General features: G+C 73.0%; 102 protein-coding genes, 1 other RNA gene and 2 pseudogenes (2 of these 105 only partly in view). 45 read left to right on the top strand and 60 right to left on the bottom strand.

Annotation, left to right across the window (positions count from 1 at the left end):
• From OG702_RS26350 to OG702_RS26320, 7 genes are all read right to left on the bottom strand, one after another.
• Window positions 1-189: the 5' portion of an IS1380 family transposase gene (locus OG702_RS26350; RefSeq protein WP_327291413.1), read on the bottom strand. 1,215 nt of this gene lie to the left of the window's left edge; the window shows 189 of its 1,404 coding nt (coding positions 1-189); it begins with the start codon at window positions 187-189; its stop codon lies off the left edge, out of view.
• 293 nt (window positions 190-482) lie between these two features.
• Window positions 483-1,610, bottom strand: a complete 1,128-nt coding sequence (locus OG702_RS26345) for an IS701 family transposase (protein ID WP_327293385.1) — start codon at window positions 1,608-1,610, stop codon at window positions 483-485.
• A gap of 141 nt (window positions 1,611-1,751) precedes the next feature.
• Window positions 1,752-2,030: a hypothetical protein gene (locus tag OG702_RS35555; RefSeq protein WP_442814549.1), complete on the bottom strand. Its 279-nt coding sequence runs from the start codon at window positions 2,028-2,030 to the stop codon at window positions 1,752-1,754.
• Between the two features lie 450 nt (window positions 2,031-2,480).
• The gene (locus OG702_RS26335; RefSeq protein ID WP_327291412.1) at window positions 2,481-2,915 is read right to left on the bottom strand and encodes a YdeI/OmpD-associated family protein; all 435 of its coding nucleotides are present in this window, start codon (window positions 2,913-2,915) and stop codon (window positions 2,481-2,483) included.
• A gap of 155 nt (window positions 2,916-3,070) precedes the next feature.
• Window positions 3,071-3,484 (bottom strand): VOC family protein, encoded by a 414-nt coding sequence (locus OG702_RS26330; RefSeq protein ID WP_327291411.1) that lies wholly within the window; start codon window positions 3,482-3,484, stop codon window positions 3,071-3,073.
• A gap of 108 nt (window positions 3,485-3,592) precedes the next feature.
• Window positions 3,593-3,835: a hypothetical protein gene (locus OG702_RS26325; RefSeq protein WP_327291410.1), complete on the bottom strand. Its 243-nt coding sequence runs from the start codon at window positions 3,833-3,835 to the stop codon at window positions 3,593-3,595.
• Window positions 3,836-3,840: 5 nt separating this feature from the next.
• Complete coding sequence (locus tag OG702_RS26320; protein ID WP_327291409.1) at window positions 3,841-4,335, bottom strand: helix-turn-helix transcriptional regulator; 495 nt, start codon at window positions 4,333-4,335, stop codon at window positions 3,841-3,843.
• Between the two features lie 206 nt (window positions 4,336-4,541).
• Here OG702_RS26320 and OG702_RS26315 point away from each other — a divergent pair, with 206 nt between their 5' ends.
• Entirely contained in the window at window positions 4,542-4,823 is a 282-nt protein-coding gene (locus OG702_RS26315; RefSeq protein WP_327291408.1) for a hypothetical protein, read from the top strand.
• A 182-nt stretch (window positions 4,824-5,005) separates the two neighbouring features.
• On the opposite strand, the pseudogene OG702_RS26310 reads toward OG702_RS26315, so the two are convergent.
• The 4 genes and pseudogenes from OG702_RS26310 to OG702_RS26295 all read right to left on the bottom strand — a co-directional run bounded on the left by OG702_RS26310 (window position 5,006) and on the right by OG702_RS26295 (window position 9,940).
• Window positions 5,006-6,382, bottom strand: a pseudogene (locus tag OG702_RS26310) (IS1380 family transposase).
• A gap of 120 nt (window positions 6,383-6,502) precedes the next feature.
• Window positions 6,503-7,438, bottom strand: coding sequence for an endonuclease/exonuclease/phosphatase family protein (locus OG702_RS26305; RefSeq protein WP_442814736.1), 936 nt, complete (start codon window positions 7,436-7,438; stop codon window positions 6,503-6,505).
• Between the two features lie 301 nt (window positions 7,439-7,739).
• Window positions 7,740-8,351: a TetR/AcrR family transcriptional regulator gene (locus OG702_RS26300; RefSeq protein ID WP_327291406.1), complete on the bottom strand. Its 612-nt coding sequence runs from the start codon at window positions 8,349-8,351 to the stop codon at window positions 7,740-7,742.
• A complete protein-coding gene (locus OG702_RS26295; RefSeq protein WP_327291405.1) occupies window positions 8,348-9,940 on the bottom strand; it encodes an MFS transporter in 1,593 nt (530 codons plus the stop codon). Before OG702_RS26295 ends, OG702_RS26300 begins: the two co-directional genes overlap by 4 nt.
• Window positions 9,941-10,117: 177 nt before the next feature.
• On the opposite strand from OG702_RS26295, the gene OG702_RS26290 reads away from it, so the two are divergent.
• The 8 genes from OG702_RS26290 (at window position 10,118) to OG702_RS26255 (ending at window position 18,243) form a co-directional block, all read left to right on the top strand.
• Window positions 10,118-12,514 (top strand): excinuclease ABC subunit UvrA, encoded by a 2,397-nt coding sequence (locus OG702_RS26290; protein ID WP_327291404.1) that lies wholly within the window; start codon window positions 10,118-10,120, stop codon window positions 12,512-12,514.
• A gap of 343 nt (window positions 12,515-12,857) precedes the next feature.
• On the top strand, window positions 12,858-13,730 hold the full coding sequence (panB, locus tag OG702_RS26285) for a 3-methyl-2-oxobutanoate hydroxymethyltransferase (protein ID WP_327291403.1): 873 nt from the start codon (window positions 12,858-12,860) through the stop codon (window positions 13,728-13,730).
• A 93-nt stretch (window positions 13,731-13,823) separates the two neighbouring features.
• Entirely contained in the window at window positions 13,824-14,414 is a 591-nt protein-coding gene (locus OG702_RS26280) for a COG4315 family predicted lipoprotein (RefSeq protein ID WP_327291402.1), read from the top strand.
• A gap of 119 nt (window positions 14,415-14,533) precedes the next feature.
• Window positions 14,534-15,025, top strand: coding sequence for a sigma-70 family RNA polymerase sigma factor (locus tag OG702_RS26275; RefSeq protein ID WP_442814735.1), 492 nt, complete (start codon window positions 14,534-14,536; stop codon window positions 15,023-15,025).
• Complete coding sequence (locus OG702_RS26270; protein ID WP_327291400.1) at window positions 15,022-15,711, top strand: anti-sigma factor family protein; 690 nt, start codon at window positions 15,022-15,024, stop codon at window positions 15,709-15,711. Before OG702_RS26275 ends, OG702_RS26270 begins: the two co-directional genes overlap by 4 nt.
• Before the next feature lie 92 nt (window positions 15,712-15,803).
• Window positions 15,804-16,301 (top strand): GNAT family N-acetyltransferase, encoded by a 498-nt coding sequence (locus OG702_RS26265; protein ID WP_327291399.1) that lies wholly within the window; start codon window positions 15,804-15,806, stop codon window positions 16,299-16,301.
• 68 nt (window positions 16,302-16,369) lie between these two features.
• Window positions 16,370-17,413 (top strand): ATP-binding cassette domain-containing protein, encoded by a 1,044-nt coding sequence (locus OG702_RS26260; RefSeq protein ID WP_442814548.1) that lies wholly within the window; start codon window positions 16,370-16,372, stop codon window positions 17,411-17,413.
• Window positions 17,410-18,243, top strand: a complete 834-nt coding sequence (locus OG702_RS26255) for an ABC transporter permease (RefSeq protein ID WP_327291398.1) — start codon at window positions 17,410-17,412, stop codon at window positions 18,241-18,243. The genes OG702_RS26260 and OG702_RS26255 overlap by 4 nt, the downstream gene beginning before the upstream one ends.
• Before the next feature lie 5 nt (window positions 18,244-18,248).
• On the opposite strand, the gene OG702_RS26250 is transcribed toward OG702_RS26255, so the two are convergent.
• A complete protein-coding gene (locus OG702_RS26250; RefSeq protein ID WP_327291397.1) occupies window positions 18,249-21,611 on the bottom strand; it encodes an AfsR/SARP family transcriptional regulator in 3,363 nt (1,120 codons plus the stop codon).
• A gap of 243 nt (window positions 21,612-21,854) precedes the next feature.
• Here OG702_RS26250 and OG702_RS26245 point away from each other — a divergent pair, with 243 nt between their 5' ends.
• On the top strand, window positions 21,855-22,640 hold the full coding sequence (locus OG702_RS26245) for a site-2 protease family protein (protein ID WP_327291396.1): 786 nt from the start codon (window positions 21,855-21,857) through the stop codon (window positions 22,638-22,640).
• A gap of 43 nt (window positions 22,641-22,683) precedes the next feature.
• Here the strand turns inward: OG702_RS26245 and OG702_RS26240 are convergent, their stop codons facing one another.
• Window positions 22,684-22,851 carry a hypothetical protein gene (locus OG702_RS26240; protein WP_327291395.1) on the bottom strand — a complete coding sequence of 56 codons (168 nt, stop codon included), beginning with the start codon at window positions 22,849-22,851 and terminating at the stop codon, window positions 22,684-22,686.
• A gap of 138 nt (window positions 22,852-22,989) precedes the next feature.
• Here OG702_RS26240 and OG702_RS26235 point away from each other — a divergent pair, with 138 nt between their 5' ends.
• Entirely contained in the window at window positions 22,990-23,928 is a 939-nt protein-coding gene (locus OG702_RS26235; protein WP_327291394.1) for an NADP-dependent oxidoreductase, read from the top strand.
• 55 nt (window positions 23,929-23,983) lie between these two features.
• Here the strand turns inward: OG702_RS26235 and npdG are convergent, their stop codons facing one another.
• From npdG to OG702_RS26220, 3 genes are all read right to left on the bottom strand, one after another.
• Window positions 23,984-24,715: an NADPH-dependent F420 reductase gene (gene npdG / locus OG702_RS26230; protein ID WP_327291393.1), complete on the bottom strand. Its 732-nt coding sequence runs from the start codon at window positions 24,713-24,715 to the stop codon at window positions 23,984-23,986.
• Between the two features lie 80 nt (window positions 24,716-24,795).
• Window positions 24,796-25,668 carry a dimethylargininase gene (gene ddaH / locus OG702_RS26225; RefSeq protein ID WP_442814547.1) on the bottom strand — a complete coding sequence of 291 codons (873 nt, stop codon included), beginning with the start codon at window positions 25,666-25,668 and terminating at the stop codon, window positions 24,796-24,798.
• Window positions 25,669-25,868: 200 nt separating this feature from the next.
• On the bottom strand, window positions 25,869-26,522 hold the full coding sequence (locus tag OG702_RS26220; protein ID WP_327291392.1) for a biliverdin-producing heme oxygenase: 654 nt from the start codon (window positions 26,520-26,522) through the stop codon (window positions 25,869-25,871).
• Between the two features lie 220 nt (window positions 26,523-26,742).
• On the opposite strand from OG702_RS26220, the gene OG702_RS26215 reads away from it, so the two are divergent.
• Window positions 26,743-27,459, top strand: coding sequence for a bifunctional DNA primase/polymerase (locus OG702_RS26215; RefSeq protein ID WP_327291391.1), 717 nt, complete (start codon window positions 26,743-26,745; stop codon window positions 27,457-27,459).
• 30 nt (window positions 27,460-27,489) lie between these two features.
• On the opposite strand, the gene OG702_RS26210 is transcribed toward OG702_RS26215, so the two are convergent.
• Window positions 27,490-28,458: a hypothetical protein gene (locus OG702_RS26210; RefSeq protein WP_327291390.1), complete on the bottom strand. Its 969-nt coding sequence runs from the start codon at window positions 28,456-28,458 to the stop codon at window positions 27,490-27,492.
• A 66-nt stretch (window positions 28,459-28,524) separates the two neighbouring features.
• Window positions 28,525-29,382 (bottom strand): type I methionyl aminopeptidase, encoded by an 858-nt coding sequence (gene map, locus OG702_RS26205; protein ID WP_327291389.1) that lies wholly within the window; start codon window positions 29,380-29,382, stop codon window positions 28,525-28,527.
• Window positions 29,383-29,488: 106 nt separating this feature from the next.
• On the opposite strand from map, the gene OG702_RS26200 reads away from it, so the two are divergent.
• The 3 genes from OG702_RS26200 (at window position 29,489) to corA (ending at window position 32,740) form a co-directional block, all read left to right on the top strand.
• Complete coding sequence (locus tag OG702_RS26200; RefSeq protein ID WP_327291388.1) at window positions 29,489-29,701, top strand: hypothetical protein; 213 nt, start codon at window positions 29,489-29,491, stop codon at window positions 29,699-29,701.
• Between the two features lie 388 nt (window positions 29,702-30,089).
• On the top strand, window positions 30,090-31,631 hold the full coding sequence (locus OG702_RS26195) for a phytoene desaturase family protein (RefSeq protein WP_327291387.1): 1,542 nt from the start codon (window positions 30,090-30,092) through the stop codon (window positions 31,629-31,631).
• A complete protein-coding gene (corA, locus tag OG702_RS26190; protein WP_327291386.1) occupies window positions 31,628-32,740 on the top strand; it encodes a magnesium/cobalt transporter CorA in 1,113 nt (370 codons plus the stop codon). The genes OG702_RS26195 and corA overlap by 4 nt, the downstream gene beginning before the upstream one ends.
• Window positions 32,741-32,750: 10 nt before the next feature.
• Here the strand turns inward: corA and OG702_RS26185 are convergent, their stop codons facing one another.
• Window positions 32,751-33,743, bottom strand: a complete 993-nt coding sequence (locus OG702_RS26185; protein ID WP_442814546.1) for a small ribosomal subunit Rsm22 family protein — start codon at window positions 33,741-33,743, stop codon at window positions 32,751-32,753.
• A gap of 512 nt (window positions 33,744-34,255) precedes the next feature.
• On the opposite strand from OG702_RS26185, the gene OG702_RS26180 reads away from it, so the two are divergent.
• Entirely contained in the window at window positions 34,256-35,587 is a 1,332-nt protein-coding gene (locus OG702_RS26180) for a sugar transferase (protein ID WP_327293381.1), read from the top strand.
• Here the strand turns inward: OG702_RS26180 and OG702_RS26175 are convergent.
• A complete protein-coding gene (locus tag OG702_RS26175) occupies window positions 35,584-36,597 on the bottom strand; it encodes a GDP-L-fucose synthase family protein (RefSeq protein ID WP_442814544.1) in 1,014 nt (337 codons plus the stop codon). The genes OG702_RS26180 and OG702_RS26175 overlap by 4 nt on opposite strands.
• A 78-nt stretch (window positions 36,598-36,675) precedes the next feature.
• On the opposite strand from OG702_RS26175, the gene gmd reads away from it, so the two are divergent.
• From gmd to OG702_RS26155, 4 genes are all read left to right on the top strand, one after another.
• Complete coding sequence (gene gmd / locus OG702_RS26170) at window positions 36,676-37,689, top strand: GDP-mannose 4,6-dehydratase (RefSeq protein WP_327291384.1); 1,014 nt, start codon at window positions 36,676-36,678, stop codon at window positions 37,687-37,689.
• A gap of 174 nt (window positions 37,690-37,863) precedes the next feature.
• Window positions 37,864-40,083, top strand: a complete 2,220-nt coding sequence (locus OG702_RS26165; protein WP_327291383.1) for a LamG-like jellyroll fold domain-containing protein — start codon at window positions 37,864-37,866, stop codon at window positions 40,081-40,083.
• Window positions 40,080-40,820, top strand: coding sequence for a hypothetical protein (locus OG702_RS26160; RefSeq protein ID WP_327291382.1), 741 nt, complete (start codon window positions 40,080-40,082; stop codon window positions 40,818-40,820). Before OG702_RS26165 ends, OG702_RS26160 begins: the two co-directional genes overlap by 4 nt.
• The gene (locus tag OG702_RS26155) at window positions 40,820-41,650 is read left to right on the top strand and encodes a glycosyltransferase family 2 protein (protein ID WP_327291381.1); all 831 of its coding nucleotides are present in this window, start codon (window positions 40,820-40,822) and stop codon (window positions 41,648-41,650) included. Before OG702_RS26160 ends, OG702_RS26155 begins: the two co-directional genes overlap by 1 nt.
• Here the strand turns inward: OG702_RS26155 and OG702_RS26150 are convergent.
• Complete coding sequence (locus OG702_RS26150) at window positions 41,616-42,782, bottom strand: glycosyltransferase (RefSeq protein WP_327291380.1); 1,167 nt, start codon at window positions 42,780-42,782, stop codon at window positions 41,616-41,618. The genes OG702_RS26155 and OG702_RS26150 overlap by 35 nt on opposite strands.
• A gap of 203 nt (window positions 42,783-42,985) precedes the next feature.
• On the opposite strand from OG702_RS26150, the gene OG702_RS26145 reads away from it, so the two are divergent.
• Window positions 42,986-44,458 carry a hypothetical protein gene (locus OG702_RS26145; protein WP_327291379.1) on the top strand — a complete coding sequence of 491 codons (1,473 nt, stop codon included), beginning with the start codon at window positions 42,986-42,988 and terminating at the stop codon, window positions 44,456-44,458.
• Here the strand turns inward: OG702_RS26145 and OG702_RS26140 are convergent.
• From OG702_RS26140 to OG702_RS26130, 3 genes are all read right to left on the bottom strand, one after another.
• On the bottom strand, window positions 44,427-45,695 hold the full coding sequence (locus OG702_RS26140) for a hypothetical protein (protein ID WP_327293380.1): 1,269 nt from the start codon (window positions 45,693-45,695) through the stop codon (window positions 44,427-44,429). The two genes, OG702_RS26145 and OG702_RS26140, sit on opposite strands and share 32 nt — an antisense overlap.
• A 104-nt stretch (window positions 45,696-45,799) precedes the next feature.
• Window positions 45,800-47,479 carry a lipopolysaccharide biosynthesis protein gene (locus OG702_RS26135; protein ID WP_327291378.1) on the bottom strand — a complete coding sequence of 560 codons (1,680 nt, stop codon included), beginning with the start codon at window positions 47,477-47,479 and terminating at the stop codon, window positions 45,800-45,802.
• Entirely contained in the window at window positions 47,476-48,807 is a 1,332-nt protein-coding gene (locus OG702_RS26130; RefSeq protein ID WP_327293379.1) for a glycosyltransferase family 4 protein, read from the bottom strand. The genes OG702_RS26135 and OG702_RS26130 overlap by 4 nt, the downstream gene beginning before the upstream one ends.
• Before the next feature lie 238 nt (window positions 48,808-49,045).
• Between OG702_RS26130 and OG702_RS26125 the strand changes: the two genes are divergently transcribed.
• Entirely contained in the window at window positions 49,046-49,507 is a 462-nt protein-coding gene (locus tag OG702_RS26125) for an adenylyltransferase/cytidyltransferase family protein (RefSeq protein WP_327291377.1), read from the top strand.
• Here the strand turns inward: OG702_RS26125 and OG702_RS26120 are convergent.
• Window positions 49,485-50,186, bottom strand: a complete 702-nt coding sequence (locus OG702_RS26120; protein WP_327293377.1) for a CDP-alcohol phosphatidyltransferase family protein — start codon at window positions 50,184-50,186, stop codon at window positions 49,485-49,487. The genes OG702_RS26125 and OG702_RS26120 overlap by 23 nt on opposite strands.
• 536 nt (window positions 50,187-50,722) lie before the next feature.
• Here OG702_RS26120 and OG702_RS26115 point away from each other — a divergent pair.
• The gene (locus OG702_RS26115) at window positions 50,723-51,535 is read left to right on the top strand and encodes a polysaccharide deacetylase family protein (RefSeq protein WP_327291376.1); all 813 of its coding nucleotides are present in this window, start codon (window positions 50,723-50,725) and stop codon (window positions 51,533-51,535) included.
• Window positions 51,535-52,761 carry a YVTN family beta-propeller repeat protein gene (locus OG702_RS26110; protein ID WP_327291375.1) on the top strand — a complete coding sequence of 409 codons (1,227 nt, stop codon included), beginning with the start codon at window positions 51,535-51,537 and terminating at the stop codon, window positions 52,759-52,761. The genes OG702_RS26115 and OG702_RS26110 overlap by 1 nt, the downstream gene beginning before the upstream one ends.
• Here OG702_RS26110 and OG702_RS26105 read toward each other — a convergent pair.
• From OG702_RS26105 to OG702_RS26095, 3 genes are read right to left on the bottom strand one after another with little or no spacing between them, the layout of a single operon-like run.
• Window positions 52,728-53,870, bottom strand: coding sequence for a serine hydrolase domain-containing protein (locus tag OG702_RS26105; protein WP_327291374.1), 1,143 nt, complete (start codon window positions 53,868-53,870; stop codon window positions 52,728-52,730). The genes OG702_RS26110 and OG702_RS26105 overlap by 34 nt on opposite strands.
• On the bottom strand, window positions 53,836-54,033 hold the full coding sequence (locus tag OG702_RS26100; protein WP_327291373.1) for a hypothetical protein: 198 nt from the start codon (window positions 54,031-54,033) through the stop codon (window positions 53,836-53,838). Before OG702_RS26100 ends, OG702_RS26105 begins: the two co-directional genes overlap by 35 nt.
• Before the next feature lie 50 nt (window positions 54,034-54,083).
• Window positions 54,084-55,382 carry a multidrug effflux MFS transporter gene (locus tag OG702_RS26095; protein ID WP_442814542.1) on the bottom strand — a complete coding sequence of 433 codons (1,299 nt, stop codon included), beginning with the start codon at window positions 55,380-55,382 and terminating at the stop codon, window positions 54,084-54,086.
• A 78-nt stretch (window positions 55,383-55,460) separates the two neighbouring features.
• Here OG702_RS26095 and OG702_RS26090 point away from each other — a divergent pair, with 78 nt between their 5' ends.
• Entirely contained in the window at window positions 55,461-56,474 is a 1,014-nt protein-coding gene (locus tag OG702_RS26090; protein ID WP_327291371.1) for a Gfo/Idh/MocA family protein, read from the top strand.
• A gap of 45 nt (window positions 56,475-56,519) precedes the next feature.
• Here OG702_RS26090 and OG702_RS26085 read toward each other — a convergent pair whose 3' ends face one another.
• The 9 genes from OG702_RS26085 to OG702_RS26045 all read right to left on the bottom strand — a co-directional run bounded on the left by OG702_RS26085 (window position 56,520) and on the right by OG702_RS26045 (window position 66,580).
• Window positions 56,520-56,831, bottom strand: a complete 312-nt coding sequence (locus tag OG702_RS26085) for a 4a-hydroxytetrahydrobiopterin dehydratase (RefSeq protein ID WP_327291370.1) — start codon at window positions 56,829-56,831, stop codon at window positions 56,520-56,522.
• 66 nt (window positions 56,832-56,897) lie between these two features.
• Window positions 56,898-58,112, bottom strand: coding sequence for a cytochrome P450 (locus OG702_RS26080; RefSeq protein WP_327291369.1), 1,215 nt, complete (start codon window positions 58,110-58,112; stop codon window positions 56,898-56,900).
• The gene (locus OG702_RS26075) at window positions 58,109-58,651 is read right to left on the bottom strand and encodes a GTP-binding protein (protein ID WP_327293376.1); all 543 of its coding nucleotides are present in this window, start codon (window positions 58,649-58,651) and stop codon (window positions 58,109-58,111) included. Before OG702_RS26075 ends, OG702_RS26080 begins: the two co-directional genes overlap by 4 nt.
• A 133-nt stretch (window positions 58,652-58,784) precedes the next feature.
• Window positions 58,785-59,198 (bottom strand): DUF742 domain-containing protein, encoded by a 414-nt coding sequence (locus tag OG702_RS26070; RefSeq protein ID WP_327291368.1) that lies wholly within the window; start codon window positions 59,196-59,198, stop codon window positions 58,785-58,787.
• Window positions 59,195-59,620, bottom strand: coding sequence for a roadblock/LC7 domain-containing protein (locus OG702_RS26065; protein WP_327291366.1), 426 nt, complete (start codon window positions 59,618-59,620; stop codon window positions 59,195-59,197). Before OG702_RS26065 ends, OG702_RS26070 begins: the two co-directional genes overlap by 4 nt.
• The gene (locus OG702_RS26060) at window positions 59,617-60,969 is read right to left on the bottom strand and encodes an ATP-binding protein (protein WP_327291365.1); all 1,353 of its coding nucleotides are present in this window, start codon (window positions 60,967-60,969) and stop codon (window positions 59,617-59,619) included. Before OG702_RS26060 ends, OG702_RS26065 begins: the two co-directional genes overlap by 4 nt.
• A 224-nt stretch (window positions 60,970-61,193) precedes the next feature.
• The gene (locus OG702_RS26055; RefSeq protein WP_327291364.1) at window positions 61,194-62,429 is read right to left on the bottom strand and encodes an ROK family protein; all 1,236 of its coding nucleotides are present in this window, start codon (window positions 62,427-62,429) and stop codon (window positions 61,194-61,196) included.
• 16 nt (window positions 62,430-62,445) lie between these two features.
• Complete coding sequence (locus OG702_RS26050) at window positions 62,446-62,994, bottom strand: ATP-binding protein (RefSeq protein ID WP_327291363.1); 549 nt, start codon at window positions 62,992-62,994, stop codon at window positions 62,446-62,448.
• 382 nt (window positions 62,995-63,376) lie between these two features.
• Window positions 63,377-66,580, bottom strand: coding sequence for a GH92 family glycosyl hydrolase (locus OG702_RS26045; protein ID WP_327291362.1), 3,204 nt, complete (start codon window positions 66,578-66,580; stop codon window positions 63,377-63,379).
• Window positions 66,581-66,830: 250 nt separating this feature from the next.
• Between OG702_RS26045 and OG702_RS26040 the strand changes: the two genes are divergently transcribed.
• Entirely contained in the window at window positions 66,831-68,879 is a 2,049-nt protein-coding gene (locus OG702_RS26040) for an ATP-binding protein (RefSeq protein WP_327291361.1), read from the top strand.
• Between the two features lie 214 nt (window positions 68,880-69,093).
• Here the strand turns inward: OG702_RS26040 and OG702_RS26035 are convergent, their stop codons facing one another.
• Window positions 69,094-69,558: a MarR family winged helix-turn-helix transcriptional regulator gene (locus tag OG702_RS26035; protein WP_327291360.1), complete on the bottom strand. Its 465-nt coding sequence runs from the start codon at window positions 69,556-69,558 to the stop codon at window positions 69,094-69,096.
• A 102-nt stretch (window positions 69,559-69,660) separates the two neighbouring features.
• Here OG702_RS26035 and OG702_RS26030 point away from each other — a divergent pair, with 102 nt between their 5' ends.
• Window positions 69,661-70,626 (top strand): zinc-binding alcohol dehydrogenase family protein, encoded by a 966-nt coding sequence (locus OG702_RS26030; RefSeq protein WP_327291359.1) that lies wholly within the window; start codon window positions 69,661-69,663, stop codon window positions 70,624-70,626.
• Window positions 70,627-70,709: 83 nt separating this feature from the next.
• Here the strand turns inward: OG702_RS26030 and OG702_RS26025 are convergent, their stop codons facing one another.
• Both OG702_RS26025 and OG702_RS26020 read right to left on the bottom strand, forming a co-directional pair.
• Window positions 70,710-72,164: a glycoside hydrolase family 16 protein gene (locus OG702_RS26025; protein ID WP_327291358.1), complete on the bottom strand. Its 1,455-nt coding sequence runs from the start codon at window positions 72,162-72,164 to the stop codon at window positions 70,710-70,712.
• A 250-nt stretch (window positions 72,165-72,414) separates the two neighbouring features.
• A complete protein-coding gene (locus OG702_RS26020; protein ID WP_327291357.1) occupies window positions 72,415-73,674 on the bottom strand; it encodes a PP2C family protein-serine/threonine phosphatase in 1,260 nt (419 codons plus the stop codon).
• A gap of 279 nt (window positions 73,675-73,953) precedes the next feature.
• Between OG702_RS26020 and OG702_RS26015 the strand changes: the two genes are divergently transcribed.
• Entirely contained in the window at window positions 73,954-75,171 is a 1,218-nt protein-coding gene (locus OG702_RS26015; protein ID WP_327291356.1) for a GH12 family glycosyl hydrolase domain-containing protein, read from the top strand.
• Between the two features lie 162 nt (window positions 75,172-75,333).
• Window positions 75,334-76,200 carry a SigB/SigF/SigG family RNA polymerase sigma factor gene (locus OG702_RS26010; protein ID WP_327293375.1) on the top strand — a complete coding sequence of 289 codons (867 nt, stop codon included), beginning with the start codon at window positions 75,334-75,336 and terminating at the stop codon, window positions 76,198-76,200.
• Window positions 76,201-76,229: 29 nt separating this feature from the next.
• Here OG702_RS26010 and OG702_RS26005 read toward each other — a convergent pair whose 3' ends face one another.
• The 3 genes from OG702_RS26005 to OG702_RS25995 all read right to left on the bottom strand — a co-directional run bounded on the left by OG702_RS26005 (window position 76,230) and on the right by OG702_RS25995 (window position 79,520).
• Window positions 76,230-77,468 carry a DUF2254 family protein gene (locus OG702_RS26005; RefSeq protein WP_327291355.1) on the bottom strand — a complete coding sequence of 413 codons (1,239 nt, stop codon included), beginning with the start codon at window positions 77,466-77,468 and terminating at the stop codon, window positions 76,230-76,232.
• Window positions 77,469-77,646: 178 nt separating this feature from the next.
• Window positions 77,647-78,049, bottom strand: an RNA gene (gene rnpB, locus OG702_RS26000) — RNase P RNA component class A.
• Between the two features lie 25 nt (window positions 78,050-78,074).
• A complete protein-coding gene (locus OG702_RS25995) occupies window positions 78,075-79,520 on the bottom strand; it encodes an RNB domain-containing ribonuclease (protein ID WP_327291354.1) in 1,446 nt (481 codons plus the stop codon).
• Between the two features lie 104 nt (window positions 79,521-79,624).
• Here OG702_RS25995 and yaaA point away from each other — a divergent pair, with 104 nt between their 5' ends.
• Complete coding sequence (gene yaaA, locus OG702_RS25990; RefSeq protein ID WP_327291352.1) at window positions 79,625-80,401, top strand: peroxide stress protein YaaA; 777 nt, start codon at window positions 79,625-79,627, stop codon at window positions 80,399-80,401.
• Window positions 80,402-80,821: 420 nt separating this feature from the next.
• Window positions 80,822-81,454 carry a bifunctional 4-hydroxy-2-oxoglutarate aldolase/2-dehydro-3-deoxy-phosphogluconate aldolase gene (gene eda / locus OG702_RS25985; RefSeq protein WP_327291351.1) on the top strand — a complete coding sequence of 211 codons (633 nt, stop codon included), beginning with the start codon at window positions 80,822-80,824 and terminating at the stop codon, window positions 81,452-81,454.
• On the opposite strand, the pseudogene OG702_RS25980 reads toward eda, so the two are convergent.
• The 4 genes and pseudogenes from OG702_RS25980 to OG702_RS25965 form a co-directional block, all read right to left on the bottom strand.
• Window positions 81,429-82,037, bottom strand: a pseudogene (locus tag OG702_RS25980) (histidine phosphatase family protein); the annotation flags it as partial. The gene eda and the pseudogene OG702_RS25980 overlap by 26 nt on opposite strands.
• A gap of 15 nt (window positions 82,038-82,052) precedes the next feature.
• Window positions 82,053-82,793, bottom strand: coding sequence for a zinc ribbon domain-containing protein (locus OG702_RS25975; protein WP_327293374.1), 741 nt, complete (start codon window positions 82,791-82,793; stop codon window positions 82,053-82,055).
• The gene (locus OG702_RS25970) at window positions 82,790-83,662 is read right to left on the bottom strand and encodes a Nif3-like dinuclear metal center hexameric protein (RefSeq protein ID WP_327291350.1); all 873 of its coding nucleotides are present in this window, start codon (window positions 83,660-83,662) and stop codon (window positions 82,790-82,792) included. The genes OG702_RS25975 and OG702_RS25970 overlap by 4 nt, the downstream gene beginning before the upstream one ends.
• Before the next feature lie 102 nt (window positions 83,663-83,764).
• Window positions 83,765-84,811 (bottom strand): ABC transporter substrate-binding protein, encoded by a 1,047-nt coding sequence (locus tag OG702_RS25965; RefSeq protein ID WP_327291349.1) that lies wholly within the window; start codon window positions 84,809-84,811, stop codon window positions 83,765-83,767.
• A 260-nt stretch (window positions 84,812-85,071) separates the two neighbouring features.
• Between OG702_RS25965 and OG702_RS25960 the strand changes: the two genes are divergently transcribed.
• From OG702_RS25960 to OG702_RS25945, 4 genes are all read left to right on the top strand, one after another.
• A complete protein-coding gene (locus tag OG702_RS25960) occupies window positions 85,072-86,250 on the top strand; it encodes a hypothetical protein (RefSeq protein ID WP_327291348.1) in 1,179 nt (392 codons plus the stop codon).
• A gap of 625 nt (window positions 86,251-86,875) precedes the next feature.
• Window positions 86,876-87,808, top strand: coding sequence for an ABC transporter ATP-binding protein (locus tag OG702_RS25955; protein WP_327291347.1), 933 nt, complete (start codon window positions 86,876-86,878; stop codon window positions 87,806-87,808).
• Window positions 87,805-88,536 (top strand): ABC transporter permease, encoded by a 732-nt coding sequence (locus OG702_RS25950; RefSeq protein WP_327291346.1) that lies wholly within the window; start codon window positions 87,805-87,807, stop codon window positions 88,534-88,536. The genes OG702_RS25955 and OG702_RS25950 overlap by 4 nt, the downstream gene beginning before the upstream one ends.
• A gap of 122 nt (window positions 88,537-88,658) precedes the next feature.
• A complete protein-coding gene (locus OG702_RS25945) occupies window positions 88,659-89,822 on the top strand; it encodes a sensor histidine kinase (protein ID WP_327291345.1) in 1,164 nt (387 codons plus the stop codon).
• A gap of 44 nt (window positions 89,823-89,866) precedes the next feature.
• Here the strand turns inward: OG702_RS25945 and OG702_RS25940 are convergent, their stop codons facing one another.
• The gene (locus OG702_RS25940; protein ID WP_327291344.1) at window positions 89,867-90,349 is read right to left on the bottom strand and encodes an ASCH domain-containing protein; all 483 of its coding nucleotides are present in this window, start codon (window positions 90,347-90,349) and stop codon (window positions 89,867-89,869) included.
• A gap of 6 nt (window positions 90,350-90,355) precedes the next feature.
• Between OG702_RS25940 and OG702_RS25935 the strand changes: the two genes are divergently transcribed.
• Entirely contained in the window at window positions 90,356-91,033 is a 678-nt protein-coding gene (locus tag OG702_RS25935) for a response regulator (RefSeq protein WP_442814539.1), read from the top strand.
• Window positions 91,034-91,043: 10 nt separating this feature from the next.
• Here OG702_RS25935 and OG702_RS25930 read toward each other — a convergent pair whose 3' ends face one another.
• On the bottom strand, window positions 91,044-92,495 hold the full coding sequence (locus OG702_RS25930; protein WP_442814734.1) for an MFS transporter: 1,452 nt from the start codon (window positions 92,493-92,495) through the stop codon (window positions 91,044-91,046).
• A 170-nt stretch (window positions 92,496-92,665) separates the two neighbouring features.
• Here OG702_RS25930 and OG702_RS25925 point away from each other — a divergent pair, with 170 nt between their 5' ends.
• The 4 genes from OG702_RS25925 to OG702_RS25910 all read left to right on the top strand — a co-directional run bounded on the left by OG702_RS25925 (window position 92,666) and on the right by OG702_RS25910 (window position 95,790).
• Window positions 92,666-93,304: a class I SAM-dependent methyltransferase gene (locus tag OG702_RS25925; protein WP_327291341.1), complete on the top strand. Its 639-nt coding sequence runs from the start codon at window positions 92,666-92,668 to the stop codon at window positions 93,302-93,304.
• A gap of 74 nt (window positions 93,305-93,378) precedes the next feature.
• Window positions 93,379-94,314, top strand: a complete 936-nt coding sequence (locus OG702_RS25920; protein ID WP_327291340.1) for an N-acetylmuramoyl-L-alanine amidase — start codon at window positions 93,379-93,381, stop codon at window positions 94,312-94,314.
• A 141-nt stretch (window positions 94,315-94,455) separates the two neighbouring features.
• A complete protein-coding gene (locus OG702_RS25915; protein ID WP_327291339.1) occupies window positions 94,456-95,298 on the top strand; it encodes a DUF5336 domain-containing protein in 843 nt (280 codons plus the stop codon).
• A gap of 204 nt (window positions 95,299-95,502) precedes the next feature.
• Window positions 95,503-95,790: a hypothetical protein gene (locus tag OG702_RS25910; RefSeq protein ID WP_327291338.1), complete on the top strand. Its 288-nt coding sequence runs from the start codon at window positions 95,503-95,505 to the stop codon at window positions 95,788-95,790.
• 15 nt (window positions 95,791-95,805) lie between these two features.
• On the opposite strand, the gene OG702_RS25905 is transcribed toward OG702_RS25910, so the two are convergent.
• The 3 genes from OG702_RS25905 to OG702_RS25895 are packed head-to-tail and all read right to left on the bottom strand — an operon-like array spanning window position 95,806 to window position 99,385.
• Complete coding sequence (locus OG702_RS25905; RefSeq protein ID WP_327291337.1) at window positions 95,806-96,906, bottom strand: prenyltransferase; 1,101 nt, start codon at window positions 96,904-96,906, stop codon at window positions 95,806-95,808.
• A complete protein-coding gene (locus OG702_RS25900; RefSeq protein ID WP_327291336.1) occupies window positions 96,903-97,691 on the bottom strand; it encodes a class I SAM-dependent methyltransferase in 789 nt (262 codons plus the stop codon). The genes OG702_RS25905 and OG702_RS25900 overlap by 4 nt, the downstream gene beginning before the upstream one ends.
• Window positions 97,685-99,385 carry a glycosyltransferase gene (locus tag OG702_RS25895; protein WP_442814537.1) on the bottom strand — a complete coding sequence of 567 codons (1,701 nt, stop codon included), beginning with the start codon at window positions 99,383-99,385 and terminating at the stop codon, window positions 97,685-97,687. Before OG702_RS25895 ends, OG702_RS25900 begins: the two co-directional genes overlap by 7 nt.
• Window positions 99,386-99,551: 166 nt before the next feature.
• Here OG702_RS25895 and OG702_RS25890 point away from each other — a divergent pair, with 166 nt between their 5' ends.
• The gene (locus OG702_RS25890) at window positions 99,552-100,238 is read left to right on the top strand and encodes a TetR family transcriptional regulator (protein ID WP_327291335.1); all 687 of its coding nucleotides are present in this window, start codon (window positions 99,552-99,554) and stop codon (window positions 100,236-100,238) included.
• Here the strand turns inward: OG702_RS25890 and OG702_RS25885 are convergent.
• Window positions 100,213-101,073, bottom strand: coding sequence for an SDR family NAD(P)-dependent oxidoreductase (locus OG702_RS25885; RefSeq protein ID WP_327291334.1), 861 nt, complete (start codon window positions 101,071-101,073; stop codon window positions 100,213-100,215). The two genes, OG702_RS25890 and OG702_RS25885, sit on opposite strands and share 26 nt — an antisense overlap.
• Before the next feature lie 81 nt (window positions 101,074-101,154).
• On the opposite strand from OG702_RS25885, the gene OG702_RS25880 reads away from it, so the two are divergent.
• Window positions 101,155-102,084: an MmyB family transcriptional regulator gene (locus OG702_RS25880; RefSeq protein ID WP_327291333.1), complete on the top strand. Its 930-nt coding sequence runs from the start codon at window positions 101,155-101,157 to the stop codon at window positions 102,082-102,084.
• Between the two features lie 279 nt (window positions 102,085-102,363).
• A complete protein-coding gene (locus tag OG702_RS25875) occupies window positions 102,364-102,894 on the top strand; it encodes a LuxR C-terminal-related transcriptional regulator (RefSeq protein ID WP_442814536.1) in 531 nt (176 codons plus the stop codon).
• Window positions 102,895-102,906: 12 nt separating this feature from the next.
• Here OG702_RS25875 and OG702_RS25870 read toward each other — a convergent pair whose 3' ends face one another.
• The 4 genes from OG702_RS25870 to lanKC all read right to left on the bottom strand — a co-directional run bounded on the left by OG702_RS25870 (window position 102,907) and on the right by lanKC (window position 109,195).
• Window positions 102,907-104,583 (bottom strand): ABC transporter ATP-binding protein, encoded by a 1,677-nt coding sequence (locus OG702_RS25870; RefSeq protein ID WP_327291331.1) that lies wholly within the window; start codon window positions 104,581-104,583, stop codon window positions 102,907-102,909.
• Window positions 104,576-106,252 (bottom strand): ABC transporter ATP-binding protein, encoded by a 1,677-nt coding sequence (locus OG702_RS25865; protein ID WP_327291330.1) that lies wholly within the window; start codon window positions 106,250-106,252, stop codon window positions 104,576-104,578. Before OG702_RS25865 ends, OG702_RS25870 begins: the two co-directional genes overlap by 8 nt.
• A 91-nt stretch (window positions 106,253-106,343) precedes the next feature.
• Window positions 106,344-106,466, bottom strand: a complete 123-nt coding sequence (locus OG702_RS25860) for a SapB/AmfS family lanthipeptide (RefSeq protein ID WP_327291329.1) — start codon at window positions 106,464-106,466, stop codon at window positions 106,344-106,346.
• A 68-nt stretch (window positions 106,467-106,534) separates the two neighbouring features.
• Complete coding sequence (gene lanKC, locus OG702_RS25855; RefSeq protein WP_327291328.1) at window positions 106,535-109,195, bottom strand: class III lanthionine synthetase LanKC; 2,661 nt, start codon at window positions 109,193-109,195, stop codon at window positions 106,535-106,537.
• Between the two features lie 378 nt (window positions 109,196-109,573).
• Between lanKC and OG702_RS25850 the strand changes: the two genes are divergently transcribed.
• Window positions 109,574-110,428, top strand: coding sequence for a helix-turn-helix domain-containing protein (locus tag OG702_RS25850; RefSeq protein WP_327291327.1), 855 nt, complete (start codon window positions 109,574-109,576; stop codon window positions 110,426-110,428).
• Between the two features lie 17 nt (window positions 110,429-110,445).
• Window positions 110,446-110,640, top strand: a complete 195-nt coding sequence (locus tag OG702_RS25845; protein WP_327291326.1) for a DUF397 domain-containing protein — start codon at window positions 110,446-110,448, stop codon at window positions 110,638-110,640.
• Window positions 110,641-110,674: 34 nt separating this feature from the next.
• On the opposite strand, the gene OG702_RS25840 is transcribed toward OG702_RS25845, so the two are convergent.
• The 3 genes from OG702_RS25840 to OG702_RS25830 all read right to left on the bottom strand — a co-directional run.
• Window positions 110,675-111,682 carry a hypothetical protein gene (locus OG702_RS25840; protein WP_327291325.1) on the bottom strand — a complete coding sequence of 336 codons (1,008 nt, stop codon included), beginning with the start codon at window positions 111,680-111,682 and terminating at the stop codon, window positions 110,675-110,677.
• Window positions 111,683-111,693: 11 nt separating this feature from the next.
• Window positions 111,694-112,383 (bottom strand): hypothetical protein, encoded by a 690-nt coding sequence (locus OG702_RS25835; protein WP_327291324.1) that lies wholly within the window; start codon window positions 112,381-112,383, stop codon window positions 111,694-111,696.
• Window positions 112,384-112,464: 81 nt separating this feature from the next.
• Window positions 112,465-113,658, bottom strand: the 3' portion of a protein-coding gene (locus OG702_RS25830) for an MDR family MFS transporter (RefSeq protein WP_327291323.1). 969 nt of this gene lie beyond the right edge of the window; the window shows 1,194 of its 2,163 coding nt (coding positions 970-2,163); its start codon lies off the right edge, out of view — the gene reads right to left on this strand; the stop codon is at window positions 112,465-112,467.

Raw genomic sequence — 113,658 nt, 5'->3', positions numbered from 1 at the left:
ATCGACCGCGATCCTGCCCGGATCGTGCCCGGTGCCACGCGGCCGAAGCCCACGCAGTGTGTCAGTGAAGGCCGCTGTCAGGCCGGTGGCATCGGCGAGGTCGGCCAGCAGCCGGGAACCCGCATGGCTGACCACCCCGCGACCGTCGGCGGACACGACGAGCTTGGGGCGTGACCCGGTAGTCTGCACGCAGAAAGCGCCTTCTCGTTGTGGTGACAGAAGCCCTAGACAAGCCTCATCATCCCAGCTCAGAAGGCACTTTCGCGTTCCCGCTCAAGATCCGGACACCGTGGCAAGCGAAACACGCAGGCTAGTACTACAGGGCTAGATCTTGATCATCTGGTGTCGCAGCCGCTTTCGGAAGTGGTGTCGTCGTGCGTTCGCCTGATGTGCGCGTCGCCAGATCGACCAGCGAAGTCCCTGGTCGATGGCGGTGCGCGCCTGGCCGATCAGGTTGAACAGTCGCCGGACCTCGGCGACGGTCAGGGCCGCGAGCCGCTGGGTTCGCGGTCCGCGGTCATCGCCCAGGTCCGGAGAGCCCCTTTTTGCGGGGTTCGGGCCATCGCGGCCAGGAACGCCAACGCCAGCATGGCCATGGTGATATGGCGATGCCAGGCGTCGTATTTGCGTACCTGGTAGTGGTCCAGCCCGGCCTGCTGCTTGGCCGCCTCGAAGCACTCCTCGACCGGCCAGCGCAATCCGATGACCGCCACCAGTTCCGACAGCGATTCCCCGCGCGGGTTGTAGCAGTGGAAGTAGGCGAGCTCCCCATCCGCGATGGCGCGGCGCACGACGTACTGGTGCCCGTCCCGTCCGGCGATCACGGCCCAGTCGTAAGTGCGGAACCCTTTCGCGCCGATCCCGCAGGCCCGCCGGGAGAAGTCCCCCGGTCGCAGGTGCGATGCCAGGTTGTCCAACCGGGTCGGCGTGTCAGGGTTGGTGGTGATGCCCGCGGTGTCCACGTCGGTGGATTTCGGGACAGCCATGCAGTAGGCGATGCCATCTGCTTCCAGGTACCCGCGCAGGATCCTGTTCTGGCCGAACTCCTCGTCCGCGACGAACCACGAAAACGGCACCCCGGCCGCCACGGCACGGTCGATCATGGCCTGGACCTGCTGCGGACGGGTGCGGAAGGCCACCTCGTCCGGGATCCCTGCCTCCCGGCGGCGTTCGAAGTCGACGGCCCAGGAATCCTTGGGCAGGTAGAGCTCCCGGTCGATCAGTACACGGTCGCCACGACGGTTGGCGTAGGCCAGGAACGTCCCGATCTGGCAATTATCGACCCGTCCGAGTGTGCCGGAATACTGCCGCTGGACCCCGGCGGACTTGCTGCCCTTCTTCGCAAACCCCGTGGGATCGGCGATCAGCACACCCCGGGGATCCGCGAAGCGTTCCATCGCGTAGTCGCGGACCAGGTCCCGCAGCAGATCCGCACTCCACGGAGTGAGGTTCAAGAACCGCTGGAGTGCCTTGGGCTCCTTCTCGCCGGCGAACTCAGCGATGGTCCAGCCGTTCTTGCGCTGCAACGGGGACAGAAGCCCACGCAGATACTGCACGGCGTGCTCCTGGGATTCCGGACGGTAGAAAAACGGCGTTACCCGCTCGCCCAGCGCCGCGAACTCGCGGTCCCAGACGGCTAAATCAGCCGGACCGACGGCGTCCGACGAACGATCTGAATCATGGGGCTGAGTCGTGTCCACAGCCATAGCATTCCACCACCCCATGATCCAGATCTAGCCCTGTAGTACTAGTTAGCCGGCCCAGGCCATCTCGTGAAGCAGGACGCCGGCGATCAGTGCGGTGGCCTCCAGGGCGGACAGTTCGGCGTCCTTGGGCAGGAGCAGAGGGAGGCTGTCGGCCAGCAGCCGTATCGGATACTCGTCGTCGGCCCATGGATCGGGCAGTCGCTCCTGAGCACGGTGGACGCAGCGGGCAGTCTGCGTGGCCAGGCGGCCAGCCTGATGGCATTGTCTGCACCGAGCACTCGAGGCGCCACACGAACAGCAGTGCGCGGGAAGGGTGAAGTTCACTTGCTCGTCTGGAGGGTCTCGCGTAGAAGGTCTGGGCGTTACGGACCAATTTCCAGAGGGGCCAGTGCGTGTTGTGGCGGACCCGGGGGCGTTCCCCACATCAAGAGCCTCGAAGCCCGGCCGGTGGCCTGTGGCACGTCGATGAGGATCGCTCCCAATTCAGGACTTCGAATTTAGTCAGACACCGAATGAGCCCCAGCTGAATTACCTGGGGCTCATGCAATGGAGCGGATGACGGGAATCGAACCCGCGCTCTGAGCTCCGTGTGCTCGTCGTCGCTTTGCTCCTCTTTCCTGCGCACCTCGTGGGGTCCGGCGCACAGCTCGGCTACGGTGACGGCGCTGATTGCGACCTCTGCGGGGAGTTCCGCGGGGTCGATCTACTTACGCAGGATGACGATGTTGGTGTCGGGCAGGCCCACACAGCTGGCGGAGTCTCGCTTCTCGGGTTTCAGCCCCGCAGGGTGGCGATGGCCTTCTCGATGCGCCGTCGGCGCGTCTCGGGCTTCTTCGCGCTCTCGATGGCGTGCACGTGCTCGCGCTTGCGGCCATGGGCAAGGTTGTCGTACGCGGCGCGGGCGACCGGGTCCTCGTCGAGGGCTCGGGCGAAGTCTGGGGGCTCGACGACGACGCGCGGCTCGGTGTCGAGCTCCAGCTCGACCTCGACCTCCTCGCCGATGGCGACACCCGCGGCCTGCCGGTTTGCGTTGCTGAGGCCGAGCAGGTGGCGGCCTCGCAGGATGGCGACCCGGCTCTTCCAGGAATGCCCGTTGACCGTGATCGTCACTGGCGGCCGGGCGCCCCCGCCGAGCGCTGCTACCACCTCGGGTGGAACTTCCAGGCCCCGCATGGGCTCTGGTGGCTCGACGTACGCCCGAAACTTCATGATCTTCCTCCTGTTGTTCTGCCGGCCCACCGCGGTTCCCGCCCGCTCGGCTCCGATAGCGGCTCCCACTTCCCCCACCAGAACCATTGCCGTGTCCGGGACGGCTGCGGCACGCGCCGCGCCGTCCCGGACGGCTGTGAGGCATGAGAGCGGGGCTACTCGGCGTAGGGCTGGTCGGTTCCTTGGGCGCTGTAGCCGAGACTCCAGATGTAGCCTTCCGGGTCGGCGAAGGTGCCGCCGTACCCGCCCCACGGCAGAGCACCGGCGGGCTTGAGGATCGTGGCGCCGGCCTTCTGGGCCTCCGCCATGATCTCGTCGACCCGTGCCTCACTGCGGACGACGTAGGTCAGAACCAGCCCGCTGAAGCCGCTGCCCTCCTGGTCCGTGCCCACCTGGTCGGCCAGGCCTTCGCGGCTGTAGAAGCCGACGGGCGAGGCGCCGTCCGATTCGAAGAACACCGAGATACCGAAGTCGCTCTGGATCCTCCAGCCGAGCCCCTCGGTGTAGAACTGCCTGGCCCGGTCCATGTTCTGGACACCGAGGAGGATCGAGCTGACGTGCGCTTTCATGTCTTACTCCTTGCACTGTAGATGTGTGGGTGCTGGACATCCGGGCCAGGGGCACGAGTGCCACATCGGCGTGTGTTCGCCGGTCAAGCGGTACGACGGGGACGGGAGTCAGGACGGCATGGCGGACTTCAGTGCCGTGGCGCCGGCGTCCACGGCGGTCCCGACGAAGCCGTCGACGGTGGCCGGCCCGACCACCGTGAGCGCCAGGGCGAAGCCGCAGAATCCGCTGGAGTGCGCCTCGGACGCCCGCCGCCGAAGGCGCTGTAGACGCGGCGGGCGGCCTCGGGCCGGCCGCCTCAAGGGTGACGGGCGCGGGGACGTGTTGGCTGCGGTGGAAGCAGTGGTTGCCATGACCATCACGCTAGGGGCTGCGCGGTGGCCGGGGCTTCTCGATTCCTGACCGGTCTTGGGACTTGCTCCGCCATGCACGCAGGCATCCCTTCCACCTTGATCGCCGCCCCCGCATCGCGGGCTGCACCCGCAGCATCGGCATGGTCGGCCGCCACATCCGCCGCCTGGCGCCGGAAGGCCCCGGGCGGCGGCATGCAGGCCAGCTCGGTGAAGCGGGTGGTGAATGTTCCCAGCGACGCGCAGCCGACCGCGAAGCAGACCTCGGTGACGCTGAGGTCACCCCGCCGCAGCAGCGCCGTCGCCCGCTCGATGCGACGCGTCATCAGGTACGCGTACGGCGACTTACCGTAGGCGGCCCGGAACTGCCGACTCAGGTGCCCGGCGGGCATGTTCACATCACGGGCGAGCGCCGCCACGTTCAGCGGCTGTGCGTATTCCCGGTCGATCCGGTCGCGGACGCGGCGCAGTCGCGCGAGAACAGCCAGACGCTGCGCCTGCACGCGTGCCCGCCGCCGTTCCCGCGGGGAGGGCAGGGCAGGTCCGCGTTGACTCTGGTTGGCCTTGGCGTACCGCTGCTACTGGTGCGGTAGCGGTGCGGCGACTCGCGGCTCGGGAGGCATCGGCACCGAGTCCTTGCCCGTGGAGGTGACCGGTGCCCTTAACCTGGTATGAGACGGCAGCCTACGTGGGGCGAAGGGGGAAGAAGATGTCCACTGCACCTGGCGGCGTTCCGCGCTCGTCCAGGTCTGCGGCGACGGCGCATCCGTTGCGGACCATCCGCGACATCCGGGAGTCCCTCCCGGATGACCAGGCCCGGCACTTTGACGCGGAGCTTGCGGACACTGAGCTTGAGGCGCTGCCGGAGATGCTGAGCCGGTGGGTGCGGCTGGCCACCGACGGCTTCGAGGAGTTCCTGCTGTCCCAGCCCTTCGAAGGGCTGGAGTTCGGCGAACGGTCCTACGACGACGACCAGGCGGGCGATCGGTGATCTACCTCCTCGACACTAACCTCGATCTTTCGTGACGGTCCGTCGGGCTGCCCGGTGGGCCGTTTCGGCTTGTCGGGGTGGTGGTGGGCAGACCGATGGTCCGGCTGTCGTGTCGGGTGGGCGCCGGGTTCCACGGTTCCGGAGGGATTCGGGTGCTCGTCGGGATGGGTTGATCTTGCTGGTCAGCCAGGGCTCGGTAGCGCTTGCAGCCGGGTGAAGGCGCTGGTGATCACGTGGGTCCAGGGCCAGTGGCGGGCGAGGCGGAGGATGCGCCGGCGGCCGGTGGTGACCAGGCGGGCGGCGGCGGAGAACAGCCTGAGGCGGAGCTTTTTGGGTTCCCAGCGGCGGGCGGGGCCGGTCAGGGCGAGCATCGGCATCCAGGCGAGGAGGTCAAGTGCGAGCTGGACGATCTCCAGCCACAGCTGGTTGCTGGTGGTGTGGTGCAGGGGGAGGTTGTGCAGGCCGGTGGCACGGGCGGCCCGGATGCGGTCCTCGGCTCGGGCGCGCTGGCGGTGCCGCAGTTCCAGGGCAGCGATCGCGGTGCCGGCGGTGTTGGTGGCGAAACACGTCAGGCGCATGCCGTCGGCGTCGGTGAACCGCAGTTGAGCACCGGGGTGGGGGCCGTTCTTTGCGGACGATCAGCCGCATCCCGGCAGGCCAGCCCTTCAGGACGTCACCGGCCAGCTCGGCGACCCAGGCGCCGTCGCGGACCTGGCCGCCGGGTTCGACCGCCGGGCTCCAAGCCGAGCCCGGGATCTGCAGTACGGCGTGGTGAACGGCGTCGGTGATGGTCATCCCGACGGAATAGGACAGCCACCGGCCCCGTGCGGTGAGCCAGTTCAGGAACTCGTGGGTGCCGCCGGCTGAGTCGGTCCGGATCAGGGTCGAGCGGCCCCGCCGGTGGCGTTTGGGCAGTTGGGCCAGGGCCAGTTTCGTGGTGGTGATGTGGTCGGCGGCGGTATTGCTGCCCGCATTGCCCGGCCGCAGCAGGGCAGCGACCGGTTCCCCGGAACCGGCCGGGCCGTGGTCGACGAACCCGACCAGCGGGTGATGCCCGAAGGTCTTCTTCACGTCGCGGTCGCGTCCTGCTTGTCGGAGTGCGCCAGGACCAGCACCCCGTCGATATCCACGATCACCTGCCCGTCCGCGTCGGGGGCATCGGCGCCGGCCAACGTCCAGACCCGTTCGCGCACTTCGGCCCTGGCCCGGCGGATCGCAGCCAGCGCACGTGGACCCGCCCCGGCCACGGTGTCCACCAGCCTGGAGACGTTGGGATCGGAGGCCACCGGCCCGAACAGGGCGGGTTGGGCACGCAGCATCGCCACATCGGACAGGCAGTCCCCACCCAGCGCGACCGCCATGGCAAGGTCCAGCAGGATCTTGCCCGGGTCGTGCACCGCGCGGGGCTTGCGCCATGGTGCCAGCGCCGCCGACATCGCCGCGTCCAGCCCCGTCTTGCGGACCGTTTCCGCCAGCAGCACCCCACCGGCCTGCGAGACCACTCCGCCCCCGTCGTCCCGCACGCGGACACGCGGATACGACCCGATACGCTTACTCACCTGGAGAGTGCTTCTTTCCCGCGACCGACTGGACCCTAGACAAGTCCCATCGTTGCAGGTCAGCAGCACTCTCCACTTATTTGATCAAAGACCGGACAAGCCCCTCACGAAAGCCCGAGGCTAGTCCTGCTGGTCCTTGGGGAGTTGCAGGCGGGCTGCGACCGGGAGGTGGTCGCTGCCCGTCTTCGGCAGGGTCCAGGAGGACCTGGGCTCGGCGCCCTTGACCATGATCTGGTCGATCCGCGCCATCGGCAGGCCGGCCGGCCAGCTGAATCCCATGCCGTTGCCCGCCGCGCCCTGGGTGGAGCGCATCTGCGAGGTGACCGAGGCCAACGCCCGGTCGTTCATCGTGCCGTTGAGGTCGCCGAGCAGGACGACGCTGTGCAGTGACTCGGACGCGATGGCCTCCCCGAGCGCGTCGGCGGCGCTGTCCCGCTGCCCGGCGGTGAATCCGGCGTCGAACTTCACCCGCACGGACGGCAGATGGGCCACGTAGACCGCGACCTTCCCGTCCGGCGTGCTCACCGCGGCCCGCATCGCCCGGGTCCAGCCCATCTTGATGTCCACCGGATGCACGCCGCTGAGCGGGTACTTGCTCCACAGCCCGACGGTGCCCTGCACCGAGTGGTACGGATACGCCGCCGCGAGATCCCGCGCGTAGCGGGGCGCCTGGCTCTCGGCCAGCTCCTCCAGCGCCACCACGTCGGCCCCGGCCGCCACCACGCCCTCGGCGGTGCCGTCCGGGTCGGGGTTCTCGGCGTTGACGTTGTGGGTCAGTACGGTCAGGTCGCCGCCGGCTGACGACTTGTCGGTGAGCAGCCCGCCGAAGAGGTTCAGCCACACCAGGGTCGGCACCAGCAGTGCGATCAGCGCGGTCGTCGACCGCCGGAGGACCGCGAGCACGAACAGCACCGGCAGCGCCAGGCCGAGCCAGGGCAGGAACGTCTCCAGCAGGCTGCCGAGGTTGCCGATCCGGTTGGGCACGTCGGAGTGGAAGAACAGCAGGCCGGTCAGCAGCAGGCAGCAGCCGGCCAGCACGATGCCGCGCCGCCACATGCCGGCCGGGCGCCACCAGGTCAGGAACCGCCGTACCGCCCGGTCCCGCCCGCTGGACTCGGCCCGCTCCGGCGTACCGTCGCCGCCCGCGGCCGCGTCCGTGCTGCTCTGCGCCTGGGTCATGAGGATCCTCGCTGCCTTGCCGGGTGCTCTGCCGACCATAGGGGATCGGTATGTGAACCGACGGTCCGCGTCCCCGGGTGGGTTCCCCCAGCACCCCCATATCCCCCGCCTCGTGACAAAACAATTACCTGCGGCCGACCCGCTCATGGGCAGGCCCCCGCCGGCCTGCCGCGCGGGGTCAGGCGGGGGCGATGCCGCGCAGGATGAGGTCGACCACCCGCTCGGACAGGCCCTCGTCCAGGGAACCCCCCTGGAAGAAGGCGGTCCGGGTCAGCAGTGGTCCGGTGACGAAGTCGACCAGCAGCTCCATGTCCTCGCCGAGTTCCGGCCGGACCGCCCCGATGGCGATGCCGTGTTCCAGCAGCCGGACGAGCGCGGCACGCCGCTTGGCGATGACGGTCTCGTGGTAACGCCGCCACAGTTCCGGGCTGTTCTGCATCTGCGTCAGCATGTTGCGCAGCATCGCCGAGTCCCGCTTGGCCAGGCCGCGCCGTCGTATCGTCTCCACGGCCACGACCAGGTCGTCACGGAAGGACGTGCCGGGCAGCAGTGGCGGGACGGGGCTGTCGACCTCGGCCATCGCGTCGAGCAGCAGCGCCTCCTTGCTCGCCCAGCGCCGGTAGACCGTGGCCTTGCCGACGCCGGCCTCGCGGGCGATGCCCTCCATCGTCAGGTCGCCGAAGGGCGTGCCGTCGGCGATGAGGCGCAGGACCGTCTCGACGACCTTGCGGCCGACGGCCGCGTCGCGCGGGCGCCCGCGCGGCACGGCCGCCGTATCCGGTGCTCTCACTTCTCGGCACCGGCCATCGTCAGTTCCGCCTCACCGCCGGGTTCGGCGGTGGAGGGGGCGGCCTTGCCGGGCAGGAAGACCAGCACCACGAGCGCGCCGAAGAGGGCGACGGCGCCGGAGGCCGCGGCGGTGACGTGCATGGCGTGGATGAACGCGTCGTCGGCGGGACCGACCAGGCCGCGGCCCTTGGGTCCGAGCTTCGCGGCGACGCCCAGCGTGGCCTCGATCGACTCCCCCGCCGAGTGCCGGGCGGGCGCGGGCAGGCCGCCGAGGTGGCCCTGCACGCCGTTGCGGTAGACGGTGGACATCAGCGAGCCGAGCACCGCGACGCCGATCGCGCCGCCGACCTGCCGGAAGACGTTGTTGACCGCGGAGCCGGAACCGGCCTTCTCGCGCGGCAGCGACGACATGATCATCACGGTGGCGGGCGGCATGACGTGCGCCATGGACGAGCCCATCAGGAAGAACAGCACTTCGAGCACCCAGATCGGGGTGTCGGCGCCGAGCAGCAGGAAGCCTATGAACGACAGGCCGGTCATCGTCATACCGGTCGCGCAGACCGCCCGGGCGCCGAACCGGTCGACCAGCAGCCGGGCCCTGGGCGCGAAGATCATCTGCGCGCCGGCCAGCGGGAGCAGCAGCAGGCCGGACTGCAGGGCGCTGTAGCCGCGGACGGACTGGGTGTAGAAGACGATGAAGAAGGTGACGCCCATCAGCGCGAAGAACACCAGGCCGATGGCGGCGACCGAGGCGGAGAACTGCCGCTTCCTGAAGTACGAGATGTCCAGGGCCGGGTGGTCGCTGCGCTTCTCGTACCAGACGAAGCCGCCCAGCACGAGCAGCCCGCCGAGCGAGGTCACCCACACCTCGGGCCTGGTGAAGTCGCCGGCCTGGCCGCCCTTGATGATGCCGTAGATCAGCAGCACCAGTCCGGCCATCGACAGCAGCACGCCGACCGGGTCGAGCCGGCCGGGCCTGGGGTCCTTGGAGTCCGGTACGAGGATGAACATCGCGACCAGGCCCGCCGCCACGATCGGCACGTTGACCAGGAAGACCGAGCCCCACCAGAAGTGCTGGAGCAGCAGGCCGCCGGTGATCGGCCCGATCGCGATGGCCAGGCCCACGACGCCGGCCCAGATGCCGATCGCCTTCGGCTGCTCCTCGCGCTGGAAGACGTTCATGATGATGGCCAGCGTCGCGGGCATGATGAAGGCGCCGCCGAAGCCCATCAGCCCGCGGAAGGCGATCAGCTCGCCGGCGGACCCGGCCGACGCGGACAGCGCGGAGCCGATGCCGAACACCAGCATCCCGAACAGCAGCACCTTCTTCCGCCCGAGCCGGTCACCCAGCAGCCCCGCGGTGAACAGCAGGCCCGCGAAGACCAGCGTGTAGGAGTTGATCGCCCATTCCAGCTGGCTCTGCGTCGCGCCGAGGCCGGTCGGCTTGGGCTGCGCGATCGTCTTCATCGCCACGTTGAGGATCGAGTTGTCCAGCACCACGACCAGCAGGCTGAACAGAAGCACGGTGAGGATCGCCCAGCGCCGGCGGTGTATCGCCTCGGGGACCGCGAAAGTCGGATTGTCGGCCATGTCCGACAGCGTAGGTCCGATTAACGATACGGGCGCGTCTCGTATCGTAAAGTCCGGGTAAAACCGGGCGGCAGCGGCGGATCGGGACCGGCGGTCGGGGATCGGGGCCACCGGTCAGGAACGAAGAAGCAGGACCGCCCCCCGGCCGGTTAGCCTGCCACCCATGAGGGAGACACGATGAGCGCGGCCACCAGGACGGATCCGGAGCCGGCAGCGCCGGAGGGCGCCGACAGCCACGACATGATCCGCGTGCACGGGGCGCGGGTGAACAACCTCAGGGACGTCAGCGTCGAGATCCCCAAGCGGCGGCTGACGGTCTTCACCGGCGTGTCCGGCTCCGGCAAGAGCTCGCTGGTGTTCGGCACGGTCGCCGCCGAGTCGCAGCGGCTGATCAACGAGACCTACAGCGCCTTCGTGCAGGGCTTCATGCCGTCGCTGGCGCGGCCCGACGTCGACGTGCTCGACGGGCTGACCACCGCGATCGTGGTGGACCAGCAGCGGCTGGGCGCCGACCCGCGCTCCACGGTCGGCACCGCCACCGACGCCAACGCGCTGCTGCGCATCCTCTTCAGCCGGCTCGGGCAGCCGCACATCGGCCCGCCCAGCGCCTACGCCTTCAACGTGCCGTCGGTCAGCGCGAGCGGCGCCATCACCGTCGAACGCGGCGAAAGCAGGGTGGTGAAGGCCACCTTCAACCGCACCGGCGGCATGTGCCCGCGCTGCGAGGGCCGCGGCACCGTCTCGGACATCGACCTGACCCAGCTCTACGACGACACCAAGTCGATCGCCGAGGGCGCGCTGACCATCCCCGGCTGGACCAAGGACAGCTTCTGGACCGTCCGGGTCTACGCCGGGGCCGGCTTCCTCGACCCGGACAAGCCGATCCGCAAGTACACCAAGCGGGAGATGCACGACTTCCTCCACAAGGAGCCAACCAAGGTCAAGGTCGAGGGCGTCAACCTGACCTACGAGGGGCTGATCCCCAAGATCCAGAAGTCGATGCTGTCCAAGGACAAGGACGCGTTGCAGCCGCACATCCGGGCCTTCGTGGAGCGGGCGGTCACCTTCTCCACCTGCCCCGAGTGCGACGGGACCCGGCTCAGCGCCGAGGCCAGGTCGTCACGGATCGGCGAGGTCGGTATCGCCGAGGCGTGCGCGATGCAGATCAGCGACCTCGCGGACTGGGTCCGCGGCCTGGACGAGCCGTCGGTGGCGCCGCTGCTCACCGCGCTGGGCGACAGCCTCGACTCCTTCGTGGAGATCGGCCTGGGCTACCTCTCGCTGGACCGGCCGGCCGGCACGCTGTCCGGCGGCGAGGCGCAGCGCGTCAAGATGGTCCGCCACCTCGGCTCGCCGCTCACCGACGTCACCTACGTCTTCGACGAGCCGACCATCGGGCTGCACCCGCACGACATCCAGCGGATGAACGACCTGCTGCTGCGGCTGCGGGACAAGGGCAACACGGTGCTGGTGGTGGAGCACAAGCCGGAGACGATCGTCATCGCCGACCACGTCGTGGACCTCGGCCCCGGCGCCGGCGCGGACGGCGGCACCGTCTGCTTCGAGGGCACCGTCGAGGGCCTGCGGTCCTCCGGCACCGTCACCGGGCGGCACCTGGACGACCGGGCCGCCCTGAAGAAGTCGGTGCGCGAGCCCGCCGGAGCGCTGGAGATCCGCGGCGCGAGCGCGCACAACCTGCGGGACGTCGACGTCGACATCCCGCTGGGGGTGCTCACCGTCGTCACCGGCGTGGCCGGTTCCGGCAAGAGCTCTCTCGTGCACGGCTCGATCCCCGCCGGCGCCGGCGTCGTGTCGATCGACCAGGCGCCGATCCGCGGTTCGCGGCGCAGCAACCCGGCGACGTACACCGGGCTGCTCGACCCGATCCGCAAGGCCTTCGCGAAGGCCAACGGGGTCAAGCCGGCGCTGTTCAGCGCCAATTCCGAGGGCGCCTGCCCCACCTGCAACGGCGCCGGCGTCGTCTACACCGACCTGGCGATGATGGCCGGCGTGGCGACCGTCTGCGAGGAGTGCGAGGGGCGGCGCTTCCAGGCGTCGGTGCTCGAGTACCGCTTCGGCGGGCGGGACATCAGCGAGGTGCTCGCGATGTCGGTGACCGAGGCGGAGGAGTTCTTCGGCTCCGGCGACGCGCGTACGCCGGCGGCGCACACCGTTCTGACCCGGCTCCGCGACGTCGGCCTCGGCTACCTCAGCCTCGGCCAGCCGCTGACCACGCTGTCCGGCGGCGAGCGCCAGCGCCTGAAGCTGGCGACCCACATGGCGGAGAAGGCCGGCGTCTACGTGCTGGACGAGCCCACCACCGGCCTGCACCTCGCCGACGTCGAACAGCTCCTCGCGCTGCTCGACCGCCTGGTCGACGCCGGCAAGTCCGTCATCGTCGTGGAGCACCACCAGGCGGTGATGGCCCACGCCGACTGGATCATCGACCTCGGCCCGGGCGCCGGCCACGACGGCGGCCGCGTGGTCTTCCAGGGCACCCCCGCGGACCTGACCGCCACGGCGACGACCCTCACCGCCGAACACCTCGCCGCCTACGTCGGCGCCGCCCGGTAGCCAGAGCGCCGCACAGTGGTCCACGGTGTCCCGTACGTCCTCGTCGGTGATGTTGCGGAACGCCCCGCACATCACGACCAGGTCGGCGGGCACGGCACCCTCGTAGAGGCCGGTCAGCGCCGCCTCGCCCTCGATCACCTCGACCGGCGGGACAGCGCGGCCGCGGGCCCGGGTGTGTACCGGCTGCGGCCGCCCCGGGGGGCGGGTCGTGGGGTGAGCCGCGCGGAGGGTGCCGTACCGCACAGCGCTCCTCCCCTTTGCGGCGTCCGCGAGAAGTGTCAGCATGGAGGTGGTCCGGGGACGCCGTCAGGGCGCCTCGAGATGACATGAGGGAGCTGTCACCATGACGCAACTTCCGGCTGCCCAGAACACCGCCGCGGGCAGCGACAATCCCAAGGCGCTCTACGGCGGCACCAGCACCCGCCGCGTCACCGTACGGGACCTGGCGCTGGCCAAGGAGCGCGGGGAGCGGTGGCCCATGCTCACCGCGTACGACGCGATGACCGCGTCGGTCTTCGACGAGGCCGGGATCCCGGTGCTGCTGGTCGGGGACTCGATGGGGAACTGCCACCTCGGCTTCGACAGCACCGTGCCGGTCACGATGGACCACATGACGATGCTGGCCGCGGCCGTCGTCCGCGGGACGAGCCGGGCGCTGATCGTCGGCGACCTGACGTTCGGGTCGTATCAGGAAGGCCCCGTGCAGGCGCTGCGCAGCGCCACCCGGCTGGTCAAGGAGGCCGGGGTCGGGGCGGTCAAGCTGGAGGGCGGCGAGCGGTCGCTGCCGCAGACCGAGACGATCGTGCAGGCCGGCATCCCGGTGATGGCCCATCTCGGGCTGACCCCGCAGTCGGTCAACACCCTCGGCCACCGGGTGCAGGGCCGTGGCGAGGAGGCGGCGCACCAGCTGGTCAGGGACGCGAAGGCGGCGCAGAACGCCGGCGCCTTCGCGGTGGTGCTCGAACTGGTGCCGGCCGAGGTCGCGGCCGAGGTCACCCGTTCGCTGCACATCCCGGTGATCGGTATCGGGGCCGGTGCGGAGACCGACGCGCAGGTGCTGGTGTGGACCGACATGGCCGGGCTGACCGGCGGGAAGGTGCCGCGCTTCACCAAGCAGTACCTGAACCTGCGGCAGAGCCTCGGTGACGCCGCCAGGGCGTACGCCGAGGAGGTCGTCGGCGGCGCGTTCCCGGCCGAGGAGCACACCTTCCACTAGTCCGGCGGGCGGCGGGTGTCCCGACACTTCCGGGTTTTTCCGAAGTGCCGTGGGTTCTTTTGAGACAATCCGCCGCCGGCTCCGTATGTGTCGGTGAGCGCCTCCCTCCGGGGCGGCGACCACCGGCACATACGGGAAGTCATGATGATCCTCACCACTCGACGCGGTGCTCTCACCGCGGGCGTCTTCGCAACCGGGCTGTTCCTCGCCGTCTCCGCGTGCGGCTCGTCGGGGTCCTCCGGGTCCTCGGGATCCTCCGGGTCCGCCGCCGCCTCCTCCGGCGGCTCCGCCGCCACCTCCGTGCACACCGCGAACGACACCGCGCTCGGCACCATCGTGGTGAACGGCACGGGCCGTACCCTCTACCGTTTCGACATGGACAGCGCGAGCCCGTCCGCGTCGCACTGCACGGGCAGCTGCGTCGCACTGTGGCCCGCGGCCCCCGCCACCGCGGCGGCGACCGTCAAGGGCGTCGACCCGAGCCTGATCGGCAGCGTCACCGGCACCGACGGCAAGGCGCAGCTCACCCTGGCCGGCTGGCCGCTGTACACGTACGCCGCCGACGCCAAGCCGGGCGACACCCAGGGCCAGGGCGTCCAGGGCATCTGGTGGGCGGTGACACCGACCGGGGCGAAGGCCGCCGCCACATCAGCCGCTCCCTCCTCGGGCTCCAACGGCTACTGATGTCCCGGCCGGCCACAGGCGAACTCGACCGGGCGCCCCGGGTAGGGCAGGATGCGCCCGTGGAAGGACCACCCCACGGACCTCCGGGGCCGGCCGGCTCGGCTCCCGAGGAGGAGCTGATGCGGGCGCTGTACCGCGAGCACGCGGGCGCGCTCTACACCTACGTGCTCCGGCTCGTCGCGGGCGACCGCTTCCTGGCCGAGGACGTCGTGCAGGAGACGCTGCTGCGGGCGTGGAAGAGCGCGTCCCGGCTCGACCCGGCGGCCAGGTCGCTGCGGCCGTGGCTGGTCACGGTGGCGCGGCGGATCGTCATCGACGGCCACCGCAGCCGCCAGGCCCGCCCGCCGGAGACGTCGCCGGCGGCGCTCGACCAGCTGCCGGCCAGCGACGAGCTGGAGCGCTCGCTGCGGCTGATGACCATCTCGGACGCCTTGCAGGACCTGTCGGAGGCGCACCGGGAGGCGCTGATCGCCACGTACTTCGGCGGCCGGACGGTCAACGAGGCGGCCGAGGAGCTGGGGCTGCCGCCGGGGACCGTACGCTCCCGGGTGTTCTACGCGCTGCGCGCCCTGCGGAACGCGCTGGAGGAGAGAGGGGTGACCACCTCATGAACCCGCATGTGGATGTGGGCGCCTATCTGCTCGGCGTGCTGGACGACGACGAGATGGCGCGTTTCGAGGCGCACCTGGTGGACTGCGAGGTGTGCGGGGACGAGCTGGACCAGCTCAGCGGGGTCGTACCGGTGCTCGACGAGCTGCGGGCCGACGGGCTGGGCTTCGCCGAGATGCCCGGCGGCGACGCGATGCTCGACCGGCTGCTCGCGCGGGTCGCGGCGGAGCGCCGTAGGCACCGGCGGCGGCGCCTGGTGGCGATCGCCGCCGCCGCGGTGCTCGTCGTCGGCGGCCCCACCGTCGCGGTGCTTGCCGTGCACGGCAGCGGCGGCTCGCACCCGGTGGCCCAGAGCTTCGGCTCCGACCGGCACACCGCCTCCAACCCCACGACGGGCGTGTCCGCGGTCGTCGCGCTCACCGACAAGGGCTGGGGCAGCGCGGTCGACCTCCGGCTGACCGGCGTGCACGGGCCGCTGACCTGCAGTCTCGTCGCCTTCGCGGGCGACGGCGGCGGTCAGACGGTGGCCACCTGGTCGGTGCCGTCCGAGGGCTACGGCACGGACACGCAGCCCTCTCCCCTCACCGTCCACGGAGCTGCCGGCCTGCACCCGGCGGACATCACCCGCTTCGACGTCCGCACCGACACCGGCGCCCTCCTGGTCACCGTCCCGACCCGGGCCGGATGAGCCTGAGGCCCGACCGGCGGGCCGCGTCCCGTCCCTGCCTGGGCGGGGCGCGGCGGTCGGAAGGGCCGTCCGGCAGGCTCTAGCATTCCGCCATGCATGAACTGCAGCGCCTCCGCTTCGACCACGCCCCGGCCCTGCTCGCCTTCGAGCTGGAGAACCGGGCCTACTTCGCCGCGGCCATCTCCGACCGCGGTGACGACTACTTCGCGCGCTTCGACGCCAAGCTCCGCGCCCTGCTCGCCGAGCAGGCCGCCGGGCTGCACTTCCTGCACGTGCTGGTGGACGACGGCGGCGCCGTGCAGGGGCGGATCAACCTGGTCGACGTGGCGGACGGTACGGCCGAGCTGGGCTACCGGATCGCGGAGAAGTGCGCCGGGCAGGGGGTGGCGACCGCCGCCGTGCGGGAGGTCTGCGCGCTGGCCGCCGGCCCGTACGGCCTGACCTCGCTGCGGGCGGTCACCACCCTGGACAACGCCGGGTCGCGGGCGGTGCTGACCCGTACCGGGTTCCTGTCCACCGGTGAGACCCGGCTCGGGACCCGCCCGGGGCTGCGCTTCCACCTGCCGCTGCCGCGTCCGGCGGCCCGCTGACAGAGTGCCGAGACGGGGCCGATACGCCCTGTCGGCGGGATGTCGGTGGTGTGTCGGCAGCGCACGGCATGGTTGTGCTCATGACGATGCGACTGAGTGACAACGGCGGAGGGGCCGCCGTCGAGGTACGGGGGCTGGTCAAGCACTACGGCCGGACCACGGCACTCGACGGGGTCGATCTCGAAGTGCGGCAGGGAACGGTGCTCGGCGTGCTCGGGCCCAACGGAGCCGGGAAGACCACGCTGGTCAGGGTGCTGTCCACGCTGGTCAAGCCGGACGCGGGCTCGGCGCGGGTGGCCGGCTACGACGTGCTGCGGCAGCCCCGGCAGCTGCGTCGGGTGATCGGGCTCACCGGGCAGTACGCCTCGGTGGACGAGAAGCTGTCCGGCCGGGAGAACCTGTACATGATCGGGCGGCTGCTCGACCTGCCGAGCAGGGAGGCCAAGGCCCGGGCCGACGAGCTGCTGGAGCGGTTCTCGCTGACCGAGGCGGCCAAGCGGCCCGCGATGCAGTATTCCGGCGGCATGCGCCGCCGCCTCGACCTGGCGGCGAGCATGATCGGGCACCCGTCGGTGCTGTATCTGGACGAGCCGACGACGGGCCTGGACCCGCGCACCCGCAACGAGGTGTGGGAGGAGGTCCAGCGGATGGTCGCGGACGGCGCCACCGTCCTGCTGACCACGCAGTACATGGAAGAGGCCGAGCAGTTGGCGACCGAGCTGACGGTGATCGACCGCGGCCGGGTGATCGCCAACGGCAAGGTGGCCGAGCTCAAGGCGAAGGTCGGCGGCCGGACGCTGGAGATCGTCCCGTCCGACCCGCGCCAACTCGACGCGATGGCGGCCGCGGTGGGCGAGGCGGGCCTCGACGGGATCGCCGGCGCGCAGACCGACCCGGCCGCGGGCACCGTCTCGGTGCCGATCCTCACCGACGAGCACCTGACCGCGGTGGTCGGCGTACTGGCCGCCCGCGGCTTCGGGATCGCCCACATCGGCACCCATCTGCCCAGCCTGGACGAGGTGTTCCTGGCGGTCACCGGCAAGAAGCCCGAGTCGGACGCCCCGGCGGACACCGACGCTCTCGCGGACACCAAGGAAGAGGTGACGGTATGACCACGGCCACGGCCACGTTCGACCGGACGTCGAAGGCCACCGCCACCGACGAGGGCCGCATCGGCGTACGGGCCAACCTGCGGCACATCGGTGCCCTCGCCCGGCGCAACATGCTGCAGATCAAGCAGGACCCCGAGTCGATGTTCGACGTCCTGCTGATGCCGGTCATCTTCACCCTGCTGTTCGTGTACGTCTTCGGCGGCGCGGTGTCCGGCAAGGGGCACCAGCAGGACTACGTCAACTACGTGGTGCCCGGGCTGATGGCGATGATGGGCATGAACATCGCGATGGCGGTCGGCACCGGCATCAACGACGACTTCAAGAAGGGGGTCATGGACCGGTTCCGTACGATGCCCATCGCACGGTCCTCGGTACTGATCGCCAAGATCGTCGTGGAGCTGGGCCGGATGATGATCGCCACCGCGATCCTGCTGGGCGTGGGCTTCGCGCTCGGCCTGACGGTGCACACCGGTGTGCTGCATCTGCTCGCGGCCGTCGCGCTGTCGGCCGTCTTCGGGGCCTCGCTGATGTGGATCTTCATCCTGCTGGGTCTGACCATGAAAACACCGCAGGCGGTGCAGGGGGTCGCCATGCTCGTGCTGATGCCGTTGCAGTTCGGCAGTTCGATCTTCGCCAAGCCCACCACGATGCCGGGCTGGCTGGAGGGCTTCACCAAGGTCAACCCGCTGTCCAACCTGGCGGACGCGGCCCGCAACATGATCAACGGCGGCGCCGTCGCCCACTCGGTGTGGATGACGCTCGCCTGGTCGGTGGGCATCACCGTGGTGACCGCGCCGCTGGCGGTCGCGCGGTTCCGCAAGAAGACCTGAGGGGTTCAGTCCACGTCCCGCATCAAGGCGACGGTCTCGTCAGCACTGAGGCCGTCGCCTTCGGCGTATCCGGTGGCGTACCGGTCCTCGCCGAGCAGTGCCAGCAACCTGGCCTTGGAACGGTCCAGGATGGCCGCCTCGGAGGGCGGGATCGCGGTCGGGCGGAGCCGGTCGTGGGCGTTGGCCAGCGCCACCGCCCGGCCGGCGCGGCGCTCCGCGAGGCCGTCGGGGCCGCCCTGCTCGGCCAGCAGCACGAGCAGTTCGATCGCGCCGGGCGTCAGCAGCAGGCCCAGCCGCGGGGTGATCACGTCGGCCAGCGGATGCGCGACCAGCTCGGTCAGGCCGTCCCTGAGCAGGTCCAGGCCCGCCTGCGGCTCGCCGAGCGTGCCGATCAGATAGCCCTTCAGGCCCGTCAGCATGCCGGTGAGGAAGCCGGGCTGGCCGTTGGCGGCCGCGCCCTCCCGCATCGTGTCCTCGACCAGCGCCAGCGCCTCCGCCGCCTTCCCGGTGTGGCTGAGCGCGCCGGCGAGCAGGATCTTGCCGTAGAAGCCGGCCCCGTCGTTGTCCGTGCCGAAGCGGGCGGCGTCGTCCACGCCCTCCCACAGCTTGCGCATGCCCTCCTCGATCCTGCCCGCGTTGACCAGGCAGTCGCCCAGGCGCACGGTGAGGACCGGGACGCGCTGGTGGGAGCCGATCTTGCGGGCCAGCTCGATGCCCCGGCGGCAGCACTGGGCGGCGTGCTCCCAGTCGCCGGCGTTGCTCGCCGCCTCGGCCTCCGCCGACAGCGTCTCGGCCATGCCCCATTCGTCGCCGAGGCGTTCGAAGATCCGCCGGCTCTCGCCGATGTCGGTGATCGACTCCGCCAGGCGTTCCGTCACATCGTTGTTGATCTTCGCCCGCAACTGGAGCGCGTAGGCCAGCTCCCACTCGCGGTGGTGGCGGCGGCAGGACTCGACGGTCTCGTTCATCAGCGGATACAGCCGGTCGAAGTTGCCGGTGAAGAAGGCGCCGTAGGGGCGCAGGATGCCCGGGAAGCGGGCCGACTGCGGCAGCTCCGGCGGGTAGTTGGCGATCATGGACGCGCCGACCTCGACCATGGACGGCTGCGTCCACCACTCCGTGTCGCCCTCGCTCGCGGCCATCCTGACCACCCGCACCCACAGCCGCGCTTCGAGCAGCCGGCCCGGGTCCAGCGGCGGCGGGTCCTCCAGCGGCCCGCGCTCGACCGGCTCGGTGGCCGGCGGTCCCGCGAAGGGGTCCTCGCCCATGTCGGCGACCCGGCCCGGCCAGTAGCGGCGCTCCGAGATGTAGTTGCGCACCTCCCAGAACCAGGCGCAGCCCAGCACCAGCAGCAGCGCCTGCTCCTCGTCCCCGGCGTCCACCGCCCGGCGCAGCGCCGCCCGCAGATTCTCGTGCTCGCGCTCCAGCCGCTCGAACCAGACCAGTTGGCCGGCCCGGCGCAGCAACGGGTCGGCGACGCGGACGTATTCGCGGAAGTAGTCCATGTGCCGGCGCTCGACCACGGGCCGCTCGCCCGACTCGTCGAGCCGCTCGGCGGCGTATTCGGAGATCGTCTCCAGCATGCGGTAGCGCTCGCTGTCCGCGGTCAGTTCGGCGAGCACCAGCGACTTGTCGACCAGTGAGGCGAGCAGGGCCGCCGCGTCGGCCGGGTCGATCGGCGAGCGCGACTGCGGCGGGTCGGCGCAGATCGCCTCGACCGCCTCCAGGGTCCAGCCGCCGCGGAAGACCGCGAGGCGGCGCAACAAGGTGCGCTCCGCCGGGTCGAGCAGGTCCCAGGACCAGTCCACCACGGCCCGCAGGGTCTGCTGCCGGGGCAGCAGCGTACGGCTGCCGCCGGTCAGCAGCCGGAAGCGGTCGTCGAGGCGGTCGGCGAGCCCGCGCGGCGACAGGCTGCGCAGCCGGGCCGCGGCCAGTTCGATCGCCAGCGGCAGCCCGTCGAGGCGGTGGCACAGCTCCGCGCAGGCGACCGGGTCGTCGTCCACCGAGAAGCCGGAACGGGCGGCCGCGCCCCGGTCGGCCAGCAGCCGCAGCGCGGTCGGTTCCGGCAGCGGGTCCAGCGGGCGTACCAACTCCCCCGGCACGCCCAGCGGTTCGCGGCTGGTGGCCAGCACGGACAGGCCCGGGCAGTCGGCCAGCAGTTGCGCGGTCAAGGTGGCGGCCGCGTCGATGACGTGCTCGCAGTTGTCCAGCACGAGCAGTATCTCGCGGGTCGCGAGGTGGTCGGCGAGGCGGCGCAGCGGGTCCTTCGCCTTGGTCTCCACGGCGATGGCCGCCTCGGCGGCGCCGCCGTGCAGCAGGGTGTCGCGCAGCCCGAGCGCGCTGATCACAGCCTCGGGGACGGTGCGGGGGTCGCTGACCGGGGCCAGCTCCACGTACCAGACGCCGTCCGGCCAGCGGCCGGCCGCCAGATCGCCGGCCTCCTGCGACAGCCGGGTCTTGCCGGTGCCGCCGGGGCCGGTGATCGTCACCAGCCGGGCGTGCGACAGGTCCGCGTCCACCGCGGTGATCTCCGCCTCCCGGCCGACGAAACTGGTCAGCCGGGCGCGGGCGTTGCCGCCGGGTCTGCCGGCGCCGGTGCCCGGCCGGGCCGGGGCTGGGGGTTGCGGCGGGACCTGCGGCGCCTCACGCCGGGGGTTGAGCAACTCGGCGTGCAGCGCACGCAGTTCCGGGCTCGGGTCGGTGCCGAGCTCGTCGGCCAGGGCCCGGCGCACGACCTCGTACGCCGCCAGCGCGTCGGCCGTGCGGCCCGCCGCGCGCAGCGCCCGGATGTGCAGGGCGTGCAGCGGCTCGTCCAGCGGGTGGTCGGCGGACAGCCCCGCGAGCTCGGGCAGCACGTGGGCGGCGCGGCCCAGTTCCAGTTCGGCGGCCAGCCGCAGCCGCCGGGTGTCCAGCCGCAGGGCCTCGCTGCGTACGGCCGCGGTGCCGCGGTCCGGCAGGTCGGCCAGCGCCGGGCCGCGCCACAGCGCGAGGGCGTCCGCCAGCAGCCCGGCCGCCTTCACCGGGTCGCCGTCGGCCAGCGCCCTCGCGCCCTCGTCGGCGAGCCGCTCGAAGCGGTAGAGGTCGATGTCGTCGTGCGCGGCCGCCAGGCGGTAGCCGCCCTCCACCGACTCGACGGCGTCATGCCCGATGGCCTTCCGCAGCCGCCCGACCAGGGCCTGCAGTGCCCCGGTCGCCCCGGCCGGCGGATCCCCGTCCCACACCTCGTCGATCAGCACGTCCCCGCTCAGCACCCGGCCGGGGCGCAGCGCGAGCGCCGTCAGCAGCGCGCGAAGCCGCCCGCCGGCGAGGGCGACCGGCTCCCCGTCGTCCCGCAGGGCCTGCGTGTAGCCGAGAATCGTGTATCGCACGGCCCCATTCTTACGGAGTTGCCTCCGGCACGGCGACAAACAACCCCCCACCGGCCGGTGGTCCCGATGCCACAGCAACAGCCCCTCCCGGCCGGTGACGACCCGCACCCCGGTGGGGGCTGGTCGCGCGGTTCCCCGCGCCCCTGCAAGGGCGCCGCCTGCCGCGCGGGGAACGTGGGATGATCGGGCGCCCGGGGGCGCGGAGTCGCCGGGGGAATGGATCACGTCGGGAAGCGGGAGCAAATGAGCGTCACGCCGATTCGCCAGGCCCGCCGCGGCGGGGAACGCGGGATCAGTCCCGTCTTCCTCGGCATCGCCGCGGTCATGGCCGTGTCCGGATGGGCGGTGTGGAGCGGCTTCGCGTCGGACGCGGGCTTCGCGGTGTTCCTGTTCGTCGTCTCCGGCTGGGTCGTCTCGCTGTGCCTGCACGAGTACGCCCACGCCCGTACCGCGCTGCACAGCGGCGACATCACCATCGGCGACAAGGGCTACCTCACCCTCAACCCGCTGAAGTACACCAACGCCGCCCTGTCCATCGTCCTGCCGGTGATCTTCGTGATCATGGGCGGCATCGGCCTGCCCGGCGGAGCCGTCTTCATCGAGCGCGGCCGTATCCGCGGCCGGTGGCGGCACAGCCTCATCTCGGCCGCGGGCCCGCTGGTCAACGTGCTGTTCGCCGTGCTGCTGATGCTGCCCTTCGCGATGGGCGCCCTCGACAGCTGGCCGGTGCCGTTCCTCGGCGCCCTCGGCTTCCTGGCGTTCCTCCAGGTCAGCGCGGCCATCTTGAACCTGCTGCCGATCCCCGGCCTGGACGGGTACGGCATCTGGGAGCCGTGGCTGCCGTACAGCTTCCGCCGCCAGGTGGAGCCCTTCGCGCCCTTCGGGCTGATCGCCACCTTCGGGGTGCTCTACATCCCCAAGGTCAACGAGAAGTTCTTCGACGGCGTCTTCCACGTCATGCGCTGGTTCAAGGTGCCGGACGGCGCGATGATCCTCGGCTACGACCTCTTCCGCTTCTGGCGCCGCTGACCCCGGGCCTCGCCACGGCCGACACCGCGGCCGGCTCGGCGGCTCACGCGCCGGCGCGGGCCTTCCTGCGGGCGTACCACCACATGTTGCTGGACGCGCCGGCGAGCAGCACCCAGACCACGCCCAGCCAGTTGCCGTTCACGAACGACACGACGGCGGCAGCGACGGCGAGCACGCACACGACGAGTGCGTAGAGGGCGAGGCGGGGCATGGGGTGGACGGCTCCTGTCCTGACACGTACGGGTTGCGGCCACCTATTGTCCCCCATGCCCCACGGCGGGGAGGCGGGTGGCCCGCCGAGCCGGTTGACTGGGGGGCGACAGCGCCCCGGCGCGGAAAGGACGTCTTCGTGGACACCACCATGCACGCGGTACGCGGCCACCGCCGCGGCGGTCCTGAGGTACTGGCCTACGAGGTCGCACCGCGCCCGGTGCCGGGTGACGGCGACGCGCTGGTCGAGGTGCGGTCGGCGTCGATCACCCCGGGCGAGCTGGCCTGGGACGCCACCTGGACCGACAGCATGGCGCCCGGCGGCGAGCCGCGGCTGCCGGCGATCCCGGCGAAGGAGGTCGCAGGGGTCGTGGTCGAGGGCGCCGCGGGCGGCGGGCCTGCGGTGGGCGACGAGGTCTTCGGGCTGATCCCCTTCACCCGGGACGGCGCCGCCGCGGAGTTCACCGCGGTGCCGGCCGCGGTGCTCGCGCCGAAACCGGCGGCCCTCGGCTTCGAGGAGGCCGCCGCCCTGGCGCTCGCGGGGCTGACCGCGTGGCAGGGCCTGGTACGGCACGGCGGCCTGCGCGAGGGCGGGCGGGTGCTCGTCCACGGCGCCGCCGGCGGCGTCGGCTCGCTCGCGGTGCAGGTCGCGGTGGCGCTCGGCGCGGAGGTGATCGGCACGGCGGGGGCGGACCAGCTGGACTTCGTCCGCGGGTTGGGCGCCGCCCGCGCCGTGGACTACCGGGCGGAGCGCTTCGAGGACCTGGTCGACGAGGTCGACGTGGTCCTCGACACCGCGGGCGGCGACGTCCAGCAGCGCTCGTGGCAGGTGCTGCGGGACAGCGGGGTGCTGGTGAGCATCGTGTCGCCGCCGGAGCAGGACGGTTCGGGGCCGCGCGGCGCGTTCTTCGTCGTGGAGCCGGACCGGGACGGGCTGGTCGAGCTGTCGCGGCTGGTCGAGGCCGGGCAGCTGACCGTACCCGTCGACCAGGTGGTGCCGCTGTCCGGGACGGCCGCCGCGTATGCCGCGCTGGAGCGGGGCGGCCGGCGCGGCAAGGTCGTCCTGCGGGTGGCCTGAGGACCCGGCCGCAGGGCCGGGCTGCCCGATCCCCCGGCCGGACCCGGCCGCCGGCTCACACGTCGGTCAGGCGCAGTCCCGCGTGGGCCTTGTAACGGCGGTTGACGGAGATGAGGTTGGCCACCAGGGACTCGACCTGGTGCGCGTTGCGCAGCCGGCCGGCGAAGACGCCGCGCATGCCGGGGATGCGGGCGGCGAGCGCCTGGACGATGTCGGTGTCGGCGCGGACCTCGCCGAGCACCATCACGTCGGTGTCGATCTGCTCGACCTCCGGGTCCTGCAGCAGCACCGCCGAGAGGTGGTGGAAGGCGGCGGTGACCCGGGAGTCGGGCAGCAGTGCGGCGGCCTGCTGGGCGGCGCTGCCCTCGTCGGGGGTGAGCGCGTACGCGCCCTGCTTGTCGAAGCCGAGCGGGTTGACGCAGTCCACGACGAGCTTGCCGGCCAGTTCGGCGCGCAGCGACTCCAGGATCCCGGCGTGGCCGTCCCACGGCACCGCGACGATCACCACGTCGCTGCGCCGGGCGCACTCGGCGTTGTCGGCCCCCTCGACGCCGGCGCCGAGCTCCTCCGCGGCGCTCCGCGCGCGCTCGGCGCTGCGCGAGCCGATGATCACCTGCTGGCCGGCCCTGCCCAGCCGGTAGGCCAGGCCGCGGCCCTGGTCGCCGGTGCCGCCGAGCACCCCGACCACCAGGCCGGACACGTCCGGCAGCTCCCTGGGGTCCTTGGCCGGGGCCTTCGCGGGGGCTCCTGCGGGCGGTGCGGTCGTGCTGTCGTCAGCGTGAGTCATGACGGCGATCCTGCCAGGTCCGGGGCGCCCCGGCGGCCGGCACCCCGCCGGGGTGGCGGGGATCACCCGGCGCGTGCGGCTCAGGCGGGCGGCGGCGCCGGACGCAGCTCCATGGTGCAGCACTTGACGCTGCCTCCGGCCTTGTGGAATTCCGACATGTCGACGCCGACAGGGGCGTAGCCGCGCTCCCGCAGCGGGTCGAAGAGCCCGGTGGCGTCCCTCGGCAGCAGGACGGTGTGCCCGTCGCTCACCGCGTTGAGGCCGAAGACGCCCGCGTCCTCGGCGGTGGCGAGCAGCGCGCCGGGGAAGAGCCGGGCGAGGACCGCCCGGGAGCCGGGCGAGAAGGCGCCGGGGAAGTACATGATCTCGTCGGCGGTGTCGTCCAGGACGGCCAGCGCGGTGTCCAGGTGGTAGTAGCGCGGGTCGGTCAGTTCCAGGCTGATCACCGGCCGCCCGAAGAACTCCTGCGCCTCGTCGTGCGCCAGCGGGCTGCTGCGGAAGCCCTGGCCGGCCAGCAGCCAGGAGGAGGTGACGGCGAAGTCGCCCTCGGCCTCGTTGACATGGTCCGGCTCGCGTATGTCGGCGAAGGCGGCCGCGCGGGCCAGGAACCAGGCCAGGTGCGCCGGGGCCTCGGCGGCCCGCTCGGGGTTGGCGAAGCGCGCGCCCAGCACCCGGCCGTCCACGACGGTGGCGCCGTTCGCGGCGAAGACCATGTCGGGCAGGCCCGCGACCGGGTCGAGGATCTCGACGGTGTGGCCGAGGGAGCGGTAGCGGTCGCGCAGGTCCTCCCACTGGAAGAGCGCGAGCGCCGGGTCCACCGGTTTGTCCGGGTCCATCCACGGGTTGATGGAGTACGCCACCCGGAAGTGTGTCGGGGGGCACATCAGATACCGGCGGGGTGTCGCAGTGCGCAATGAGGGCTCCTCGTGGTGGTGAGTGTGCCTGGGGTGCACAGTGCCGTCCCCCGCCCGGCGGTCGGCCCGGCCGAGGAGGTACTACGAGGATTGTGCGCCCGATCCCGCCGTCCGGGAGCGGACTTCAACGAGAAGTACGTGCGCGCGACAGATACTCCCGCGGCGGGCCGGTCGGGCGCTCCCGCGCCGGGCCGGTCGGGCCCCGCGCCGCCGCCGGGGCGGCGTCCCGGCCGCCCGGGTCAGGCACTGCGCGGGAAGGCCTCTCCCAGCGCGGTGAAGAGCGCGCTGTTCAGCGCGAAGGCGGTCCGGCACTCGTCCACCACCCGCTGCCGCTCCAGGTCGTCCAGCGGCAGGACGTCGAGCAGCTGGCGGTAGTCGCGCTTGAAGGCGGCGGGGTTGGGGATGCCCTCGAAGACGTAGAAGCGCACGCCGTCGCCCTTGTGCGGGAGGTCCCAGGTCTTCTCGGCGATGCCGCGGATCACCTGGCCGCCTGACAGGTCGCCCAGATAGCGGGTGTAGTGGTGCGCGACATAGCCGGCCGGCCAGCCGGCCGCGGTCTCGGTGATCCGGGCGGCGTAGTCGGCGGTGGCCGCCAGCGGCGCCGCCCGGCGCTGCCAGCCGTCCCCGAGCAGATGCCCCAGGTCGCGCTCCAGCTCGGCCACCCTGAGCAGCTCCGGGCGTACGAACGGCCCGGCCACCGGGTCGCCGGCGAGCCGGGCGGCGCCCTCCTCCAGCGCCCGGTAGACGAACCACAGCTGCTCGGTGTAGCGGGCGTAGGCGGCGACGCCGAGCCGCCCGCCCAGCAGGTCGGCCATGAAGGCGGAGTTCTCCGCCTCGGTGTGCTGCTGCCGGCTCGCGTCGCGGATGACGGCGGAGAAGGGCTGCACGGACATCTGACCTCCGGTTTCGGGCGGCTGGACCGGCCGGCGACGCCGGCTCGGTCCGGACGGCTCAGGCGCACCTGAGCCGGTTGCTTGCCGACATGCTGTCGGGAAATTATCGCAGAGGAACACTTCCACCCCGGGTGGGTGTTCATACCCGGCAAGAGGGAGGATGTCCTCCACCAGCCGCGTACCGTGGACACCGCGGGACGGGGGCGAGGGAAGGAGCTCGATGGCAGGCAAGAGCAGGTTGTCCGAGTGGGTGCGCCGCCGGACGGAGGGCACCACGAGTGCCGCCCGGGCAGCAGAGCCGGACCTGCGCCGAGACCCCCTGGTCAGAGCAGCCGCCATCGCCGGCTTCCCGGTCGCGCCCGCCGCGCACCCCGCCAACTTCGGCTGTTCGTGCGAACGGATCGGCTGTCCGATCCCCGCCGTCCACCCGGTCTCGCTGGCCTGGCAGACCCAGGCGAGCACCGACCCGGACAAGATCGACCACTGGCTGCGCACCGACCCGCTGGCCAACTTCGTCACCGCCACCGGCATCGCGCACGACGTCCTCGACGTCCCCGCCGAGGCCGGCCGCCTCGCCATCGAACGGCTGATCGCCGACGGGGCCACCCTCGGCCCGGTCGCCGCCCGCGCCGACCGGCTGCTGTTCTTCACCGAGACCCGCGGCAATCCCGCCGACGAGGACGAGTGGTGGCCCTGCGAGCTGGACAGCCACCCGGAGACCGCCGAGGAGCACCCCGGCATCCGCTGGCACTCCCGCGGCAGTTACGTGCTGCTGCCGCCGTCCCGGCTGCCGTCCGGGCACACCGTCGAATGGCTGCCCCAGCACGACCTCGACCTGCCGCTGCCCGACCCGCTGCCGGTGCTCGACGTCCTGTCCGACGCCTGCGCGCAGTTCGCCTACGAGCCCGAGCGCGTACCGGCCACCTGGCTGCGCTGACCTCCGCGCGACGCCCTGCCCGCCGCCGGCCTACTCGCCCTTGGCGGTGACCAGGCCGACCACCCGGCTGAGGAAGACGACCTTGCCGCTGCCGCCGGCCGGCGGGACGGTGACCGCCTCGTCGGCCAGGTGGACCAGGGTGACCGAGGTCCGCGGGGTGCCGGTCATCAGGGCCTTGGTGTCGTCGTCGATCGTGAGCCGGTAGCCGGCCCTGAAGGTCGCCCGCGACTGGTGGTGGGACGCGAAGAAGACCAGCGCGCCGCCGTCGGCCGTCCGCAGCGCGACCGGCGTGAAGTCGCCGCCCGAGGCGGGCTGGTCGGCGTACTGGGTGACGGAGTCGGCGGTCCTGGCGTGCGCGTTGCGGTCCGCCCGCAACTGCGAGGTGGACGGGCCGTCCGCGAAGACCTCGCTCGTACCGCTGCCGCCGAGATAGCTGCCGTAGTCGGCGCTCAACTGCCCTGGCTGCGCCAGCAGATCGGTGCCGGCGAGCCCGAGGGCGACCGAGTGACCGTCCTTGTCCTGGGCGAACTTCGGCAGGTCCGCGGTGGCCACCGACGCGACGTAGGACGCCTTCCACGGCTGGCCGGCGGCCGACCGCCGGAAGACCAGCAGCCACCGCGCGCCGGCGGCGCGGTTGGTGGCGGTGTCGGCGACGAAGAACTTCGGCCAGCCGACCTGCCGGGGTATCAGATACCGCGAGTCGGAGAAGACCAGCGGCTGGTAACCGGGGTTGCCCTGCGGGTGGTTGGTGTGTTTCGCACGCAACCCGGCCTCGTCGGTGGCCCCGAGGGGGCCCGACTCGACCGTGGCGACCGCCTTGGCGTCGTAGGTCCTGCCGACCCGGTTGTTGACCGCGGCGAAGTCGGCCAGCACCCGCGCGGCCTCCGCCTTCTGCACCGACGGGATCCGCTCCCGCTCGCCGTGCACCGTCATGCACCCGGCCAGCGGCAGCGTCAGCGCGATGGCGGCGGCCCGGAGGCACACCCTGCGGCGGTTCATGGCGCGTCGGCTCCTCAGCAACTCATCCGCACAATCGCCGCCACCCTACCCGCCGGAGGCGGCCGCTCACGGCAGGGTCAGGATCTCCGCACCGTCCGCGGTGACGACCAGCGTGTGCTCGAACTGGGCGGTGCGCTTGCGGTCCTTGGTGACCACCGTCCACCCGTCGTCCCACATGTCGTACTCGTGCGTGCCCAGCGTCAGCATCGGCTCGATCGTGAAGGTCATGCCCGGCTGCATCACGGTGGTCGCCCGCGGGTCGTCGTAGTGCGGGATGATCAGCCCGGAGTGGAACGAGGTGTTGATGCCGTGCCCGGTGAAGTCCCGCACCACTCCGTAGCCGAAGCGCTTGGCGTAGGACTCGATGACCCGCCCGATCACGTTGATCTGCCGCCCGGGCCGCACCGTCCTGATCGCGCGCGCCAGCGACTCCCGGGTGCGCTCCACCAGCAGCCGCGACTCCTCGTCCACGTCGCCGACCAGATAGGTGGCGTTGCAGTCGCCGTGCACCCCGTGGATGTACGCGGTCACGTCCAGATTCACGATGTCGCCGTCGCGCAGCACGGTCGAGTCGGGGATGCCGTGGCAGATCACCTCGTTGAGCGAGGTGCACAGCGACTTCGGGAAGCCGCGGTAGCCCAGGTCCGAGGGGTACGCCCCCTGCCCGACCATGTACTCGTGCGCGATCCGGTCCAGCTCGTCCGTGGTCACCCCGGGCGCGACGGCCTTCGCCGCCTCCTCCATCGCCCGCGCGGCGATCCGCGAGGCGACCCGCATCCGCTCCACGGTGTCCGCGTCCTGGACCTCCGGCCCCGTGTACGGCGCCGGCCCGGGCCTGCCCACGTATTCGGGACGCGGAATCGAGGCGGGCACGTGCCGTGGGGGCGACAGCTTGCCGGGGACGAGCAGCGACTGACCAGACATACCGACGAGTGTATCCGCGTGTGATCGGGCAGGCTGGCCGCATGGGGCTCCGCCCGTGGCGCGGCGGCGGCGGGCTCCACCCAGGGCCCGACGACAGGAGAAGCAGATGGCGGTCTTCCGAGTGAAGAAGCCGGCGGGGAAGCCGGGCGAGTGGTTCTACTGCATCGAGCACAAGCGGGCCGAGGAGGGCCCGGACTGCCCGTCCAAGAACCGCTTCGGGCCGTACCCGACGAAGGCGGCGGCCGAGCACGCGATGGAGACGGCCGCGGAGCGCAATCTGGAATGGGACACGGATCCCCGGTGGGACGACAAGTCCTGAACACCGGCCTCCGGCCCGGGCTGGGGTTGCCACGTGCGGTGGCTCGCCGCCCGTGCGCCCTCGGGGGGGTGCCACTTGCCGTGGCGGTGCGTCATTCCCGCCATCGTGGCTGGGCGCGCAGTTCCCCGCGCCCCTCAGGGGGTGCCACTCGCTGTAGCGGCACGTCATTCCCACCATCGTGGTTGCGCGCGCAGCTCCCCGCGCCCCACGGGGGGTGCCCTCTGGGGAGAGGGTGAGCGTTTTTCAGGGGCGCGGGGAACTGCGCGACAAGCCACGACGGCGCGGCAAAGCGAAACGCCACGGCAAGTGGCACCCACCCAGGGGGAACCGCGGGGGGAGCGTGGTGGCAGCCGGGCAGGGGTGAGTGCGGACCCTCTAGGGTGCGGGAATGGCGTATGACGTGGTCGTGGTGGGTGGCGGGCACAACGGGCTGGTGGCGGCGGCCTACCTGGCACGGGCGGGCCGCAGCGTCCTGGTGGTCGAGCGGCTCGACGCGGTCGGCGGCGCCGCGGTGTCGACCCGGGCGTTCAGCGGGCTGGACGCCCGCCTGTCGCGCTACTCGTACCTGGTCAGCCTCCTGCCCAGGAAGATCGTGGACGACCTCGGCCTGGACTTCGCGGTCCGGCGCCGCCGGATCTCCTCGTACACCCCGCACGGCGACCGCGGCCTGCTGGTCGACGCGCAGGACCGGGCCAGGACCCGCGAGGGCTTCGCGCGGCTGACCGGTTCGGACCGGGAGTACGCGTCCTGGGAGCGTTTCTACGCGATGACGCACCGGGTGGCGCAGGCCGTCTTCCCGACGCTCACGCAGCCGCTGCCCACCCGGGCCGAGCTGGAGCGCCGGGTCGGCGACCCGGAGGCCTGGTCCGCGCTGTTCGAGCGCCCGCTGGGCGAGACCGTGGAGGAGTTCTTCGCCGACGACACCGTGCGCGGCATCGTGCTCACCGACGCCCTGATCGGCACCTTCACCTACGCGCACGACCCGTCGCTGCGGCAGAACCGCTGCTTCCTCTACCACGTCATCGGCGGCGGCACCGGCGACTGGGACGTCCCGGTGGGCGGCATGGGCGCGTTCACCGGCGCGCTCGCCGAGGCCGCCCGCGCGGCCGGCGCGGAGATCGTCACCGGCACCGAGGTGACGGCGATCGCGGCCGACGGCGTACACGCCGAGGTGACCTTCACCGACGGCCGCATCGTCGAGGCGCGCGACGTCCTGGTGAACGCCTCCCCTTACACCCTCGCGGCACTGCTCGGCGAGCAGCCGCCGGTGCCCGCGCCGGAGGGCGCCCAGCTCAAGGTCAACATGCTGCTGCGCCGCCTGCCGCGGCTGCGGGACGCCTCCGTCGATCCGCGGGAGGCCTTCGCCGGGACCTTCCACGTCGCGGAGGGCTACGGCGGGCTGCAGGCCGCGTACGAGCAGGCGGCGGCCGGGCAGGTGCCGGACGCGCCGCCGTCGGAGATCTACTGCCACAGCCTGACCGACCCCTCGATCCTCTCCCCCGAGCTGGCCGGCCGCGGCATGCACACGCTGACGCTGTTCGGCCTGCACGCTCCCGCGCGGCTCTTCGCGGCGGATCCCGCGGGCACCAAGGAGGCGCTGCTGCGGGCCACCCTGGCCCAGCTGGACGCGGTGCTCGCCGAGCCGCTGGAGAGCTGCCTGGCGCTGGACGCCGAGGGGCGGCCGTGCATCGAGGCGAAGTCGCCGCTGGACCTGGAGCGGGAGGTGGGGCTGCCCGGCGGGCACATCTTCCACCAGGACCTGGCGTGGCCCTGCGCCGAGGAGGGCCTGGCCGACAGCACGGGCAGGTGGGGCGTGGGCACCTCGTATGCGAACGTCTACTTGTGCGGCGCGGGCGCGGTCCGCGGCGGCGGGGTGAGCGGTGTCCCCGGGCACAACGCGGCGATGGCGGTACTGGAGAAGGCACGATGAAGCAGCACAGGACGGCGGCGGTGGCGAGGCGGGCGATCGGCCGGCAGTGGCGGCGCGGCGGCCGGTGGCACGCCCTGGACGGCGCCGACGGGGTGCCCGAGCAGCGCCGCCGCACCGCCGACGTGGTGGTGGACTGCGCGGTCTACCAGGACGGCTGCCGGGCGGCGTCGCTGCCGCCGCAGCAGGTGCTCGACGAGGCCCGCAAGCGCGGCGGCTTCGCGTGGATCGGCCTGCACCAGCCGGAGGCCGAGCACCTGGAGGAGATCGCCCGGGTCTTCGGGCTGCACCCGCTGGCCGTCGAGGACGCGGTGCAGGCGCACCAGCGGCCGAAGCTGGAACGGTACGGCGACACGCTCTTCCTGGTGCTCAAGACGATCGTCTTCGTGGAGCACGAGAAGCTGACCGCGACCAGCGAGGTGGTGGACACCGGCGAGCTGATGATCTTCGCCGGGCCGGACTTCGTGGTCGTCGTCCGGCACGGCAGCGCCCCCGGCCTGTCCCAGGTGCGAGCGTCGCTTGAGGCCAGTCCCGAGATGCTCAGGCACGGTCCCGCGGCCGTCCTGCACGCGATAGCCGACCGGGTCACCGACGACTACCTGGATGTCGCCGACGCCGTCGAACTCGATGTGGACACCCTGGAGTCGGACGTCTTCTCCGCCAACCACGGCGACGACGCCGAGCGGATCTACCAGCTCAAGCGGGAGCTGATCGAGTTCAAGCACGCCGTCTACCCGATGGCCCGCCCGCTGGAGCGGCTGACGGACGGCGCGGACGGCCTGATCAACACCGAGATGCGGCGCTACTTCCGTGACGTCTCCGACCACCTGTCGCACGTGAAGGAGCGGCTGACCGCGTACAGCGAGCTGGTGGACGGCCTGCTTGCGGCGAATCTCAGCCAACTCGCCGTGCAGCAGAACGTGGACATGCGGCGGATCAGCGCCGCAGCGGCGATCCTGGCGATCCCGACGATGATCGCCGGTTTCTACGGCATGAACTTCCGCCATATGCCCGAGCTGGGCTGGACGTTCGGCTACCCGCTGATGGTCGGGGTGACGGCGGTGCTCTCCGCTGTGGTCTACCGCGCCTTCCGCCGGATCGGCTGGCTCTGAGCGCTCCGGCTCACTCCGCGGGGGGCCAGGCGTCGCCCCATTCTGTGTCGCGGGCGGCGCGGTAGAGCGAGCCCTGCCGCTTGCTCACCGTCGTGCGCTCCAGCGCCGGCGGCGTCTGGCACAGGTCGAGCAGCACGAGCCCCTTGCGGATCTGCGGGTGCCGCACCACCCGCGCCGCCGCCGGCTCCGCCGGGAACCTCGCCGCCGCCACGTAGCTGAACTTCTCGTCCTCGTACGGCAGCGAGGCTCCCTTGATCTGCCGGTGCAGCGCGGTGCGTTGCACCCGTGCGGCGAAGTGGCACCAGTCGTCGCCGGTGACCGGGCAGCGGTCGTCGTGCGGGCAGGGCGCGAGGACGTGCAGCCCGGCGGCGATGAGCCGGTCGCGGGCCGCCAGCACGCGCGCGTACCCCTCGGGGGTGCCGGGTTCGACCACCACGACCGCGGCGCCGGCGGCCTCCGTGGCGGCGGTGACCAGCGACTCCCGGTCGGCGGCGGTGAGTTCGCCGAGCACGTACGAGACGGTGACCAGGTCGGCCTCGGGCAGCCTGGCCGCGCCACCGAGCGGCTGCCTGGTCCACCCGGCGTCGCGTACCGCCGCGGACTGCGCGGTGCCGGCCAGGGCGGCGCCGAGGGTCAGCGCGGGCTGCGACCAGTCCAGGACGGTGCTGCGGTGCGCGTCCGCCGGCCAGGCGTCGGCCACGGCCCAGGTGGCCGCACCGGTGCCGCCCCCGAGGTCGAGGTGCGTTTGCGGGCACCAGTCACCGGACTGCAAGCGGAATGCGGCCAGTGCCGTCCTGACGGCGGCATAGGTCGCCGGCATCCGGTAGGCGGCATATGCGGCAACATCCGCCGCGTCCCGCAGGATCGGCGCGGCGGTCGGGGTCGTCCCGCGGTAGCTCTCGATGAGCCGTTCGACCTGTGCGGACGCCCTGCTGGGGGCGGTGGAGCGCAGCTGGTCGGCGAGGGCGGCGCGCAGGTCGTCGGGAAGGGGCACGGTAGGCACAAGCCACAACTGTAAGGGCCGTTGACTCCTGTAACGGAACCCTTACACTGGGTGGCCGATGGTGCGCCATAGTTATGTTAACTCGGTCAAAACATCGGCTCGAATATATGCAAACCGCAGCGGAAGAGTCGAGTGTTGGCCTAGCGTTCGCTGATACCACGGCGAGCCGCCACTTGGGGAAGTGGAAGGGCGTCGAAGGTCGCGAGGTGCCTGGGGGGTCCATGCGGCGTGTCGAAGCACAGTCGGCAAGACCAGTGATACCCGTAGCAAGTGAGCGGCGAACCGGGCGGACCAGGAATCCGCTCGCGTTCGGAGCACCGGCACAACCGACCTCGGCCGCCGGCACGTTGGGCGCGCCGCTGTCGTACGCCCGGCGGCGCGTCCGCGGGGACGACGGACTCACGGCGGCAGGGCGGCACGGCGGGCACCGCGGCTACGCGCACAAGGCCGCCTGGTATCTGCCGGTCGCGCTGGCCGTCGACGCGGCGGGCGCCGGCGTGCCCACCGCAGTGATGCTGCGGATGGCCGCCCAGCCGCATGTGCTGCTGTGCGCGCTGGCGGCCGCTGTGACCTGGCCCGCGGTGCGGGCGGCCCGGCGGCGTTACGCGGTCGGCGCGCTCGGCGAGAGCCGTGGCACCTTGCAGGTGCTGGGCGACTGGCTGGTGCTGCTCGGCGTGCTCGCCGTGCTGCGCACCGCGTTCGGCCAGGTCATGGACCCGTCGTTGGCGCTCGCCGGCGTGGCCGGGGCGCCGCTGCTGACCACGGCGTGCCGCAAGGTCACCTACCACCGGCTGATCGCCGCCCGGCGCGAGGCGCACGCGGTGCGCCGGGTGCTGGTGATCGGTGAACCGGGCGCCGCCGACCACGTGGTGGGCCATCTGGCCGCCAGGACGGAACACGCCTACGTGGTCGTCGGGGTGGTCCCGGTGGGCAGCGCGAAACTGGAGTGCGGGGCGCCGGTGACCGAACGGCTCGGCGCCCTGGACCCGGCGGGGCCGCAGGACGACGCGGCGGCCGTACTGCGGGCCGCCGGTGAGCACAGCGCGGACCTGGTGCTGGTCGCGCCGGGGCCGCGGTTGTCGGCGGAGCGGCTGCGCCGGCTGTCGTGGTGCCTGCACGACGCGGGACTTCCGGTGGCGCTGCTGCCCGGCCTGATCGACGTGCAGGTGCGCAGGGTCGACCTGGACGCCCCGGCCGGCCTCATGCTGCTGCACATCGCGCCGCCGGTCAGGCACGGGGTGCAGGTCGGCCTGAAGTCGGCGCTCGACCGCACCGGCGCGGCGCTCGGACTGCTGGTGCTGGCACCGGTGTTCTGCGTGGTCGCGCTGGCGATCAGGGTGACCTCGCCGGGGCCCGCCTTCCACCGGCAGGTGCGGTGCGGCCAGCACCGCGCGCACTTCACGATGTGGAAGTTCCGCACGATGGTGGCCGACGCCGAGGCGCGCAAGGCGGAGTTGGAGCGCACCGGCGCCAACGAGCACGACGGGCTGATGTTCAAGATGCGCCGCGATCCGCGGGTCACCGCGGTCGGGCGGTGGCTGCGGCGCTGCTCGCTGGACGAGCTGCCGCAGCTGGTCAACGTGCTGCGCGGCGAGATGTCGCTGGTCGGGCCGCGCCCGCCGCTGCCCGAGGAGGTCGACCGCTACGACGAGGTGGCGCTGCGGCGGCTGGCGGTCAAGCCGGGCATCACCGGCCTGTGGCAGGTCAGCGGGCGCTCCGACCTGTCGTGGGACGAGACGCTCGCGCTCGACCTGCGCTACGTGGACAACTGGTCACTGGCCGGTGACCTGGAGGTCATGACCCGCACCCTGCGGGCCGTGGTCGACGGCCGCGGGGCCTACTAGTGGGCGCCCGCGGGCTCCGGGCCCGGGTCCGGCTCAGACCCGGCGGCCGGGTCCGGTGTGCCGGTCCCGGCCTGCGCCCGCCACTGCCCGTGGACGGCGGCGACACCGTCCCGCAGTGCGATCCGCGGCCGCCAGCCGAGCGCGAACAGCCGCGAGACGTCGAGCAGTTTGCGCGGGGTGCCGTCGGGTTTGCCGGTGTCCCAGCCGATCCGGCCGCGGTAGCCGACCACGTCCTTGACGGTCTCGGCGAGTTCGCGGATGGTCAGGTCCTCGCCGCAGCCGACGTTGACCGGTTCGTCGGCGTCGTAGTCGCGCAGCAGCAGGGTGCAGGCCGTGGCGAGGTCGTCCACATGCAGGAACTCGCGCCGCGGGGTGCCGCTGCCCCACAGCGTCACCTCGGGGGCGCCGTCGCGCGCGGCCTCGTCGAAGCGGCGGATCATCGCGGGCAGCACGTGCGAGGTCGCCAGGTCGAAGTTGTCGCCGGGACCGTAGAGGTTGGTCGGCATCGCCGAGATGTAGGCGGCGCCGTACTGCCTGCGGTAGGACTGCACCTGCACGATCCCGGCGATCTTCGCCAGCGCGTACGCCTCGTTGGTCGGCTCCAGCGGGCCGGTCAGCAGCGCGTCCTCGCGGATCGGCTGCGGGGCGAACTTGGGGTAGATGCACGACGAGCCCAGGAACAGCAGCCGTCGCACCCCGGCCGCGTGGGCCCCCGCGATGACGCTCAGCTGGATCCGCAGGTTGTCCTCCAGGAACTGCACCGGGTGGGTCGAGTTGGCCATGATCCCCCCGACCCGGGCGGCGGCGAGCACCACCGCGTCGGGGCGGGCCTCCCGCAGCCAGGCGGCGGTGGCCGCCGGGTCGCGCAGATCGAGTTCCGTGCGGGTCCGTGCCAGCACGGGGTGGCCCTCGGCGGTCAGGCGGCGGACCACCGCCGAACCCACGAGGCCGCGATGGCCCGCGACGAACACCCGGGCGCCGTCCGGCAGTAGTTCCGTCATGAACGGCATTGTGTCAGCACACTTCACCCGTCCGGACGTTAATTCCGCATTCGTGCGGACCTGAACCGAGACCACTTGGGGGAACGCGTGGGCAAGACCGCGCTCATCACCGGCGTGACCGGGCAGGACGGCTCCTATCTCGCCGAACTGCTGCTGGACAAGGGCTACACCGTGCACGGCATCGTGCGCCGCTCCTCGACGTTCAACACCGAGCGCATCGATCACATCTACCAGGACCCCCAGGCGCGGAACCGGTCGTTCGTGCTGCACCACGCCGACCTCACCGACGGGGTCGCGCTGGTGAACCTGCTGCACGAGGTGCAGCCGGACGAGATCTACAACCTCGGCGCCCAGTCCCATGTCCGGGTCTCCTTCGACGCGCCGCTCTACACCGGTGACGTCACCGGCCTGTCCACGCTGCGGCTGCTGGAGGCGGTACGCGCCAGCGGCACGCAGGCGCGCATCTACCAGGCCTCGTCCTCGGAGATGTTCGGCGCCGCCCCGCCGCCGCAGAACGAGAACACCGCCTTCCACCCGCGCAGCCCGTACGGCTGCGCGAAGGTCTTCGGCTACTGGGCGACGGTCAACTACCGCGAGGCGTACGGGATGTACGCCGTCAACGGGATCCTGTTCAACCACGAGTCGCCGCGCCGCGGTGAGACCTTCGTGACCAGGAAGATCACCCGGGCGGTGGCCAGGATCAAGGCGGGCCTGCAGGACCGGCTGTATCTGGGCAACCTCGACGCGGTCCGCGACTGGGGGTACGCGCCGGAGTACGTCGAGGCCATGTGGCGCATGCTGCAGCGCGACGAGCCGGACGACTACGTGGTGGCGACCGGCGAGGCCGCCACCGTGCGGCAGTTCGTCGAGGTCGCCTTCGGGCACGCCGACCTGGACTGGACGCAGTACGTCCGCTACGACCCGAAGTACGAGCGCCCCACCGAGGTCGACGCGCTGATCGGCGACGCGGGCAAGGCGCGCGACCTGCTCGACTGGGAGCCCAAGGTCAGGGTCGCCGACCTGGCCGGAATCATGGTCGAGGCCGACATCCGGATGGTCACCGACCAGCTGGCGGGCGCGACCGTCCGGATCGACAGATGACCCGGTGGGCGGCCAGCACGGGGCTGCCGACAGATGCACCGATGTCATGCGACTTCACCGTACTTCACCGGTTTCGGCAAAAAGGGAGACCGCAGTGCGGGGGACGCCCTACTGTGCCGTGCACCACAACGGCTGGATCCGGCCGTTGCACATCGGGGTTCTGGGGGGCAACTCATGCGTAAATGGCCGGTGTTCGCGGCTGCCGCCATACTGGCGGCCGCAACGCTGGGAGCGCTGTCGTCACCATCGGCGACGGCACTCCAACCACCTGTCGGACTGACCGCCGACAACCTCAGCACGTACCAGACCAACGGCGTGGTCTGGGCGATGGCCCAGGCGAACGGCATCGTCTACACCGCGGGCACCTTCTCCGCGATCCGGCCGGCCGGCTCCGCGGCCGGGAGCAACGAGACGTCGGTGGCGAACTTCGCCGCCTTCAACGCGGCCACCGGCCAACCGGCGGGCTGCCAGCTGAATTTCACCGTCGGCTCCAACAACGCGACGGTACGCGCGATGGCCGTCTCGCCCGACGGCCACACCCTCTACGCGGGCGGCTTCTTCGGACAGGTCAACGGGGTCGGGGTGAGCAGCCTCGCCGCGATCAACCTGACCACCTGCGCGGTCAGCACCACCTTCCACCCGTCGGTCTCGGGCACGGTGCGGGCCGTCGAGGCCAGCGCGGACACGGTCTTCTTCGGCGGTGACGTCACGTCCGTCAACGGCCAGTCCAGGGGCCGCTACGCGGCGGTCAGCACCGCGGGAGCGCTGCTGCCGTGGGCCCCGGCCGCGGACGACCCGGGCCGGGCGCTCGCCCTCACCCCGGACGGCCAGGACGCCATCCTCGGCGGTGACTTCAACACCGTGGACGGCGTCAACTCGCACTCCCTCGCGGTGGTCGACACCTCGACCGGGGCGCTGGTCAAGGCGTATCCGACCGGCTTCATCGACGCGACCTCGGTGACCAAGGACATCATCGTGGACGCGGCGAGCAACAGCTTCTACACCGCCAACGAGGGCACCGGCGGCGGCGTCTTCGACGGCCGCATCCGGCTCAGCCTCACCGACTTCAACCAGGTCTGGCGGGACAACTGCCTTGGCGCCACCCAGTCGCTGACGGTGTACCAGACCGTCCTCTACAGCGGCAGCCACGCCCACGACTGCTCCAGCATGGGCGAGTACCCCGACTCGGTGCGCAAGCACCTGCTGGCCGAGTCGGTGGACGACCCGCATCTGGTGGGGTGGTTCCCCGACACCAACGACGGCATCGGCGAGAAGATCGGCCCGCGCGTGATGGCGCTCGCGTCCTCCGGCGGCACCGACTACCTGTGGGTGGGCGGCGAGTTCACCACCGTCAACGGGGCGGCCCAGCAGGGCCTGACGCGCTTCGCCAGCGGCCCCGACACCGGGGCGCCGACGCTGCCGCAAACATCGGTGACCAGCATCGACCCCGGTTCTGTGAAGGTCAGCTGGCAGTCCAGCACCGACACCGACGACGGGCTGCTGACCTACCGGGTCTACCGCAACGGCGGCACCACCCCGGTCTACACCGTCACCGGCAGCTCGCTGCCGTGGGTCAGGCCGCAGCTCACCTACACCGACACCAACGTGACCCCTGGCGTGAAGTACACCTATCGGGTCTCGGCCAGCGACGGCACCAACACCAGCGCGCAGTCGCCCAACGCGTCGGCCACCGTGCCGGCGGCGGCGGAGGCCTACCCGAGCCAGGTGCTGGCCGACGGGGCCACCCTCTACTGGCGCTACGACGCGGCCTCCGGGTCGTACAACGCGGACTCCTCCACCGGTGACGACAGCGGCATCAGCGTCGGCGGCCCGGTGCACGGCGTGACGCCGGGTGCGGTGCCGGGGTCGAAGGCGTACACCTTCAACGGCTCGACGCAGTGGACCTACAGCGACCGGCTGCACCCGACGCCCACGCAGTACAGCATCGAGACGTGGTTCAGGACGACCACCACCGCGGGCGGCAAGCTCATGGGCTTCGGCAACAACTCCACCCACCCCAGCGGCAACTACGACAAGCACATCTACATGACCGACAACGGCCGGTTGATCTTCGGCGTCTACACCGGAGCCACCCGGATCGTCACCGCCCCGGACGCGTACAACGACGGCAGCTGGCACCTGGCCGTCGCGACCCAGGGCGCCGACGGGATGAAGCTGTACGTCGACGGCGCGCTGGCCGCGTCCGACCCGACGGTCACCACCAGCCAGAACTACCCGGGTTACTGGCACATCGGCTACGACAACCTGGGCAGCTGGCCGTCGGCGCCGACGAGTTCGTACTTCGCCGGCTCGATCGACGAGGCCGCCGTCTACCCGACGGTCCTCTCGCCGGCGCAGATCGCGAACCACTACGCGCTCGGGACCGCCGGGTGACCGGGTCCCACCGCCCTGCCGCTGCCGCCGCCGTCCTCGTGACGGCGGCGGCAGCGCTGCTGCTCGGCGGTTGCGGCTCAGGCTCAAGCGGCGGCAAGGACGGTCCCAGGGCCGGCGACCGGCCGAGCACCGTGGTGTCGGCCCCGGCAGGCGCCACCGCGACGGCCTCCACGGCCGCGCCCGGCACGGCGCCCGCCACCGAGGGGTCCGGGTCGGCGGCGAACGCCCCCAAAGTGCCGGATGCCCGGCTCACCCCGCCCGGCGGCGGCAGCTTCACCAAACAGCAGAAGACCTACCTGTCCGGCAGGGTCCCGCAAGGCACCGACCCCGCCGCGGTGTTGGAGGGCGGGCAGGAGATCTGCGACCGGCTGACCCGTACCGCGAAGATCGACAAGGACGCGGCCGCCAGCGCCATCGTCACCGGTGACATCAGCATGTCCGGCGCGTCGGCCGCGGTCAGCGCCCTGTGTCCGGACCAGCAGTCCGTCATCGACGCGGCCCGGCGCGGCTTCGGCGACGGGACGTTCACCGTGGCCGCCAAGGCCGTGCCCGCCAAGTCGGTCGCGCCCGGCCGCTACCGGGCGCCGAACCCCTCGCCGTCGTGCAACTGGCGGGTCACCGGCGCCGGCGGCGCCACCCTGACGTCGGGCGGCGGCGCCCGGCTGACCGTTCCGGCCGCCGCGCGCGGCATCACGTCCAGCGGGTGCTACGCCTGGCTGGCCTCCGGAGGGACCTGATGGACAAGCTGCCGCTCGTCGTGGCGATACCGACCAAGAACGAGGCCGAGAACATCGCGCGTACGGTCTCGTCGGTCATCGACCACGTCCAGGCCGTCGTCGTGGTGGACTCCGACAGCACCGACGACACCTGCAAGATCGCCGCCGAACTGGGCGCGGAGACCGTCGACTACGCCTGGGACGGCCGCTACCCGAAGAAGAAGCAGTGGTGCCTGGACCACGTGCACCCGGAGATCCCGTGGCTGCTCTTCCTGGACGGCGACGAGACGCCGAGCCCCGAACTGCTCGGCGAGCTGCGGTCGGTGTTCGCCGCGGGGCCGCCGTCGGTGGCCGCCTTCGACATCCCGCTGGGCTACTGGTTCGCCGGCCGCCGGCTGCGGCACGGCTACACCATCGTCAAACGCGCCCTGATGGACCGCACTCGCTGCCGCTTCCCCGAGGTCGGCGACCTCGACGCCCCCGGTATGGGCGAGCAGGAGGGCCATTACCAGCCGGTGGCCGAGTCAGCCGCGCGGCTGCGGTCCCCCATCGAGCACGAGGACCTCGATCCGGTACGCACCTGGTTCGACCGGCACAACCGCTACTCCGACTGGGAGGCCTGGCTCGAACTCAACCCGGCGGTCAAGGAGCAGATCAGGAAGGTCAAGACCCGGCAGGGGCAGCTCTTCCACAAGGTGCCCTTCAAGCCGCTGGTGTCCTTCGGCTACGCGTACGTCTACAGGCGCGGCTTCCTGGACGGCAGGGCAGGCCTGGACTATGCCCTCGCGATGAGCTTCTACCGCTGGCAGATCGGGCTCAAGACCCGCGAACAGCAGCGCCCTTCGGCGTGACACCGGCGTAGACGCCCAGCAGCGTGTCCACGACCGCGTCGATCGAGAAGCGGTCGTGGATCAGCTGCCGGGCGGCCTGCGAGGCCTGCTCGTTGGCGGCCGGTTCGAGCAGTTCCAGCACCGCCCGGCCGACCAGCGGGCCGTTGTCCGCGTCGGGGCGGCTGTCGGTGACCCGGCCGGCCCCGGCCGCCTCGACGTCCGGCGACAGGCCGCCGGTGCGGGCCACCACCACCGGCAGTCCCACCGACATCGCCTCGAGGATCGACACGGCGAACGGCTCGACCACCGACGGCAGGACGTAGACGTCCGCCGCCCGCAGCCTGGCAAGCACCTCCTCGTGGCCGAGCGCGCCCACGCACTCCAGCGAGTCCGCGACCCCCAACTCGGCGGCCAACTCCCGCATGGGCCCGGTCAGCTCACCGGTGTCGGGCCCGGCGAGCACGAAGCGGGCGTCCGGATGGCGGGCGAGCACGGTCGGCATCGCCCGCACGAAGTCCTCGGGCCGCTTGCGCTTCTGCACCCGGGCCAGGTACAGCACCGTCGGCGGCCGGTCGCCCCGCGGCGGGCGGGCCTCCTGCGGCGTCACCCCGTTGACCAGCCGGTGGAAGGTCGTCAGCGGCGTCCCCGGCACGACCGCCTGCACGCCGTCGCGCTCGGTCGCCGTCAGATGGAGGATCGCGTCGGCCTGCCGCAGCACCCGCCGCATGCCGAGCAGGTCGACGGCCCGCGCGAAGAGCTTCTCCGTCGGGTCGATCATCCCGTGCGTCTGCACCACGAGGGGGACGCCGGCCTCCAGCGCGACCAGGGCGAACGGGAGGGTGATCAGGTCGCGCATGAGGTGGACGTGGACGATGTCCGCGCCCTTCACCATGCGGCGGGCCTTGCGCAGCAGGGCGGGCGAGGTGATCCCGCTCACCTCGAACGCGGGCAGCACGTGGCGTGCCTGGTGCACGAAGGACGGCACGCCCTCCAGTTCCGAGGGAAGCGGCCCGGTGAACTTGTCGCCCAGCGTGGCGATGCGGGCGTCCACGCCTTTGCGGCGCAGGCCTTTGGAGAGGTTCAGGGCGACCCGGGTGGGGCCGCCGAAGTCGTTCGTGGGCGTGTGCAGCGTGACGACATGCAGGACCCGCACGTCTCCCCCTTCCCCCCGGGCGCCCCTTGGGCGCCCCCTCCCCGCAGCCTATCCGGGTGCGCCGCGCCACCGCGGCGCTTCGGCCAACCCCCCGCGCGCTGCCGGTGATCGGCTGCCGCTCGGGCTGATCACCCCGGAACGGCCGGAGCGCCCGCGGCGGACCGGGCGGCCGAATAGACTCGCCCGGGGGGAGGGGGCGGCGCATGGCGGTGAGCCAGAGCATCGGGGTCCACGGCACGACTCGGTCGGTGCCGCGCGCGGCGCTGTCCCGCGCGCTGGCCGTGCCCCTCGTGCTGGCCCTGGTCGCCCTGCTGCCGGGATACGTCACCGCGCAGCCCGGCACCGGTGTCCGCGACGCCGCGTACTGGCTGCAGCTGACGCTGACCGTCTACGCCGGCGGCCGTCTCGCCGCCATGGTGCTGACCCGCCGGCGGCGGCTGATCCAGGGCGCCTTCTGGCTGTTCGTGTACGTCGCGATGGGCGTCGCACCGCTGGCCCAGGAGGTGATCGGCCAGGTCCCGACGCCGGTGGTGGGACCGCGGTCGGACACCGCCACCGCGATCACCCTCGTCCTGGTCGGCTGCGTGTTCTTCGACGTGGGCGCGCTGCTGGCCAGGCACCGCCCGGCCGCCCGGGTGCGACGCCCGCGCCCGCCCGCGCAGGTCTCCCGCCGGAGGCTGTGGCTGCTGATCGCTCTCGCCTACGCCGCCAGCGCGCTGTCGATCGCCAAACTCGGCGGCCCTGCCGTCTTCTTCACCAGCAGGCAGGCGATCAGCGAGTCGGTGCAGTCCAGCGGCCTGGCCGGTGGCGGCGGCGACAGCCACGTCGGCTCCGCCTTCATCCGCGGCTTCGGGACCGTTCCGGCGCTGCTGGCGCTGCTGTTCCTGGTGCGCTGGATGATCACCTCTAGGGCGGCCAGGCGCACCCCGCTGGCGATCGCCGCTCTCGGCGGCCTCGTGGTGGTCAACGCGATCGTCAACAACCCGATCTCGAACCCGCGTTACTGGTTCCTGACCGTCGTGTTCGCGCTGCTGTTCACCGCCTTCCCCAGGAGCCCGGTGATGTACCGGGCTGCGCTGGTGACCGGGGTGGTGGCGGCCTTGGTGCTGTTCCCCTTCCTTGACCGCTTCCGCTACGACTCCGGCGGCTACCACCCGGTGCAGACGACATCGGTGCTCGAACCGCTGACCATCAAGGACTACGACCAGGTGGGGATGTTCGCGAACACCCTGACCTTCGTGCACTCGGGCAAGGGGCACGCGCACGGGCGGCAACTGGCCGCCGACGTCTTCTTCTTCGTGCCGCGCTCGGTGTGGCACGGCAAACCGCTGGACTCGGGCGTGCAGGTCGGCCGCTGGATGGGCATGACCAACACCAACCTGTCGTCGCCGCTGTGGGCCGAACTGTGGCTGGACTTCGGCCCGGTGGGCATGTCCGGCGGCTTCCTCGCGCTGGGCTACCTGTGCGCGCGCGGCGACCGGCGGTACGCGCAGCGGACGGTGGAGGACGGCCGCCCCGGCACGGTGATGGCGGTGGTGATCCCGCTGGTGTGCGGGTACTCGTTCATCCTGCTGCGCGGCCCACTGCTGCAGGCCTCGGGGCGGATCGGCATCGCGGCGGTCTGCCTGGCCCTGGTCACCACCTTCAGCGAGGACCGGCGGAAGATCCTGCGATGACCGCCTCGCCGGTACCGCCGGGGGCCTGCCGCCCGGCGGCGGCAGCCGGGCCGCGCCGGACGGCGGCGATCCGCAGCCACAGGGCGGCCGCCTTCAGCGCGGAGCCCAGGCACAGGCCCCAGGCGGCCCCGTAGACGCCGTCGACGCGGTAGCCCGCGAGCATGAAGACAACCGAGGCGAGCGAGAAGACCACCTGGATCGGCAGCGTCGCCTTGGGCTGCAGCACCCGCAGGGTGAGCAGGGCGCTGGTGCCCAGCGCGATGCCCGCGTACTGGCTGCCCGACGCGGCGAGCAGGCCGGAGGACGCGGCCCAGGTGTCGCCGAGGAGCTGGCGGCCGACATGGTCGGGCAGCAGGAGCAGCACGATCGTCCAGACCGCGGCGACCCAGGCGAGCGCGACGGCCAGCACGGCGGTGGCGCGGACCTTGCTGTCGGCGCCGCGCACCCGGTTGAGCAGCGGCGGGCCGAAGGCGGTGGCGGAGTTGAACAGCACGTTCATCGGGCCGAAGAGGGTGGTGGCGCCGCGCAGGGCCCCGACCGCGAGGGGCGCGGCGAACAGCCCGAGGCCGACCACGGCGAGCTGGCTGGTGGCGTTGCCGACGCCGAACTCGACGACGAAGCGCTGCCCGAGGTGTCCGCGCCGCAGGAACTTCCGCAGGTCGAGCTCCGCGCCCCTGACCCGCGGCCACAGCAGCCCGGCGGCCACCAGCAGCGCCGGCAGCGCGGAGAGCCCCCACACCGCGATCAGCCGCTGCGGGCCTGCCCCGTGCGGCTGCACGGCGAGCGCGGGCACCGCCACCAGCAGCCGCACGGTGTCGCCGACCAGGGCGTAGTGCGGCAGCCGCAGCGCGGAGAAGCAGTACCGCAGGCCGTCCTGGGTCAGCACGATCGGCAGGACCAGGCCGAGCACCGCGAGCCCGTGCGCGGTCGCGCCGTCCGCGAGGCCCAGCCCGACGGCCATGGTCAGGCCGATCACGGTGGAGGCGACGGCGGTGAAGGTCGCCGCCGACCGGCAGGCGGCCCGTACGCGTTCGGTGCCGCGTTCCAGCACCAGCGCCTGGCCGACGTAGGACACGCCGACGCCGAGCAGCACGGTGAAGATCATGTAGACCATCGAGAACACCGAGAAGCCGGCCGCGGTGGACAGCCGGGCGGCGACCACCAGCACGATGATGTTGGTGAAGGCGGCCACGCCCTGGTCGGCCACCGAGCTGACGATGGCGGCCTTGGAGCCGATGCCCGCGGCGCTCTCCGCGGTCTCGCCGCCGGGCGCGTCGTCGGCGCCCCGCAGGTCCTCTGGGGCGGCCCCGGCCGCGGCGGACTGCCGCGGGGCGGGGCCGCTCAAGGGACCGGGTGGCGCTCCGGCTGCCCGGCAGGCGTGTCCAGCGGGACTTCACCGTCCCGCCGGGCCGCGGGCGTGCCGGGGCCCGCCGGGCGGGACGGGCGGCCGAAGCCGAAACGGCGGCCGGTGCCGGGCTCCGCCGGGTGCAGGACGACACCGAGCACCGCGGCCCCGGCGGCGTCGAGCAGTTCGCGTACGCGTTCCAGGTCGGCGCGGTGCACGGCCCGCGGGTCGCACACCACGACGACCCCGTCGACCCGGTCGGCGAGCGCGACGGCGTCGGCGTAGCCGAGGACCGGGGGCGCGAGGACGACCACGACGGAACCGGGTTCGTCGGCCTCGGCGAACAGCCGGCCTGCCGGGGCGGACGTCAGGGCCCGGGCGACATTGCGCACCCGGCGTCCCGGCACCAGGTCGAAGGAGCCGGACTCCCCCGCGTCGATGGGCATCTGCAGCCCTGCGGGCCAGCCGCCCTCGCCGAGCCCGGGCGTCCTGGCCCAGCCGGGCCGCCCGCCGTCCGTGGTACGCAGCCGGGCGGACAGCGCGGGAGTGCGCAGGTCGGCCTCGACCAGCAGCACCTCCATGCCCATCTCGGCGAAGGACGCGGCCAGGTTGACGGCGACCGCCGCCGGGGTGTCGCCGGTGCCGCGCGGGGCGACGACCAGCAGCCTGCGCCGCTCGGAGAAGCGCTTGTCGTGGGTGAGCCGGAAGGCGACCGCGCGGTACTCCTCGGCGAGCCGCCCGTCGCCGCGGCCGCCCGCGAGCAGTCCGCCGGCCCGGCCGTCCTCCCCGCCCCTGCGGCCGCGCAGCCGGGGCAGGGTGCCGAGCACCGGGGCGCCGAGCGCGCGGGTGACCTCGCTCTCGCTGCGTACGGTCGGGTCGAAGACCAGCCGCACCCAGGCGAGGAGCAGGCCGAGCGCGATCCCGACACCGCCGCCGAGGCCGAGCATCATCGGCAGCCGCGGCCCGGAGGGCGCGTCGGGCGCTACGCCCGGCTTGATGACCAGGCCCGGCGTGGTGTCCAGGGCGCGCAACCCGCTGATGTCGGCGTTGAGTTCGGTGATCCGGCTGAGCAGGTTGGTCTGCGAGGAGATCAGGGTGCCGGCGATCTGGTTGCTCTTGGCGTGCGCGATCTGGTCGAGCAGGTCGTCGCGCTGGGTGACCATCGGGTCCAGCTGGGACTGGTAACTGGCCACCATGCGCTGGACGGTGGCCTTGGTCTGCTGCTGCCGGTCGTCCAGGTAGGCCTTGGTGAAGGCGTTCACCCAGTCCGCCGCGTGCCGCGCGGTCCCGGCCGTGCAGGTGAGGCGCAGGACCAGGGTGTTGGGTGGGTTGGTCACCTGGAGGCACTTCGACATCGTCCGCACCGGGGCCCCGGTGGACTTGGCGGCGGCGTCGGCGACGGTGCTGCTGAGCGCGCTCTGCCGCTCGGTGCCGATGTCGATGTTCTTGTCCGCGGTGGCCCCGGCCACGAAGGGGTCCTCGATGGCGGCCTTGATCCGGATCTCGCTGGTCGCGGTGTACGTGTCGGCGCCGCTGAAGGCGAGGTAGGCACCGCCGAGCAGGCCGATCAGCAACCCGACGGCCAGCAGCGCCCGATAGCGGACCAGCTGGCGGAACTGGTCGCGCAGCAGGTCGGGTTCGTCCTGCGGCTGCTCCGTGCGCGTCACGTCGGTCACTTGACCTCTGCTCCCTCGTCGTCCCCGGTCCCGGGCTCCGTCGCGGCGGCGACGGCGGTGGTCGCGGTCGTACTCGTGGTCGTGGTCGTGGTGGTGCTCGCGGTCGTGGTGGTGCTCGCGGTGGTCGACGGGGCCTCGCCCAGCGCCTCGGCGAGCAGCGCGTCGATCCGCGCGAGGCCCGCCTCGCGGCTCAGGTGCTCGCGTACGTAGACCGGTCCGCGCGCCCCCAGGGCGTCGGCCCTGTCAGGATCATCGGCCAGCGCGTGCACCGCGTCCAGCAGGGCGCGCGGATCCTCCGGGGGCACCACGAGCCCCGCGCCGGAGCGTTCGACCTCCTGGGCGGTGCCGCCCGCCGCCGCGACCGAGGCGAGCACCGGGCGCCCGGCAGCGAAGTAGGAGGTGAGCTTGGACGGGACGCTCATGTCGAGCACCGAGGCCCGCTGCGTGACCGCCAGGACGTCCGCCGCGGCCAGCACGTCGGAGAAGTCCGCGTCATCGGCGGGCGGGGCGAACTCCAGGTTGGGCAGGCCTCCCGCCAACTCCCGCAGCCGCTCCCGCTGGTTGCCGTCGCCCATCAGCACGACCAGCAGCTCAGGATCCAGCCTGGCTGCCGCGACCAGAACGTCCAGGCCCTGCTTGAGGCCCATGTTGCCCGAGTGCAGCAGCACCGTCCGCCCCGGCCGCCACCCGAGCCGGGCGCGCGTCTCCTCACGCGGGCGCGAAGGGCCCCTCACGTGCGACCAGTTGGGCACCAGGCGTATCCGGTCCTCCGGCACGCCCAGCGCGGCGACCTTCGGCACGAACGTCTCGTGGATCACGCCCACCAGGGTCGCTCCGCGCAGCGCGTACGACTCCGCGGCCCCGGCGGCCGCGGCGACCCGCCCACCGCCGCGTATCCCGCTCTGCCTCGCCGCCGCGCCCATCAGGTCCTGCACCACGGGGACATAGGGCACCCGGTGGCGGCGGGCCAGCCTTGCGCCGATGATCCCGCCCGCCACGCTGGGGAGTTGGGCCACCACCGCGTCGGGTCTGCCCATCGCGGGCGCGGCCCAGAGGCCGTGCCCGAGCACCGACGCCTCGAACAGCGCCCGGCGCACCGCGGTCTGCCGCGGCGGGACCGTGTGGCGGCGCCGGTGCACCCGCACCCCGCCGCGCTCCTCCTCCGTACGCCACACTCCCGCGTAGGCCGGGTCTACCCGCCACGCCGGATAGTGCGGCATCCCGGCGAGTACGTGCACCTCGGCGCCGCCGGCCGCCCAGTGCTCGGCGATCTGGGTGGCGTAGGGACCTATTCCGGCGTGCTCGGGTGCGTAGTTGGTGGAGACCAGCAGCAGACGGCGGCGCGCGCCGGAATCGGCCACGGAGTGTTCCTTCCCCCCAGAGACGAACAACTCACAGACGAACAACTGCCCACACTAGCCGTTCACCGGGGCATCACGCCCGGTGTTGCCAACCGTTGGACTTTGGCAAATCGCGGCTTGACCGCACGGCCGCCCGGCTATCGTCTGAGACTCCGCAACGCCTGGGAGCGTTGTACGGTTTTCCGTGCGACTGGGGGGTCGTGTCATGACACATCAGGTCGGTACGCATCGGGTCGGCTACGCACCGGGGGTCTACGACCTCTTCCACGTCGGGCACCTCAACATCCTGCGGCACGCCCGCAGCCAGTGCGACTACCTGGTGGCGGGGGTGGTCTCGGACGAGATGGCCCAACTCGCCAAGGGCCGCAGCCCGGTGGTGCCGCTGGTGGAACGGCTGGAGATCGTGCGCAGCGTGCGGTTCGTCGACGCGGCCTTCGTGGAGACAGTGCCGGACAAGGTGGACACCTGGCGGCAGGTCAGGTTCGACGTGCTGTTCAAGGGTGACGACTGGCGCGGGACGGAGAAGGGCCTGCGGCTGGAGCGGGACTTCGCGGCGGTGGGGGTGGAGATCGTCTACTTCCCCTACACCGTGCACACGTCGAGCACCCAACTGCGCCGGGCGCTCGACGTGCTGGCCGAGCCGGTCAGACCGTCAGAAGCTCTCTGAACCACTTGGTGAGGAAGGCCGCGAGGAAGGCGGCGTGCACGACGAAGAGGGCGAGGTAGCCGTAGCGGAAGGCGTCCTGGCTGCCGAGCAGCAGGAAGACGAGGCAGAAGACGCCGTAGTCGACCGGGAGCAGGGCGACCGCGCGCAGCCGTGACGGCGGCGCGGCCGCCGCGCTGAGCCCCTTGGGCTTGAGCTTGTCGGTCAGCAGGCCGCCGAAGAAGATCATGACGGCGGCCAGCTGGAAGCCCAGCGGGAGCAGCAGCCAGCCGTCGCCCGGCAGGGCGAAGTGCCGGTAGAAGGTGATCAGCACGGCCGCGTGCACGGCGGTGATCTTCGCGCAGTCCACGACGTGGTCCAGCCACTCCCCCGCCGCCCCGCCCGCCCCGAGCAGCCGGGCGAGCTGCCCGTCGGCGGAGTCGAAGGCGAAGCCCACGGCGAGCGCGGCGTAGACCGCGACGGCCAGCCCCCACGAGGGCGCGGCCACGGCGAGCGCGGCGATGGCCGCGTAGCTGAAACCCGCGCTCACCAGGGTCACCTGGTTGGGCGTCATCCCGGCCCGGTACGCCCCCGCCGCGAGCACGCGTCCGGCGGGCCGGTTGACGTACCGCGAATAGACCGACACGCCTTTCGCGGTCTTCTGCGCGTCCGCCAGCCGGCGCAGCGCTTCCGCGTACCGCAGCGGCCGCGCCGCCCCGCCAAGCGCCTGCGGCGCGGGCTCTGGTGGTGTCGGTGTCACGTGCCCCCCGCTCGTCTCTGCCGTGGCGACGGACCGCCACGCTTCTGGCGCGACGAACCTCGCGCCCGATCCCCACAACCGTCGTGCGACGACGGACCACCGCCACCCCAGGAGCGCGGGGCCCTGCGCTCCCAGCCCCCACCCACCGCCGTGCGGCGACGAGCCGCAAGCGGCACCCCCCAGGGGCGCGGGGAACTGCGCGACCAGCCGACCACCGGCGTGCGGGTCGTCACCGGCCCGAAGGGGCTGTTGCTGTCGGAGACGGACCACCGGCCGGTGGCGGGCTGAGCGCGCCGTTCCCCGCGCCCCTGAGGTGGTACCGGTCGTCGCCCCACGACCGTCGTGGCGGGCGGCCGCGCCCCGGGTGGGGGGCCTCGGCCCATGATGGCAGGGGCGCGCGCCCGCGCGATGGGACATCCGTGGGACGCGCCGACCCACCGGTGCGATAAATCAGACATTACGCCTTAAAGTGGGCGCCGATGTCGATCTCTCGCCGCAACCTCCTCCAGGTGACCGCCTCCGAGGCGCTGCTGTCCGGCTGCATGGGCAGCAAGGCCGCGCACGCGGGGCCCAACCCGGCCATGCCGCCGCCGGTGGCCGGGGCGCACTCCGCCGTGCCCGGCGGCACGCCCGCGACGGGCACGGCCACCTCCGGCGCCGGCGTGGCACCGCTGCCGCCGTTGCCGCCCGGCCTGCCCGACCAGATCGAGCACGGCCCGCGCACCCGGCCGCAGCTGGCGCTGACCTTCCACGGCCAGGGCGACCCCGACCAGGCCGAGGCACTGCTGACCGCCGCGGAGCGGTTCGGCGCCCACGTCACCGTGCTGGCCGTCGGCGACTGGCTGGACGCGTATCCGCAGCTGGCCGCCCGCGTGCTGGCCGGCGGCCACGAGCTGGGCAACCACACCCAGACGCACGGCGACATCGGCGCCATGGACGCGGCCGCGGCGACCGCCGAGATCGAGGGCTGCGCCCGCCGGCTGGAGAAGCTGACCGGGACGCCGGGACGCTGGTTCCGGCCCTCGCAGGCCCGGCTGACCACCCCGCTGGTGGTCTCGCTCGCCAAGAAGGCGGGCTACCCGCATCTGCTGTCGTACGACGTGGACCCGCTGGACTACACCGACCCGGGCGCGGAGGCGGTCCGCTCCGCCGTGGCCGCCAAGGCCGGTCCCGGCTCGGTGGTCTCGCTGCACTTCGGGCACGCCGGCACCGTCGCCGCGCTGCCCGGGATCCTCGACGACCTGAACCGCCGCGGCCTGCGCGCGGTCACGACCTCGGAGCTGATGACCTGATGCGCCGTCACCTGAGTTCCCTGCGCCGGGCGGCCGTCGCCGCCGCGGTCGCCGCCGTCGCCGTGCTGGCCGCCGGCTGCAGCGACAGCGGCGACCGGTCGCGGCCCCCCTCCCCCGCCCAGGCCGCCGTGGCGCGGCAGGCGGCAGCGGCGGCAGCGGCCGCCAAGGCGCAGCGGCTGACCGCCGCCGCGCACCCGGGGCTGGCCGGCATGCCGCCGCTGCTCGACCAGCGGGACGTCTACGCCGCCGACCGCCCGAACGCGCTGTCCCCGGTGGTCCGCGGCTTCCCCTCGCTGGTCTACGTGCCGAACACCGAGTCCAACAGCGTCTCGGTCATCGACCCGAAGACGTACAAGGTGGTCAGGACCATCCCGGTCGGCCTGCAGCCGCAGCACGTGGTGCCGTCCTGGGACCTGAGGACCCTATGGGTCAACAACGACGTCGGCAACAGCCTCACCCCGATCGACCCGGCCACCGGCAAGGTGGGCAAGCCGGTGGACGTGCACGACCCGTACAACCTCTACTTCACCCCGGACGGCAAGTACGCGATCGTGATGGCCTCGCTGGACCGCCAGCTGGTCTTCCGCGACGCGCACACCATGGCGATCAGGAAGGTCGTCCCGGTGAACTGCTACGGCGTCAACCACGCCGACTTCTCCCCGGACGGCCGCTACTTCATCGTCTCCTGCGAGTTCTCCGGTGAGCTGCTGAAGGTCGACACGGCGGCGATGAAGGTCATCGGCCAGCAGCGGCTGCCGCTGGACGGCGCGATGCCGCAGGACGTCAAGATCTCGCCGGACGGCAGCACCTGGTACATCGCCGACATGGTCGCGAACGGCGTCTGGACGATGAACGGCGACACCTTCTCCAAGCCGGTCCTGCTGCCCACCGGCAAGGGTGCGCACGGCCTGTACGTCTCGCGCGACTCGAAGTACCTCTACGTCACCAACCGCGGCGAGGGCTCGATCTCCCTGCTGGACTTCGCCTCAGGCAAGCTCGCCGCCAAGTGGCACATCGACGGGGGCGGCAGCCCCGACATGGGCGGTGTCTCCGCCGACGGCAAGGTCCTGTGGCTGACCGGCCGCTACGACGCCGAGGTCTACGCCATCGACACCGCGACCGGCCGCACCCTGGCCAAGATCCCGGTGGGCTCCGGCCCGCACGGCCTGGCCGTCTACCCGCAGCCGGGCCGCTACTCCCTCGGCCACACCGGCATCTTCCGCTGACCCGGCCCCGGCCGGCGGGTCGGGAGCAGCGCCCGCGCCAGCCGGGTGGCCGCGGCGGCGCGGGGTGCGCTGCCCTGGGTGTGGCGCACCGGGTGGACGGTGTTGGCCAGCAGGACGAGGTAGGCGCCGGACGACGGGTCCAGGACCAGGCTCGTCCCGGTGAATCCGGTGTGGCCCAGGGCGCCGCGGCCGGCCAGGGCGCCCATGAACCACGGCTGGTCGCGTTCGAAGCCGAGGCCGGGTTCCAGCGGGAGGGTGCCGTCGAGCAGGGCGGTGGCGAAGAGGGCCAGGTCCCAGGCGGTGGAGAACAGTCCGGCGTGACCGGCGACGCCGCCCATCGCGTACGCGTTCTCGTCGTGGACGGTGCCGCGCACCATGCCCCGGTCGAGCTTGCCCCACGGGCGGCGCTGGTCCTCGGTGGCGGCGGTGCGCGGCAGCCAGGAGGGCGGCGGCGCGAAGCGGGTGGCGGTCATGCCGAGCGGGGTGGTGATGCCGTCCGCGACGAGCCGGTCGAGCGGGCGGCCGGTGACCTGTTCGAGCACCGTCTGGGTGAGCAGCAGGTTGAGGTCGGAGTAGCAGCGCCGTTCGCCGGGCGGGGTGCGCGGCTGCTCGGCGGCCAGCCTGGCGGCCCGTTCCGCCGGGCCGGGCAGCTCGTACAGCGGGAGCTCAGGCTGCAGCCCCGAGGTGTGCGTCAGCAGGTGCCGCAGGGTGAGGCCGGGCGCCAGGCCGGGGACGTACGCGGTCAGCGGGCGGTCCGGGTCGAGGGTGCCCGCCAGGATCTGCTGGACCGCGGCGACGGCGGTGAAGAGCTTGGTCAGCGAGGCCAGGTCGAAGACAGTGCCTGGCCGCATCGGCACCCGCTCCGCGGCGGGCAGTTCCACCCCCCGCCCGGCGGGCTCGTCGTAGGCGCGGTAGCGCACCGCCCAGCCGACCGCCTCGTGCAGCGCCACCACGTGCCCGCGTCCGGCCAGGACCACCGCGCCCGCGCACCACGGATGCCCGGACGGCGCCGCGTCCAGGGTGGTGGACAGCTCGGGGACGATCAGGCCGATCTCGTCGGCGTCGAGGCCCGCCTCAGGGCAGGTACCTCTCGACAGCGGCGCGGCCATGTTCCTCCATGTCCTTGCGGGCCTTCTCGATCCGTTCCGGTGTGCAGTCCCGGCCGGAGGCCATGACCAGGTCCTCCGGATCGACGGTGCTCTCGGCCCCGGTGTGCAGTGAGCTGTCGGCTGTCTTGAACGCCCAGGTGCGTTCGTCCGGCTCGTCGGACATCGCTTCCTCCAGATGGCCTCTGGCCCGTACGCCTTGTCGGCCTGCGGTCGCTACGGTCCCTCCACGGTACGTCGGCGCGGCACGCAGAGCCCGACGAAGGCCGCGCAGGCGATGAGCGTGCAGGTCAGCTGGGTGACCGCCATCGGTACCGCGGTACCGTCGCCGGCCACCCCGGCGAGCGGCGAGATGAGTGCCCCGACCAGGAAGGACGACGTGCCGATCAGCGCGGAGGCGGAGCCGGCGTTCCGTTTCGTCCGCAGCAGCGCCTGGGTGTTCGTGGTGGGCAGCACCAGGCCCATCGAGGCCATCAGCACGAACAGCGCGACGGCGATCCCGGTCAGCGACGCCCGGCCGAAGACCCCGGTGGTGAGCAGCACCAGCGCCACCGACGCGCCGGTGATCAGCACCAGGCCGACCGCGAGCACCCGGTCCATCGCGACCCGGCCGACCAGCACCTTGCCGTTGAGCTGGCCGACGCCGACGATGCCGACCGAGTTCAGGCCGAACAGCAGGCTGAAGGTCTGCGGCGAGGCGCCGTAGATGTCCTGCATGACGAAGGACGACGCGGACACGTAGGTGAACAGGGCCGCGAAGCCGAAGCTGCCCGCGACGACGTAGCCGGTGAAGGGCCGGTCGGCGAGCAGGCCGCGGAAGGCGCTGAAGGTGCCGGACAGCTCGCCGGAGTGCCGCTCGGCGGGCGGCAGCGTCTCGCCGAGCGAGCGCCACACCACCGCGGTGAGCAGGATGCCGATGGCGGTGCAGACGACGAAGACGCCGTGCCAGTCGGTGAACCGCAGGATCTGCCCGCCGATGACCGGGGCGACGATCGGGGCCACCCCGGAGATGAGCAGCAGGGTGGAGAAGAAGCGCGCCATCTCCACGCCGTCGTAGAGGTCACGGACGACCGCCCGGGAGATCACGATGCCGGCCGCGCCGGCCAGGCCCTGGAGGAGCCGGAAGCCGATGAGCAGCGGGGCGGTGGGCGCGAAGGCGCAGACGGCGGTGGCCAGCACGTAGACGACCATGCCGATCAGCAGCGGGCGGCGGCGCCCGAAGCGGTCGCTGAGCGGGCCGACCGCCAGCTGGCCGAGCGCCATGCCGGCCAGGCAGGCGGTGAGGGTGAACTGGACGGTCGACGAGGTGCTGTGCAGGGCGTCGGTGACCTGGGGCAGCGCGGGCAGGTACATGTCCATCGACAGCGGCGGCAGCGCGGTGAGGCCGCCGAGTACCAGCGTGACGAGCAGGCCGACGCGGGCCTGGCGGCCGGCGTCGGGGGTGAGGGTGGCGGAAGCGGTCGGGGCGTTGGCCTGAACGGGGGTTCGCGGGCCGGCGTCCTGCACGGTGGGCACTCTCCATCAGGGGTCGTTGAATCGTTGCCTATTCTTTCAGTGATCGGGGACGGCCGAGACCATGTGGTGGGGCAATCGATGAGTGACCTGAAGCGCACAATCCGCTGGGGAATCCTGGCGACCGGCGGTATCGCGGCGACCTTCACCGAGGCGCTGGCCACCGTGCCCGACGCCGAGGTGGTGGCGGTCGGCTCCCGCAGCCCGGAGGGCGCGAAGGCCTTCGCCGAACGGTACGGGATCCCCCGGGCGTACGGCAGTTGGGCCGAACTGGCCGCGGACGACACGGTGGACGTCGTCTATGTGGCCACCCCTCATTCCGCGCACCGGGCGGCGACCGGCCTGTGCCTGGAGGCGGGCAAGGCGGTGCTGTGCGAGAAGGCGTTCACGATCAACTCGCGGGAGGCCCGTGAGCTGGTGGAGCTCGCCGAGGACCGCGGGCTGTTCCTGATGGAGGCCATGTGGACCTACTGCAACCCGCTGATACGGCACCTGGCCGCGGTCATCGCCGACGGGGCGATCGGCGAGATCCGCAACGTCTCCGCCGGCTTCGGCTTCGGCGGTGACTTCCCGCCCGAGCACCGGCTGCGCGACCCCGCGCAGGGCGGCGGCGCGCTGCTCGACCTGGGCGTCTACCCGGTGTCCTTCGCGCAGTTGCTGCTCGGCGAGCCGGACACCGTGCAGGCCTGGGCCCATCTGACACCCGAGCGCGTGGACGACAACACCGGGATACTGCTCGGCTGGAACGACGGCGCGCTGGCCACCCTGACCTGCACCTTCACCGCCGACACCGGCGCGCCAGCGACGATCACCGGCACCCACGGGCGGATCGAGATCCCGGAGGGCTTCTTCAACCCGGACCGCTTCACGCTGCACCGGCAGGGCGAGACCCCGCACACCGTGCACTTCTCCGAGGTCACCGAGGACGGCCTGACCCGCGGCACGATGCGGTACGAGGCCGCCGAGGTGACGCGCTGCCTCCAGCAGGGGCTCACGCAGTCCCCGCTGGTGCCGCTGGCCGGGACGCTGTCGGTGATGCGCACGATGGACGCGGTGCGCGAGCAGATCGGGGTGCGCTACCCGGGCGTGGACTGAGCGGGCCGCCCGCCGCGGCGGGCGGCGGCCGCGGGCGCGCGGGGCCTATGCGGCGCCGTGGCCCGGCGCGACGGCGGTGATGCGGTCGGCGAGCCCGAAGTCCCTGCCGGTCAGCCGGTTGCCGGCCGCGTGGGTGGTGATCTCCACATGCAGTGTGTCGTAGCTGAGGGTGAGGTCGGAGTGGTGGTTCAGCTCGGCCTGGATGCCGGCGATGTGCAGCGCGAAGATCGCCGCCGGCAGGTGGTCGAGGTGGTACGTACGCCGCAGCGTACGGCCGTCCTCGGTCACGTCCCAGCCGGGCAGCCGGCCGAGCCTGGCCTCGATCTCTTCCGCGTTCAGCGGTTCCGCGTAGGGCATACCGCCATCGTCCCACCGCGGGCGCGCGACGGCTCGCTGTGGCGCCCCGCGCCTGCGTGCGGGCGGCTATTCCTCGGTCGGGGCCGGGGGCTTGGGCGCCCAGGGGGTGAAGGTGACCGGGAGGGCGGTCAGCGAGCGCTGAAAGGGGCCGGGGCGCCAGCGCAGGTCTGCGGCCGGGCGGGCGAGCCGCATGTCGCACAGGCGGCTGGTGAGCTGCTCGACGGCCGAGATGGCGATCAGCAGCGCCGGCTGCCGGGCCGGGCAGCTGTGCGGGCCCGCGCTCCAGGCCAGGTGGGCGCTCTCGCTCGCGCCCCACGCGTCGCTCTCGCCGCCCGGCGAGGACTGGCCGTTGGCCGCCGCGTAGGAGACCAGCACCAGCTGGCCCGCCCGCAGGCCCACCCCGTGGAAGGTCGTGTCGTAGCGCACGTAGTAGCCGGACGAGGTGGACTGCGGCGGGTTGCGCCACAGCACCTCGTTGATGGCCTCGTGGGCGGTCATGGCCCCGGCGTAGACGGAACCGTCGTAGCGCGGGTCGGCGAGCATGTGCAGCAGGGTGTTCGCGATGAGGTTGGCGGTGAACTCGTAGCCGCCGCTGAAGGTGACCGCGATCTGCATGACGGCCTCGGCGTCGCCGAGGCCGACCGGGTGCTGGAGGAAGTACGACGTCAGGTCGCGCTGCGGGCGCCGCCGGCGGTCGGCGACCAGGCCGCCGATGATCTCGGCCAGCTCCGCGGTGGCGGACTGCGCGTCGGCGCCCGAGGCGAACATCGAGGCGAGCCGGTCGGCCAGCGCCTCCCCCTCGGCCTCCGGGACGCCGAACCAGGTGTTGAACACCCGCAGCGGCAGCTGCCTGGCGTAACCGGTGACCAGGTCGGCGCGGCCCGCGGCGGCGAAGCGGCCGATCAGCCCGGCGGCGGCGTCGGCGACCTGCGTCTGCAGCAGGTGCGGGCCGAGCAGGCCGAGGCTCTCGCCGATGACCTTGCGGTGCCGGGCGTGGGTGTCGCCGTCGGAGAAGTTCACCGCGGGGCGGTAGCCGAGCACCGAGCGTACCGGCGAGTCCTCGGGGATGGTGTCGGGCCAGGGCCGCGGGTCCTTGGAGAAGGTGTGGGTGTCGCGCAGCACGTCCAGCGCGGCCTGGTAGTCGGTGACCAGCACCGCCTCGGCCCCGGGGGCGATCTCCACCCGGGCCAGCGGCCCCTGGCCGCGCAGCTGTTCGTAGTGGCGCCCGGGATCGGCGGCGAAGTCCTCGCCGTACATCGCGGGCAGCGTACCGGCGGTCATGGCGCGTCCTCGGGCAGTCGGGTCAGTACGTACTCGGCGAGTGCGATGAGCGTGCCGATGCTGTCGCGGCGGTTGCGGGCGTCGCACTGCACCAGCGGCGTCTCGGGCGCCAGGTCGAGGTGCCTGCGCAGCACCTCGTCGCTGTGCGCGGGCGCGCCGGGGAAGCGGTTGACGGCGACGGCGTAGGGCAGCCCCTGCTCCTCGACCATGTCCATCACGGGGAAGGAGTCGGCCAGCCGCCGGGTGTCGGCCATCACCAGCGCGCCGAGGGCGCCGCGGGCGATGTCCTGCCACAGCGGGAAGAAGCGCTCCTGGCCCGGCGTGCCGAACAGGTAGAGCACCAGGTCGCCGGGGACGGTGAGCCGCCCGAAGTCGACCGCGACGGTGGTCGTGGACTTCTCCGGCAGGCCCCGCAGGTCGTCAAGTCCCGTGCTGGCGCTGGTCATCACCTCCTCGGTGTGCAGGGTGGGGATCTCCGAGAGGGTGCGGATCAGCGTGGTCTTGCCCACGCCGAAGGGCCCGGTGACGACCAGCTTCATCAGGGTCTGGCCGGTCGAGGGCAGATAGCGGACGGTGCCGGTCCGCGGTTCGGACGCCGGCTCGGTCCGCGGTTCGGGTCCCGGCTCGGTCCGCGGTTCCGAGCGCGGTTCTGCGACCAGCGCGGTCGCCGGTTCAGGGGAGGGCACGGAGTCCAACGAGCAGCCTCTCGATGAGCGTTCGGTCGATCTTCTCGGCCTTGGGGACCGGGGACCGGGCGAGCAGGTGGCCGCCGCCGACCAGGTCGGCGGCCAGGAAGACGGTGGCGCTGACCGGCAGGCCCAGATGGGCCGCACACTCCACCACGGTGAGCGCGCCGGGGCGCAACAGCAGCCACAGCCGCCGGTGTTCCGGCCCGAAGTCCATCTCGGGCGGCTCCTGGTCGGTGGACACCAGCACGGTGAGCCGGTCGAAGTCGGCCGTCCCGCGCGGGCGTTCCCGGCCGCCGGTGGCCAGATACGCGGGGACCAGACGGCGGCCCCGGCCGCCGGCCGCCCCCGGCTCCGGCGCGGCGGCCGCTCCTGAAGTGCCGGGCCGGCCGGATGTCATGGCCGGCCGGCTGCGTCCGGCTCGCGGGCGGGTGCGCTCATCGCCCGGGCGAGTGCGGCGACCTGCACCTGCATCTGGTAGGCAATGTTGCCGAGTTGGGTGTCCGGCGCGGCGAAGACCGCGAGCGAGGTGTTCTGCCCCGCGGGTACGACGATGGCGAAGCCCTGCTCGGACTCCACCACGGTCTGTGCCAGCCGCGGCGACTCGACCTCGGTGAAGGCGGTGGTGAAGGCGCGGGCCGAGGCGTGCAGAGTGGCGGTCATCGCGGCCACCCGTTCGGCGGCGGCCCGGTCGAGGCCGGGCGAGGAGCCTTCCAGCAGGCCGTCGCCGGTGGCGATCAACGCGTGCTGGACGCCCGGCAGTTCGAGCAGCGGCTCCAGCACCCAGGCCAGGTCCTCTGCCATGGGTCGACGGGTGGTCATGAACGGTCGTCTCCTTGCTTGTCGCCTGCGGCGGTTCCCCCGGCCGGGGTCGTGCCGCTCCCTGCCGCGGACCTGCCGCTGCGGGTGCCGTCCTGGAGGGCGCCCCACAGCGCGCCCGCCTGCTCTGGTGTGCGCGCCCCGGGTGCCTCGGCGGCCGGCGGGACCGGTGCGACGGTGCGTGCGGCGGGCGTTCTCGGGCTGCGGCGGCGGCGCGAGGGCAGCGGGGTGGCCTCGACCACCGGGCCGTCGTCCGCCGCCGGGTCATCGGCGGGCCTGGCCGGGGCCGCGGTCTCCGCCGGGGCGGGTACCAGCACGGACAGCGTGTGCTCCTCGTCGAGTACGGTCAGCAGCTCGGCCGGCACCCGCAGCATCGCGCGGACCCCGCCGTACGGCGAGGACTCGACATGGCAGGAGAAGCCGTACTGCCGTACCAGCCGGCCCACCACCGCGAATCCGGCCTGCGGCGGGTTGCCCAGCTCGGTCAGCAGCAGCACCTCGGGGCCGGCCAGCAGCCGCCGGGCGCGTACCAGCGTCTCCTCGTCCATGCCGATGCCGCCGTCGTCCACCACGATCAGCGCGCCGCGCCCGCCGCTCTGCTGGATCGTCACCGGCACCGCGGTGTCGGGGTGCGAGTACGACGTCGCGTTGGCCAGCAGTTCGGCGACCGCGATGGCCAGCGGCTCGGCGGCCCGTGCCACCACCGCGAGGCGCTGCTCGCGCAGGTGGTTGGACATCTTGATCCTGGCGTAACCGGCCACCCGGGACTGTGCGCCGATCACGACCTCGGCCAGCGGCGAGTCGCTGCGGGCCAGGCCGGGCCAGGCCTCGCAGAGCACCGCTGTGGCCTGAATGCGCCGCAGCGCGAGCTCGTTGCGGAAGTCCAGTTCGAGCAGCCGAGGGTCGTCCAGCTCGTGCTGGAGGTCCTGCAGCACGCTCTGGGTCTGGTAGAGCAGCGACTGCACCTTGGCGGTGGCGCCGCGCATCGCGGCCCGGGCCGCCGCGTCGACCCGGTCCCGCTCGCCCGCGGCGGCCTCGGCGGTCGCCGACAGCACGTCCCGCATCGCCTTGGCCAGCGTGGCGTTGGCCTCCTGCGGGTGCAGCAGGCCGGGCACGGGCGCGTGTTCGTGGGTCAGCGCCAGCACGGCGGCCGGGATGCGGTCCGCGGCGAGGAAGCGCAACTCCTCGATCGCGATCCGCAGTTGCTCGTCCGAGTTCTTGGCCCGCACTTCCGCGGTCTGGACCGTGGTGCGCGCCATCCGTACCAGCTGGGCGTCCCGTACGTGTCTGACGCCCGACCAGATGCCGCCGATGACGGCGGCCACGAGAAGACCGATGAATGCAATGAGCACGACGCGACCCCACCCCAGAACTGTCTTGAAGCGTGATTATGCCGTGGCGAAATCCCGCCACAAGGTTTGGCGGCAAAATTCGTCGCAGATTCGTGCACTTCCGAAGGCAGGACGAGCCCGTCCGCACTCCGGACGGTCGTCCTTCGAGCAGCACACGCGGCCAACCGCACCACTTCCGTACCTCGACGTGCGTTGCGGCACTCCGGCGGCAGTGCCGGGCCAGGTCATCGGACGGGTGGCGGCCGGCCCGGCCCGAGGGGGTCGGCCAGCAGCGGGGCGAAGGCGAGTTCGGCGGCGCCGACCAGCGGGGCGCGGTGGGCGAGCGCGGATCTGCGGAGGGTGTAGGGAGCGCGGCTGCGGGCCAGGCCCGTGGTGGCGCCGTAGCGCTCGATCCGGTCGGACGTGGCCTGGTAGATGTCCTGCAGTCCGCCGCCGAAGATGACCAGTTGCGGGCTCAGGACGGCCGCGAGGTTGCCCAGGCCGACCGCGAGCCAGCGGGCCGTGTCGTCCAGGGCGCGGGCGGCGCGCTCGTCGCCCGCCGCGGCCGCCTCGACGACGCCGGTCAGCGAGTGGTCCTCCGCGACCGGCAGACCGGCCGCCTCGCTGATGACGTCCGTGCCGATCTCGGTCTCCCAGCAGCCGCGGGCACCGCAACGGCATCGGCGGCCCTCGGGGTTGACGATCATGTGGCCGATCTCCCCCGCGTAGCCGAGCCGCCCGGGCACCGGACGGCCGCCGCAGAACAGGCCGCCGCCCACGCCGACGTTCGCCGACAGGTAGACGAAGTCCTCGTAGCCGCGGGCCGCGCCACGGGCGTGCTCGCCGAGGGCGCCGAGGTCCGCGTCGTTGCCCACGACGACCGGCACCCCGGCCCACGGCGGCGCCAGGCGGGCGGCGAGGGCCGCGGCGAGCGGCCGGTCGGCCCACTGCAGATTCGGCGCGAACCGCACCAGGCCGTCCGTCCGCCGGACGAGACCGGGCACCGCGATGCCGACACCGGTGCAGCACGCCCCCTCGGCGGCAGGCTCGCCCAGCTCCTCGACCAGCCCCGTCAGCCGGGTCAGGGTCTGCTCGAAGCCGGTGGGGCCGTCGACCGGCGGCAGCAGCGTACGGCCGGCAAGCACCTCGCCGCCCAGGCCCACCCGCTCGGCCCTGATCCGCTCCACGCCCACCTCCAGGGCGATCACCTGGGCGCGCTCGGCGACCGGCAGCACCAGCGGCGAGGGGCGGCCTGCCGAGCGGTGCGTGCGCGGGGTCTCCTCGCGGACCAGCCCCGCCTCGGCCAGGGCGGCGACCAGCGCCGCCGTGGTGCTGCGGTTGACCCCGGTCGCCCGGGTCAGCGCGGACCGTGAGACGGCACCGGTGGTGTGCACGCGGCGCAGCACCACGCTCAGATGGTGCTGCCGCACCTCCGCCTGCGGCACCTGGCCGGTCCGCGGTTGGTCCTGGGGGTCGGACATGGCGGCCTCCTCGCTGTCAGGCCGAGGCGCCGCCGGGCGGGATGGGGCCGGCGAATTCGGCCCAGGCGAGCGTGCCCGCAGGGCCCACGTGCCGGCCGTGGGCCTGGGCGAGCGCCTGGACCAGCGCGAGGCCGCGCCCGCCGTCGCCGGGGTCGCGTTGCGGCGGCGAGCAGCACGGGCCGCCGTCGCTGACCTCGACGCGTACGGTGCCGCAGGGCAGCCGGGTCAGGTGCAGGCACACCGCCGGCAGGCCGTGGTTGAGGGCGTTGGTGACCAGTTCCGATATCACCAGAACGACGTCGGACGCGGTCTCCTCCGGCACCTTCCACTCGGCCAGCACGTCCCGCGCCGACCTGCGGGCCGTACCGCCGGCCTCGGGCCGGTGCGGCAGCGGCAGGCAGCCGATCCCGACGTCGGTTCCGGCCTCGCTGGCGGCGGGGTGCATGTCGCCGCCGTCCCGGGGCTCGCGCGGCCACGGAAGGCGGGACCGGCCCCGGCCCGCCCACTTCGGCGGGAGCGCCGGGGCGGTGGCCGAGGGTGTCGGCTGTGCGGTGGGAATGCGCATGTCGGTACCTGAGCTCGTAGGCGGGTCCGGTCCGTCGCCGGTGGGCGGCGGGCTCGGCACTGGATGCGTCACGCGGTGGCGGTTCCTGCGCCCGGTGAGGGCGCGCCGGCGGCGTATGGCCGCGGGCGCCCGTCTCTGCTTCCACCTGCGGCCTGATTTGTTGTCGATCACCACAATACGACTAAATGCGATGAACGTACCGGCTTGGCCGCGGCAAGATTGCGACAAGACGCGCGAAAGGGCATCACCGCAGGCCAGGCGAGGTACGGCCGGAGCAGGAAACGGGCAGCCCCGGCGTACCGGACGGTCGGACCGTCCGGTACGCCGGGGCTTCACCGTCGCGCTCAGTGACCGCCGGCCGCGGTCGGTTCGCGCGGGCCGGTCATCCGGCGTCGTCCGGGCACAGGTGCAGGGCCAGGACGTTGCCGCCGCTGACCGCCACGTGCACCCGGCCGAGGGTGCCGGTGTCCCCGCTGTTGGCGACCCGGAAGTCGCTGCCGGCGTTCTCACCGTTGTGGAAGGCCGCGTCGTCCAGCGTGAAGGTCGCCGTCTTCCAGGTCTCGGTGCCGGTCTTGGCCACCGACGGCGACTGCTTGTACGCGCCCGCCGTGGAGTCGTACTGCAGGCTCCAGCTGCCGGTGCCGTGGTCGTAGTAGTCGATGGTGACGGTCGCCTGGTAGGCGCCGCCGGGGACGATGGTGTTGTCGATGTCGAAGTACTCGAACGGCGAGCCGTCCGTGGTCGACCGCCCGCTGCGGCCGCCCAGGGTGACCGGCACGGTGTGCCCGTCGCCGTTGTCGCGGAAGCGCAGCCCGCACTCGGTGTCGGTGGCCCCGAGGGTGTCGCAGGCGGTCGCCGCGCCGTCCGCCGCCGGTACGGTCACCACGACCGCGCCGCCCGGCAGCGCCGTACCGCCCGCGGTGCGGAAGTGCACCGTCACCGGGTGGTAGCCCGAGGGGGTGTCCGCCGCGACCGCGATGGTGACGGGCACGGTTGCGCGGTCGGCGTGCCGCAGGTCCAGGGTGCCGGACGACGGGGTCACGGTGACTCCCGCTACGTCGGAGGCGGCGCTCCAGCGCACGACACCTGCGTGCCCGGCCAGCGTGGAGACGCCCACCGTCGCGGGCAGGCTGGTGCCGCCCAGGGTCACCTGGGTGCCGGTCGGGGTCAGATAGCCGACCGCGGGCACCTCACCGCTGCGGTACGACGGCGGTGCCGCCTTGGCGCCGGTGGCCCAGTGGGTGTCGGGCCGGGTGGACAGGTCCACGTCCAGGGCGCCGCCCCGGGTGGCGAACGACGCGGGCAGCGCCGTCGACTCGAAGTGCCGCCCGTCCAGCCGCATTCCGGTGACGTACGGAGCGTTGTCGGCCGCCTTCGGGGCGTCGATGGTGATCCGGTGACCGTTGCCGAGGCTGATCACCGCCCGCTTGACCAGCGGGCTGTTGAGCGCGAGCGTCGGGGTGCCTGGGGTGGCCGGCATCATGCCGAGCGCCGCCCACACGTACTCCGACGACAGCGCGCCGTTGTCGTCGTTGCCGGGCAGCCCGTCCGGCGCGGTGGTGAACAGCTCGGTCTCGAACCGCCGGGCGACCTCCTGGGTCTTCCACGGCTGGCCGACGTAGTCGTACATCCAGGGGGCGGTGGTGTCGATCTCGTTGCCCGCCCAGTCGTAGGGCGCGTTGCCGCCCGCGTTGAGCTGGCTGAAGTAGTCGTCCAGCCGCGGGATCACCTTGTCGTTGCCGCCCATCGCCGCGACCAGGCCCGCGATGTTCTGCTGCACCGACCAGTTGTACTGCGCCGCGTTGCCCTCGTCGTAGCCGTCCTGGCCGAAGGCGCCGGCCGGCGGGGTCTGGAAGCCGGGCCCTGCCGGGAAGGCGCCGTTGTCGTCGCGCGGGCGCAGGTAGTTGGTGGCGGGGTCGAAGATGTTCTGCCAGTTGTTGCCGCGCACCGCGTACTCCGCCGCGGCCTTGTGGTCGCCGACCTTGGCCGCGAGCTGCGAGATCGCGAAGTCGTCGGTGGACCACTCCAGGGTCTCCGAGGCTCCTTGCAGGCCGTGGTCGCCCTGCGAGGTGCTGTTGTTGGGCGCGTAGCCGAGCCTGACGTAGTCCTCGACGCCCGGGCGCTCCACCCAGCCCCAGCCGACCTTCTGCGACTGCGTCGCGGCCCTCTTCATGATCGGCAGCGCGTCCTTGATGTCCACACCGGTCGCACCGAAGGCGACGTACTGCGCGAACAGCGGCACGCCGTTGTCGCCGTTCATGACGTTGCCGGTCATGTTCTGCGACGGCCACTTGGGCCACCAGCCGCCCTGCTGCTGGGCGTCCCGCAGCAGGGAGTTGGCCATGTCGCCGGCCTTGTCGGGGTAGAGCATCGTCTGCAGCGGCGCCAGCGAGCGGTAGATGTCCCAGTCGGAGAACGTCGCGTACTGGGTGTGGCCGCGCGCCACCTTGTGGATCGCGTCGTCGAAGCCGATGTAGCGGCCGTCCACGTCGTTGAAGACACTCGGCGACTGCAGGGAGCGGTACAACGACGTGTAGAAGGTGGTCAGTTCGTCGTCGGAGGCACCGCCCACCGACACCTTCCGCAGCGCGGTGCGCCAGGCGTCCCTGGTCTGCGCCTGCACATGGCCGACGCTCCACCCCGGGATCTCGGCTGCCGCGTTCGCCGCCGCGCCGGACGTACTCACGTACGACATGCCGATCTTGGCGGTCACGCTGCGGTCGGCGGCGGTGTCGAAGGTCAGGTAGGCGCCCGAGCCAGAACCGGTCGCGGTGGAGGACCCGGGGGTCACGGCGGTGCCGCCGCTGCCGTTCTGCCACGTGCCGTGGGCGGTGAACGGGCGGTCGAAGGTGATGTCGAAGTACATCGTGTACTTGCTGTTGTTGCACAGCCCGTGCGGTGTGGTCGTGCCGGAGATCTCGTGGTCGCTGAGCACGTTCACCTCCGCGGCCAGGTCGCCGCCCAGGCTCGTCCCCGACTTCACCAGCAACTGCGCCTGGCTGCCCGCCGGATAGCCGAAGGACGCGATCCCGGTCCGCGCCGTCGCGCCGATGTCCACCTTGACGTCGGAGTCGTTCAGGTGCACGTCGTACGAGCCGGGCGCCGCCTGCTCGTCGTCGTGCGAGAAGTGCTCGGTGCGGGCCGCCGGGTTGGCGCCGACGTCACCGGTCACCGGCAGGATCGGGATGTCGCCGAAGGACGAGCAGCCGCCGGAGAAGTGGTCGAGGCTGAAGCCCTTGATGGTGGTGTCGGTGTACCCGTAACCGGTGGGCGCGGAGCTGGTGTCCGGGCTGAACTGCATCATCCCGAAGGGGGCGGTGACGCCGGGGAAGGTGTTCTCCCAGTCCACGCCCTTCTGGGTGCCGACGAACGTGTTGACGTAGGCGGTGGGGTCCGCCACGAGGGCGGTGCCGCCGCCCTTTCCGGCTTGTCCGGCCTGGCCCGCGGCCTGCCCGGTCGCACCCGCCGGCCCCGCGGCGAGCGCGGAGGGCACGGCCAGCACGGTGGCCGCGGTCAGCGCCGCCGCGATGGCTCCGAGGCGCCTGCGGCTGGTGGTGTGGCGGTGTTTCTCTCGGTGTCGGTACACGTGAGACCTTCCCTGTCACCCTGCACGGCTCTCCCACGTGGGTGGACGTTGGCAAAAAACTCCCGTGACAACGTTGTCACCCTCGCGCGCCCCGAGTTTTCCCCTGCGCTGAGCCCACGTCAAGGCCCCCGCCCACCCTCTGCCGGCGGCCGCCCCCCGGCGCGGGACGGGCGGCCGGACTCGTCCCACGCGTCACCGGTTTCACTCAGGTTCGCTCCACTCCGTGCCCAGGTGATGGCAAGCTGTGGCCGTGAAGGGCAACATTCCCCAGGAGACGACGACCTTCGTCGGTCGTACATCGGAACTGGCCTTACTGGAATCGGCATTGGCCCAGGAGCGGCTGATCACCCTGACCGGTGCGGGCGGGGTGGGCAAGACACGCCTGGCCCAACGCGCCGCCGCCGGGGAGGGCTTCCGCTTCCCGGACGGCGTCTGGTGGGCCGATCTGAGCACCCTCGACGGTCCCGGCCTGCTGCTGGCCACCGTCAGCGACGCCGTGGGTCTCGCCGACCACTCGCCGATGATGCCCGCCGAGGCGCTGTGCGAATGGCTGGCGGACCAGCGGCTGCTGCTCGTGCTCGACTCGTGCGAGCATCTGATCGGGCCCTGTGGGGTGCTGGTGGCGGAACTGCTGACCGCCGCCCCCGGCGTGACCGTGCTGGCGACCAGCCGCCGCCCGCTGGAGACGAGGATGGAGCGGCTCGTCGAGGTCACGCCGCTGCCCGCCACCGGACCCGACGCCTTCGCGCTGTTCAGCCAGCGGGTGACGGGCCGGCTCGGCGCGGGGCCGCTCGCCGAGCCGGGCGCCGCCGCGGCCGCCGAGGCGATCTGCCGCCGGCTGGAGGGGATCCCGCTGGCGATCGAACTGGCCGCCGCCCAGGTCGGCCCGGCCCGTGTCGCCGACGTCGCCGACCAGCTCGACTCCCGCTTCGACGTGCTCTCCCGCTCCGGTTTCGTGTGGCCGCGACGGCACCAGGCGCTGCGTACCGCGATCGGCTGGAGCCACGAGCTGTGCGCCCCGCTCGAACGCCTGCTGTGGGCGCGGCTCAGCGTCTTCCGCGGCGCCTTCGACGTCGCCGCGGCGCAGGCCGTCACCGCCGGCGGCCCGCTCGGCGCCACGGACGTGGCAGCGGCCCTGGACCGGCTGGTCGCCCAGTCCGTGGTCCGCAGAACGGCCACCGCGGCGGGCCACCGCTACCGCATGCTCGACACCATCCGCGAGTACGGCCATGCGTGGCTGCGGGAGTTGGGGGAGGACGCCGCCACGGCGCGCCGGCACGCCGAGCACTTCACCGGAGTCGCCCGCTGGGCGGACACCGCCTGGGTCGGCAGCGACCAGCTCGTCGGCTACCGCAAGGTCGAGGACGCGCATCCCGATCTGCGTGCCGCGCTCGACCACCTCATGGTCCACGACCCCGCGACGGCCGCCGAACTCGCCGGGCTGCTCGTCTACTTCTGGACCTGCTGCGGCCACCTCAAGGAGGCCCGCGGCTGCCTGGAGCGCGTACTGGAGGTCCACACCGCGCCCGGTCCCGCCCGCACCCGAGCCCTCATCGGACTGGGAGCGACGGTGACGCTGCAGGGCGACTACGCCACCGCCACCGCGATCAGCGACCAGGTGCGGGCCGCGGTCGAGGCGGACGGCAGCGACGCGGAGCAGCAGATCGCCGCGGCCTGCCTCACCGGCCTGCTCGGCATGCTGACCGGGCAGCCGCAACAGGCCCTCGACTCCGTACGCGAGGCGCTGCGGGCCGTCCCCGGCCTCCCCTTCGACTCCCCGGACCGGCTGCGCTGCAGCCTGGTCGAGGTGCTCTCGCTGACCGGTCTCGGCCATTTCGCCGAAGGCCGGGCGCGCGCACTGGAGTTGCGCGAGAAGTGCGTGCGGGCCGGCGAGCTGTGGACCCGCTCCTATCTGGACTACCAGCTCTCCATCGTCGCCCTCTTCTCCTCCGAGCCGGCGGAGGCGGTCAGTTACGCCCGCACGATGCTGGAGAGCAAGCGGCTGCTCGGCGACGCCTTCGGCATCGCGCTCGGCCTCGACCTGCTGGCCGCCGCGATGGCCGCGGCCGGCCGCCCGGAACAGGCCGCCGCCGTCTACGGCACGGGCGCGGCGTACTGGCGCAGCGTCGGCCACCCGCAGCGGGGCGCCCCGGAACTCCAGCCGGTCCGCGAACGCTGCGAGCAGACGGTCCGCGCGGCCCTCGGCGACGCCGGCTACACCGCGGCCTACGCCCGCGGCGCGACAGCGGACGGCCCGAGCACCCTGGCCGCACTGGTCGGCGAGGACCCCGGCGAATAGCCGGCGGAGCCGGCGGTTGCCTGCCCAGGGGCCGCCCCGGCCGCCGGCACGGCAAGGCGCTCTCGCCGCAGGTCGCCTGGCGCGGACCGGGTCAGCCGTGGCGCACGCACCACCCCGGACGGCGGGCCCGACGTGCTCCCGGCGGGCACCGGACTGCGCCTCCACCGGTGGCGCAGCGGGCCCGCGTCCGGGGCGGGGGCCGACTTCACGGATGTCAGGCGGGGAGGATCTTCGCGGTCAGGGTGCGGAGGAGCGCGCGCTCCTCGGCGCTCAACGGGGCCGTCAGGGCGGCGAGTCGCTGTGCGATCTCGGCGGCGCCGACCTCGGTGAGGCGGCGGCCCTCCGGGGTGAGGCTGACCAGGACGCCGCGGCCGTCGTGCGGTGACGGGCGCCGCTGCACCAGGCCGCGCTTCTCGGCGCGGGCGACCAGGCCGGTCATCGAGGACTTGTCCAGGCCGAGATGGTGGGCGAGTTCGCGCATGCCGGGGGTGCGGTCGCGCAGGATCCCGAACAGCCGGAGCTGGACCAGGGAGACGTCGTGCGCGGACGCCACGCCGGTGAGCACGCCCTGGACCAGGAACGACAGCTGCACGAGCGTGTCGACGGTATCCGGCGCCGCCCCGGCCGCCTCCCGTCCCCCCGGGCCCGCGTTCCGGTTCGGGAGATCATCCGTGCTCATCGGTGCCGCCTCCGCTTGACCTAGTACGTGGCCCAAACTATCGTCGAAGTAGTACGTGGCACCAACCATATCCCGTCACCCCCACCCCCAGGAGGCCGGTCCATGCATGCCGCCGTCGTCCATGCCTTCGACGCCCCGCCCCGCTATGACACGTTCGAGACGCCCCGGCCGCGCGGCGGGCACGAGGTGCTGGTCGACGTGCTGGCCGCCGGCTTGCATCCGCGGGTCCGCTCGGGGGCGGACGGCAGCCACTACACCTCGGCCGGGGATCTGCCGCTGATTCCCGGTATCGACGCGGTCGGCTGCACGGCGGAGGGCGAGCTGCTCTACTTCGTCGCCCCGGACACCGCCCCCGGCACGATGGCCGAGCAGGCCGTCGCCGACCGGCGCCGCGCCGTCGTGCTGCCGGCCGGTACCGACCCGGTCGCGGTGGCCGCCGCCATGAACCCGGGCATGTCCTCCTGGGTCGCCCTCCGCCGCCGCGTCACCCTTCCAACGGACGCCCGCGTCCTCGTCCTGGGCGCGACCGGCAACGCGGGCAGGCTGGCCGTCCGGATCGCCAGGCGGCTGGGCGCCTCCCATGTGGTGGCCGCGGGCCGCGACCCCGAACGCCTCGCCCTGCTCCCGGGCTTGGGCGCGGATGTGACCGTCCCGCTGCTCGGCGGGCCCGACGAGGTCGCGGAACGCCTCGGCCGCGGCGCCGCCGACGCCGACGTGGTCCTGGACTACCTGTGGGGCCCGGTCACCGAACTCGCCCTGCGTGCCGTGCTCACCGCCCGCTCCGACCGCACCAGGCCGCTGGCCTGGATCCAGCTCGGGTCGGTGGCCGGTACGGACATCACCCTGCCGTCCGCCCTGCTCCGGGCGGCCGACCTGCGGATCATGGGCAGCGGCCAGGGCTCGGTCAGCGCCACCGGAATCATCGCCGAACTCCCGTCCCTGGCCGCGCACATCACCGCGGGCGACCTGGCGGTCGCCACCGTCCCCGTACCGCTGTCGAAGGTCGAGGACGCCTGGCACGCCCCCGTCGCCCCGGGCCACCGTGTCGTCCTCACCCCGGGTGCCTGACCTCGGGCGCCCGGCCCGCGGCCGCCGGGCCCGGACGAACGCGGCCCCCGGGGCGCGCCGGAGACCGCGTTCGCGCCGCCCGGCTAGCCGGTGTAGGTGTAGCTGAAGTGCGGGGTGTCGTACTGCGGGCCGTTCTTCTCGTACGTGAACCAGTACGTGACGACGTTGCCCGCCGCGAGGCCGCTGAGGTTCTGCGTCCAGGTGCCCGCGCTGTTGGTCATGCGGAAGTTCTGCTGGCCCGCGCCGTTGACCAGGTAGTGCACGTCGACGTACGCGGCGGGCGTCGTCGGCACGAAGGTGATCCGTACGTGGCCCGATCCGGTGGAGGCGGCGCTCGCGGTGTAGTCCGGCGAGGTCGTAGCGCCGCCGGTGGAACCGCCGGCGGTGCTGCCGGACGACGTACCGGTCGACGTCCCCGTGGACGTGCCGGACGAGGTCCCGGACGAGGTCCCCGTCGACGTGCCACTAGAGGTGCCGGACGACGTGCCGGACGACGTACCCGTCGACGTACCGCCGGCCGTGGTGCTGCCGGAAGTGGTCCGGTTCACGGCGATCCAGTCGACCGTCATCCCCGCGCCCGAGCTGATGTCGGCCGAGGGCGAGGTGCAGCCGCACACCTTGTTGGGGTACGAACCGCCGATCGCCACGTCGAAGATGGCGAAGAATCCGTGGTCGACGGCGGCTTGCCAGGTGGCGGTGGAGACCTGGTTCTCGTTGACCGTGTAGGTCACCGTGCCGTCCAGCAGGAAACGCAGCTGCTCGGCCGCGGTGTTGGTGCGGTCGATGACCACCGAGTAGGTGTGGAAGCCGCTCTGGCAGCCGCTGCACGGCTGCAGGCCACTGCTGATGCCGTCCGGGTCGTGGCACTCGCCGGCCCACACACCGCAGTGGAAGGTGGTCGAGTGCTGGCTCAGGGCGTTGACGTCCTCCATGATGTCCAGCTCGCCGATACCTGGCCAGTTGGTCGCGCCGACCGGGCGCGCGTCGGCGCCCATCGCCCAGAACGCGGGCCAGTAGCCGAGGCCATGGGCCGGGGCGGGCTGCTTGAGCGAGGCGCTGATCTCCAACTGCCCGCCGGCCGGGGCGGCGAAGTCGGTGCGCTGGGTCTCGATCCGGCCCGATGTCCAGTGCCCGGCGGCGTCCTTGACCGGCTTGATCACCAGGTGGCCCGAGCCGTCCTGGTAGACGTTGGTGGTCGAGTCGGTGGCCGTCTCGATCTCGCCGGTGCCCCACATCGTGGCGGCGCCGGGGTAGCCGTAGCCGGTACCGGTGTCGTAGAGCCAGTTGGCCCGGTTGAGGCCGCTGCCCGAGGCGCCGTTGAAGTCGTCGCTGAAGACGGTGGTCCAGCCGGCCGGCGGGCCCGGCACCGCGGCGGCGGCCGAGCCGCCGGTGACCGACAGCCCCAGCGCGCCGGCGGCGAGCAGCAGCAGCGAGCCGAGGACGGCCGGCAGGACGCGCCGGCCGGTACGGCGGCCGCGCGGCCGGCTGCGGGGCGGGCCGTCCTGGTCGGCGACACCGGGGAGTGCGTTCTTCCTCATGGGCATGGTGACCTTTCTCCAATAGGTGGGGGTCAGTTGAAGGGGTCGGGCGCTGCGAAGGCTCCGCGAAGGCGAAAGGAACCCTTTTCCGTTCAGGAAGTGAAGGGGTGGAGGTGGCTGAGAGCGCTCTCAGTCAGCAGGTCCGAAAGGGAGTCTCCGCGAATGACGCGGACGCGTCAATGAGATGCACAAGATCGCCTTCGCCGCCGCAGGGCGACCACGGCGCCGTCGGGGGCTTGCGGCGGGACGCTCAGAGCCGGGTCACCATCAAGGAGATGTCGTCCTGCTGCCCGTTGGGAGCGGCCATGGCGAGCAGCAGGCCGTCCGCGAGTTCGTCGGACGGCAGGTGGCGCATGTCGCGGGTGGCGGCGACCAGGCGGCCGATACCCACGTCGATGTCCTCCTCGCGGCGTTCGATGAGGCCGTCGGTGTACATCACCAGGATGTCGCCGGTGCGGTATTCGACCGTGGCCTGCGGCCTGGGGACGTGCTCGATCCGCACGCCGAGCGGCGGGTCGGTGGCGCCGTCGAGGAGGCGGAAGCTGCCGTCGGCCTGCATCAGCACCGGTGGCGGGTGGCCGGCGCTGCTGTAGGTCAGCAGCCGGCTGACCGGGAAGACCTGGCAGGCGAAGGTCGTGGTGGCGGTCGCGCCCTCCAGCGAGCGCGAGTAGAGGCCCAGCGCCTCCAGCGCGCCGCTGGGCCCGTCGGCGACCCGGATGGCGGCGCTGAGCGCGCTGCGCAGCATGCCCATGACGCTGGCGGCCCCCACCCCGTGCCCCACCACGTCGCCGACCGTGAGGCCGAGCCGCCCCTCGGCCAGGTCCACCACGTCGTACCAGTCACCGCAGGCGTTCAGCCCCTGCATGGCCGGCCGGTAGCGCACCGCGATCTCGGGGTGCTCGGCCAGGTCGGGGGTGGACAGCATCACCTGCTGGAGGGTGAGCGCCACGTCGTGGGTGAGGGCCGCCGACTCCTGCAGCTGGACGTTCGCCTGCTGCAACTCCTGCGCCCGGCTGAAGAGTTCGGCCCGCGGCGCCCCGCGCTGCGCCTCCGTCTGCGTCTCCTCGGGAGCGGTCGCGACGCCGGCCTGCTCCGCCCGGTAGAAGGCGGTGACGTCGTCGACCCGGTGGATGATCAGGTCCACCCGGCCGTCGGCCCCGAGGAGCGGCTGGTTCGTCACGTTCCACCAGCGTGGCTGGAACTCGCCCTTCCGGCCGGGCCGGGGGAGGGCGACGCGGTGCATGAGCAGCATGTTGGTGCGCCCGGTGGCCAGCACGGATGCGAGCGACTTGCGCTGGGACGCGCCGCCTTGCGACGTCGGCTCCCCAGGATCTGGCGGGAAGGCCTCGAAGAAGGAGCGCCCGGTCAGTTCCGCCACCGTCCGCCCGGTGACCTCCAGATACGCGTCGTTGGCGGTGACGATCGTCAGCTCCCGGTCGAGCACCAGGCAGGCCGCGGGCACCGCGGTGAAGAGGGCCGCGTAGTCCAGCCCCGCACCCTCGCGTCCCACCACCCCGGCTCCTCGCTGCCGCTCCACCCGCCCACGCGTCCCGCGGGTGCTCGCCAGTCAACCCCGGCCACCCGGCGGCCACCGGCAGGCACACAGGCGACTCGCCCGTACAGCGGATACGGGCGCATCTCTTGCCACGGTGGTGGCAGCGGCTTATCGTCCCGTGCTCGGAGCGAGTGTGGGAGCGCTCCCATAGATCGGTTTCCCCGGACCCGGACGGGTCGACTCCTCCCGCGCGCTTGCCCATCCCCCCACCTCCGTGCTTGTCGAAGGGACAGCATGAAGTCACTGCAGCAAGCTCTCCGATCCACCCGCAGGGCCGCCCTGGCGGCCGTGGCGGCCCTCGGCCTCGTCGTGGGCGCCCTGATCACCCTGACCGCCGCCCCCGCGGCGCACGCGGACACCCAGATCTGCACGCAGTACGGCACCACCACGATCCAGGGCCGCTACGTCGTGCAGAACAACCGCTGGGGCACGAGCGAGGCCCAGTGCATCAACGTCACGAGCACCGGCTTCCAGATCTCCCAGGCCGACGGATCCGTCCCCCTCAACGGGGCCCCCAAGTCGTATCCGTCGATCTTCAACGGCTGCCACTACACCAACTGCTCACCGGGCACCAACCTGCCCGCCCGGCTCAGCGCGATCGGCAGCGCCCCGACCAGCATCTCCTACTCCTACGTCGGCAACGCGGTCTACGACGCCGCCTACGACATCTGGCTCGACCCGACACCCAGGACGGACGGCGTCAACAAGACCGAGATCATGGTGTGGTTCAACCATGTCGGCTCGGTCCAGCCGGTCGGCTCCAAGGTGGGCACCGCCAACGTGGCCGGGCGCAGTTGGGACGTGTGGACCGGCAACAACGGCGGCAACGACGTCATCTCCTTCGTCGCGCCCTCGGCGATCGGCAGCTGGAGCTTCGACGTCAAGGCCTTCGCCAACGAGACGATCAGCCGGGGCCTGGCCCAGAACTCCTGGTATCTCACCAGCGTCCAGGCCGGTTTCGAGCCCTGGCAGAACGGTACGGGGCTGGCCGTCAGCTCCTTCTCGTCGACGGTGAACATCGGCGGCGGATCGACCACCGGGGGGACGACGACCGGTGGCACGACAACAGGCGGCAGCACGACCGGCGGCAGCACCACCGGCGGTACGACCACGGGCGGCACCACCGGTGGCACCGGCTCGTCCGGCTGCAGGGTGACCTTCACCCCGCAGACCTGGGCCGGCGGCTTCACCGCCAACGTCACAGTGGCGAACACCGGTTCCAGCGCCGTCAACGGCTGGAAGCTGGCCTTCACCCTCCCGTCCGGCCAGACGATCACCAGCGCGTGGAACGCGAGTGTGTCTCCCACCTCCGGCGCCGTCACCGCCACCAACCTCGCCTACAACGCCCAGATCCCGGCCGGCGGCTCCCAGTCCTTCGGCTTCCAGGGCACATCCTCCGGCAGCTCCGCCCCGCCCACCGGCTTTACTCTGAACGGCACTTCCTGCTCCTGACCGACCGACCGCGCCGCCCGCCCCCACGGGCGGGCGGCGCGCCGACGGACCGCTTCGGAAACTCTTCTGAATCAGTAGGCATGCCCGGCGGCTGGCCGGGCATCAGAGGGGCAGCCCAACCGGACCACGAGAGGTGATGACATGACCACTGACAAGGCTGTGATGGACGCGTCCGCCGTCTCGGACCCGGCTGCGGCGCCCGCGGCGGGCGCCGATCTGCCGTGGGTGGAGGACGCGGGCAAGATCGCGCCCAGGGACGCCCGGGAGCTGTCGAGGGTGTTCTTCGACCGGCTGCAGACCCTCGAAGAGGGCACGCCGGAGTACGCGTACGCGCGCAACACCCTGATCGAGATGAACATGTCGCTGGTGCAGTTCAGCGCGCGCCGCTTCCGGGGGCGCGGCCCGGAGGAGATGGAGGACATCCTCCAGGTCGGCACCATCGGCCTGATCAAGGCCATCGACCGGTTCGACCTGAGCCGCGAGGTGGAGTTCACCACCTTCGCCGTCCCCTACATCGTCGGCGAGATGAAGCGGTTCTTCCGTGACACCTCCTGGGCCGTCCACGTGCCGCGCCGGCTCCAGGAGCTGCGCGTCGAGCTGGCCAAGGCCCGCGACCACCTCACTGCCGTACTGGACACCCCGCCCACCGTCGCCGAACTGGCCGCCTACCTCGAACTCACCGAGGACGAGGTCATCGAGGGCCTGGTCGCCTCCAACGGCTACACCGCGGGCTCCATCGACCTGCCGGTCGGCGACGACGGCGACAGCTCGGCGGAGGCCGGCCGTACGTACGCCGACACCATCGGCGAGTGGGACCCCGCGATGGACCTGGTGGAGAACTTCCAGGCGCTGGCCCCGCTGCTCAAGCGCCTCGACGCCCGCGAACGCCTGCTGCTCCAGATGCGCTTCGGCCAGGAGATGACCCAGGCCGAGATCGGTGCGGAACTGGGCTACTCCCAGATGCACGTCTCCCGCCTGCTGTCCCGCATCGTCGCCAAGCTCCGCGCGGGCATGCTCACCGAGCGCTGACCGACCCGCCGCCCGCGGCGGGCGCCGGGTCAGCCGCTGCCGCTCCGCCCGGCCTCGGCTTCCCGCCACAGCGCGGGAAACCGGTCGGCGAACTCGGCCTCCACCCAGGTCAGCCGCCGGGCCGGCAGGGACCGGCCCGGCGCGGGGGCCGTCGCGGCCAGCCGCTCCAGCAGGGTCCGGATCCGGGCCAGCACCATCGGGGAGTTCGCGGCGGCGATGACGTCGTCAAGGCCGGTGCGGAAGAAGTCCTCCCACTCGGGGCGCCGGACCACCAGCCGCACCCGGCCGTCAGGACCCGCGACCCGCAGCGGACCCGCCCGGTGGGTGCGCCGCGCCGCGGGACCGCCGAGCAGGTCCTCCAGGCAGTCCAGGGCCTGTACCGCGGTGGCCGGGTCGTTGACGGCCGGGGACAGTGCCCGGAGCGCGATGTCGGCCAGCAGCCGGAACGCGAGCACCGGGTCCCGGTCGAAGGTCGGCTCGACCCCGGTCGCCAGCGCGCCCAGCACCACGGCGTCCGGCAGCGCGGCGCCGTGCACCTCGGCGATCGCCGCCCCGTGGCGCAGCGTGGACCCGGGCGGGCCGCACAGCACGACGACCGCGCCGGCCGCGTGCGCGGACTCCAGCAGCCGTTCCACGTCGATCTCCTGCAGTACCGCGGACGGGTTCGGCCAGCTGACCGTCGCGACCGGCGGCGCCGCCGCCGAGGTGGGCGCGGATCCCGCCGCGGGGCCGTCCGGCGGGTAGAGCGCGTCGAGGGCCGCACGGCCGCGTTCGGTGATCGTGTGCAGGACCGGGGCCAGCTCGATCGAGCCGAGGGCGCGCAGCTGCAGGACCCGCAGCAGGGCCAGCATCACCAGGAGCAGGACCGCGGCGAGCGCCGGCAGGGCCACCGACACGTGCGCGCGGCCGCCGACGGTCAGCGCCGCCGTGACGCAGAAGACCGCGAGGCCGATGGCGAAGGCGAACGTCCGCCACACGATCGGCGCGTCGCGGAACAGCGCCAGACGCGGTGTGAAGCTGGTGTGCGCCCACTGCACCACCAGGAACAGCAGCGAGAAGATCACCGTCACCGTACCGAGGACACCGACTCCCAGAGCCAGCAGCATGTCGACCACCGGGCGGCCCGGAACGGCGGGTCCGCCGGAGATCCTCGGCCCGAGCAGCCCCAGTCCCAGCCCCGCCAGCGTGGCCAGCAGCTGGACCAGTCCGGCCCGCAGACGCCGTCTGCGCGGCAGCGGCGTACGCCCGCGGCCGCCGGCTCTCCTCATCCCGGCCGCCGCGGGCCGCCGCGCGGCAGCGCGCCTCCGGGGCCGGCGCCCGGCACCGTGAGCAGAGCAACGAACATGCTCAGAGTCTCGCCCGCGCCGGCCAGGACTGCCTCCCAGGACCGACGCCCAGCAGGGGTGCGGGGCAGGCCGGTGGGCGGCGGCCGCACGGAGGGGGCGGCAGACGAGTGGGGCTGTAGGCCGGGTTCTGTGCCCGGGGGCCTCGCGGCCCGTCGGGCGACGGCCATCCATCTAGGGCTGCCGTTGCCGACAGCCTCGTGCGGTCTACCCGCGGACTCGGGCGGGCAGCCCTCGAACGTCCGCGCGGGCGGCGTATCGCTACGACGCCCTCTTGACCTTGCTCCGGGTGGGGTTTACCTAGCTGCCCAGGTCGCCCTGGGCACTGGTGGTCTCTTACACCACCGTTTCACCCTTACCGGGGACCGAGGTCCCCGGCGGTCTGTTTTCTGTGGCACTGTCCCGCGGGTCACCCCGGGTGGCCGTTAGCCATCACCCTGCCCTGTGGAGCCCGGACCTTCCTCGGCAGGACCCTGGGGTCCTGACGCGGCCGTCCGCCCGGCTCGTCTGCCGTAGCCCCATCGTAGTGGATCAGGCCGGGGTGAAGAGCACGCCGGGGCGGGCCGGGCCGGCCTCGGTGAGGCGGACGCGCAGGTGGCGGCCGAGCGGCAGTGGCGGGGCGCCAGGGGCGGACTCGACGGGTGCGGCGATCGGCGGGCTGCCCAGCTGGACGGTGCCGGCGCCCGGGTGGGCGTCCTCGACGTCGATGACGACGGCGTCGAAGACCTCGCCGGCCCGGTCTGCCAGCAGGGCCGCCTCCGCCAGGTCCAGGCCCGCGCGTTCGGCCTGGGCGGCCCGCCGGGCGCCGCCGGCCATCTCGGCGGGCAGCGCGTCGAGCGCGTCGAGGACCCAGCCGGGCGGCCGCGTACCCGCCGCCGCGGCCAGGCACAGCTCGCCGGTGTAGCGGTCGACGAGGCGGTGCGACGCACGGGTGCAGTGCGCGTACGGGGCCGCCACGGCGGCGTGCACGGCGTGGCCGGGGACGTCCCCGTCGCGGAAGACGGTGTATCCCGCGCCGCGCAGCAGCGCCGCGCACTCCTGCGCGAAGGCGGCGTCCCGGGGCCGGTGCGGCTGGAGGGCGCGGACGACGGAGGCGTACGGGGCGCCGTCCGGCCACCGCACGCCCAGCGCGTGCGCGACGCGGCGCAGCCGGGCCACCGAGGCGGCGGGGGCGGCGGGCAGCGTCCGCAGGACGCCGGTGCCCGAGCGCAGCATCAGCCCGGCCGCCGCCATGCCGGTGAGCAGCGCGATCTGGGCGTTCCACGCGTCGGCGGGCAGCGGGCTGCGGTAGCCGAGGACGTAACCGCCACCGGTCCGGGTGAGTTCCTGCTCGGGGACGTCGAGGGAGACGCCGCCGCGCGCCACCTCCAGAGCCGCGCGCCGGGTGCCGACGGCGTCGAGCAGGGCGACCGGCTCCTCGGCCGTGCCGGCGTCGACGGCCCGCTGCACCGTCGCGCAGTCCAGCCGGGCGCGGCTGCGGATCCGGGCACGGCGGACGTCGGTCGCGAGCAGGTCGCCGTCCCGGTCGAGGTCGAGCCGCCACAGCAGCGCCGGCCGCTCCTCACCCGGCAGCAGCGCCGCCGCGCCCTCCCCCAACGCCGGCGGGTACAGCGGCACCCGGCCGTCCGGGAAGTCCAGCGTCACCGCCCGGCGGTGCGCCTCCTCGTCCAGCGCGCCACCGTGGGTGACGAAGGCGGCGAGGTCGGCGACGGCGTAATGGACCCGGTAGCCGCCGGCGGTACGGGCCAGGTGCATCGCCCGGTCCGGACCCTGGGAGCCGGGCGGATCGACGGTGAAGAGCGGTACGCCCGTCGCGTCCTCCGGCGGCATCCGGGGCGCCCGGGCGGCCGCGTCCGCCTCGGCCAGCGCCGCCGGCGGGAAGCCGCCTGGCACCCCCGGGGCGGTACGCAGCGCGGCCAGCCCGGCCCGCAGCGCGGTGGCGTCTTCGGCCCGAACGTGCAGGTGGCGGCGGGGCATGCGGCGACCCTACGGCCGGGTGCGCGGTCCGGCGGGGCACCACACCGCCGTGCGGCGCCGCGTAGGCTGCTGCGGGTCCGTCCGCGTGATTGCGAGGAGAAACCGTGCTCGTCCTGCTGCCGCCGTCCGAGGGGAAGGCCACCGCCGTACGCGGGCGGCCGGTCGCGCTCGACCAGCTGTCCATGCCGGGACTCGGCGAGGCGCGCGCGGCGGTCCTCGACGAGCTCGTCGGCCTGTGCGCCGCCGACGAGGACAAGGCGGCGGAGGTGCTCGGGCTCAGCCCCGGGCTGCGCGGCGAGGTCGCCAGGAACGCCGGGCTCCGCACCGCCCCCGCGATGCCCGCCGGGCGGGTCTACACCGGGGTCCTCTACGACGCGCTCGGCCTCGCCACGCTGGACGCCGCCGCCCGGCGGCGGGCCGGGAAGTCGCTGCTGGTCTTCTCCGGGCTGTGGGGTGCGGTACGCCCGGCCGACCGCATCCCGGCCTACCGGTGCTCGATGGCGGTACGCCTGCCGGGGCTCGGCGGGCTCGCCGCGTACTGGAAGCCGCACCTCGACCGGGTCCTGCCGGAGGCGGCGGGGGGCGGGCTGGTGCTCGACCTGCGCTCCTCGGTGTACGCCGGGGCCTGGCGGCCGCGGGGCGAGGTGGCCGCGCGTACGGCGACGGTGCGGGTGCTGCAGGTCAGCGTGGTCGACGGCGTCGAGCGGCGGAGTGTGGTGTCGCACTTCAACAAGGCCACGAAGGGTCGGCTGGTGCGGGCGCTGCTCACGTCCGGGGCCAGGCCCCGGACCCCTGCGGCCCTCGCGTCCGACCTCCGCGATCTCGGCTTCGCCGTGGAGGGGGACGGGGCGCGCCTCGACGTGCTGGTGCACGACCTCTAGGCCGCCGCGGACAGCCCCTCCGGGGCTGGGCTCTCCGTTCTGCCCCAGCACTTCGCCTGGGTTCCCCCCAGGCACCCCTGGGGGGGTGCCACTTGCCGTAGCGCTGCCTCTATCCCGGTGTCGTGGTTGCGCGCGCAGTTCCCCGCGCCCCTGGGGGGGTGCCACTTGCTGTGACGGTGCCTCTATCCCGGTGTCGCGGTTGCGCGGGCAGGTCCTCGCGGGCCTTTTGGGTTGAGCTCTGTGGAGAGGGTGGGCGTTCTTCAGGGGCGCGGGGAACTGCGCGACGAGCCACGTCGGCGGGGATGACGCACCGCCACCGCAAGTGGCAATCACCTGGGGGGTGGGCTGAGCCTCGCAGAGGGGTTGCGGAGGATGCAACGGGCGTTGCAGGGGGTGGTCCGGGGGGACAGGATATGGCGCATGGACACCGTGTTCGGCCTCGCGCCCGTGATACCCGTCGTCGTCGTGGAGCACGCCGCCGACGCCGTACCGCTCGCGCGGGCGCTGCTCGCGGGGGGGCTCGGGGCCGTCGAGATCACGTTGCGGACGCCGGTCGCGCTGGAGGCGATCCAGGCGGTGGCGCATGGGGTGCCGGACGCCGTGGTCGGGGCCGGCACCGTGCTGACGCCCGATCACGCGGCGGCGGCCGCCGCCGCGGGCGCGCGGTTCCTGGTCAGCCCGGGGTGGACCGAGCGGCTGCTCGACGCGATGTGCGGAACGGGGCTGCCGTATCTGCCCGGCGTCTCGACCGCCTCCGAGGTGCTCGACCTGCTCGAACGCGGCGTCACCGACATGAAGTTCTTCCCGGCGGAGGCGGCCGGCGGGGTGCCGTTCCTGCGGTCGCTGGCCTCGCCGCTGCCGCGGGCGCGGTTCTGCCCGACCGGCGGGATCGACGCGGCCCGCGCGCCGCAGTATCTGGCGCTGCCGAACGTGGCCTGCGTCGGCGGCAGTTGGATGCTCCCGAAGGACCTGCTCGCCGCCCGCGACTGGGAGGGCGTCACCGCGCTGGCGAAGGAGGCCGCGGCGCTCAGGCCAGGTGCGCGGTGGAGTTGAGGAAGCGGACGGACGCGTTGCCGTCGGCGTAGTGGGCCACCGCGGACAGCGACGCCGGGGCGAGGTCCATCCGGAAGACGGCCTCGTGCGGCGCGCCGAGCGCCAGCCGTAGCAGCGTCTTGACCGGGGTCACATGGCTGACCAGCAGCAGCGTACGGCCGCGGTGTGCGGCCAGCAGGTCGTCGCGGGTACGGGCCACCCGTGAGGTGACGTCGTCGAAGCTCTCGCCCCCGGGCGGCGCGGCGGCCGGTGAGCCGAACCAGGCGTCGAGCTCGGCCGGATACCGCTCGCGCACCTCGGCGAAGGTCAGGCCCTCCCACGCCCCGAACGCCGTCTCGCGCAGGCCGTCGGCGACGGTGACCGGCAGCCCCAGCCGGTCGGCCACCGCCTGCGCGGTCTGCCGGCAGCGGGCCAGCGGGGAGGAGACGACGGCGTCGACCTCGGCCAGGGCGGCGGCCCGCGCCGCCTGCCGCGCCTGTGCGCGGCCGTGCTCGGAGAGCGCGGGGTCCGCGCCGCCGCTGCCGGAGAAGCGGCGCTCGGCGGTGTGCGCGGTCTCCCCGTGCCGCAGCAGGACGAGGACGGTCGCGTCCTGCACCGCCTACAGCCCGGAGTCGGCCGTACGCACCAGGATCCGGCGGCAGTTCTCGCAGCGCACGACCTCGTTCGCCGGGGCGGCCCGCACCTCGTTCAGCTCGGTGATGTTCAGCTCCAGCCGGCAGCCCTCGCAGCGCTTCTGGTAGAGCCGGGCGGCGCCGACGCCGCCCTGCTGGGCGCGGAGCTTGTCGTAGAGCTTGATCAGGTCCTCGGGCACGGTCGAGGCCAGCACCTCGCGCTCCTTGGACGCGGTGAAGCCCTCCGCGTCGATGCCTTCCAGCGCCGCGGACTTGCGGGCCTCGGCCTCGGCGGACTTGGCCTGCACCGACTCGACCCGGGCGGCCAATTCGGTGGCCCGCTCCTGGGCGGCCTCGCGGCGTTCCATGACGTCGAGGACGACGTCCTCCAGGTCGGACTGCCGCCTGGCCAGCGAGGCGAGTTCGCGCTGCAGGTTCTCCAGGTCCTTGGGGCCGACCGCGCCGGTGTCCAGCCGCTGCTGGTCGCGGGCGGCACGCTGGCGCACCTGGTCGACGTCCTGCTCGGCCTTGGTCTGCTCGCGTGCGGTGTCGCTCTCCTCGGTCTGCGCGGCGACCAGCAGGTCGCGCAGCTGGGCGAGGTCGGCGCCGAGCCGTTCCAGCTCGGAGTGCTCGGGGAGGTTCCTGCTCTTGTGGTCCAGCTGCGCGATGCGCGCGTCGAGTGCCTGGACTTCGAGGAGGCGGATCTGGTCGGCGGGCTCGGCGTTCAGCGGGGGGCTCCTGGGCTGCTGGAAGGGACGGAGGAAGCGGAGGGTGCGTGCGCCGTCCACGGGTCGGTGACGGCGTACGAGACCTGGGTGCTCAGCGCCCAGCCGTACCGGTCGGCGAGCGCTTCGACCTCGCGGGCGGCCTGCGGGCACCACGGCCACTCGGTGGCCCAGTGGGCGGCGTCGAGCAGCGCGGGAGGGCCGGCCTGGCGGGCCTCGGAGGCGGGGTGGTGGCGCAGGTCGGCGGTCAGATACGCGTCCACGCCCGAGGCCCGCACCTGCTCGAAGAGGCCGTCGCCGGACCCGCCGCACACCGCGACGGTACGGATCGGCGCGGCCGGGTCGCCTGCGATCCGCAGTCCCGTGGCAGTGGCGGGCAGCCCGCGGGCGGCCTGTGCGGCGAATTCGGCCAGGCTCAGCGGGTCGTCGAGCGTACCGATCCTGCCGAGGCCGCGGCGGCCCTCGGGGTCGGCCGGGTCGGGCACCAGCGGGCCGGTGACCCGCAGGCCCACCGCGGCGGCCAGCGCGTCGGAGACGCCGGGGTCGGCGCGGTCGGCGTTGGTGTGCGCCACGTAGAGGCCGACGCCGGCCCGGATCAGGTCGTGGACGACCTGCCCTTTGAAGCCGGCGCGGCCGACCGGGGCGACCGTGGTGGTGCCGCGCAGATACAGCGGGTGGTGGGTGACCAGCAGGCCGGCGCCGGCCGCGATCGCCTCGTCCACGACCTGCTGGACGGGGTCGACGGCGAAGAGGACCCGGCCGACGTCCGCGGCGGGGTCGCCGCACACCAGGCCCACGGCGTCCCACGACTCGGCCAGTGCCGGGGGCCAGAGAGCGTCGAGGGCGGCGGTGACGTCGGAGAGGCGGGGCACATATGAAGGTTACCCGGGTTGCCGCAGGACCGGTTCCCAGGAGGCCCGCGCGGGACCCCGGCCCCCTCGGGGCCCTGGTCCCGCGCGGGGAAGGCGCGGAGGTCAGCCGGCGAGGTAGCGGGTCAGGTCGGCCACCACCTGGTCGGCGGCGGTGACGCCGAGGCCCAGATACCAGGTCTCGTCGGGGACGTCGAAGGCGTGGCCCGCCTTGACGGCGCTGAGGTTCTTCCACAGCGGGTTGGACTGGGCGCGCGCCTTGTCCGTGGTGCCGGGGTCGCCGTAGACGCCGGTGAAGATGTAGTCGCCGTCCGCCTTGTCGATGTTCTCGGCCGAGATCTCCGCGGCGAGGTCGTCGATGTCCTGGATCTTGGGGCGCGGGATGCCCGCGTCCTTGAGGATCGTGCCGATGAAGGAGGCGTTGCCGTAGAGCCGGGTCTTGCCGTCCTGCATGTAGCGGACCATCGACACGACGGGCTTGTGCGCGCCGAGCGCGGTGTCGAGCGCCCTGATGCGCTTGTCGTAGTCGGCGAGCTCGGCCTTGGCCTCGGCGGTCTTGTCCAGGGCGGCGGCGTTCAGCAGGTAGTTCTGCTTCCAGGTGAAGCCGGGGCGGACGGAGAAGACGGTCGGCGCGATCTTGCTGAGCGCCGCGTACTGCGGGGCGGCCCGCAGCTGGCTGCCGAGGATCAGGTCGGGGTGCAGGCCGGCGATGGCCTCCAGGTTGAGGCTGTTGATGGTGCCGACGCTCTTCGGCTGCCCGCCGTCCTTCTTCAGATACGACGGCAGCTCGGGCGAACCCTCGCTCGGCGCGTAGCCGACCGGCTTGACGCCGAGGGAGACGACGTTGTCCAGCTCGCCGACGTCGAGCACCACGACCCGGGTCGGCTGGGCCTTGATCACGGTGGTGCCCATGGCGTGGGTCACCGTGCGCGGCCACTGGCCCGGTGCGGCGTCGGTGCCCATCGCGGCGGTCTTGTCGGCGGCGGAACCGAAGTCCTTGCCGCCCTTGGCGACGGACTGCTTGTCTCTGCCCTTGGCGGCGGTGCCGCTGTCACTGCCGGAGCCGTCGGAGGAGCTGCCGCAGGCGGCGAGGGACAGGCCGGCGGCGACGGCGAGGGCGACGACGGCGGTGTAGCGGCGCCGATGAGACATGGGAGCACTCCTGAAGCGATTCTCAGCAATTTCTTAGGTGAGCCTAACCTGAGTAGCAGGAAGGGGGTGTTCCGGCCCCCTCCCGTCGCCCCGCGCCCCGCCCCGGGCAGCACAACTGCCGCGTTCCTGCGGGGGAATCGCACGAACCGGCACCCTTATGTGTGAACCGCACCAGGTCGCGTTGATCGTCCGGAAGTACGAAAAGTACGGTCCTGAACCGGAGGAGGACGATTCATATGACCGTCAGTGCAGTAGGGGCCATGAGCGCTCTGCGTACGGTGGGCGCACCGCGTGCCGTGCGCCGGTCGGGCTTCACGATCGCCGCGGACGGTTCGTACGCGGCCTGCCTCGCCGAGGCGGTGCCGCCCGGCGGGCCCGCGGGGGCCGGCGGGGGGCTGCTCCCCGAGCGCTGGACGCTCGCCGGACCCGAGCCGTACGCCGTGCCCCTGCCGGGTCCGCGGCCCGAGCGGCCCGGCACGCAGGTGCTGGCGCTCGCCGACGGGCGGGTGCTGATCAGCCGCCGGGGCGACGGCCGTTGCGACCTCGCGCTGCTCTACCCGACCGGGCCCGACACCGGAGAGCTGCCGGTGGGCTCGCTCACCGGCACCGACGTGCGGTTGCTGCCACCCGCGCCGGGCGGGGCGTACGCCCTCGCGTATCAGGAGGACGGCGACCGCACCGGGATCTGGCGGGTGCTCGGCACGCCCGACGGGCTGCCCCGGCCGGTCATGACGGTGCCGGGCCGCTGCACCGGCGGCGTCTGGCTGGACCGGGCGGGGCGGCTGCTCGCGGTGGACCGCGAGCTTGACGGCCGTACGAAGGCGGTGGCCGCCGACCTGCACACCAGCCGCACCAGCCCGCTGCTGCAGATCACCGACGACAGCGACGACCGGCTGCTGCTCGCAGAACCCGACAGCGGGCTGCTGCTGTTGCGCAGCGACGCCACCGGTGAGGCGCGGCTGGGGTGGGGGGTGCTCGGCAGTAGGCGGCCGGTGCGCTTCCCCGACGCGCTGCGGGTGCCGGGGGTGCTGCTCACCCCGGTCGCCGCGCAGCCCGGGCAGATCCTGATGCCCGAGGCGTCGGTGGTGGCGCTGCGTGCGGAGGTGCCGGGCGGGGCGGAGTCGCTGGCGCTGTGGCGGCCGGGTGAACGCCGGCTGCACTGGCGGGCGTCGCCGCCCGGGTGGCTGGGCGCGGCCGGCATGTGGCTGCCCGGGGACGAGCTGCGGCTGCCCTATGCCGCCGGCGACTGCCCGTGCGGGCTCGCCGCGTACGACCCGCCGGCCAGCTGGCCAGAGCCGGCCGCGGTGGCCGCGGCGGCGGGCTCTGGCGTGGTCGTCCAGGTGCCGGCCGCCGCCCGCCCGCTGGCTCTGGCGCCGGCTCCGCCGGCACGGCGGGAATGGTGCGTGCTGCCGTTGCAGCAGGCCCCGTTGGCGGGGTGACCCCCATGACCGTGGTCCTGCGGGCGCCAGTAGACTCGCCACTCGCCGTCGCGCGCCGGGGTACCCAACGTGACAACGGGTTCTCCCTGCTTGCCCGTTTTCGGCGGCGCCGCCTTTCCACGGGGAGTACGAGCATGTCCGACGCCAGTGCCGCGGAGCGGCAGCCAGACGGGTCGCCCGGCCGCCACCGCGGCCCCGCCTCCCCTGAGCCCCCGGGCTCCCCCGAGCCCCCACCGGGCCGCCACCGCCGCCCGTCCTAGCCCCCGGCCCCCCCCACCTGCCGGTGGCCCGGCTCCGACGGCAACAGCCCCTTTCGTCCGGTGACGACCCGCACCCCCGATGGGCCGCCGCCCGCCGCAGACGGCGCCCCCCAAGGGGCGCGGGGAACGGCGCGCGCAACCACCCACCCGGTGGCCCGGCTACGACAGCAACAGCCCCTTTCGGCCGGTGACGACCCGCACGCCCGGTCGTGGCTGGTCGCGCAGTTCCCCGCACCCCTGGAGGGGCACCGCCCGTCGCAGAGGGCAAGCTGCCCGAGGGGGCTGAGGGCCGGGACATTTGTACCGGGGAGGCGGGGACAATCGGGGCTGCCCCGGGGGAGACGCCCGCGCGTAGCGTCATGTGCATGGACATGACGGGGGCGGCCCGCTTCAGGGCCGTACGGAAGAGATTCGGCAGCGTCGAAGCCGTGGCAGGGCTCGACCTGGACATCGCCAGAGGCGAAACCTTGGCTCTGCTCGGACGCAACGGCGCCGGCAAGTCGACGGCCATCGCGTTGCTGCTCGGGCTGGACCGGCCGGACTCCGGTGAGGTGCGGCTGTTCGGCGGGTCGCCGCAGGAGGCCGTACGGGCTGGGCGGGTGGGGGCGATGCTGCAGGTCGGGCAACCCATTCCGCGCGCCACGGTCAAGGAGCTGGTCGGCTTCGTGGCGTCCACGTATCCGCGTCCGATGACGACCGGCGAGGCACTCGCCCTGGCCGGGATCAGCGAGCTGGCCGGGCGCCGGGTGGACCGGCTGTCCGGCGGCCAGGCCCAGCGGCTGCGCTTCGCGCTGGCCGTGGCGGGCAGCCCGGAACTGCTCGTGCTTGACGAGCCGACCGCCGCGCTCGACGTCGAGGCCCGGCGCGCCTTCTGGCGCTCGATGCGGAGTTACGCGGCCCGCGGCAACACGGTGCTGTTCTCCACGCACTACCTGGAGGAGGCGGACGGCAACGCCGACCGCATCGTGGTGATCGACCAGGGCCGTACGGTCGCGGACGGTACCGGCGAGGCCATCAAGCGGCAGGTCGGCGCGACGCTCGTGTCGTTCGACCTGGCGGGCGGCGGCACCGAGGGCCTGCGCGGGCTGCCCGGGGTGATCGCCATGGAGGTCCGCGGCGAGCGGGCCGTGCTGCGCAGCGCCGACTCCGACGCCACCGTGCTGGCCCTGGCACGGGCAGACCGGGTGTGCCGGCTCGCGGTGGCGCCGGCCAGCCTGGAGGACGCCTTCCTGACCCTGACCGCACACACCGGCGAGGACACCGACGCCGCCGAGCCGTACGAGGAGGCCGTCCGATGATCGAGTACGTGCGCCTGGAAGTCCGCCGCACCCTGCGGGACACCGGTTTCGTGATCGTCGGGGTGGCCACCCCGCTGATGATGTACCTGCTGTTCACCAACCTCGGCACCGGCGACAGCAGCCAGGACAAGATGGACTACGCCCGCTTCTCGATGATCGGCATGGCCGCGTACGGCGCGCTGGGCGCGGCGCTCGCTGTGGGGCCGGGCGTCGCGGAGGACAAGGGGCGCGGCTGGCTCCGGCAGTTGCGGGTCACCCCGTTGACCCCGCTGCAAGTGGTGCTCGGGCGGGCGCTGACCGCCGGCGTCACCGTGCTGCCGGCGATCGTGACCGTCTTCACGGCGGGCGCGCTGGTCAACGGCGTACGCCTGGCGGTGTGGCAGTGGGCGGCGGCGGCCGGGCTGATGTGGCTGGGCACGATCCCCTTCACACTGCTCGGCCTGGGCAACGGCTACGGCCTGACCGCGCAGACCACCGGTGTCGTGAGCATGGTCAGCATGATGGGGCTCTCGGTGATCGGCGGGCTGTGGATCCCGGTCGAGGTCTTCCCGCGCTGGCTGGCCGCGGTCTCCCGCTGGACCCCGACCAACCGCTTCGGTGACCTGGGCTGGAGCGTGCTCGACCACCGTGCCCCAGGGCTCGGCACGGTCGGTGTGCTGGGCCTTTGGCTGGTCCTTTTCGCCGGATACGCTGTGTTCGCCTACCGGCGGAGCGCACGAACGGCGTAGGGCCGAGGCTCCCCGCCGGACACGGGACGGACGCAGTGCCGACGGGGACGGGGATCGACATGGCCACGACAGAGGACCAGGCAGATCAGGAGTGCCGGAGAGCGTGGTGGAGGCGCGGTCCGATGGAGTTCGAGCAGGAGATCGAGCATCTCAAGGCGCCGGACGGCGGGGCGCTGATCCCGTGGCTGCTGATGGTGGTCGGCCCGGGCACCGACATCGCCAAGGGCGAGGTGCGGATGCCGTGGCTGGCGGCGTCCGGCCTCGCCGTCTTCTGCGTGCTGTACGTGGCCACGATCAAGTCGGCGTTCAGCCCGCGGCTGCGAAAAGGCCCGCTGCCGTACCAGCTGCTCTGGGCGCTGACGGCGATCACGCTGTCGCTGTCGATCGTCTACGGCGACAACTTCATGCTGCTGTTCGTGCTGGTGTCGCTGTGCGCGGGCACGGTGTCGAGCAGCCGGCGCGGGCTCGGCCTGATGCTGACGCTGCTCAGTGCCGCCGCCGGCACCGTGTCGGGGCTGCACCACGAGGGGTTCTGGAGCACCGCGAGCCTGTCGTACGGCACGTTCCTGTCCGGGCTGGTCGTCTCGGTGATCATCACCCTCTTCCACGCGGTGGACCAGCTCAAGCGGACCCGGCAGGAGCTGGCGCGCAACGCCGTGGCCGAGGAGCGGCTGCGCTTCTCCCGCGACCTGCACGACCTGCTTGGCCACACCCTGTCGGTGGTCGTGGTGAAGGCCGAGGCCGCGCGGCGGCTGGCGCCGCGCGACCTGGAGGCGGCGCTGACCCAGGTCGGCGACATCGAGTCGGTCGGCCGGCAGGCGCTGACGGAGATCCGTGAGGCCGTCACGGGCTACCGGGAGGGCAGCCTGTCGACCGAACTGGACCGCGCGCGCTCGGCACTGGCCGCCTCCGACATCGAGGTCGTCCTCCAGGAGTCGGGCCCGCCGCTGCCCCCGCAGACCGAGGCGCTGCTGGGCTGGGTGGTGCGCGAGGGCGTCACCAATGTCGTACGCCACAGCGGCGCGACGCTGACCCGTATCGAACTGCGCTCGGCCGACGGCCTGGCCCACCTCACGATCACCGACAACGGCCACGGCCCTGTCGCCCCGGCCCCCGCCTCGTCCGGCGCGACGGCCACCCTGCAGTCCACCCGCACCGGGACCGGGCTGCGCGGGCTGAGCGAACGCCTCGCCGCCGCGGGCGGCTCCCTGACCTCGGGCCCCTCCCCCACCGGCGGCTTCCGGGTGGCGGCGGTCCTGCCGGTGGGCGAGGACGCGACGGCCTGACGGCGTGCGCGCGCCTGCACCCGGGGGCAGCCGGCCCGCAGCCGTCAGCCGCGGAGGTCGGCGATCAGCCGGAAGCGCTCCAGGACCACCGGGGTGTCGTCGTCCACGGTGAACTGCGGGTCGTCCATCGCGGCCCGCATCTCGGGCCCGTGCCAGAAGTCCTCGTGGCCGCGGCGCCAGGCGGCGACGCTCTCGTCGCCCTCGCCCTCGTCCAGCGCGTGGGCGAGGTCCACCTCCCGCAGCGGCACCACCCGCACCTCGGTGATCTCGATGACGGCGACCGGACGGCCGTCGGAGTCGACGACCACCGAGCGCTGCCCCGGCTCGGGCAGCGCCTCGCCCTCGTGCTCGTAGGCGGCGGCGACCCCGGTGGTGGCCGTCTTGCTGCCGTCCAGCACGGCCGCGACCAGCCGGTCCCGCAGCGGCCCGGGAAACCCGAACCCGGCCTCGGGCAGGGCGGCGAGGTCCAGGCCGCCGGCGAACTCCGGCTGAGCGGCGGGGCCGGCGGAGGCGGGGTGGTGGGTCATGGCGTCATGCTAGGCCGCGAGGGCGGCAGGGGGCGACCGGACCGGGTCTACGCTGAGCGCGTGACGGACGAGGACAAGCCGGTGCGGGTGCTGCTCGCAGAGGATCAGGGCATGATGCGGGGGGCGCTGGCACTGCTGCTCGACCTGGAGGACGACATGGAGGTCGTCGCGCAGGTGGCGGCCGGGGACCGGATCGTCGAGGAGGCGCTTGCCGCCCGCCCGGACGTGGCGCTGCTCGACATCGAACTGCCGGGCCGCAGCGGGCTGGACGCCGCCGCGGAGCTGCGGCAGCGGCTGCCGGAGTGCCAGGTGCTGATCCTGACGACCTTCGGGCGGCCGGGGTATCTGCGGCGCGCGATGGAGGCGGGGGCAGCCGGTTTCCTGGTCAAGGACGGGCCGGTGGAGGAACTGGCCGGGGCGATCAGGCGGGTGCTGCGCGGCGAGCGGGTGATCGACCCGGCGCTGGCCGCCGCGGCGCTCAGCGCCGGGCCGAGCCCGCTCACCCAGCGGGAGCAGGACGTGCTGAACGCCGCGGCGGACGGCGCCACGGTGGCCGACATCGCCGGGCGGCTGTTCCTGTCGGAGTCGACGGTGCGCAACTACCTGTCGGCCGCGATAGGCAAGACCGGCACCCGCAACCGCATGGAGGCGCTGCGCGCCGCCCGGCAGAACGGCTGGCTGTGACCGCCCGGGGTCACAGCTCCCGCGGCACCGGTTTCGGCAGCAGCACCACCAGGCACGTACCGGCGGCCAGGAAGGCCGCGCCGATCAGGAAGGCCAGGCCGTAGCCGGAGGCCAGCGCCTCGCCGCCGCTCGCGCCGCCGGAGGTACGGGTCGCGCTACGGGAGGCGGCGGCCGTCGCGAGGATGGTCAGGCCGAGGGCGCCGCCGAGTTGGCGTGAGGTGTTCAGCAGGCCGGAGACCAGGCCCTGTTCGCCGCGGTCGACGCCCGACATGGCCACCGCGGAGACCGGGGTGAGCAGCAGGCCCGCGCCGAGCATGGTGAGGATGCCGGGGCCGAGGATGATGCCGAGGAAGGTGCCGTCCGCGGTGATCCGGCTCTGCCACAGCGCGCCCGCGACCGCGATGACGCCGCCGGCCGCGCCGATCAGCCGGGGGTCGATCCGGTTCATCAGCCGGGGGGCGAGTTTGGAGCCGACGATGATCGCGACGGTGTGCGGCAGGAAGGACAGGCCGGCGCGTATCGGGCTGTAGTGCAGCACCTGTTGCATGTAGAGCGACAGGAAGTACCAGACGGCGAAGGTCGCGGCGCCCGCGGTGAAGAGCACGGTGTTGGCGGAGGCCACCGAGCGGATGGTGAACAGCCGCAGCGGGATGAGGGGTTGGGCGGTCCGCGCCTCCACCGCGGTGAACAGCGCCAGCACCGCGAGGCCGCCGATCAGCGGGCCGAGCGAGACCGCCGAACTCCAGCCGTGCGACTCGGTCTCGGCGATGCCGTACGCGATGGCGGCGACGCCGCCGGTGACCAGGACCGCGCCCGGCACGTCGAGCCTGCGGACCGTGGCGCCCCGGCTCTCGGTCAGCCACAGGGCCGCGCCGACCAGTACCAGTGCGCCGACCGGCACGTTGACCAGCAGCACCCAGCGCCAGGACAGCAGGTCGGTGAGCAGGCCGCCGACCAGGCCGCCGGCCGCGCCGCCGCCGGCGCCGACCGCGGTCCAGGTGCCGATGGCCCGGGTCCGCTCGGGTCCTTCGGGGAAGGAGGTGGTGAGGATGGACAGCGTGGTCGGGGCGAGCACCGCCGAGCCCAGGCCCTGCACGGCGCGGGCGGTGATCAGCATCCACGGGCTCTGGGCGAGCCCGCCGGCCAGGCTGGCCGCGGTGAACAGGCCAAGACCGGTCAGGAAGGTGCGCTTGCGGCCGAAGAGGTCGGCCGCCCGGCCGCCGAGCAGCAGGAAGCCGGCGAAGGCGAGCGCGTATCCGTTGACCACCCACTGCTGGCCGGTCTCGCCGAAGCCGAGGGCGCCGCGCATCGACGGCAGCGCGACGTTGACCACCGACACGTCGAGGACGACCAGGAACTGGCCCGCGCACACCGCGAGCACCACCGCCCAGCCGGGCGGCCCGGAGCGCTTGCCGCGGTCGGTGGAGCCGGTGGGGCCGGTCGGGGTGCGCTGTCCGAGGATGTCGCTCACGACGTCCATGCTGCCCTGACCGGCCGCGGCGGGGCATCGATATTTCGGCCTACGCCCCTCAGCCCAGGCCCGCCCCCGCACCGCGCCCGCCGGCCGCCGGCGGACGACCCGCCCGTACGCCCACCGGCCCGCCGCGACCAGCGGGTTCGTAGGATGCCGGGATGACCGACGTGCTCGCGGCGTTCGAGGCCGCCAAGGGGTTCATGCCCGCCGACGAGGGCATGGCGCTGCACCGGGCCGCCTGCGCCGCCGGCGCGGAGTCGGGGCTGCCGCTGCTCGAAGTGGGCACCTACTGCGGGCGGTCCACGATCCTGCTGGCGGACGCGGCCCGGCAGGCGGGCACCGTCGTGGTGACCGTGGACCACCACCGGGGCAGTGAGGAGCAGCAGCCCGGCTGGGAGTACCACGACCCGTCGCTGGTTGACCCGCACACCGGGCTGATCGACACCGTGCCGCACTTCCGCCGTACGCTGCACGCGGCCGGCCTCGAAGACCACGTGGTCGCGGTGGTGGGGCGGTCGCCGCAGGTGGCGGCGCTGTGGACGCGGCCGTTCAGCCTGGTCTTCATCGACGGCGGCCACACCGACGAGCACGCCACGGCCGACTACGAAGGGTGGGCGCCGCGGGTCGCGAAGGGCGGACTGCTGGCGATCCACGACGTTTTCGCCGATCCGGCGGACGGCGGCCAGGCGCCCTACCGCATCTACCGCCGCGCGCTGGAGTCCGGTGCCTTCGTCCAGGAGTCGGCCACCCGCTCGCTCCAGCTGTTGCGCTCGGTGACCGGCGACGCCGCACGGTAGTAACGCGCCTGTGGTGCCGGCCCGTTGGCCAGGGCCGGTGCGAGGCCCCGAACGCGGCCGATAGAGTCGCGGGCGTGTTCAGCAACGAGTCACACGGGGGCGCTCGGAGCCGGTCGCTGGTCATCACCGCAGTCGTGGTGGTGGCGGCGCTGGCGGGGGGTTGGTTCGTGTACGACGCACAGCACGACTCCGGCCCGGGACCGGCGGCGGCCGGCGGCTCCGCGGGGACCGCGCCGGCCGCGCCCAAGGCGACGCGGGGCGGCGGCCCGGCCGGTTCCCCGGTCGCGCACGGTGACGGCGGTGCTACGCCCTCGTCGCCCGCCGCACCCCGCGCGGAACTCGCGGGCAGGACCGTCGTCATCGACCCCGGGCACAATCTCGGCAACGCGAAGCACACGAGCGAGATCAACAAGCTGGTCGACATCGGCACCAACCGCAAGGCGTGCGACACCACCGGGACCGCCACCAACGCCGGTTATCCCGAGGCCATGTACACGCTGGACGTCGCCCACCGGGTGCGCACCCTGCTGCAGGCACGCGGCGCCAAGGTCCTGCTCACCTACGACGGCGACCGGGCGTACGGCCCCTGCGTGGACGAGCGGGCCAGGATCGGGAACGCGGCGCACGCCGACGCGGCCCTGTCGATCCACGCGGACGGCGCTCCCGCCAACCGCTTCGGCTTCCATGTGATCGCCCCGAAATCGGTGCACAAGGGGGCTGCGGACACCCGGGCCATCGCGGCGCCCTCGCTCCGGCTGGCGACCACCGTGCGGTCGCACTTCAAGGCCGTCACCGGCGAGCCGCTGGCCAACTACCTGGGCGGCAAGGGGCTGACGATCCGCGACGACCTCGGCGGGCTCAACCTCTCCACGGTGCCGAAGATCTTCATCGAGTGCGGCAACATGCGCAACGCCCACGACGCCGCCGCGTTGACGAACGCCGCCTGGCGGCAGCAGGCTGCACAGGGGATCGCCGACGGGCTCACCGCTTTCCTCGAAGGGAAGAGGTGACAGAGCTGTAGCAGTCCGGTATGGATCGTGCACCAATGCCCATACCCTGCCCCCCGATCAAGATCACCCCCGTACCATGGGGCACCGCCCCGAGCCACCGACGAACCGAACTGACAGAACTGACAAAGGACAGGACCTGACGTGAACATCCGCTCCCTGACCCGAGGAGACGGAGCGGTGATCGGAGCAGCGGTGCTGCTCCTGATCGCCTCCTTCCTGCCGTACTTCTCCATCTCGGGCTCCGACAAGTCGGTCAGCTCGTGGAGCCCGGCGCTGTTCCCGCTGCTGCCGACGGTGACGCTGGCCGCGCTGGTGTCCGCGGGGCTCCTCGTCTTCGCCCGTTCGCAGCCGGCCGGCCGCCAGGTCGCCGGGCTCACCTTCGAGCAGTGGAGTACCGCACTGGCGGTGTTCGTCGGCTGGGCGGCGCTGTGGTCGACCTTCTCGACGATCATTCCCGACCTCGGTGGCGGCATCGACAACAGCGGCGTCAGCAAGGGCGCGGGGGCCTGGCTGACCCTGATCTTCGGCCTGGCGCTCGCCGCCGTCGCCGTGCTGTCCCCGCGGCTGCCCGCGCTGCAGGCGCCGCTGGTGAGCGCCGCCAAGCCGCCGCAGCCGTACGCGGTGGGCGGCGGCCAGCAGCCCTACGGTGCCGCGCCGCAGCAGGCCGGCTACGGCTACCCGGGCGGCGCCCAGTCCGTCGACCCGGCCTTCGGCCAGCAGCCCTACGGCGCGCAGGCCGCGGCCCAGCAGCCGGCCCCCGCGGCGGCCGCTCCGGCGCCGTCGTCGGACTTCACCGCGTTCTGGTTCGCGGTGCCGGTGCCGCGCCCGCTGTTCGCCGAGGACAACTCCGGCGCGCAGATCGCCGAGCTGACCCCGGGCACCTGGTATCTGGCCGTCGACCAGCGCGGTGCCGCGCTGGTCGCGCAGACCCAGGACGGCCGTCGCGGAGTGCTGCAGGACAGCAGCGGCATCCAGCGCGGCTGAACCGTATCTCCACAGCCACGGCGGCCGGTCACCCCCTTCACCGGGGTGGCCGGCCGCCGTGCCGCGTGCCGGCCGCCGGTGAAGTGGCGGCGTTCTGCAAGCCGTTATCCGCTATGTCCGTGCGAGGTCGGGCGGCACGCACATATGCGCGACTGCCGCACAGGGGACGGGTTTCAACCACCCGATCGGGGCAAGGCGGCTGTCATGGCCAGACGGTATGGCGGCAACCCCGCCGCGGTGATCATCCTCGTCGCCGCAGACATCGCTGCATTGATCCTCATCCTGTGGATCCTCTTCTTCGTCTTCGACGCCAACCGGACGAACGACCTGGTCGACTGGGTCCACCACTCGGCCGACTGGTTGGCGGGCTGGTCGAAGAACCTGTTCACGCCGGACAACGCCAACTGGCGCACCGTGCTCAACTACGGTCTGCCGGCTGTCGTCTACATGCTGATCGCGCATGCGATCGCGGGCCGGGTCAACCGGGCCTGACGGGAGGGTGGTTCTTCAGAGCTGGGGCGGACAGCAGCCGGGCGCGAGGCCGTTCGGCAGCCGTTCCGCCCCGAAGACGGCGGTGGTCGCCTCGTCCCCCCCGAGTGCGGCCACCGCCAACAGCAGTGCTCCCGCCGTCCAGGTGGTGCGCTCCACCGGCCACACGGCGTCGTCCTCGAAGACGTATCCGGTCCAGTACAGGCCGTCGTCGGCCCGCAGATGCTGCATGTCGGCGAGGATCCGCACCGCACGGTCGGACTCCCCCACCGCCCACAGCGCCAGGGCCAGTTCTGCGGTCTCGCCGCCGGTCACCCAGGGGTTGGGCAGCACGCAGCGCACCCCGAGCCCGGGCACCACGAAACGCGGCCAGCCCTCCTCGATCCGCGCCAGCGCGCGCGGGCCGCGCAGCGCGCCGGAGAGCACCGGGTAGTACCAGTCCATCGAGTAGCGGCTCTTGTCCAGGAAGCGCTCGGGGTGCCGGCGGATCGCATGGCCGAGCGCGCCGGTCGCCAGTTCCCAGTCGGGCTGCGGCTCCTCGCGGTGCTCGGCGATCGCCAGCGCGCAGCGCAGGGCCTGGTGCACCGACGAACTCCCGGTCAGCAGCGCGTCGGTGACGGCCGTGCCGCCGTCCTCGGCGGCCTCCCGCTTCCAGCCGATCTGCCCGCCGGGCTGCTGCATCGCCAGCACGAAGGCGATGGCGGCCGCGACGTTCGGCCAGATCCGCTCGATGAAGGCGTCGTCGCCGGTGGACAGGTAGTGGTGCCAGGCGCCGACGGCCAGATACGCGCAGAAGTTGGACTCGCGGGACCGGTCGGTCGGCCGGGCCGGGTCGCCGTCCTGGTAGGCGGCGAACCACCCGCCCTCCGCGTCCTGGTGGCGCACCAGCCAGTCGTACGCGGCCTCGGCGGCGACGTGTTCGCCTGCCGCGTCCAGTGCCATCGCCGCCTCGATGTGGTCCCACGGGTCGAGGTGGTGCCCCGGGAACCACGGGATGGCGCCGTCCGGGCGCTGCACGGCCAGTATCGCGTCGACGGTCTGCGCGGCCTGCTCGGCGGTCAGCACGCCGGGCAGCGCCAGCCGCTCGGTCCTGCGCTGCCCGTGGTCGGCCCAGGTCACTTGGCGGCGTCCAGCACGTCCGCCGCGTCTGCCGCTTCCTGTACGCCCGGCACGCCCGCCGCGTCCAGGGGCAGCCGCGGCTTCGTCGCGTAGGCCACGAAGCTCTTGCCGATCAACGGGTTCAGGGCCTGCTCGGCCACCCTGGTGGCCAGCGGCTTCTTCACGATGTCCCAGACCAGCAGCTTGTGGTAGAGCCTCACCGGCAGCGCCTTGTCGTTGTCGACGCCCACCGCGCACTTGATCCACCAGTACGGCGCGTGCAGCCCGTGCGCGTGGTGGGTGCCGTACGGGCGCAGGCCCGCCTCCCGCATCCGCTCCAGCAATTGGTCGGCCCGGTAGATGCGGATGTGGCCGCCCTCGACCTCGTGGTAGGCGTCGGAGAGCGCCCAGCAGATCTTCTCCGGGCCGTAGCGCGGCACGGTGACCGCGATCCGGCCGCCGGGCCGCAGCACCCGCACCATCTCGGCGAGCACGCCCTTGTCGTCGGGGATGTGCTCCATCACCTCGGAGATGATGACGACGTCGAAGGCGTCGTCGGGGAACGGGAGCCGCAGAGCGTCGCCTTCCATGGCGGTGGCGGACGCGCCGGGCGGGACCTCGCCGGCCTCCTTCATGGCCGCGAACCACTTGGCGACCTCGCGGATCTCCTCGCCGTTGCGGTCCACGGCGACGACGCGGGCGCCGCGGCGGTAGCACTCGAAGGCGTGGCGGCCGCCGCCGCAGCCCAGGTCAAGCACGTGGTCGCCGGCGGCGACGGGGAAGCGGGTGAAGTCGACGGTCAGCATGGGCGGTTCCCCGTTCCGGGCGCGTTGACGATCTTGGGCTCCAGCCGGGGGAGGGTGCCTTCTCGGCCCGGGCCGTGGGCGGCGCTGCCCCCGGGTAGGTGCGCTTCCGGGGGCGGGACCGCGCGCTCGGCGGTGACGGTGGCGCGGGCCGTCACCGGCCCGGAGGGGGCGGTGCTGTCGGGTCCCGGCCACCGGCCGGTGGGGGGGTGCTGGCGCGGTTCCTCCCCCAGAGCTCCGCCTGGGGGTACCCCCACCAGAGCTCCGCCTGGGGGTACCCGGACCGGAGCGCCGGCTGGGGGTACCCGGATCGGAGCTCCGCCTGGGGGTACCCGGACCGGAGCGCCGGCTGGGGGGGCCGCCAGCGACTCCTGCGGGGTGTGGGCCGCCGTCCGGTCGGCGCGGCGACGCGCGAGTGGGGTGCGACCCTGCGGGGCGGCGCCCTGGGTGGCGATGGCCTCGCGGTAGAGGGCGGCCGTGGCCGTGGCCGCGCGGGTCCAGGTGAAGCGGGCGAGGACGCGCTCGCGGCCCGCGGCCGCGAGCCGGCGGCGCAGGCCGGGGTCGGCGAGTGCCAGGTCGAGCGCGGCCGCGAGGGCGCCCGCGTCGCCCGGGGGGACGGCGAGGCAGGTCTCGCCGTCGGGGCCCGCGACCTCGGGCACGGCGCCGCCGGTGGTCGCCACCAGCGCGGTACCCGTCGCCATGGCCTCGGCGGCCGGCAGCGAGAAGCCCTCGTAGAGCGAGGGCACGCACGCGACCTCGGCGCTGCGGATCAGGTCGACCAGGTCGGCGTCGCTGATGCCCTTGACGAAGTCGACGGCGTCCTGGAGGCCGAAGTCCTCGATCGCGTCGGCGACCGGCCCGCTCTCGGGGCGGTTGCCGACGACCACCAGATGCGCGGCCTGGTGCTGCACCCGGACCTTGGCCAGTGCCTCGACCAGGAAGACCAGGCCCTTGAGCGGGACGTCGGCGCTTGAGGTGGTGACGATCCGGCCGGGCACCTCGGGCACCGCGGGGTCGGGGGCGAACAGCCGGGTGTCCGCGCCGATCGGCACGGTGTGGACACGGTCGGGGCGCACCCCGAGGTCGGCGATGATCTCGGCGCTGGACGAACCGGACACGGTGAGCACCGACGGCAGCCGCCCCGCCACCCGCTTCTGCATGCGGGTGAAGCCGTACCAGCGCCGTATCGACGCCCGCCGCTTCCAGTCGGCCGCGGCCGCGAGGTCGAGCCTGCGGTCCACGGTGATCGGGTGGTGCACGGTGGTGACCAGCGGCAACCCGAGGCCCAACAGCCCGTAGCCAAGGGTCTGGTTGTCGTGGACGACGTCGAAGTCGGCGCGGCGGGCCGCCAGATGGCGTCTGGCCCGCAGGCTGAAGGTCAGCGGCTCGGGGAATCCGCCGGTCCACATGGTGGCGACTTCGAGCAGGTCGATCCAGTCGCGGTACTCGCCGCGCTTCGGCGTGCGGAAGGGGTCGGGCTGCCGGTAGAGGTCGAGGCTGGGCAGTTCGGTGAGGGTGACGCCGTCACCGACCGCGTCGAGCACGGGGTAGGGCTGCGCGCCGATCACCTCGACGCGGTGGCCGAGGGCGGCCAGTTCACGGGAGAGGTGCCTGACGTACACGCCCTGGCCGCCGCAGTAGGGGTTGCCCTTGTAGCTGAGCAGCGCGATCCGTAGCGGCCTGGCCTCTGCCGTCACTCCCGGCCCCCTTCGCAGCGATAGAGCCGGAGCGTAACCGGTCGCGCTAATCTAGAACAAGTTTCAGACTCGATGGTACAGACGGCGGCTCCGCCGGCAAGCTGACGGGGTCCTCGGCCCCCGCCCGGCGCGCGCCGGCGCCGCGTGCGAGGGACGGGAAGGGCGTATGGGCCGCATCACCGCTTTGACCGTACGGCAGGAGGCCAGGCGGCAGCGCATCCTGGACGCCAGTACCCGGCTCGCCGCCGGCGGCGGCTTCGACGCGGTCCAGATGCGGGAGGTCGCCGAGGAGTCGGGGGTCGCCCTCGGCACGCTCTACCGCTACTTCCCTTCCAAGATCCATCTGCTGGTCGCGGTCATGCAGGACCAGCTCGGGCAGCTGCACGACACGCTCCGCGACCGGCCGCCGACCGCCGCGTCCCCGGGCGAGCGGGTCGCGGAGACGCTGCTGCGGGCCTTCCGGGCGCTGCAACGGGAGCCGCTGCTCGCCGACGCGATGGTACGGGCGCTGATCTTCGCCGACCGGTCGGTGCGGGTGGAGGTCGACACGGTGTCGGTGCTCACCCGGGCGATCATCCTCGACGCGATGCGGCTGGGCGCCGAGCCGTCGGCGGACGTGGTGTCCGCGGTCCGCGTGGTCGAGCACACCTGGCATGCCGCACTGGTCAGCTGGCTGGCCGACCGCTGCCCTGTCGCGCAGGTCAGGGTGGACATCAGGACGGTGTGCCGGCTGATCCCCCCGGCGCCCCCTGAGACCCCTCCCCCGGCGCCGCGCACCGCAACCCCCGAGGGTGCCCCTCGGGGGTGCGGGGAAGCGGCCCGCGGGATCAGCTGCCGAAGGACGCCGGGGTGAGCTTGAGGGCGGCGAGGAGTGCCCGGTCGCGGACCGAGGTGGGCAGGCGGCGGGCCACCCGGACGGTGCGGGCGTCGGGGCCGACCAGGTAGCGGGTACGCGGGCGGCGGGCGGTCAGCGCGTGCTGGACGGCGTTGACCGCGGCGTCCACCGGGCGGAGTTTGGTCGCGGCCACCGACGCCGCGGCGGCGGCCGTGGCGCGGGCGTACTGCCGCTGGACCTCGGCGCCGCCGGCCAGCCCGTCGCTGTGGGCGGACCTGACCGCCCGGTCGAAGATCTCCGTCTGCATCGCGCCGGGCTCGACGAGCGAGACCTTCACTCCCTGGTGCCGCAGTTCGATGCGCAGGGAGTCGGTCATCGAGGCCAGCGCGGCCTTGGACGCGGCGATCGGGCCGAAGAAGGGCAGCGCGACCAGGGAGCTGAGGGCGCCGATGTTGACCACCCGGCCGCTGCTGGCGCGCAGCGCGGGCAGGAACGCACGGGTGACCGTCATGAGGCCGAGGACGTTGACGTCGAACTGCCGGCGCAGCGCCTCGGCGGGGACCTGCTCCCAGAAGCCCTGGATGATCAGGCCGGCGCTGTTGACCAGGCCGTCCAGCGAGCCGCCGACCTCGGCGGCCGCGGCGGCCACGCTCAACTCGTCGGTGACGTCGAGCGAGACGGGGCGGATGTCGCCGGGCAGGTCGGCGAGCCGACGGGCGTCGGCCGGGTTGCGGACTGCCGCGTGGACCGTCCAGCCCTCGGCGGCGAGCCTGCGGGTCACGGCGGTCCCGAGGCCGCCGGTGGCCCCGGTGACGAGCACGGACCTGGCGGGTGGGGTGGAAGAGTGCGACACGGAACTGCCTTTCGGATGAAGGTGATCTCCCTTCCACCCTCGGGTCGGACGTGGCCGCCGTGAAGAGTGGCGGTTTTACTGGTGGCGGCGACACCAGCATCCGCGGCCCGGCAGCCCGGCCGTGCGCGGCCATCCAGCGGGAGGAACACCCTGAGCGAGACCAGCCGCAAGGAACTCGGCGCGTTCCTGCGTTCGCGGCGCGAGCGCACCGAGCCGTCGGTCGCCGCGGCGCGCCTGCCGGCCGGCGGGCGGCGCCGCCGGACGCCGGGGCTGCGCCGCGAGGAGGTCTCGCTGCTTTCCGGGGTCAGCCTGACCTGGTACACCTGGCTGGAGCAGGGCAGGGACATCAACGTCTCGCCGCAGATCCTGCTGGCCCTGGCCCGGGCGCTGGGGCTCGACGGCGTCGAGCGCGACCACCTGTTCCGGCTGGCGGGGGCCGAGCCGCCGCCCGCGGCCCGGCACGGCGCGTCCTCCCCGGTGAGCCCGGCGCTGCGGGCCTTCCTGGACGCCCAGTCCCCGAACCCGGCCCTCGTCGTCGACCGCTGCTTCGACATCCTGGCCTGGAACGACGCGGAGGAGGCGCTGGTCGGGGGCCGGCTCGACATCGACCGGCCGCGGGCCGAACTCAACGTCCTGTGGCTGATGTTCACCGAGGACGGCCTCACCGAGCTGTTCGACGACTGGGACGGCGAGGTGCGCTGGCTGACCGCGATGCTGCGCGGCCAGACGGCGTACGAGACGGACAACCCGCGGTTCGCCGAGCTGATCGAGGCGCTGCTCGCGGCCAGCCCGCTCTTCCGGGAGCTGTGGGCGGCCCACGACGTGGCGGCCTTCCGGTCCTCGGCCCGCCGTTTCCACCATCCGGTGGTCGGCGAACTCGACCTGTCGTACGTGCGGTTGGCGGTCGAGGACGACCCCGGCCGCAGCGTGGTCGTGCATTTCCCCGCGCCCGGCTCGCCCACCCAGGAGCGGCTCCACCGGCTGGTGGGGCGGTCCACGCCGGGCTCGTAGCGCCACCCCGGCGCGTCGCCGCGGAGGGCGTATTCGGCGCCGGGCCGCGCGCCCCCGAGCGCACCGCACGCCACTCCACTGCACCCGAATGACGGGAATTCGGGTCTTCCCAGACATCTCGCCGGGGTACAACCGAGGGGTATGCGGAGCGTGCCCTTCCGGGGATCGGTGCGACAACACAAGGGGAAAGCAGATTTGATACGCGTGCTGGTGGCCCACGACACGAGCCTGCTGCGATCCGCGATCGCAGCGTTACTGTGCAAGGAGCCGGATTTCGAGGTGACCGACACGGGGTGGCACCTGATGGGTGAGACCGGCCGGCTGCACGGCCCGCACGTGTGCGTGGTCGACGCGGACTGTCCCGGCTGGCGGCGGCACACCGACAAGGCGGTGGCACCCTCGGTCGGCGCCCGCGGGGTCGGCGGCGACTGCGCCTTGATAGTCCTCACCAACGGCGGAAAGCCGGGCAATCTGCGCCGGGCCTACACGGCCGACGCGCTGGGATTCGTGAACAAGGACCGGTCGGCCGACCGGCTGCCGGCCGCGGTGCGGCAGGTCGCCCAGGGGAAACGGTTCGTCGACGAGTCGCTGGCCGTGGAGTTCCTCCAGGCCGCCGACATGCCGCTCACCCCGCGGGAGTTGAGCGTGCTGTCATTGAGCGCCGAGGGTGCGTCGGTCAACGAGATCGCCCGCAGCCTGCACCTGTGCAACGGCACGGTGCGCAACTACCTGGCGGCGATCACCCGCAAGACCGGCGCCCGCAACCGGGTGGACGCCATCCGCATCTCCCGCTTCGCCGGCTGGCTCTGACCGCCAGCCGCGTCAGGGCGCGGCCCAGGCGGCGGCGAGATCCTGGTAGAGCGGGGAGTCCGCGAGCAGGTCCGCGTGCGGGCCGCAGGTGGTGTCGGCGCCGTCCAGGACCAGGGTGCGGTCCGCGCGCCGGGCCGAGCTGATCCGGTGGGCGATGACCACCAGCGTGGTCGCGGGCCGGCCGGCGAAGGCGCGTTCGGCGAACGCCTCGGCCGCCGGGTCGAGATGGCAGGTGGCCTCGTCCAGGACGACGATCCCGGCCGGTGCCAGAAACGTACGGGCCAGGGCGAGCAACTGCCGCTCCCCGGTGGACAGCGCGGCCGGGTCGACCGTCGCGTCGGGCCCGCCGAGCGCGTCGACCAGCTCCGCGGCGCCGACCGCCGCGGCCGCGGCCGTGACCAGCGCCGGGGTGGTGTGCAGGCGAAGGTAGCCGATGTTCTCGGCGACGGTGCCGCGGAAGATGTAGGCCTCCTGCGGCACCAGGGCGACCGGGCCCGCGCGCCGCACCTCGCCCTCGCCGGGCAGCAGCAGGCCGGCCATCAGCCCGGCCAGCGTGGACTTCCCCGTGCCGCTCGGCCCGACCACGGCCAGGTGCTCGCCCGCGGTGACGGCCAGGTCCAGGTCGCGCAGCACCGGCTCGGCGGCGGGCCCGTAGGCGAACGTGACGCCCCGCAGGTCGAGTACGGTCCCCGCCTTCGGCGCGGATGCCGGTGCGGCGGCCTGGGACCGGACGGGGGCGGCGGGCTCGGGACCGCCCGTGACGCGGTCGAGCACGACGCCGAGCCGGGTCCCCGCGACGCCGAGGGTGTGCACCAGGTTCTGCAGCGCGGGCTGCAACGACTGGGTGAGGTAGGCGAAGGCCCCGAGCAGCGCACCGGGAGTGATCCGGTGGGTGGACAGCAGCCAGGGCGCCGCGACGAGCAGCAGGACGAGCGGGAGCTGGCCGCCGACGGCGAGCGCGGCCGTGCGCAGCACCCCCCACTGCGCCAGCGCGCGGGCGGCCTGCAGCGCTGACTCCACCCGGCTGCCGGCCCGTTCGGTCATCGGCTCGCGCGCACCGCAGGCGGTGATGTCACGCAGCCCGCCGGCGAGCGCACCGCACTCCTCGGCGACGGCCTCGTCCGCGACCAGGAAGCGGCGCTGCCGCCTGGCCAGCGGGCGCAGCGCGACCGCGAAGAGCGCGATTCCGAGGACCAGCGGCGGCAGCACCACCAGCAGCAGGACGGGTGCCAGCGCGATCATGCCGGCCACGGCGCCCGCGGCGATGAAGACGAAGGACCGCAGCACCATCATGATGCCGCCGAGGGAGTCCCTGGCGATCTCCACCTGGTGGGTGAGCCGGGACACCACGGCCGAGTCGGCCGGCTGCCCGCTGCCGCGGACCGCCTCGCGCAGGCCGCGCCGGACCACCTGGCGGACCAGCCGGTCGCGCAGCGGCTCGACCAGGGCGGCGACCGCGCCGAAGACCCGTGCGGTGCCGTACGCCCCGACCGGTACGGCGGCCGCCGCCAGCGCGAGCCACCACAGGCCGGTGTCCTGGTGCCCGCGCAGGAAGCCGTGGTCCATCGCGCGGGCCAGGGCGAAGCCGAACAGGAAGGTCTGGCCGGCCTCAAGCACCGACCAGCCGAGCAGCACCGCGACGACGGCCGCGCGGCCGCGGACGCAGTCCCTGATCCTGATCTCAGTCATCGGCGCCGTCCCCGAACAGTGCGCGGTATTCCGAGTCGGCCCACAGGTCGCCGTGCGGTGCCAGCGCGCGGATCCGCCCGGCGTCCAGCCAGGCGACCAGGTCGGCGCGGGCGGCGGTGGCGGCGCGGTGGGTGGTGAGCAGCCGGGTGCGGTGGGCGTGGTCGTGGAAGAGGGCGCGGGCGACGCGGACCTCGGTGACCGTGTCCAGGCTGGAGGTCGCGTCGTCGAGCACCAGCAGCCGCCCCGGGTGGGCGAAGGCGCGTGCCAGCCCGAGGCGTTGGACCTCGCCGCCGGAGAAGGGGGCGCGGTTGCGGGGGGTGGCGTAGCCGTCGGGCAGCAGCCTGACGAAGCCGTCGGCCTCGGCGGCTCTGGCCCCCGCGGTGACGAGGTCCGGCGGCAGCGGGCGGGGCCCGAAGGCGATGGCGTCGCCGATGGTGTCGCCGAGCAGCACCGGGCGTTCGAAGGCGTAGCCGACCGCGTCCCGCAGCTCGGTCTCCGACAGTTCGGGCAGCGGGCAGCCGTCGAGCAGCACGGTCCCACGGTCGGGGTCGGCCAGCCGGCCCGCCAGCGCGGCCAGTACGGACTTGCCGGCGCCGGAGCGTCCGACGACCGCGACGCAGCACCCGCCGGGCACCGTCAGATCGAGGCGGCTCAGTACGGTCTCGGCGCCGCGCACCGCGGTGACCGCGCGCAACTCCAGGGTGCCGGGCCCGTGCCGCGGCAACTGCCGGCCGCCGTGGGCCGGTACGGGTACCGCCAGTACCTCGTCGACCCGGGTGGCTGCGGCCCTGCCCTTGACGACGGCGCCCAACTGGCCCACCACTACGCCGATCCCGGTGGCCAGCAGTACGTAGCGGCTGGCCGCGAGCAGATCGCCGAGGCTCAGCGCGCCCGCGGTCAGCCTGACCCCGCCGACGGCGAGCACGGTGATCTGCAGCAGCGGGACCAGCACCGCGGCCTGGGCCGTCGCGCGGCCCTGGACCTGCCACATCCGCCGCCCCTGAGTGCCGAGTTCGGGCAGCGGCCGCAGCACCCGGGTGTTCTCCTGCTCCTCGGTGCCCGCGGCGGCGATGGTCCGTGCCCCGCCCAGCGCCTCCATCAGCAGGGTGGCGATCCGGCCCTGCACGTTCTGGTACTCGATGATGCAGTCCGAGGAGGCCCGGGCGAAGCGCTGCACCAGCAGCGTCAGCAGCGGTGCCCCGGCCAGGAAGGCGACGGCCAGCCACAGGTCGGTCAGGCCGAGCGCGACGATGCCGCCGACCGGTGCCGCCAGCGCCGCGGGGAGCGCCGCGGCCGCCGCAGGGGTCGCGGCGGCGTCCGCGGCGTTGCCGACGGTGCGGGTGACCAGGTCGCCGGCCCCCTTCCCGGCCGCCCGCGGTCCGGCGGCCAGCATGTGGCCCACGGTCCTGCGGCGGATCCGGGCGGTGGCGCGGGCGGTGGTGAGTCCGGCGAGCAGGTCCTCGCCGGCCGCGGTCGCGGTCTGCGCGGCGACCACCAGCGCGCACAGCGCCACCCAGCGCGCGGCGTCCGCGCCGCGCAGCAGCTGGTCGAGGGCGTGGCCGAGGGCGAACGGCAGCGCCAGCGCGAGCGCGGCGGAGGCCAGCCCGAGTCCGGTGACTCCCAGGACCCTTCCGGCGTCCTGCCGCGTGGTGTCGGCGACGACCGCCATGTCCGCTCCTCATCCTTTCCGGCGTCGGGGTGCTGCGGGAGACGAAGAAGCCCCGGGCGGCCCGGCAGGCCGGGCCGCCCGGGGCGGGGTGTTACAGGCAGATCAGGAAGCTCACCGAGCTGATGCAGCCGATCAGGCTCAGCGCGCTGGCCGAGGCGGGAGCGGTCGTCTCGTCCTTGACGGCTTCCAGGTTCTGCAGGTCGAGAAGTGCCATGACAGGTTCCTTTCGATGGGAGAATCACCAGGTGGTGCACGGTTCCGGCCAGGGCGGCCGGACCCGGATCAGGAGCCGCCGGTGAGCGGCGGCAGGAAGGGCAGCCCGGCGGCGGAGCCGCGGGCGGAGCCCAGGGCGAGCAGGCAGCCGGCGGTGCCGGTGCCGAGGTCCATGGACAGCCGCATCATCTGGTTGCCCGGGAAGGCGAGTCCGCCGCCGTACGGCATGCCGTACCAGCCGAGGGCGTCGATCTGCTCGGCGAGGGCGCCGTCGGGCACCGCGGGCGTGGTGGTGCGGGCCAGGTGCAGGATCATGCCGGCCCGGCCGGCGAACAGCCCGGGCTGGGCGTAGAGCCGCAGAGTCGCCGCGCTGACGATGTCGGTGCGGGCCTGCTCGAAGCGCTCCGCGGTGGCGGGGTCCAGATCGCCGGCGCGGCGGGCGAGCGGCAGGAAGTCGTCGAGGACCATCCCGATGCCCGCGCTGCCGTCGCCGAGGTAGGGCATGGTCCGCCAGCCCTCGTCCACGTCCAGCCCGCCCGCTGCGGTGTGCACGCAGCGGTCGAGGTCGAGTTGCAGGGCGCGGGCGGCGTGGCCGAGCAGCGCGGGCGCGCCGATGTTCTCGTAGAGCCGTACGAACAGCAGGGCGGCGCCGGTCGCGCCGCGCATCAGCCCGGCGCGGGAGGTGCCGGTGGCGGCGAGCCGGGCGGCCAGGATGCCGGCCGCTTCCAGCGCCCGTTCCTGCAGGTCCGTCTCGCCGGTGCTGCGGGCGAGGTGGTCGAGGACCAGGCCGATGCCGGCGATGCCGCCGGACAGGTCGGAGCCGGACTGCTGCCACTTCTCGGCCAGCAGGGTGCGGGTCAGTTCCAGGGCGCGTTCGGTGTGGCCGAGCCGGTCGAGCGCGTAGGCGATACCGGCGATGCCGTCGTAGAGGCCGAGGGGGGTGCCGGCGGGCGGCGGCGCGGTGTGGTCGAGCAGCCAGCGCTCGCCCTCGTCGTAGCGGGGCAGGCCGGTCTCGCGCAGGGCGAGCAGGACACCGGCGGCGCCGTGGGCGATGCCGAGGCCGCCGCCGTCGGAGAACTGCACGATGTCCCCGGGGAAGAGCCGGTCGTCGCGGCCGGGTGTGGCGGAGGCGAGGATCGCCTCGGCCATGCTGTCGCGGGGGGCGGGCCAGTCGGTGGTCTCGGCCGGCAGGTAGCGGGGCCCGCGGGGTGCCCCCGGCGGCATCCCGCGGGTGATCTCGGCGACCGCCTCGTCCAGGAAGGCACGCGGCACCGGGAACTGGCTGCCGATCACGTCGGCCAGATGCGCGGCCTTGGTGCGGTCCACCGCGAGCAGCGTGGTGACCGGGAGGAAGAGCGCGAGGCGCAGGCAGGCCAGGGCGTAGCGGTCGACGGAGGTGCCGCGGCGGTCGCGCGGCGCCATGAAGCCGGGGTGGGCGACGGACTGGCGCAGGTTCTCGGTGTCGGCGGCGGCGGCCTCGAAGTCCAGCAGGCGCACCGACTCCCCGTCCGGGCTGACCATGATGTTGTACATGTGCAGGTCGTTGAAGACCACGCCGCGGGAGTGGACGGCGGCGACCGCCTCCTCGACGCCGGCGTGGATACGCAGCGCCCACCGGGTGTAGTCGGCGACCGCGACCGGGTCGGGGTCGGGCGTGAGCAGCGGATGCCGGTGGCTGAACTGGCTGTTGAGCGGCTTGCCTTCGAGGAACTCCATCACCAGGAAGCGGTGGTCGCCGAGCACGAACCAGTCGCGTACCTCGGGAGCGACACCGAGTCCCGACAGCCGCAGCAGCGCGTCCCGTTCGCGTTCGAGCCGGGTGACGGCGTCGGCGCCGTCGGAGGCGAGCCCGGCGTGCGGGCGGCCTTCCTTGAGCACGACCTTCTCGCCGTTGCGGGTGTCGGTGCCGAGGTAGACGCCGCCGCCGTTGGAGAAGTGCAGCGCCGACTCGATCCGGTAGGGCAGGTCGCCGACGGTGGTGCTGTTGCGTGCGTGCAAGTGCGGACCGAGGAATTCCGGCAGCGTCACCCAGTCGGGGACGTGGAAGGCGGGCGCCCTGCTGTCGGGTACGAGCCGGCCGGCCGCGTCCTCGATGGCGGAGACCAGGCTGCCGCGCTCGCCCACGCAGAAGCGCTTCACGAAAGCGCCGTAGCGGACGTAGAGCGGTCCTTCCCCCCAGCGCAGATCGGTGAGGATGTAGGGGCCGGGCTCGCCGTCCAGCAATTCGCCGAGTTCTTCGAGTACGGCGTGCAACTGCGCCTCGTCGAACGGGTAGATGGTGACGAATTTCCCGCTGGTGTCGCGGCCGGCGTATTTCGAGTTCCGCAGGTGGAGCAACTGCGGGCTGGGCACGAATTTGAACGGGATTCCGCGCTGCACGCAGTGGTCCCAGACCCTCGCGGCCACCTTGTCGGCGTTGCCGAGGGTGGCGGAGACGTGGACCTTCCAGCCTTGCAGCGGGCGGTCGTCCCGCCCGACACCCGATGTCGGGTCGAGGTGCAGCCAGTCACCGGTCCGCACCGAACGCCAGCCGGCCGGAACCTCGCGCTGTGCGGTCTCGAATGCCTCGACCAGCGGTGCGGAGGAGGTGGCGGCGGGTGTCTCGGCGGGCGACGCGGCGGGTTTCGCGGCGGGCGAACCGGAATCGTTGCCCGCGACGAAGGGCAGCCGGTCAAGACTCTCGTAGAAGTACCGGTCGGCAAGACAGAATATCTCGTACCGATTGTCCATCGATCCCCCCAGTGGCGGTGACGGACAAAGATTTTCATATCAGCGCGTGAATGGTGAAGTATCCGTTGTCACCTCATGACCGTGCAGAACGCACGGTTCCGGCGGGCGCGCTGAATGCGCCACCTCCGGAGGGTCGCCGGCGGCCGGCGGGCGGGACTTGGGGCGATCCGCGCATAGGCTCCGGGCGTCGCCACAACCGCGTACCCCTGTCAACGGCCGTGCACGATAAGGGAGTTGACTGTTCATGTACGCCTGCCCCGCCGAACCTTATGGGGCAATAGTGCCCCTCTGCAACCTTGTCGCCGAAATTTCCAGAAACGATCTGGACCCGGGGGTGAGCGGAACGGCACACTCGAACCAGCATCAAGAAGGGACACCATGCCGCTCAGAAGCACCGCAACCGCCCGTCAGGAGCGCCTTGGTGCGGAGCTACGGAAGATGCGCGAGGCAGCCGGCATCACGGCTCGCGACACCGCCCGTCTGCTCGGCACCGACCCGGCCAAGGTCAGTCACATCGAGGCGGGGCGGCTCGGGGTCAGCGAGGAGCGGCTGCGGCGCCTCGCGTCGTTCTACGAATGCGGCGACACCGAACTCATCGACGCCCTGGTCGTGATGGCCAACGGCCTCGGCCGCAAGGGCTGGTGGGAGACCTACCGGGGAGTGGTGCCTGCCGCCCTGCTGGACATCGCCGAGCTGGAATTCCACGCCACCGCGCTGCGCACCATCCAGATCACCCACATCCCGGGGGTCTTCCAGACCGAGGACTACACCCGCACGGTCTTCGGGTACGCCATCCCGCCGCTGCCGCAGGGCGAGTTGGAGGCCAGGGTCGCCCAGCGGATGGAGCGCTCCGGGGTGCTCTACCGCGAGTCGGCCCCGCCGTACGAGGCGCTGATCCACGAGGCGGCGCTGCGGATGCGGTTCGGCGGCGGCAAGGTCGCCCGCGCCCAGCTGGAACACCTGCAGGAGCTGAGCCACCTGCCGCACATAAGCGTCCGGGTCATCCCGTTCGCGGCGGACGGCCACATCGGTTCCGGCCACGCGATGCTGTACACCTGCGGCGCGGTCCGCGCGCTGGACACCGTGCAGATCGACTCCGCGCACGGCGTCACCTTTCTGCACGCGGCCCCGCAGCTGGCCAACTACCGCACGCTGTACGACACCCTCGCCGCGGTCGCGCTGGACGAGTCCCAGTCGCGGGACTTCATCCTCAGCGCCTCCCGGGACCTCTGAGACCGGAAGGCCAGCCGATGACCGCGCCCACGCTGATCTGGCAGAAATCCACGTTCTCGCAGGAGCAGGGGGACTGTGTGGAGCTGGCCGTCACGGCCGGGGGCGCGGTGCTGATCCGGGAGAGCGACGAACCGGGCGTCGTGCTCTCCACCACACCGTCGGCCCTGGCGTGCTTCCTGCAGTCGATCAAACACGGGGCCGCCGCCGTCTAGCACGGGCGGCGGCTCCGGGGGCAACCACTGCGGCTCAGAGCGCGAGGAGCTGATCGGTCAGGTCGCGGTAACGGGTGAGGGCGACGCGCAGTTCCTCGGTGTCGGCGCCCTCCTTGTACCCCGCACGCAGTGCGGTCCTGCGGCTCTCGACGACCTTCGACAGGTGCTTGATCGCTTCCTCCAGCACGTCGTCGGCCTCCCGCACCGCGCGCCGCGGGTCGTCGACGAAGCCGCCTATCGCGTGCTCCATCCGGCGCCCGAGCCGGCCGGGCACGTCGGCGCCGGGAGCCGTCTCCGTGGCGGCGGCGCTGGTACCGGCGGCGGTACCCGTGGTGGTACCGGCAGCGGTACCGGTGGTCGCGGTGGTGTGGCCGGCAGCGGACTTGCCCGCGTCACGGTCGGTGCCGTGGTCCTTGGCGTGATCCTTGCCGTGGTCCTTGGAGTGGTCCTTGCCGGACGTGCCGGCCAGGTCGCGGCCGGTGCCGGAGGTCGTGGTGGCGGCTGACGTGCCGCTCAGGTCACGGCCGGTGGCCCGCTCGGTGGCGGACGTGCCGCTCAGGTCGCGGTCGGTGCCGTAGTCCTTGCCGGCGGACGACGTGTCCAGGTCGCGGTCGGTGCCGCCGCTGGTGGTGGTGCCGGTGGACCCGTCCAGGTCGCGGTCGGCGCTGCTGCTGCTCGTCGACGTGGCCGGCTTGCCCAGGTCACGGTCGGTGCTGCTGCCCGTGCCGGTCGCCGTCCTGCCGGTCTCGCGGTCGGTGCCGCTGCTCGCCGTGGTGGTGGCGGGCTTGCCCGGCTCCCGGTTCGTAGCGGACTCGGTCGCGGACTTGGCCGTGGACTTGGCCGGGTCACGGTCGGTGCCGTAACTCGTCGTGCCGGTGGCGGTCTTGGCCGCCTCACGGTCCGCGTCGCGGTCCGTCGCGGCCGTCGTGGCCGCCGCCTTGCCGGTCTCGCGGTCGGTGCCGCGCTCCGTGCCGGGCTTCTGCGGATCGCGGTCCGCGGACTGGTCCGTGGCGGGCTTGTCCTGCTCGGAAGGTGTCTCCACCGCTGAGTCCCTCACTGTTCTTCCTCCGTCCGTCCACGCCCTGTGAGCGCGGCAGGTCGCTTGCCGAATAGCGGCTTGGATTCGTTCCGCTCCGCCGTCGCGTCCGCGTCCGCGTCCGGGACGTTCTCCGGCTCACGGTCCGCGTCGCCGTCCCGGCGGGTGCTCCCGGCGGCGTGCAGCATGTCGTCGAACATCGCCCGCGCCGAGACCAGCGCCTTGCGCAGGTCCTCGGTACCCTGCTGCCCGTCGCCGGACGTGGCGGCGTGCACCTCGCGGTACCCGTCAACCTGGTGCGGGTGGTGCACGGACAGCGCGTCGACGTGCTCCGGCGAGTCGGCGGCGGGGAAGCCCCGTTCCGCGGCGAGCCGCCCGATCAGCGCGTCGGCGTCACGGACCGCCTCTCCGGGGCTGTCCACGAACTTCGCCTGGACCGAGGCCCATTGCTCCGTGTAGTGGTCCTGCTCCTGCGCGGACAGCGCCCGCGGCTCGATGTCGCCGTAGCGCTTCACGCGCTCGGCGAGCTCGTGCCGGGTGGCACGGGTGTCACCGTCGTGCCGCGCCAGCGTCCGTTCGTACTCGGGCCCGAAGCGTCGTTTGAGACCTGGGCCTCCCTCGCGGCCGCGCTGCATCATCACGGCCGCGACGATCGCGGCCACGATGATGACCGCCGCCACGACAGCGACAATCGCTCCTGTGGACATGTCGTGCCTCCCGTCTGTCCCGGTGTCACCGGTCCAGTCGGTCGGCTTGCCGCCAATGGGCGGCGCAAACCCGTGTGACCGTTATGCGGCCTCCCCGCCCGCGGCCGGCTTCGTACGGGATCGCCTGTTCGGGTGGTCGGTGTCGCCGGCGCACAGTTCGCGGCTCAGCTTCCTGACCAACGCGGCCAGTTCGGCGTGCGCCGCTGGGTCCCAGTCGCCGAGCAGGCCGGCCAGCACGGCGCGCCTGGCCTCGATGAGGCGGTCGGCCAGCGCGCTGCCCGACGCGGTGAGGACCAGCTCGTCGCCGTCGCGTACCGCGTACCGGCCGGCTTCCGCCTCGACCGCGGCCGCCTCGATGAGCAGGGCGGGCACGGTGGTGCGGCGGGCCAGTTCGGCGGGGTCGGCGCGGCCGTCGCGGTCCAGGCGCAGCAGCAGCCAGCTGGTGGCGGGGCGGACGTCGACCCCGGACTCCTGGGTGAGGCGGATGTACAGGTCGCGGCGGGCCTCCCGGCTGCCGAGCAGTGACAGGCAGCGGGCGATCTCGTCGAGCGAGGAGCGGTCGACGGGGTTGACGCCCACCGTCTCGCTGGCGTCCGGCACGGTGACACTGCCCCGCAGCGGCTGCTCCTTGAGCAGCCACGACGTCGCGAAGCCGACCGCCGCCACGGGCACGGCCCACAGGAAGACCGTGGTGATGGACTGGGAGTACGCGTGCAGCACCGGCGCCTTGACGGCGGCGGGCAGCCGGGCGATGGCCGTGGGGTCGGCCTGCGCCTGGCCGGGGTCGAAGCCCGGCGGCAGCGGGACCCCGCGCAGCGCCTTCCCCAGCTTGCTCGAGAGCTGGTTGGTGAAGATCGTGCCGAAGACCGAGACGCCGAAGGACGCCCCGATGGAACGGAAGAAGGTCGTGCCCGAGGTCGCCGTGCCCAGGTCCTCGTAGCCGACCGAGTTCTGCACCGCGAGCACCAACACCTGCATCACCAGGCCGAGTCCGAGGCCGAAGACGAAGAAGTACAGGCTCATCACCCAGATGGCGGTGTGCTCGTCGAGCAGGTGCAGCAACACCAGGCCGACCGAGGTCACGGCGGTGCCGATGATCGGGAAGACCTTGTAGTGCCCGGTCCGGCTGACGATCTGCCCCGAGCCGGTGGACGAGATCAGCAGGCCGACCACCAGCGGGATCATGTGGACGCCGGAGAGTGTCGGCGAGTAGCCGTGCACGACCTGGAGGAAGGTCGGCAGATACGTCAGGGCGCCGAACATCGCGAAGCCGAT

The organism is Streptomyces sp. NBC_01198 (assembly GCF_036010485.1).
Taxonomy (GTDB): Bacteria; Actinomycetota; Actinomycetes; order Streptomycetales; family Streptomycetaceae; genus Actinacidiphila.
The sequence above is the reverse complement of the archived record's forward strand: the minus strand, read 5'-3'. Positions and strand labels throughout refer to the sequence as shown.

Coding starts and splice junctions, on each gene's coding strand:
- OG702_RS26335 (WP_327291412.1), bottom strand. CDS start 2,915: ATGAAGTTTCGGGCGTACGTCGAGCCACCAGAGCCCATGCGGGGCCTG.
- OG702_RS26330 (WP_327291411.1), bottom strand. CDS start 3,484: ATGAAAGCGCACGTCAGCTCGATCCTCCTCGGTGTCCAGAACATGGAC.
- OG702_RS26325 (WP_327291410.1), bottom strand. CDS start 3,835: ATGGCAACCACTGCTTCCACCGCAGCCAACACGTCCCCGCGCCCGTCA.
- OG702_RS26315 (WP_327291408.1), top strand. CDS start 4,542: ATGTCCACTGCACCTGGCGGCGTTCCGCGCTCGTCCAGGTCTGCGGCG.
- OG702_RS26305 (WP_442814736.1), bottom strand. CDS start 7,438: ATGTGGCGGCGCGGCATCGTGCTGGCCGGCTGCTGCCTGCTGCTGACC.
- OG702_RS26295 (WP_327291405.1), bottom strand. CDS start 9,940: ATGGCCGACAATCCGACTTTCGCGGTCCCCGAGGCGATACACCGCCGG.
- OG702_RS26290 (WP_327291404.1), top strand. CDS start 10,118: ATGAGCGCGGCCACCAGGACGGATCCGGAGCCGGCAGCGCCGGAGGGC.
- panB (WP_327291403.1), top strand. CDS start 12,858: ATGACGCAACTTCCGGCTGCCCAGAACACCGCCGCGGGCAGCGACAAT.
- OG702_RS26275 (WP_442814735.1), top strand. CDS start 14,534: ATGCGGGCGCTGTACCGCGAGCACGCGGGCGCGCTCTACACCTACGTG.
- OG702_RS26270 (WP_327291400.1), top strand. CDS start 15,022: ATGAACCCGCATGTGGATGTGGGCGCCTATCTGCTCGGCGTGCTGGAC.
- OG702_RS26265 (WP_327291399.1), top strand. CDS start 15,804: ATGCATGAACTGCAGCGCCTCCGCTTCGACCACGCCCCGGCCCTGCTC.
- OG702_RS26260 (WP_442814548.1), top strand. CDS start 16,370: ATGGTTGTGCTCATGACGATGCGACTGAGTGACAACGGCGGAGGGGCC.
- OG702_RS26255 (WP_327291398.1), top strand. CDS start 17,410: ATGACCACGGCCACGGCCACGTTCGACCGGACGTCGAAGGCCACCGCC.
- OG702_RS26245 (WP_327291396.1), top strand. CDS start 21,855: ATGAGCGTCACGCCGATTCGCCAGGCCCGCCGCGGCGGGGAACGCGGG.
- OG702_RS26240 (WP_327291395.1), bottom strand. CDS start 22,851: ATGCCCCGCCTCGCCCTCTACGCACTCGTCGTGTGCGTGCTCGCCGTC.
- npdG (WP_327291393.1), bottom strand. CDS start 24,715: ATGACTCACGCTGACGACAGCACGACCGCACCGCCCGCAGGAGCCCCC.
- OG702_RS26220 (WP_327291392.1), bottom strand. CDS start 26,522: ATGTCCGTGCAGCCCTTCTCCGCCGTCATCCGCGACGCGAGCCGGCAG.
- OG702_RS26215 (WP_327291391.1), top strand. CDS start 26,743: ATGGCAGGCAAGAGCAGGTTGTCCGAGTGGGTGCGCCGCCGGACGGAG.
- OG702_RS26210 (WP_327291390.1), bottom strand. CDS start 28,458: ATGAACCGCCGCAGGGTGTGCCTCCGGGCCGCCGCCATCGCGCTGACG.
- map (WP_327291389.1), bottom strand. CDS start 29,382: ATGTCTGGTCAGTCGCTGCTCGTCCCCGGCAAGCTGTCGCCCCCACGG.
- OG702_RS26200 (WP_327291388.1), top strand. CDS start 29,489: ATGGCGGTCTTCCGAGTGAAGAAGCCGGCGGGGAAGCCGGGCGAGTGG.
- OG702_RS26195 (WP_327291387.1), top strand. CDS start 30,090: ATGGCGTATGACGTGGTCGTGGTGGGTGGCGGGCACAACGGGCTGGTG.
- corA (WP_327291386.1), top strand. CDS start 31,628: ATGAAGCAGCACAGGACGGCGGCGGTGGCGAGGCGGGCGATCGGCCGG.
- OG702_RS26180 (WP_327293381.1), top strand. CDS start 34,256: ATGCTGCGGATGGCCGCCCAGCCGCATGTGCTGCTGTGCGCGCTGGCG.
- OG702_RS26175 (WP_442814544.1), bottom strand. CDS start 36,597: ATGCCGTTCATGACGGAACTACTGCCGGACGGCGCCCGGGTGTTCGTC.
- OG702_RS26165 (WP_327291383.1), top strand. CDS start 37,864: ATGCGTAAATGGCCGGTGTTCGCGGCTGCCGCCATACTGGCGGCCGCA.
- OG702_RS26155 (WP_327291381.1), top strand. CDS start 40,820: ATGGACAAGCTGCCGCTCGTCGTGGCGATACCGACCAAGAACGAGGCC.
- OG702_RS26145 (WP_327291379.1), top strand. CDS start 42,986: ATGGCGGTGAGCCAGAGCATCGGGGTCCACGGCACGACTCGGTCGGTG.
- OG702_RS26125 (WP_327291377.1), top strand. CDS start 49,046: ATGACACATCAGGTCGGTACGCATCGGGTCGGCTACGCACCGGGGGTC.
- OG702_RS26115 (WP_327291376.1), top strand. CDS start 50,723: ATGTCGATCTCTCGCCGCAACCTCCTCCAGGTGACCGCCTCCGAGGCG.
- OG702_RS26110 (WP_327291375.1), top strand. CDS start 51,535: ATGCGCCGTCACCTGAGTTCCCTGCGCCGGGCGGCCGTCGCCGCCGCG.
- OG702_RS26105 (WP_327291374.1), bottom strand. CDS start 53,870: ATGGCCGCGCCGCTGTCGAGAGGTACCTGCCCTGAGGCGGGCCTCGAC.
- OG702_RS26100 (WP_327291373.1), bottom strand. CDS start 54,033: ATGTCCGACGAGCCGGACGAACGCACCTGGGCGTTCAAGACAGCCGAC.
- OG702_RS26090 (WP_327291371.1), top strand. CDS start 55,461: ATGAGTGACCTGAAGCGCACAATCCGCTGGGGAATCCTGGCGACCGGC.
- OG702_RS26085 (WP_327291370.1), bottom strand. CDS start 56,831: ATGCCCTACGCGGAACCGCTGAACGCGGAAGAGATCGAGGCCAGGCTC.
- OG702_RS26080 (WP_327291369.1), bottom strand. CDS start 58,112: ATGACCGCCGGTACGCTGCCCGCGATGTACGGCGAGGACTTCGCCGCC.
- OG702_RS26075 (WP_327293376.1), bottom strand. CDS start 58,651: ATGAAGCTGGTCGTCACCGGGCCCTTCGGCGTGGGCAAGACCACGCTG.
- OG702_RS26070 (WP_327291368.1), bottom strand. CDS start 59,198: ATGACATCCGGCCGGCCCGGCACTTCAGGAGCGGCCGCCGCGCCGGAG.
- OG702_RS26065 (WP_327291366.1), bottom strand. CDS start 59,620: ATGACCACCCGTCGACCCATGGCAGAGGACCTGGCCTGGGTGCTGGAG.
- OG702_RS26055 (WP_327291364.1), bottom strand. CDS start 62,429: ATGTCCGACCCCCAGGACCAACCGCGGACCGGCCAGGTGCCGCAGGCG.
- OG702_RS26050 (WP_327291363.1), bottom strand. CDS start 62,994: ATGCGCATTCCCACCGCACAGCCGACACCCTCGGCCACCGCCCCGGCG.
- OG702_RS26035 (WP_327291360.1), bottom strand. CDS start 69,558: ATGAGCACGGATGATCTCCCGAACCGGAACGCGGGCCCGGGGGGACGG.
- OG702_RS26030 (WP_327291359.1), top strand. CDS start 69,661: ATGCATGCCGCCGTCGTCCATGCCTTCGACGCCCCGCCCCGCTATGAC.
- OG702_RS26025 (WP_327291358.1), bottom strand. CDS start 72,164: ATGAGGAAGAACGCACTCCCCGGTGTCGCCGACCAGGACGGCCCGCCC.
- OG702_RS26015 (WP_327291356.1), top strand. CDS start 73,954: ATGAAGTCACTGCAGCAAGCTCTCCGATCCACCCGCAGGGCCGCCCTG.
- OG702_RS26010 (WP_327293375.1), top strand. CDS start 75,334: ATGGACGCGTCCGCCGTCTCGGACCCGGCTGCGGCGCCCGCGGCGGGC.
- OG702_RS26005 (WP_327291355.1), bottom strand. CDS start 77,468: ATGAGGAGAGCCGGCGGCCGCGGGCGTACGCCGCTGCCGCGCAGACGG.
- OG702_RS25995 (WP_327291354.1), bottom strand. CDS start 79,520: ATGCCCCGCCGCCACCTGCACGTTCGGGCCGAAGACGCCACCGCGCTG.
- eda (WP_327291351.1), top strand. CDS start 80,822: ATGGACACCGTGTTCGGCCTCGCGCCCGTGATACCCGTCGTCGTCGTG.
- OG702_RS25965 (WP_327291349.1), bottom strand. CDS start 84,811: ATGTCTCATCGGCGCCGCTACACCGCCGTCGTCGCCCTCGCCGTCGCC.
- OG702_RS25960 (WP_327291348.1), top strand. CDS start 85,072: ATGAGCGCTCTGCGTACGGTGGGCGCACCGCGTGCCGTGCGCCGGTCG.
- OG702_RS25955 (WP_327291347.1), top strand. CDS start 86,876: ATGGACATGACGGGGGCGGCCCGCTTCAGGGCCGTACGGAAGAGATTC.
- OG702_RS25950 (WP_327291346.1), top strand. CDS start 87,805: ATGATCGAGTACGTGCGCCTGGAAGTCCGCCGCACCCTGCGGGACACC.
- OG702_RS25945 (WP_327291345.1), top strand. CDS start 88,659: ATGGAGTTCGAGCAGGAGATCGAGCATCTCAAGGCGCCGGACGGCGGG.
- OG702_RS25940 (WP_327291344.1), bottom strand. CDS start 90,349: ATGACCCACCACCCCGCCTCCGCCGGCCCCGCCGCTCAGCCGGAGTTC.
- OG702_RS25935 (WP_442814539.1), top strand. CDS start 90,356: ATGCTAGGCCGCGAGGGCGGCAGGGGGCGACCGGACCGGGTCTACGCT.
- OG702_RS25925 (WP_327291341.1), top strand. CDS start 92,666: ATGACCGACGTGCTCGCGGCGTTCGAGGCCGCCAAGGGGTTCATGCCC.
- OG702_RS25910 (WP_327291338.1), top strand. CDS start 95,503: ATGGCCAGACGGTATGGCGGCAACCCCGCCGCGGTGATCATCCTCGTC.
- OG702_RS25900 (WP_327291336.1), bottom strand. CDS start 97,691: ATGCTGACCGTCGACTTCACCCGCTTCCCCGTCGCCGCCGGCGACCAC.
- OG702_RS25890 (WP_327291335.1), top strand. CDS start 99,552: ATGGGCCGCATCACCGCTTTGACCGTACGGCAGGAGGCCAGGCGGCAG.
- OG702_RS25870 (WP_327291331.1), bottom strand. CDS start 104,583: ATGACTGAGATCAGGATCAGGGACTGCGTCCGCGGCCGCGCGGCCGTC.
- OG702_RS25865 (WP_327291330.1), bottom strand. CDS start 106,252: ATGGCGGTCGTCGCCGACACCACGCGGCAGGACGCCGGAAGGGTCCTG.
- OG702_RS25860 (WP_327291329.1), bottom strand. CDS start 106,466: ATGGCACTTCTCGACCTGCAGAACCTGGAAGCCGTCAAGGACGAGACG.
- lanKC (WP_327291328.1), bottom strand. CDS start 109,195: ATGGACAATCGGTACGAGATATTCTGTCTTGCCGACCGGTACTTCTAC.
- OG702_RS25850 (WP_327291327.1), top strand. CDS start 109,574: ATGCCGCTCAGAAGCACCGCAACCGCCCGTCAGGAGCGCCTTGGTGCG.
- OG702_RS25845 (WP_327291326.1), top strand. CDS start 110,446: ATGACCGCGCCCACGCTGATCTGGCAGAAATCCACGTTCTCGCAGGAG.
- OG702_RS25835 (WP_327291324.1), bottom strand. CDS start 112,383: ATGTCCACAGGAGCGATTGTCGCTGTCGTGGCGGCGGTCATCATCGTG.